Origin of the sequence: Lentzea roselyniae, assembly GCF_039537795.1 — a bacterium.
In the GTDB taxonomy this organism is placed as follows: domain Bacteria; phylum Actinomycetota; class Actinomycetes; order Mycobacteriales; family Pseudonocardiaceae; genus Lentzea; species Lentzea atacamensis.
Map to the genome: position 1 here is coordinate 279706 of NZ_BAABBE010000004.1, position 112599 is coordinate 392304.

General features: G+C 68.9%; 120 protein-coding genes, 3 tRNA genes, 1 pseudogene and 1 riboswitch (2 of these 125 cut by a window edge). Of the genes and pseudogenes, 51 read left to right on the forward strand and 73 right to left on the reverse strand.

What is annotated here, in order from left to right:
- From pqqE to ABFX45_RS08980, 11 genes are all read left to right on the forward strand, one after another.
- On the forward strand, window positions 1–685 hold the 3' portion of the coding sequence (gene pqqE, locus ABFX45_RS08930) for a pyrroloquinoline quinone biosynthesis protein PqqE (RefSeq protein ID WP_346128912.1). It extends 395 nt beyond the left edge of the window; 685 of the gene's 1080 nt are visible here — the last part of the coding sequence; its start codon lies off the left edge, out of view; the stop codon is at window positions 683–685.
- A complete protein-coding gene (gene pqqB / locus ABFX45_RS08935) occupies window positions 682–1563 on the forward strand; it encodes a pyrroloquinoline quinone biosynthesis protein PqqB (protein ID WP_346128914.1) in 882 nt (293 codons plus the stop codon). The genes pqqE and pqqB overlap by 4 nt, the downstream gene beginning before the upstream one ends.
- 143 nt (window positions 1564–1706) lie before the next feature.
- Window positions 1707–2531 (forward strand): hypothetical protein, encoded by an 825-nt coding sequence (locus ABFX45_RS08940; RefSeq protein WP_346128916.1) that lies wholly within the window; start codon window positions 1707–1709, stop codon window positions 2529–2531.
- Window positions 2528–3469 carry a polysaccharide deacetylase family protein gene (locus ABFX45_RS08945; protein ID WP_346128918.1) on the forward strand — a complete coding sequence of 314 codons (942 nt, stop codon included), beginning with the start codon at window positions 2528–2530 and terminating at the stop codon, window positions 3467–3469. Before ABFX45_RS08940 ends, ABFX45_RS08945 begins: the two co-directional genes overlap by 4 nt.
- On the forward strand, window positions 3466–4629 hold the full coding sequence (locus tag ABFX45_RS08950) for an O-antigen ligase family protein (protein WP_346128921.1): 1164 nt from the start codon (window positions 3466–3468) through the stop codon (window positions 4627–4629). Before ABFX45_RS08945 ends, ABFX45_RS08950 begins: the two co-directional genes overlap by 4 nt.
- On the forward strand, window positions 4604–5665 hold the full coding sequence (locus ABFX45_RS08955; protein WP_346128923.1) for a glycosyltransferase: 1062 nt from the start codon (window positions 4604–4606) through the stop codon (window positions 5663–5665). Before ABFX45_RS08950 ends, ABFX45_RS08955 begins: the two co-directional genes overlap by 26 nt.
- Complete coding sequence (locus tag ABFX45_RS08960; protein WP_346128925.1) at window positions 5662–6531, forward strand: hypothetical protein; 870 nt, start codon at window positions 5662–5664, stop codon at window positions 6529–6531. The genes ABFX45_RS08955 and ABFX45_RS08960 overlap by 4 nt, the downstream gene beginning before the upstream one ends.
- The gene (locus tag ABFX45_RS08965) at window positions 6528–7766 is read left to right on the forward strand and encodes a glycosyltransferase family 87 protein (RefSeq protein WP_346128927.1); all 1239 of its coding nucleotides are present in this window, start codon (window positions 6528–6530) and stop codon (window positions 7764–7766) included. Before ABFX45_RS08960 ends, ABFX45_RS08965 begins: the two co-directional genes overlap by 4 nt.
- The gene (locus tag ABFX45_RS08970; RefSeq protein WP_346128929.1) at window positions 7763–9175 is read left to right on the forward strand and encodes an oligosaccharide flippase family protein; all 1413 of its coding nucleotides are present in this window, start codon (window positions 7763–7765) and stop codon (window positions 9173–9175) included. Before ABFX45_RS08965 ends, ABFX45_RS08970 begins: the two co-directional genes overlap by 4 nt.
- A gap of 11 nt (window positions 9176–9186) precedes the next feature.
- Entirely contained in the window at window positions 9187–10242 is a 1056-nt protein-coding gene (locus ABFX45_RS08975; RefSeq protein ID WP_346128931.1) for a glycosyltransferase family 4 protein, read from the forward strand.
- On the forward strand, window positions 10239–11303 hold the full coding sequence (locus ABFX45_RS08980; RefSeq protein WP_346128933.1) for a glycosyltransferase family 4 protein: 1065 nt from the start codon (window positions 10239–10241) through the stop codon (window positions 11301–11303). The genes ABFX45_RS08975 and ABFX45_RS08980 overlap by 4 nt, the downstream gene beginning before the upstream one ends.
- On the opposite strand, the gene ABFX45_RS08985 is transcribed toward ABFX45_RS08980, so the two are convergent.
- Complete coding sequence (locus ABFX45_RS08985; RefSeq protein ID WP_346128935.1) at window positions 11296–12666, reverse strand: putative glycoside hydrolase family 15 protein; 1371 nt, start codon at window positions 12664–12666, stop codon at window positions 11296–11298. The genes ABFX45_RS08980 and ABFX45_RS08985 overlap by 8 nt on opposite strands.
- A complete protein-coding gene (locus ABFX45_RS08990) occupies window positions 12648–14060 on the reverse strand; it encodes an exopolysaccharide biosynthesis polyprenyl glycosylphosphotransferase (RefSeq protein ID WP_346128937.1) in 1413 nt (470 codons plus the stop codon). The genes ABFX45_RS08985 and ABFX45_RS08990 overlap by 19 nt, the downstream gene beginning before the upstream one ends.
- 267 nt (window positions 14061–14327) lie before the next feature.
- On the opposite strand from ABFX45_RS08990, the gene ABFX45_RS08995 reads away from it, so the two are divergent.
- Window positions 14328–15152, forward strand: a complete 825-nt coding sequence (locus ABFX45_RS08995) for a glycosyltransferase (protein ID WP_109632182.1) — start codon at window positions 14328–14330, stop codon at window positions 15150–15152.
- Window positions 15152–16432 carry an NAD(P)/FAD-dependent oxidoreductase gene (locus tag ABFX45_RS09000; RefSeq protein ID WP_109632180.1) on the forward strand — a complete coding sequence of 427 codons (1281 nt, stop codon included), beginning with the start codon at window positions 15152–15154 and terminating at the stop codon, window positions 16430–16432. The genes ABFX45_RS08995 and ABFX45_RS09000 overlap by 1 nt, the downstream gene beginning before the upstream one ends.
- On the opposite strand, the gene wecB is transcribed toward ABFX45_RS09000, so the two are convergent.
- Window positions 16321–17460 carry a non-hydrolyzing UDP-N-acetylglucosamine 2-epimerase gene (gene wecB / locus ABFX45_RS09005; RefSeq protein ID WP_346128940.1) on the reverse strand — a complete coding sequence of 380 codons (1140 nt, stop codon included), beginning with the start codon at window positions 17458–17460 and terminating at the stop codon, window positions 16321–16323. The two genes, ABFX45_RS09000 and wecB, sit on opposite strands and share 112 nt — an antisense overlap.
- A gap of 112 nt (window positions 17461–17572) precedes the next feature.
- Between wecB and ABFX45_RS09010 the strand changes: the two genes are divergently transcribed.
- The 3 genes from ABFX45_RS09010 to ABFX45_RS09020 all read left to right on the forward strand — a co-directional run bounded on the left by ABFX45_RS09010 (window position 17573) and on the right by ABFX45_RS09020 (window position 20051).
- The gene (locus ABFX45_RS09010) at window positions 17573–18526 is read left to right on the forward strand and encodes a lysyl oxidase family protein (protein WP_346128942.1); all 954 of its coding nucleotides are present in this window, start codon (window positions 17573–17575) and stop codon (window positions 18524–18526) included.
- A 110-nt stretch (window positions 18527–18636) separates the two neighbouring features.
- On the forward strand, window positions 18637–19377 hold the full coding sequence (locus ABFX45_RS09015) for an inositol monophosphatase family protein (protein WP_346128944.1): 741 nt from the start codon (window positions 18637–18639) through the stop codon (window positions 19375–19377).
- The gene (locus ABFX45_RS09020) at window positions 19374–20051 is read left to right on the forward strand and encodes an SDR family NAD(P)-dependent oxidoreductase (protein ID WP_346128946.1); all 678 of its coding nucleotides are present in this window, start codon (window positions 19374–19376) and stop codon (window positions 20049–20051) included. The genes ABFX45_RS09015 and ABFX45_RS09020 overlap by 4 nt, the downstream gene beginning before the upstream one ends.
- A 191-nt stretch (window positions 20052–20242) precedes the next feature.
- On the opposite strand, the gene ABFX45_RS09025 is transcribed toward ABFX45_RS09020, so the two are convergent.
- The 11 genes from ABFX45_RS09025 to ABFX45_RS09075 form a co-directional block, all read right to left on the reverse strand.
- Window positions 20243–20632, reverse strand: coding sequence for an NUDIX domain-containing protein (locus tag ABFX45_RS09025; protein ID WP_346128948.1), 390 nt, complete (start codon window positions 20630–20632; stop codon window positions 20243–20245).
- 384 nt (window positions 20633–21016) lie between these two features.
- Window positions 21017–21093: transfer RNA gene (locus ABFX45_RS09030), tRNA-Leu, on the reverse strand.
- 119 nt (window positions 21094–21212) lie between these two features.
- Entirely contained in the window at window positions 21213–22316 is a 1104-nt protein-coding gene (locus ABFX45_RS09035; RefSeq protein ID WP_346128950.1) for an ATP-grasp domain-containing protein, read from the reverse strand.
- Window positions 22313–22435 (reverse strand): hypothetical protein, encoded by a 123-nt coding sequence (locus tag ABFX45_RS09040; RefSeq protein ID WP_255353474.1) that lies wholly within the window; start codon window positions 22433–22435, stop codon window positions 22313–22315. The genes ABFX45_RS09035 and ABFX45_RS09040 overlap by 4 nt, the downstream gene beginning before the upstream one ends.
- Before the next feature lie 201 nt (window positions 22436–22636).
- A complete protein-coding gene (locus ABFX45_RS09045; protein WP_109632172.1) occupies window positions 22637–23962 on the reverse strand; it encodes an NAD(P)/FAD-dependent oxidoreductase in 1326 nt (441 codons plus the stop codon).
- A gap of 142 nt (window positions 23963–24104) precedes the next feature.
- Window positions 24105–24560 carry a hypothetical protein gene (locus tag ABFX45_RS09050; RefSeq protein WP_346128953.1) on the reverse strand — a complete coding sequence of 152 codons (456 nt, stop codon included), beginning with the start codon at window positions 24558–24560 and terminating at the stop codon, window positions 24105–24107.
- A complete protein-coding gene (locus ABFX45_RS09055; RefSeq protein WP_346128955.1) occupies window positions 24560–25789 on the reverse strand; it encodes a DUF58 domain-containing protein in 1230 nt (409 codons plus the stop codon). The genes ABFX45_RS09050 and ABFX45_RS09055 overlap by 1 nt, the downstream gene beginning before the upstream one ends.
- Window positions 25786–26727: an AAA family ATPase gene (locus ABFX45_RS09060; RefSeq protein ID WP_346128957.1), complete on the reverse strand. Its 942-nt coding sequence runs from the start codon at window positions 26725–26727 to the stop codon at window positions 25786–25788. The genes ABFX45_RS09055 and ABFX45_RS09060 overlap by 4 nt, the downstream gene beginning before the upstream one ends.
- Window positions 26724–27074 (reverse strand): hypothetical protein, encoded by a 351-nt coding sequence (locus tag ABFX45_RS09065; protein ID WP_346128959.1) that lies wholly within the window; start codon window positions 27072–27074, stop codon window positions 26724–26726. Before ABFX45_RS09065 ends, ABFX45_RS09060 begins: the two co-directional genes overlap by 4 nt.
- Complete coding sequence (locus ABFX45_RS09070; protein WP_109632162.1) at window positions 27071–27673, reverse strand: DUF4129 domain-containing protein; 603 nt, start codon at window positions 27671–27673, stop codon at window positions 27071–27073. Before ABFX45_RS09070 ends, ABFX45_RS09065 begins: the two co-directional genes overlap by 4 nt.
- A gap of 46 nt (window positions 27674–27719) precedes the next feature.
- The gene (locus ABFX45_RS09075; RefSeq protein WP_346129113.1) at window positions 27720–28355 is read right to left on the reverse strand and encodes a uracil-DNA glycosylase; all 636 of its coding nucleotides are present in this window, start codon (window positions 28353–28355) and stop codon (window positions 27720–27722) included.
- 30 nt (window positions 28356–28385) lie between these two features.
- Here ABFX45_RS09075 and ABFX45_RS09080 point away from each other — a divergent pair, with 30 nt between their 5' ends.
- The 4 genes from ABFX45_RS09080 to ABFX45_RS09095 all read left to right on the forward strand — a co-directional run bounded on the left by ABFX45_RS09080 (window position 28386) and on the right by ABFX45_RS09095 (window position 31992).
- Window positions 28386–29843, forward strand: coding sequence for a S10 family peptidase (locus ABFX45_RS09080; RefSeq protein ID WP_346128961.1), 1458 nt, complete (start codon window positions 28386–28388; stop codon window positions 29841–29843).
- Between the two features lie 115 nt (window positions 29844–29958).
- Window positions 29959–30924, forward strand: coding sequence for a hypothetical protein (locus tag ABFX45_RS09085; protein WP_109632158.1), 966 nt, complete (start codon window positions 29959–29961; stop codon window positions 30922–30924).
- Between the two features lie 88 nt (window positions 30925–31012).
- Window positions 31013–31456: a GNAT family N-acetyltransferase gene (locus ABFX45_RS09090; RefSeq protein ID WP_346128964.1), complete on the forward strand. Its 444-nt coding sequence runs from the start codon at window positions 31013–31015 to the stop codon at window positions 31454–31456.
- Between the two features lie 8 nt (window positions 31457–31464).
- Window positions 31465–31992, forward strand: coding sequence for a chloramphenicol phosphotransferase CPT family protein (locus tag ABFX45_RS09095; protein ID WP_346129115.1), 528 nt, complete (start codon window positions 31465–31467; stop codon window positions 31990–31992).
- Here the strand turns inward: ABFX45_RS09095 and ABFX45_RS09100 are convergent.
- The 17 genes from ABFX45_RS09100 to ABFX45_RS09180 all read right to left on the reverse strand — a co-directional run bounded on the left by ABFX45_RS09100 (window position 31931) and on the right by ABFX45_RS09180 (window position 46868).
- Window positions 31931–32716 carry a DUF6338 family protein gene (locus ABFX45_RS09100; RefSeq protein WP_346128966.1) on the reverse strand — a complete coding sequence of 262 codons (786 nt, stop codon included), beginning with the start codon at window positions 32714–32716 and terminating at the stop codon, window positions 31931–31933. The genes ABFX45_RS09095 and ABFX45_RS09100 overlap by 62 nt on opposite strands.
- Window positions 32716–32913, reverse strand: coding sequence for a hypothetical protein (locus ABFX45_RS09105; RefSeq protein ID WP_346128968.1), 198 nt, complete (start codon window positions 32911–32913; stop codon window positions 32716–32718). The genes ABFX45_RS09100 and ABFX45_RS09105 overlap by 1 nt, the downstream gene beginning before the upstream one ends.
- A 119-nt stretch (window positions 32914–33032) precedes the next feature.
- The gene (locus ABFX45_RS09110) at window positions 33033–34028 is read right to left on the reverse strand and encodes an ABC transporter ATP-binding protein (protein WP_109632148.1); all 996 of its coding nucleotides are present in this window, start codon (window positions 34026–34028) and stop codon (window positions 33033–33035) included.
- Window positions 34021–35007, reverse strand: a complete 987-nt coding sequence (locus tag ABFX45_RS09115; protein WP_112228872.1) for an ABC transporter ATP-binding protein — start codon at window positions 35005–35007, stop codon at window positions 34021–34023. Before ABFX45_RS09115 ends, ABFX45_RS09110 begins: the two co-directional genes overlap by 8 nt.
- 9 nt (window positions 35008–35016) lie before the next feature.
- Window positions 35017–35991 carry an ABC transporter permease gene (locus ABFX45_RS09120; protein WP_109632143.1) on the reverse strand — a complete coding sequence of 325 codons (975 nt, stop codon included), beginning with the start codon at window positions 35989–35991 and terminating at the stop codon, window positions 35017–35019.
- A complete protein-coding gene (locus tag ABFX45_RS09125; RefSeq protein WP_346128972.1) occupies window positions 35984–36913 on the reverse strand; it encodes an ABC transporter permease in 930 nt (309 codons plus the stop codon). The genes ABFX45_RS09120 and ABFX45_RS09125 overlap by 8 nt, the downstream gene beginning before the upstream one ends.
- 121 nt (window positions 36914–37034) lie before the next feature.
- Window positions 37035–38654 carry a peptide ABC transporter substrate-binding protein gene (locus ABFX45_RS09130; RefSeq protein ID WP_109632138.1) on the reverse strand — a complete coding sequence of 540 codons (1620 nt, stop codon included), beginning with the start codon at window positions 38652–38654 and terminating at the stop codon, window positions 37035–37037.
- 176 nt (window positions 38655–38830) lie between these two features.
- Window positions 38831–39772: a Ppx/GppA phosphatase family protein gene (locus ABFX45_RS09135; RefSeq protein ID WP_346128974.1), complete on the reverse strand. Its 942-nt coding sequence runs from the start codon at window positions 39770–39772 to the stop codon at window positions 38831–38833.
- 8 nt (window positions 39773–39780) lie between these two features.
- Entirely contained in the window at window positions 39781–40338 is a 558-nt protein-coding gene (locus tag ABFX45_RS09140) for a GNAT family N-acetyltransferase (protein ID WP_346128976.1), read from the reverse strand.
- The gene (locus ABFX45_RS09145; RefSeq protein ID WP_346128978.1) at window positions 40317–40490 is read right to left on the reverse strand and encodes a DUF397 domain-containing protein; all 174 of its coding nucleotides are present in this window, start codon (window positions 40488–40490) and stop codon (window positions 40317–40319) included. The genes ABFX45_RS09140 and ABFX45_RS09145 overlap by 22 nt, the downstream gene beginning before the upstream one ends.
- 13 nt (window positions 40491–40503) lie before the next feature.
- Window positions 40504–41334 (reverse strand): helix-turn-helix domain-containing protein, encoded by an 831-nt coding sequence (locus ABFX45_RS09150; RefSeq protein WP_346128980.1) that lies wholly within the window; start codon window positions 41332–41334, stop codon window positions 40504–40506.
- Between the two features lie 102 nt (window positions 41335–41436).
- Window positions 41437–42759 carry a lytic transglycosylase domain-containing protein gene (locus ABFX45_RS09155; RefSeq protein WP_428834109.1) on the reverse strand — a complete coding sequence of 441 codons (1323 nt, stop codon included), beginning with the start codon at window positions 42757–42759 and terminating at the stop codon, window positions 41437–41439.
- 146 nt (window positions 42760–42905) lie between these two features.
- Entirely contained in the window at window positions 42906–43406 is a 501-nt protein-coding gene (locus tag ABFX45_RS09160) for a DUF501 domain-containing protein (protein WP_112228874.1), read from the reverse strand.
- Complete coding sequence (locus tag ABFX45_RS09165; RefSeq protein WP_233439195.1) at window positions 43382–43876, reverse strand: FtsB family cell division protein; 495 nt, start codon at window positions 43874–43876, stop codon at window positions 43382–43384. Before ABFX45_RS09165 ends, ABFX45_RS09160 begins: the two co-directional genes overlap by 25 nt.
- An 11-nt stretch (window positions 43877–43887) precedes the next feature.
- Window positions 43888–45174 carry a phosphopyruvate hydratase gene (gene eno / locus ABFX45_RS09170; RefSeq protein ID WP_109632123.1) on the reverse strand — a complete coding sequence of 429 codons (1287 nt, stop codon included), beginning with the start codon at window positions 45172–45174 and terminating at the stop codon, window positions 43888–43890.
- A 108-nt stretch (window positions 45175–45282) separates the two neighbouring features.
- Entirely contained in the window at window positions 45283–45651 is a 369-nt protein-coding gene (locus ABFX45_RS09175; protein WP_109632120.1) for a hypothetical protein, read from the reverse strand.
- On the reverse strand, window positions 45648–46868 hold the full coding sequence (locus ABFX45_RS09180; protein ID WP_346128984.1) for a cytochrome P450: 1221 nt from the start codon (window positions 46866–46868) through the stop codon (window positions 45648–45650). Before ABFX45_RS09180 ends, ABFX45_RS09175 begins: the two co-directional genes overlap by 4 nt.
- 55 nt (window positions 46869–46923) lie before the next feature.
- Between ABFX45_RS09180 and ABFX45_RS09185 the strand changes: the two genes are divergently transcribed.
- Window positions 46924–47571, forward strand: a complete 648-nt coding sequence (locus ABFX45_RS09185; RefSeq protein ID WP_346128986.1) for an alpha/beta fold hydrolase — start codon at window positions 46924–46926, stop codon at window positions 47569–47571.
- 1 nt (window position 47572) lies between these two features.
- Here ABFX45_RS09185 and ABFX45_RS09190 read toward each other — a convergent pair whose 3' ends face one another.
- The 3 genes from ABFX45_RS09190 to ABFX45_RS09200 are packed head-to-tail and all read right to left on the reverse strand — an operon-like array spanning window position 47573 to window position 50622.
- Window positions 47573–48301, reverse strand: coding sequence for an SDR family NAD(P)-dependent oxidoreductase (locus tag ABFX45_RS09190; RefSeq protein ID WP_346128988.1), 729 nt, complete (start codon window positions 48299–48301; stop codon window positions 47573–47575).
- A gap of 58 nt (window positions 48302–48359) precedes the next feature.
- Window positions 48360–49055 carry an SDR family NAD(P)-dependent oxidoreductase gene (locus tag ABFX45_RS09195; protein WP_346128990.1) on the reverse strand — a complete coding sequence of 232 codons (696 nt, stop codon included), beginning with the start codon at window positions 49053–49055 and terminating at the stop codon, window positions 48360–48362.
- A gap of 49 nt (window positions 49056–49104) precedes the next feature.
- Window positions 49105–50622 (reverse strand): AfsR/SARP family transcriptional regulator, encoded by a 1518-nt coding sequence (locus ABFX45_RS09200; RefSeq protein WP_346128992.1) that lies wholly within the window; start codon window positions 50620–50622, stop codon window positions 49105–49107.
- Between the two features lie 104 nt (window positions 50623–50726).
- On the opposite strand from ABFX45_RS09200, the gene ABFX45_RS09205 reads away from it, so the two are divergent.
- From ABFX45_RS09205 to ABFX45_RS46385, 3 genes and pseudogenes are all read left to right on the forward strand, one after another.
- Entirely contained in the window at window positions 50727–51365 is a 639-nt protein-coding gene (locus ABFX45_RS09205) for a type IV toxin-antitoxin system AbiEi family antitoxin (protein ID WP_346128994.1), read from the forward strand.
- Window positions 51358–51576 (forward strand): nucleotidyl transferase AbiEii/AbiGii toxin family protein, encoded by a 219-nt coding sequence (locus tag ABFX45_RS09210; protein WP_346128996.1) that lies wholly within the window; start codon window positions 51358–51360, stop codon window positions 51574–51576. The genes ABFX45_RS09205 and ABFX45_RS09210 overlap by 8 nt, the downstream gene beginning before the upstream one ends.
- A 95-nt stretch (window positions 51577–51671) precedes the next feature.
- Window positions 51672–51833 (forward strand): annotated as a pseudogene (locus ABFX45_RS46385) (nucleotidyl transferase AbiEii/AbiGii toxin family protein); the annotation flags it as partial.
- A gap of 167 nt (window positions 51834–52000) precedes the next feature.
- Here ABFX45_RS46385 and ABFX45_RS09215 read toward each other — a convergent pair.
- Window positions 52001–52450 (reverse strand): Lrp/AsnC family transcriptional regulator, encoded by a 450-nt coding sequence (locus ABFX45_RS09215; protein ID WP_109632106.1) that lies wholly within the window; start codon window positions 52448–52450, stop codon window positions 52001–52003.
- Between the two features lie 80 nt (window positions 52451–52530).
- Between ABFX45_RS09215 and ABFX45_RS09220 the strand changes: the two genes are divergently transcribed.
- The 5 genes from ABFX45_RS09220 to ABFX45_RS09240 all read left to right on the forward strand — a co-directional run bounded on the left by ABFX45_RS09220 (window position 52531) and on the right by ABFX45_RS09240 (window position 57378).
- On the forward strand, window positions 52531–53649 hold the full coding sequence (locus ABFX45_RS09220) for a MalY/PatB family protein (protein ID WP_346128998.1): 1119 nt from the start codon (window positions 52531–52533) through the stop codon (window positions 53647–53649).
- Window positions 53650–53950: 301 nt separating this feature from the next.
- Complete coding sequence (locus ABFX45_RS09225) at window positions 53951–54532, forward strand: EamA family transporter (RefSeq protein ID WP_346129000.1); 582 nt, start codon at window positions 53951–53953, stop codon at window positions 54530–54532.
- Window positions 54529–54900: a tetratricopeptide repeat protein gene (locus tag ABFX45_RS09230; protein ID WP_109632098.1), complete on the forward strand. Its 372-nt coding sequence runs from the start codon at window positions 54529–54531 to the stop codon at window positions 54898–54900. The genes ABFX45_RS09225 and ABFX45_RS09230 overlap by 4 nt, the downstream gene beginning before the upstream one ends.
- 456 nt (window positions 54901–55356) lie before the next feature.
- Entirely contained in the window at window positions 55357–55902 is a 546-nt protein-coding gene (locus ABFX45_RS09235) for a lysozyme family protein (RefSeq protein ID WP_346129003.1), read from the forward strand.
- 1272 nt (window positions 55903–57174) lie between these two features.
- Window positions 57175–57378 carry a hypothetical protein gene (locus tag ABFX45_RS09240; protein ID WP_170154744.1) on the forward strand — a complete coding sequence of 68 codons (204 nt, stop codon included), beginning with the start codon at window positions 57175–57177 and terminating at the stop codon, window positions 57376–57378.
- Between the two features lie 98 nt (window positions 57379–57476).
- Here ABFX45_RS09240 and ABFX45_RS09245 read toward each other — a convergent pair whose 3' ends face one another.
- The 4 genes from ABFX45_RS09245 to mfd are packed head-to-tail and all read right to left on the reverse strand — an operon-like array spanning window position 57477 to window position 66107.
- On the reverse strand, window positions 57477–60647 hold the full coding sequence (locus ABFX45_RS09245; RefSeq protein ID WP_109632094.1) for a S41 family peptidase: 3171 nt from the start codon (window positions 60645–60647) through the stop codon (window positions 57477–57479).
- A 29-nt stretch (window positions 60648–60676) separates the two neighbouring features.
- Window positions 60677–61597 (reverse strand): nucleoside triphosphate pyrophosphohydrolase, encoded by a 921-nt coding sequence (locus ABFX45_RS09250; protein ID WP_346129006.1) that lies wholly within the window; start codon window positions 61595–61597, stop codon window positions 60677–60679.
- Window positions 61594–62541, reverse strand: coding sequence for a hypothetical protein (locus tag ABFX45_RS09255; RefSeq protein ID WP_109632090.1), 948 nt, complete (start codon window positions 62539–62541; stop codon window positions 61594–61596). The genes ABFX45_RS09250 and ABFX45_RS09255 overlap by 4 nt, the downstream gene beginning before the upstream one ends.
- 14 nt (window positions 62542–62555) lie before the next feature.
- Entirely contained in the window at window positions 62556–66107 is a 3552-nt protein-coding gene (gene mfd, locus ABFX45_RS09260; RefSeq protein WP_346129009.1) for a transcription-repair coupling factor, read from the reverse strand.
- A gap of 140 nt (window positions 66108–66247) precedes the next feature.
- On the opposite strand from mfd, the gene ABFX45_RS09265 reads away from it, so the two are divergent.
- Window positions 66248–66775 carry a DUF4291 domain-containing protein gene (locus ABFX45_RS09265; RefSeq protein ID WP_211337192.1) on the forward strand — a complete coding sequence of 176 codons (528 nt, stop codon included), beginning with the start codon at window positions 66248–66250 and terminating at the stop codon, window positions 66773–66775.
- A 7-nt stretch (window positions 66776–66782) separates the two neighbouring features.
- Window positions 66783–67892, forward strand: a complete 1110-nt coding sequence (locus tag ABFX45_RS09270) for a PQQ-dependent sugar dehydrogenase (RefSeq protein WP_346129011.1) — start codon at window positions 66783–66785, stop codon at window positions 67890–67892.
- Here the strand turns inward: ABFX45_RS09270 and ABFX45_RS09275 are convergent.
- The 4 genes from ABFX45_RS09275 to ABFX45_RS09290 are packed head-to-tail and all read right to left on the reverse strand — an operon-like array spanning window position 67876 to window position 70326.
- Window positions 67876–68304 carry a MarR family winged helix-turn-helix transcriptional regulator gene (locus tag ABFX45_RS09275; RefSeq protein ID WP_346129013.1) on the reverse strand — a complete coding sequence of 143 codons (429 nt, stop codon included), beginning with the start codon at window positions 68302–68304 and terminating at the stop codon, window positions 67876–67878. The genes ABFX45_RS09270 and ABFX45_RS09275 overlap by 17 nt on opposite strands.
- The gene (locus ABFX45_RS09280; RefSeq protein ID WP_346129015.1) at window positions 68301–68708 is read right to left on the reverse strand and encodes an SRPBCC family protein; all 408 of its coding nucleotides are present in this window, start codon (window positions 68706–68708) and stop codon (window positions 68301–68303) included. The genes ABFX45_RS09275 and ABFX45_RS09280 overlap by 4 nt, the downstream gene beginning before the upstream one ends.
- 43 nt (window positions 68709–68751) lie before the next feature.
- A complete protein-coding gene (locus ABFX45_RS09285) occupies window positions 68752–69351 on the reverse strand; it encodes a TetR/AcrR family transcriptional regulator (RefSeq protein ID WP_109632080.1) in 600 nt (199 codons plus the stop codon).
- A gap of 33 nt (window positions 69352–69384) precedes the next feature.
- A complete protein-coding gene (locus ABFX45_RS09290; RefSeq protein WP_109632077.1) occupies window positions 69385–70326 on the reverse strand; it encodes an acyl-CoA desaturase in 942 nt (313 codons plus the stop codon).
- A 167-nt stretch (window positions 70327–70493) separates the two neighbouring features.
- Here ABFX45_RS09290 and ABFX45_RS09295 point away from each other — a divergent pair, with 167 nt between their 5' ends.
- The 10 genes from ABFX45_RS09295 (at window position 70494) to ABFX45_RS09340 (ending at window position 78868) form a co-directional block, all read left to right on the forward strand.
- Entirely contained in the window at window positions 70494–71633 is a 1140-nt protein-coding gene (locus ABFX45_RS09295; RefSeq protein ID WP_346129018.1) for an alpha/beta hydrolase family protein, read from the forward strand.
- An 88-nt stretch (window positions 71634–71721) separates the two neighbouring features.
- Window positions 71722–71792, forward strand: a tRNA-Gln gene (locus ABFX45_RS09300).
- A 23-nt stretch (window positions 71793–71815) separates the two neighbouring features.
- Window positions 71816–73504, forward strand: coding sequence for a GGDEF domain-containing protein (locus ABFX45_RS09305; RefSeq protein WP_233439192.1), 1689 nt, complete (start codon window positions 71816–71818; stop codon window positions 73502–73504).
- Window positions 73505–73551: 47 nt separating this feature from the next.
- Window positions 73552–75021: a bifunctional UDP-N-acetylglucosamine diphosphorylase/glucosamine-1-phosphate N-acetyltransferase GlmU gene (glmU, locus tag ABFX45_RS09310; protein WP_109632074.1), complete on the forward strand. Its 1470-nt coding sequence runs from the start codon at window positions 73552–73554 to the stop codon at window positions 75019–75021.
- A 14-nt stretch (window positions 75022–75035) separates the two neighbouring features.
- Window positions 75036–76007 (forward strand): ribose-phosphate diphosphokinase, encoded by a 972-nt coding sequence (locus ABFX45_RS09315; RefSeq protein ID WP_211337191.1) that lies wholly within the window; start codon window positions 75036–75038, stop codon window positions 76005–76007.
- A gap of 391 nt (window positions 76008–76398) precedes the next feature.
- The gene (locus ABFX45_RS09320; protein WP_112228886.1) at window positions 76399–77001 is read left to right on the forward strand and encodes a 50S ribosomal protein L25/general stress protein Ctc; all 603 of its coding nucleotides are present in this window, start codon (window positions 76399–76401) and stop codon (window positions 76999–77001) included.
- A gap of 62 nt (window positions 77002–77063) precedes the next feature.
- Window positions 77064–77570, forward strand: coding sequence for a DivIVA domain-containing protein (locus tag ABFX45_RS09325; RefSeq protein WP_233439191.1), 507 nt, complete (start codon window positions 77064–77066; stop codon window positions 77568–77570).
- A complete protein-coding gene (gene pth / locus ABFX45_RS09330) occupies window positions 77560–78138 on the forward strand; it encodes an aminoacyl-tRNA hydrolase (RefSeq protein ID WP_109632068.1) in 579 nt (192 codons plus the stop codon). The genes ABFX45_RS09325 and pth overlap by 11 nt, the downstream gene beginning before the upstream one ends.
- A gap of 35 nt (window positions 78139–78173) precedes the next feature.
- Window positions 78174–78539 (forward strand): hypothetical protein, encoded by a 366-nt coding sequence (locus ABFX45_RS09335; protein WP_346129022.1) that lies wholly within the window; start codon window positions 78174–78176, stop codon window positions 78537–78539.
- A gap of 29 nt (window positions 78540–78568) precedes the next feature.
- Complete coding sequence (locus ABFX45_RS09340) at window positions 78569–78868, forward strand: hypothetical protein (protein WP_346129024.1); 300 nt, start codon at window positions 78569–78571, stop codon at window positions 78866–78868.
- Window positions 78869–78876: 8 nt separating this feature from the next.
- On the opposite strand, the gene ABFX45_RS09345 is transcribed toward ABFX45_RS09340, so the two are convergent.
- Window positions 78877–80490, reverse strand: coding sequence for a fatty acyl-AMP ligase (locus ABFX45_RS09345; RefSeq protein ID WP_109632062.1), 1614 nt, complete (start codon window positions 80488–80490; stop codon window positions 78877–78879).
- 100 nt (window positions 80491–80590) lie between these two features.
- Between ABFX45_RS09345 and ABFX45_RS46390 the strand changes: the two genes are divergently transcribed.
- A complete protein-coding gene (locus ABFX45_RS46390; RefSeq protein ID WP_407656847.1) occupies window positions 80591–81880 on the forward strand; it encodes a DivIVA domain-containing protein in 1290 nt (429 codons plus the stop codon).
- A 2-nt stretch (window positions 81881–81882) separates the two neighbouring features.
- Here ABFX45_RS46390 and ABFX45_RS09365 read toward each other — a convergent pair whose 3' ends face one another.
- The 9 genes from ABFX45_RS09365 to metG all read right to left on the reverse strand — a co-directional run bounded on the left by ABFX45_RS09365 (window position 81883) and on the right by metG (window position 93031).
- Window positions 81883–83652, reverse strand: a complete 1770-nt coding sequence (locus ABFX45_RS09365; protein ID WP_346129026.1) for an ABC-F family ATP-binding cassette domain-containing protein — start codon at window positions 83650–83652, stop codon at window positions 81883–81885.
- Between the two features lie 170 nt (window positions 83653–83822).
- Complete coding sequence (locus ABFX45_RS09370) at window positions 83823–84785, reverse strand: 4-(cytidine 5'-diphospho)-2-C-methyl-D-erythritol kinase (protein ID WP_109632057.1); 963 nt, start codon at window positions 84783–84785, stop codon at window positions 83823–83825.
- A gap of 57 nt (window positions 84786–84842) precedes the next feature.
- Complete coding sequence (locus ABFX45_RS09375) at window positions 84843–85631, reverse strand: MetQ/NlpA family ABC transporter substrate-binding protein (protein WP_346129029.1); 789 nt, start codon at window positions 85629–85631, stop codon at window positions 84843–84845.
- A 29-nt stretch (window positions 85632–85660) separates the two neighbouring features.
- Window positions 85661–86344, reverse strand: a complete 684-nt coding sequence (locus ABFX45_RS09380) for a methionine ABC transporter permease (protein ID WP_346129030.1) — start codon at window positions 86342–86344, stop codon at window positions 85661–85663.
- Window positions 86341–87339 (reverse strand): methionine ABC transporter ATP-binding protein, encoded by a 999-nt coding sequence (locus tag ABFX45_RS09385; RefSeq protein ID WP_109632051.1) that lies wholly within the window; start codon window positions 87337–87339, stop codon window positions 86341–86343. Before ABFX45_RS09385 ends, ABFX45_RS09380 begins: the two co-directional genes overlap by 4 nt.
- A 215-nt stretch (window positions 87340–87554) precedes the next feature.
- Window positions 87555–87648: riboswitch (SAM riboswitch) on the reverse strand.
- Between the two features lie 88 nt (window positions 87649–87736).
- On the reverse strand, window positions 87737–88570 hold the full coding sequence (gene rsmA / locus ABFX45_RS09390) for a 16S rRNA (adenine(1518)-N(6)/adenine(1519)-N(6))-dimethyltransferase RsmA (protein ID WP_109633168.1): 834 nt from the start codon (window positions 88568–88570) through the stop codon (window positions 87737–87739).
- A gap of 138 nt (window positions 88571–88708) precedes the next feature.
- Window positions 88709–90118 carry a resuscitation-promoting factor gene (locus ABFX45_RS09395; RefSeq protein WP_109632049.1) on the reverse strand — a complete coding sequence of 470 codons (1410 nt, stop codon included), beginning with the start codon at window positions 90116–90118 and terminating at the stop codon, window positions 88709–88711.
- A 301-nt stretch (window positions 90119–90419) separates the two neighbouring features.
- Window positions 90420–91241 carry a TatD family hydrolase gene (locus ABFX45_RS09400; RefSeq protein ID WP_109632046.1) on the reverse strand — a complete coding sequence of 274 codons (822 nt, stop codon included), beginning with the start codon at window positions 91239–91241 and terminating at the stop codon, window positions 90420–90422.
- Window positions 91238–93031, reverse strand: a complete 1794-nt coding sequence (metG, locus tag ABFX45_RS09405) for a methionine--tRNA ligase (protein ID WP_109633166.1) — start codon at window positions 93029–93031, stop codon at window positions 91238–91240. Before metG ends, ABFX45_RS09400 begins: the two co-directional genes overlap by 4 nt.
- 54 nt (window positions 93032–93085) lie before the next feature.
- On the opposite strand from metG, the gene ABFX45_RS09410 reads away from it, so the two are divergent.
- The 3 genes from ABFX45_RS09410 to ABFX45_RS09420 are packed head-to-tail and all read left to right on the forward strand — an operon-like array spanning window position 93086 to window position 95349.
- A complete protein-coding gene (locus ABFX45_RS09410) occupies window positions 93086–93640 on the forward strand; it encodes a PadR family transcriptional regulator (RefSeq protein WP_346129033.1) in 555 nt (184 codons plus the stop codon).
- A gap of 58 nt (window positions 93641–93698) precedes the next feature.
- Window positions 93699–94631, forward strand: a complete 933-nt coding sequence (locus ABFX45_RS09415; RefSeq protein WP_346129035.1) for an ATP-binding cassette domain-containing protein — start codon at window positions 93699–93701, stop codon at window positions 94629–94631.
- Entirely contained in the window at window positions 94621–95349 is a 729-nt protein-coding gene (locus tag ABFX45_RS09420; protein WP_346129037.1) for an ABC transporter permease, read from the forward strand. Before ABFX45_RS09415 ends, ABFX45_RS09420 begins: the two co-directional genes overlap by 11 nt.
- On the opposite strand, the gene rsmI is transcribed toward ABFX45_RS09420, so the two are convergent.
- Complete coding sequence (gene rsmI, locus ABFX45_RS09425; protein WP_346129040.1) at window positions 95341–96186, reverse strand: 16S rRNA (cytidine(1402)-2'-O)-methyltransferase; 846 nt, start codon at window positions 96184–96186, stop codon at window positions 95341–95343. The two genes, ABFX45_RS09420 and rsmI, sit on opposite strands and share 9 nt — an antisense overlap.
- Window positions 96187–96210: 24 nt before the next feature.
- Here rsmI and ABFX45_RS09430 point away from each other — a divergent pair, with 24 nt between their 5' ends.
- The gene (locus ABFX45_RS09430) at window positions 96211–97749 is read left to right on the forward strand and encodes a dolichyl-phosphate-mannose--protein mannosyltransferase (RefSeq protein ID WP_233439190.1); all 1539 of its coding nucleotides are present in this window, start codon (window positions 96211–96213) and stop codon (window positions 97747–97749) included.
- On the opposite strand, the gene ABFX45_RS09435 is transcribed toward ABFX45_RS09430, so the two are convergent.
- Both ABFX45_RS09435 and ABFX45_RS09440 read right to left on the reverse strand, forming a co-directional pair.
- Window positions 97736–98395 carry a hypothetical protein gene (locus ABFX45_RS09435; RefSeq protein WP_109632038.1) on the reverse strand — a complete coding sequence of 220 codons (660 nt, stop codon included), beginning with the start codon at window positions 98393–98395 and terminating at the stop codon, window positions 97736–97738. The genes ABFX45_RS09430 and ABFX45_RS09435 overlap by 14 nt on opposite strands.
- Window positions 98385–98906, reverse strand: coding sequence for an RNA polymerase sigma factor (locus tag ABFX45_RS09440; RefSeq protein ID WP_211337145.1), 522 nt, complete (start codon window positions 98904–98906; stop codon window positions 98385–98387). Before ABFX45_RS09440 ends, ABFX45_RS09435 begins: the two co-directional genes overlap by 11 nt.
- Window positions 98907–98970: 64 nt before the next feature.
- On the opposite strand from ABFX45_RS09440, the gene ABFX45_RS09445 reads away from it, so the two are divergent.
- Window positions 98971–99585 (forward strand): hypothetical protein, encoded by a 615-nt coding sequence (locus ABFX45_RS09445; protein WP_146231407.1) that lies wholly within the window; start codon window positions 98971–98973, stop codon window positions 99583–99585.
- Between the two features lie 143 nt (window positions 99586–99728).
- On the opposite strand, the gene ABFX45_RS09450 is transcribed toward ABFX45_RS09445, so the two are convergent.
- From ABFX45_RS09450 to ABFX45_RS09515, 14 genes are all read right to left on the reverse strand, one after another.
- On the reverse strand, window positions 99729–101669 hold the full coding sequence (locus tag ABFX45_RS09450) for a serine/threonine-protein kinase (RefSeq protein ID WP_109632032.1): 1941 nt from the start codon (window positions 101667–101669) through the stop codon (window positions 99729–99731).
- A gap of 207 nt (window positions 101670–101876) precedes the next feature.
- Window positions 101877–102437: a hypothetical protein gene (locus ABFX45_RS09455; protein WP_109632030.1), complete on the reverse strand. Its 561-nt coding sequence runs from the start codon at window positions 102435–102437 to the stop codon at window positions 101877–101879.
- The gene (locus ABFX45_RS09460) at window positions 102434–102697 is read right to left on the reverse strand and encodes a hypothetical protein (protein ID WP_109632028.1); all 264 of its coding nucleotides are present in this window, start codon (window positions 102695–102697) and stop codon (window positions 102434–102436) included. Before ABFX45_RS09460 ends, ABFX45_RS09455 begins: the two co-directional genes overlap by 4 nt.
- A 45-nt stretch (window positions 102698–102742) precedes the next feature.
- Window positions 102743–103579, reverse strand: coding sequence for an SEFIR domain-containing protein (locus tag ABFX45_RS09465; protein WP_170154742.1), 837 nt, complete (start codon window positions 103577–103579; stop codon window positions 102743–102745).
- A gap of 25 nt (window positions 103580–103604) precedes the next feature.
- On the reverse strand, window positions 103605–104033 hold the full coding sequence (locus tag ABFX45_RS09470) for a hypothetical protein (protein ID WP_346129045.1): 429 nt from the start codon (window positions 104031–104033) through the stop codon (window positions 103605–103607).
- A 221-nt stretch (window positions 104034–104254) separates the two neighbouring features.
- Window positions 104255–104632: a cupin domain-containing protein gene (locus ABFX45_RS09475; RefSeq protein WP_109632022.1), complete on the reverse strand. Its 378-nt coding sequence runs from the start codon at window positions 104630–104632 to the stop codon at window positions 104255–104257.
- Window positions 104633–104714: 82 nt separating this feature from the next.
- Entirely contained in the window at window positions 104715–105044 is a 330-nt protein-coding gene (locus ABFX45_RS09480; protein WP_346129048.1) for a hypothetical protein, read from the reverse strand.
- Window positions 105045–105067: 23 nt separating this feature from the next.
- A complete protein-coding gene (locus tag ABFX45_RS09485; RefSeq protein ID WP_346129050.1) occupies window positions 105068–105385 on the reverse strand; it encodes a hypothetical protein in 318 nt (105 codons plus the stop codon).
- A gap of 52 nt (window positions 105386–105437) precedes the next feature.
- Complete coding sequence (locus ABFX45_RS09490; RefSeq protein ID WP_346129052.1) at window positions 105438–105773, reverse strand: hypothetical protein; 336 nt, start codon at window positions 105771–105773, stop codon at window positions 105438–105440.
- 277 nt (window positions 105774–106050) lie between these two features.
- A tRNA-Ala gene (locus tag ABFX45_RS09495) sits at window positions 106051–106123 on the reverse strand.
- 58 nt (window positions 106124–106181) lie between these two features.
- The gene (locus ABFX45_RS09500) at window positions 106182–106898 is read right to left on the reverse strand and encodes a gephyrin-like molybdotransferase receptor GlpR (protein ID WP_109632015.1); all 717 of its coding nucleotides are present in this window, start codon (window positions 106896–106898) and stop codon (window positions 106182–106184) included.
- Between the two features lie 155 nt (window positions 106899–107053).
- Window positions 107054–107707: a GNAT family N-acetyltransferase gene (locus ABFX45_RS09505; RefSeq protein WP_109632013.1), complete on the reverse strand. Its 654-nt coding sequence runs from the start codon at window positions 107705–107707 to the stop codon at window positions 107054–107056.
- Window positions 107707–108930 carry a molybdotransferase-like divisome protein Glp gene (glp, locus tag ABFX45_RS09510; RefSeq protein ID WP_109632010.1) on the reverse strand — a complete coding sequence of 408 codons (1224 nt, stop codon included), beginning with the start codon at window positions 108928–108930 and terminating at the stop codon, window positions 107707–107709. The genes ABFX45_RS09505 and glp overlap by 1 nt, the downstream gene beginning before the upstream one ends.
- 16 nt (window positions 108931–108946) lie before the next feature.
- On the reverse strand, window positions 108947–109831 hold the full coding sequence (locus ABFX45_RS09515) for a UTP--glucose-1-phosphate uridylyltransferase (RefSeq protein ID WP_346129055.1): 885 nt from the start codon (window positions 109829–109831) through the stop codon (window positions 108947–108949).
- 38 nt (window positions 109832–109869) lie between these two features.
- Here ABFX45_RS09515 and ABFX45_RS09520 point away from each other — a divergent pair, with 38 nt between their 5' ends.
- From ABFX45_RS09520 to mscL, 4 genes are all read left to right on the forward strand, one after another.
- Window positions 109870–110436 carry a 5-formyltetrahydrofolate cyclo-ligase gene (locus tag ABFX45_RS09520; protein WP_346129057.1) on the forward strand — a complete coding sequence of 189 codons (567 nt, stop codon included), beginning with the start codon at window positions 109870–109872 and terminating at the stop codon, window positions 110434–110436.
- A 94-nt stretch (window positions 110437–110530) separates the two neighbouring features.
- Window positions 110531–110821: an FmdB family zinc ribbon protein gene (locus ABFX45_RS09525; protein ID WP_346129059.1), complete on the forward strand. Its 291-nt coding sequence runs from the start codon at window positions 110531–110533 to the stop codon at window positions 110819–110821.
- Window positions 110822–110893: 72 nt separating this feature from the next.
- Window positions 110894–111448, forward strand: coding sequence for an SAF domain-containing protein (locus ABFX45_RS09530; protein ID WP_346129061.1), 555 nt, complete (start codon window positions 110894–110896; stop codon window positions 111446–111448).
- On the forward strand, window positions 111448–111885 hold the full coding sequence (gene mscL, locus ABFX45_RS09535; protein WP_109631999.1) for a large-conductance mechanosensitive channel protein MscL: 438 nt from the start codon (window positions 111448–111450) through the stop codon (window positions 111883–111885). The genes ABFX45_RS09530 and mscL overlap by 1 nt, the downstream gene beginning before the upstream one ends.
- 56 nt (window positions 111886–111941) lie before the next feature.
- Here mscL and ABFX45_RS09540 read toward each other — a convergent pair whose 3' ends face one another.
- From ABFX45_RS09540 to ABFX45_RS09550, 3 genes are all read right to left on the reverse strand, one after another.
- The gene (locus ABFX45_RS09540; RefSeq protein WP_346129064.1) at window positions 111942–112121 is read right to left on the reverse strand and encodes a hypothetical protein; all 180 of its coding nucleotides are present in this window, start codon (window positions 112119–112121) and stop codon (window positions 111942–111944) included.
- Between the two features lie 145 nt (window positions 112122–112266).
- Window positions 112267–112449: a hypothetical protein gene (locus tag ABFX45_RS09545; protein WP_109631995.1), complete on the reverse strand. Its 183-nt coding sequence runs from the start codon at window positions 112447–112449 to the stop codon at window positions 112267–112269.
- On the reverse strand, window positions 112436–112599 hold the final stretch of the coding sequence (locus ABFX45_RS09550) for a MogA/MoaB family molybdenum cofactor biosynthesis protein (RefSeq protein ID WP_045311897.1). It continues 337 nt past the right edge of the window; only the last 164 of its 501 coding nucleotides appear in the window; its start codon lies beyond the right edge, outside the window; its stop codon occupies window positions 112436–112438. Before ABFX45_RS09550 ends, ABFX45_RS09545 begins: the two co-directional genes overlap by 14 nt.

The window sequence follows — 112599 nt, forward strand, 5'->3', positions numbered from 1 at the left end:
GGTGGAGGCGGCGGCGTACATCCGTGAGGAAGGTCTGCCACTCACCGTCAACACGGTGCTGCACCGGCAGAACCTCGACAACATCGCCGGAATCATCGCGATGGCCGAGGAAATGGGCGCCGAACGCCTCGAGCTCGCCAACACGCAGTACTACGGCTGGGCTCTGCGCAACCGGGCGGTTCTGCTGCCCACCCGCGAACAGCTCGCGGTGGCCGATCCGATCGTCGCCGCGGCGCAGGAACGTCTGCGCGGGCGGATGGAGATCGTCTACGTCATCGCCGACTACCACGAGGCTCATCCGAAGCCCTGCATGTACGGGTGGGGCGCGCGGCAGCTGACGGTGGCACCGAACGGCGACGTGCTCCCCTGTCCCGCCGCCACGGTGATCTCGTCGTTGCAGATCGAGAACGTGCGGGACTCGTCGTTGCACGACATCTGGCACAACTCACCTTCCTTCAACGCTTTCCGCGGCTACGAGTGGATGAAGGACCCGTGCCGCTCGTGCCCGCGCAAGGAGATCGACTTCGGCGGGTGCCGGTGCCAGGCGTTCCAGTTGACCGGTGATGCCGCCAACACCGACCCGGTGTGCTCGCTGTCCCCCGACCGGTCCACTGTGGACCTGATCCTGGCGACGGAGATGGCGCCTTCCGAGGTTCCGGCCATGGCGATGAGGAAGATGTCTTGAAAGCGGTTCTGCTCGGTACCACGGCCGGCGGCGGCTTCCCGCAATGGAACTGCGCGTGCGCTCTGTGCGTGCGCGCTCGTTCCGGTGAGTTGCCGTCGCGTTCGCAGGACTGCCTGGCGATCAGCGGCAACGGCACCGACTGGTGGCTGGTCAACGCTTCCCCGGACATCCGCACGCAGGTCGCGGCCTGTTCGCCGCTGAACCCCGGCCCCGGCCCGCGTGACACCCCGATCCGCGGTGCCCTGTTCACCGACGCCGAGCTGGACCACACGCTGGGACTGCTGACGTTGCGCGGCGGGGCCGGCCTGACGGTGTGGGCACCAGGACCGGTCCTGCACGCGCTGCGGGACCAGTTCGACCTGCGCACGGTGATCGACGGCTACGCGCCGGTGGCGTGGCGGCAGGTCGAGGCGTACCAGCCGCTCGACCTCGGTGGGCTGCTGGTCTCGGCGATTCCGATCAGCGGCAAGCGTCCCAAATACGCCCGTTCCTCCACCGTGGACGGGCATTGGGTGGTCGCATACCGCTTCGAGGATCCGATTTCGGGTGGCGTGCTGGTTTACGCGCCTTGCCTGGCGTCGTGGCCCGCCGGTTTCGACGACGTCGTGGCCGAGGCCGACTGCCTGCTGCTCGACGGCACCTTCTACGCGGCGTCCGAGATGGGCTCGGCCACTGGCAGCTCGTCCGGTCAGGCCGCCATGGGCCATCTGCCCATCACACACAGCCTTCCTGAACTGCGACGATTCCCCTCCGTCCGGCGCATCTACACCCACCTCAACAACACGAACCCGGTGCTCGACCCGGAGTCTCCCGAGGCCGCGAAGCTGCGTGAGGCTGGCGTCGAGGTGCCACCGGACGGCACCGTCATCGAACTCTGATTCGTCACCCTTTCGAGCAAATATCTTCCACTTTCGAGCGATTATCGTCTGCCAATTCTCGCAATTAGTTGTGGCATATCCCTCTAATGGGGAGCGCCCTCGCGGCTCCGTATTCTTCGGAGCCTTGACGAGGGAGGTCCTGCATGTCCGGATACCTTGAGCTCGTTTTCTCCACCGCGCTGTACGGCTTGGGCATCGTGGCCCAGACCGTTGCCGCACAACGGGCGGACGTCAGGCCGGGCACCGGGCTGGGACTCCTCGCCCGGCTGGCCAAGGACCGTCTCTACCTGTTCGGTTTCGCGGGCCAGGTGGGCGGTTTCGGGTTCGCGTTCCTCGCCCGCGCCGAGCTGCCGCTGTACCTGGTGCAGGCGGGATCTTCGTGCGCCGTCGGGCTCGCGACCGCGTTCGGCCTGCTGGTGCTGAAGTGGCGCGTGCGGCCGCTGGAGATCGCGGTGCTGGTCATGATGGCGATCGGGCTCGTCCTGCTGGTCACGGCGTCGGAATCGTCGGTGGCGAAGGACATCCCCGCGGTGCCGGGACTGGTTCTGCTCGGGCTGCCGCTGCTCGTGATCGTGTTCTGCTCACGAGCCGCACAGGGCTCGAACTCCGTCATCGTCTCGGTGCTCGCCGGCACCGCCTTCGCGGTCGTGGCGATCATCGGCCGGTCGGTCGCGGACGAGTCGCCGGCCGACATGCTGCTGAACCCGCTGACCTGGTTGATGATCGTGGCGGCGCTGGTGGGCCAGTCCTGCCTCGCGGTCGCGTTGCAACGCGGCACGGCCACGTCGTCGGTGGCGGCGACGGACGCGACGACCGTGGTGCTCACCTCGGTCATCGGCATCGGCATGCTGGGCGACCGGATCACACCGGGCTGGGAGTGGGCCGTCGGGTTCGGCATGACGCTCGTCGTGGCCGGCGTGCTGGTGCTGGGCTCCCCGAACCGCACCACCGCCGAGGTGGCCGGGTGAGACCCGCGAGCGTCTCGCTGGACCTGGACAACCTGTGGGCCTACCTCAAGACCCACGGGAACCCGGACTGGGAGAGCAGGCCGAGCTTCCTCGCCACGGCCGTGCCCCGGCTGCTGGACGTCTTCGGTGAACACCGGCTCACCACCACGGTTTTCGTGGTCGGGGCGGACGCCGAACGCGACGACGGGGCGCAGGCTGTCCGCGACATCGTGGCGGCGGGGCACGAGGTGGCCAACCACTCGTGGGGCCACGAACCCTGGCTGCACCGGTACTCTCGGCCCGAGCTGGAGGCGGAGCTCGTCAAGGCGGAGGACGCGATCACGGCCGCAGGCGCTCCCCGGCCGGCCGGGTTCCGCGGTCCCGGCTACAGCGTCACCCCGGCACTGCTGGAGATCCTGGCCGCGCGCGGCTACCGCTACGACGCGAGCACCCTGCCGACGTGGATCGGCCCGCTGGCCAGGGCGTACCACAACCGCACCACCCGCGACCGGGCGGAAGGTGCCGGCGATCTCTTCGGCGGCTTCGGCAAGGTGCTGGCACCGAACACCCCGTTCCGCTGGCACGGCACCGGTCTGGTCGAGCTGCCGGTGACCACCATGCCGTTGCTGCGCGTGCCCATCCACGGCGCGTACCTGTTGCAGCTGCACCAGATCTCGCCACGGCTGGCACGCGGGTACTTCCGCGCCGCACTGCGGTTGTGCCTGCTGACCGGCACAGCGCCGTCGTTGCTGCTGCACCCGACCGACGTGCTGAGCGGCGCCGAGGCGCCCGGGATGGAGTTCTTCCCCGGCATGGCGGTGCCGGGTACCGAGAAGGCCGCGCTGCTCGGCTGGGTGCTTTCGTCGCTGCGCGAGAACTTCGACGTCGTCGGCACCGGAGCGCACGTCGACCGGCTGTCGGAGCTGCTCCGGGAGCGCCGGACGGAGCTGTGCGGATGACGTGGCTGCTGCGCGTGCTCGCGTGCGCGACGCTCCTGCTGGCCCCGCTGGAGGGCTACCTGCAGGAGGTGCACCCGCACCTCGCGAAGGTGACGCCGGCGCTGCTGATCGTGTCCTGGGTCGCGCAACGGGTGCGGGAGCGGCGTCTGCCCGCGCCGCATCCGCTGCACGCGTTGCTGGCGCTGTTCGCCGTGGTGTTGCTGGCCTCGTCGGCCGTGCACGCCGCTGATCCGTTCACGGCGGCCTACACCCAGCGCTTCCTGCCGTTCCTGGTGATCACCGCGGTGCTGGCCGACGTCGTGGCACGCGAAGTGCCGGTGCGGGCGGTGCTCGCGGCGGCGGTGGGCGGTGCCGTGAGCGCGGCGGTCGGCGCGCTGTACAGCCTGGTCGTCGACGGTGAGGCACGGGCGACCGGCCCGCTGGAGGACCCCAACGACCTCGCCTACTTCCTGGTGGTGGCACTTCCGCTGCTGATCGCCCTGCCCGCCAGGAGGTTCCTGCTGCCGGTAGGCGCGATCCTCGCGGCGGGCGCGGCGGCGACGTTCTCCCGCGGTGGTGGCCTCGCACTGGCGTTCGCCGCCGTGTGGCTCGTGGCGCGGCGCGGCGTGTCGATGCGCGCGGTCACGGCGACGGTGAGCGGGCTCGCGGTCATCGGGCTCGGCGCCGTGGTCTTCGCGGGACCGGTGCTGGAGCGGGCGCTCGCCGAGAAGACGTACATCGCCGCGACCAATGTGGACACTCGTGAGCTGCGCTGGCAGGCCGCCGCCCGCATGCTGGCGGACAACCCGGTGCTCGGCGTCGGGCCGGGCGGGTTCCGCAGCGAGTACCCGGCGGCCTCGCGCAACGCCGAGATCGACGAGCAGTCACCGGTGGCGCACAACATCTACCTGGAGATCGGCGCGGAGCTCGGCCTGCCCGGTCTCGCCTGCTTCCTCGGCGCGGTCGCGCTGGCGTTCGTGGCGACGGAACGCGTCCTGCGTGCACGTGCCGACCGGTCGATGCTCGCGGTCCAGGCGTCGCTGATCGCCGCGCTGGTCGCGGCGACCTTCCTGTCCGAGCAGTACTACCTGCCGATCTGGTCGCTGGTCGCGGTGGCGATCGCGGCCGACCTGCGCCGTGAGGAGAGTGAGCGCGATGCGTGTGCTGCACGTCATCAGTGAGATGGGCGCCGGAGGAGCCGAGGCCGTCGTCGCGGGCATGGTGCGGGCCGGCGGCGACTTCGGCTGGGAGTCGGGTGTCGCGAGCGGCGGCGGGCATCGTGCCGAGGCCTTGCGGGCGCAGGGTTTCTCGACGTTCGACGTGCCGGTGCCGCGGCGCAGGGTCTCCGGAGTGCTGCGCACTGTTTCCGCTGTGCGTTCGGCGGTGCGCTCCTTCGGTCCTGATGTGGTGCTGGCGCACAACGTGTCCGCGAGCCTCGTGGCGCGGATGGCGGCGGGTGGCCGGCCGGTGGCGACCGTGTTCCACGGTGTCTCCGAGTCGGATCTCGGTGGTGCGGCACGGATTCTCCGGCGTACCTCACGTGCGGTGGTCGCCGTTGCCGAGGCGAGCGCTGACCGGTTGCGTGCGCTGGGTGTGGACGTCGAGGTGATCCCGAACGCGGTGTTCGCCGAGCCGCCCCGAGTCGACCGGGCCTCGATCCGCGGGGTGCTCGGCATCGGTCCCGACGTGCCGGTGGCGTTGTGCCCGGCGCGCCTCGAACCCCAGAAGCGGCACGACGTGCTGCTGGAGGCGTGGGCGATGGTCGCGGGCGCGATCCTGCTGCTGGCGGGCGACGGCAGCCTGCGCGCGGACCTGGAGCGGCGCGCCGAGGAGCTCGGTGTGGGTGACCGCGTGCGGTTCCTCGGCACCCGTTGTGACGTCCCGGATCTGCTGGAGGCCACGGACGTCGTGGTGCTCACCAGCGACTGGGAGGGCATGCCGATCGCGGTGCTGGAGTCGCTGGCCGCCGGCCGCCCGGTGGTGGCGTCCGATGTGGACGGTGTGCGCGAGGCGTTGTCCGGTGGTGGCGGCGTGCTGGTGCCCCGCCGCTCCCCCTCGGCGACCGCGACCGCGCTGGCCTCGTTCCTGTTCGACGCACGGGCGTGCGCCGCGGCCGGCGCCGCGGGCCGGGCCGCCGTCGAGCGCGACCACGACCCGCACACCTTCATGAAGTCCTACGACGAACTGCTCCGAACCATTGGGGGAGAACAACGGTGAACAAGCGCACGCTGCTGGAGGCGACCGCGGTGGCGCTGGTCGTCGCGGTGCTCGTGCTGGCGGTGACGTCTCTGCGGGGCGAGCAGTACGAGAGCCGGATCGCCGTGCTCGCCGTGCCGGTCACGCAGACCGACTCCGCTGCCCAGTACGGCGAGGTGGCCTCGCTCGCGATGCCCGCGATCGTCCAGATGGTGCACAGCCCGACCGTGCTGGAGGCCGCCGCGCGGGCAGCGTCCACCACGCCGCGCGAGATCGCCGACGGCGTCGGTGTGGAGCTGGTTCCGGCGTCCGGACTCGCCCGCCTGTCGGTGCGGGCGGGATCGGACGAGCAGGCCGGTGCCGCCGTGACCGCGGTGGCGAAGGCCGTGGCGGACGCGAACCTGCTCGCTCCGGCCGGTCGGTTGCGCGTGCTCGACGAACGCCCGGAGACCACGCGGGTGGCGCCGGACTGGAAGCTCGCGGCAGGGCTCGCCCTTGCCGCGGCGCTGGCTGCGGGCATCGCGACGGCCGCCCTGCGAGCGCTGCGCAGGCCCCGCACCGGGGAGGCCGCGGTGCGGGCCGCCGTTGCCACGGCCGGGGTGCGGCATCCCGTGGCGCTGGTCCGCGAGGACGACCCCGAGATGCTCGACCGGCTGACGGCGTTGTGCGTCGCGGCGGCCCGGCCGGTGCGGGTGATTCCCGCGGATCACGGACTGACCGCGCAGGCCGAGTCGCTGGCGGAGTCGTTGCCGGACAAGGCGGCCGAGCCCGGTGAGGGCACGGCGGTGATCGCGGTCGCGGACGGCGGGGGCGAACCGGTTGACCTGGCCGCGGCTCTCGCGGTGCTGCCGGCGTCCGCGGTCCTGGTGGCGGTGGTGCTGACGTGATCACCACGACCAAGCCCGACACCCGCACGCTCATCACCATCGCGGTCGCCGTCATCGGCGCACTCAGCGCGGCACGAGCCCTGCGTCCGTCGTGGGAGGTCCCGGCACCGACCGGGGAGAACCTGGCCGAGGAACGGCTGCAGGACTTCCGCGACGCGCTGTACTTCCCGATCCGGGAGTTCCTGGCGGGCGGCAACCCGTACGACCCGGCGGCGATGTTCGAGCACTGGCCGGTGCGGCAGAACTTCAACCTCTACCAGCCGTACCACCTGGTGCTGCACCTGCCGTTCGCGTTGCCCGAGTACCGGATCGGCGCGATCGCGTTCACCCTGGCGTCTCTGGTGCTCCTGGGAGTTCTCGGGCTGCTGGCCGCGCGGCGGGCCAAGCTTCCGCTCGTGCTGGGCACCGTCGTGATCGGGGCGCTGCTGGTGACGAGCCAGGTGGGCAAGGCGCAGCTGTACGTGGGGCAGGTCAACCCGTTGATCGCGGTGGGTGCGGCGGCGGCGTTGCTGGCCAGGTCCAGTCATCCGCGGGTGGCGGCGCTCGGGCTGGCGGTGGCGTGGCTGAAGCCGCAGTTCGGCTTGCCGCTGGCGATTCTGCTGTTCGCACGCGGATCGCGGCGGGTCGCGCTCGGCGGCACGGTCATCGCGGCGCTCGCGAGCCTGCCCGTGGTGGGGCTGCTGGTGTACCGGGGCGGAGGCGTCGGGCCGTTCCTCGACGTGATCTCGGCGAATCTCGCGCACGCCAGCGGTACCAGCTATGGCGCGGTGGATTCCGTGACGGCGCAGCGGGTGGATCTTCCGGCGGTGTTCTTCCGGGTGACGGACTGGCTGCCGCCGGCGGCCGAGCTCACGGCACTGGTCGGTGTGCTGGCGGCGACCGCGTACCTCGCGAGGAAGCTCGACCGCGGCGACTCCGACAGCCGGTCGGTCGCGGACCTGATCACCGCTGTCGGCGCGGTCGTGGCGGTGGTGCACCAGCCGGGTGACGTGTTGATCGCGGTGCCCGCCATGGCCGCCGTCGCGGTGGTGTGCTGGCGGCGCAGGAAGGAACGGGACTGGCGGATCACCGGCTTCGCGGTGGTGGCGCTGCTGGTTCCGTTCGCACACCTGTACTTCGTGAACAGCGCGATCATCGGGCTGTTCGGCCGCCGGGTGGACGTGACGGTGGACGGCGTGGCGATCGTCGTGGCCTGGGTGCTGCTGGTCGTCGTCGCGGCCAGGAAACGCGCGTGACGAACCGGGTCGGTGAGCGGGCGGTACGGGGATCGCTGTGGCTCTTCGCGGTCAACGTGGTCAGCAAGGGCTGTCAGGTCGCGGTCACGCTGGTGCTCGCGGCCCTGCTCACCGAGGACGGCCTGGGTGCGGTGTCGCTCGTGGTGTCGCTGGTCAACATCGGCCAGGTCGTGCAGTCCGCGGGCGTCTACGACGTGATCAGCCGGACGAACCTGGATCCGGGACGACTCGCGGGCACCGTGCTGACGCTGAGCGCGAGCGGTGGCCTGGTGCTCACCGTTGTGCTGCTCCTCGCGGCGGAACCACTCGCCGCCGCGCTCGGGGCACCCGCCACGCTCATCCGGATCGCCGCGCTCAGCCTGCCGTTCACGGCGATCGGTGGCGTGCAGATGGCGCTGATGCACCGCGATCTGGACTTCCGGCGCCGGATGCTGCCGGACGCGGGTGGGATGGTGCTGGGTGCCGCGGTCACGATCGTGCTGGCAGCACTCGGCTTCGGGCCGCTCGCGATGGCCGTCGGACTGCTGTGCACGGCAGTTGCCCAGCCCGTGCTGGCGGTGGTCGCGGGAGCTCGGGTGCGTCCGCGCTGGGACCGTGCCGCCGCCGGGGAAGCGTTGCGCTGGACGGCTGTCGTCGGCCCTGGCGCCGTCGTCGCCACGTTGCTGATCAACGTGGACTACCTGACGATCGGGCACGTGCTCGGGCCGTCGGCCGTCGGCGTGTACTCGCTCGCCTTCCGGATCGCCTGGATGCCGTACATCCTCGTGGCCGTCGTGCTGGGCGGCGTGATGTTCCCGGTGTGCGCCGAGCTGGTCCGAAGTGGACGGACCGGCGACGTGCCCGGCGCCGTGCTGCGGTTCACCAAGGCCACACTGATGATCACCGGCGGCTTCTTCGTGGTCATCGCTCTGCTCGCCGACCAGGTCGTGCTGTTCGGTGAACGCTGGGCTCCCGCGGCACCGGTGCTGATCGCGTTGTGCGCCTACGGACTCGGCCTCGGCCTGCTGCACACCTGGTACCAGGTGATCCGGGCAGCGGGACAGGCGCGGTGGTACCTCGCGCTCGAAGTGACGCATCTGGTGGCCCTGCTGAGTGCCTTGGCGGTCACCACACGGCACGGCGTGCTGGCCGTGGCGATCGCCCAGGCCGTCATCGTCTGGCTGCTCGTGCCCCTCACCTGGTGGGTGCTGGTGCGGCACGGCCTCGCGTTCCCGCCGGCCGAACTGGGCCGCACCGTCGCCGGGCTGCTCACGGCCTGCGCGAGCTGCGCGCTCGTCGCCCGGCTGCTGCCGGACACGAACGGGATCGCCGGCGCGCTGCTCGCCGGACTGGTGCTGTTCGGCGTCTACGCGGCGATCTCGTTGCCGCTCAACCGCGAAGCCGTCCGCGAACTGCGAGGAACCCTGTGAAGGTCGTGCACGTGACGCAACCGGTCGAAGCGGGCGTCGCGAAGGTCGTGCTCGATCTCGCGGAGGCGCAACGGGCGGCAGGCTGGGACGTGCACGTGGTGTGCCCTCCGCACGGCTGGCTCCCCACCCGGATCCCCACGCATCCGTGGCACGCGACCCGCTCCCCAGGACCGGCCTCACTGCTCGAAACGCTGCGGCTGCGCAAAGTGCTCCGCGACCTGCGTCCTGACGTGATCCACCTGCACAGCTCGAAGGCGGGGCTGACCGGGCGCCTGGCGGTGCGCGGCCGGACCACGACGATCTTCCAGCCGCACCTGTGGTCGTTCCGGCTCGCGGACGGACTGCTGCGGAGGATGTGCGTGCGCTGGGAGGCGTTCGCTTCCCGGTGGACGCACCAGCTGGTGTGCGTGAGCGACGACGAGCTCGCGACCGGCCGCGCGGCCGGCGTGACGACACCGGCCGAGGTCGTGTGCAACGGCATCGACACCACGCGGCTGCGGCCGGCAGACCGGAGCGCGGCACGACGGCGGCTCGGGTTGCCGGAGCGCCCGACCGCGGTGTGCGTCGGCCGGCTGGCGCCGCAGAAGGGCCAGGACCTCCTGCTCGCCGCCTGGCCGGACGTGCTCGCCGACGTCCCGCACGCCCAACTCGTGCTGGTCGGCGACGGTCCAATGAGGACTGCCTGGCAGAACGGCCAGGAGTCCGTCCTGTGGTGGGGTCACAGCGACAACGTCGAGGACTTCTACGCGGCTGCGGATGTCGTCGTGCTGCCGTCACGTGCCGAGGGCATGGCGCTGGTGCCGCTGGAAGCGATGGCCTGCGGGCGGTCCGTCGTCGCGTTCGACGTGGACGGGGTGCGGCAGAGCCTCGGATCGGCCGGGGCGGTCGTGCCAGGAGAAGACACCGCCGCACTCGGGCAGGCGCTCGCCACCCGGCTCGCTGACCCGTCACTCGCACACCGGGAAGGCCACGCCGGACGACGACGCGCCGAGATGTTGTTCGACCGCGCCCGGATGACCGACCAGATCATCACGCTCGTGGAAAAACTCGAAGGAGACGCCCGATGAGGGTCGCGTACCTGCTGACGCAGGACCGGGGTGGCCCGGTCGACGTCACCGTCCGCCTCGCTGCCGCACTGCAGGCGTCCGGCGAGGCCGAGGTCAAGGTGTTCGGCCCGGTTCCCGCGCGCGACGCGCACCTGGTCGAGCACGAGGAGATCTCGGTGCCGAGCAAGGGAGATCTGCGCGCCAGCCGTCAGGCACGCGCGGCACTGCGGGCGTGGCGGCCGGACGTCGTGCACGCGCAGGACCGCCGCAGCGGGCTCGTGTGTGCCGGGCTCGGCGACATCCCGGTCGTGCACACCTACCACGGTGTGCCGGACGACGTGGGCGAGCCGTGGTTCCGCGGTGCCGCACGGGCACCGAGGCCGTCGACGTACGCGATGGCAGTGCTCGCCGCCGACGCCCTTGTCGCGCGCCGCGTGGACCGCACGGTGGTGCCGGCACCCGCGATGGGCAAGTTCCTCCGCGAACGCCTGCGCGTGCCCGCTCACCGCATCGCGCACGTCGACAACTGTGTCCCGATCGGCGCCGCCGAACCGCCCACCGCCCCGGTGCGCCGCCTGCTGTTCGCAGGTCTTCTGGTGGAACGCAAGGGCTTGCCGACACTGCTGGAAGCACTGCCGGGGGCACTGCCTCCGGGCGCGACGCTCACGGTCGCCGGCGACGGCCCGCTGCGTGCCAGGTGTGAACAGCTCGCGGAAGGACTGCCCGTCGAGTTCCTCGGCTTCCGCGCGGACGTGCCGGAGCTGCTGCGCAAGCACGACGCGCTGGTCCTGCCGTCCACGATGGAACAGCAACCGCTGGTCGTCGCCGAGGCGATGGCCGCCGGAAAGCCCGTGGTGGCAACGGACACCGGTGGCGTGCCGGACATGCTCGACGTGTCCGGCACCGCCCTCCGCCTCGCCAGGCCGGGCGATGTCACCTCGCTGACCAAGCAGCTGCGCGCGCTCTTCGCCGACCCGGATCCCGCTCACACGGGCCGGTTGCTGGCCGCGCGGGCCAACGAACGCTTCAGCCCCGACGTGTGCGCCCGGCGGCACCTGGAGCTGTACCGCGGACTCAGCTGACCGGCGTCTCCGCCGGTTTCGGTGCCGGCTTCGTCGTGGTCGTCGGCACCGTCGGCGGTTTGACCGGCGGAGTCGTCGTGACACCTGGCACCTTCGGCTTGACGAGCACCTTCGCGTCCGCTCCCGGCAGCTCGAACGGACTGGCCACCTGCGTCCCGTCGATGTCGACCAGACCCGGCGGCGGGGTCACCTGGACCGGCTTGGCGGTCGGGTTCACCACCACCCAGCCGTTGCTGAACTGACGTGTCCACAAGCCGGTGGGCAACCGGCTCGCGGTCTCGACCGCCTCACCGAGCCCTGCCTCCTGGTACTGCGACCACGCCGGGTTCTTGTAGTCGGGAGTCGCACCGTTCCAACAGGTGTACGGCCCGGCGAGCAGCGCCGCAGTGGCGTACCCGACGCGTTCCTCGCGCGAGCTGGCGGTGTGGGTGACCAGCAACAGCCAGGACTCCCCGAGTGCGGCCTGAGCGCGCAGCTCCTTCCACTCGTTGCCGCGGAACGTGAGCAGCTCGCCGGTGGCGCCGTCGTCGCGCAGCCCGAAGTTCTCCTCCATCGCCCCGTCGTACCGGGAGTGCGCGGTCCACCGGCCGGGCCGCAGGTGCGACTCGGACACGTTGGGGATCAGCATCTTCCCCGCCTTGTGCAGTTCGTCGCCCGCGATGCCGAGGAACGAGTCGAAGCCGTCGCGCAGCAGCCGGTCGGTGGCCTCGACGTCCGCGGTGCCCTTGAGCACTGCCGGCGAGTAGTGCCTCAGCGAGCTGAAGTCGTTGTCCGCCAGCACTCCGTCCCAGCCCTCGCGAACGACCTCCTCGACGACCGCGGTCGTCCACGCGCGTTGGTAGGCCTCGGTCCAAACGGTCATCTGCCAGTGCTTCTCGTAGCCCCTCCACTCGATCCGCTGGCCCGAGGTGTCGACTGCGAACCACTCCGGGTGGACCTTCTCCGTGGCGGCGTATCCGAGCCCGGTCGGCAGGTGCTTCGCGTCGACGCCGTTGTCGACGGTGCCCGGATAGTTGCGGGTGCTGGAGAAGTCCTTGTACATCAAGATCTTCAGCTTGGGGTTCAGCTGGCGCAGCCGCTTGAGCGCCGCCGTCTCCCACGCGTTGAGCACCACGAGGCTGTAGTGCTGCGCGGCGAACTTGAGCTGCAACGACGTCGGCTTCGCACCGATGCCGTACCACCACGCGCACGGCGCGAGCGGTTTCGGCGGCGGAGCGCTGACGAGCGACGGTTCCGGCGGGGCGAGGCTCTCCTGCGCCGCCCGCTCCTCGACCGGGAGGAACGTGCACGCGGTCGTGGTGAACACCAGCAGCGCCACCAGAGACCGCGCGAGCACGCGACCTGTCAGCGATTCCTTCGGCAACACAGCTCACCCACTGTCAACAGCACGATTTTGACGTCCAGCCACAGCGACCAATTTGCGATGTAGTAGTTGTCGTACCGAGATCTGTCCACGATCGAGGTGTCACCTCTCAATCCGTGGACCTGGGCGAGCCCGGTCAATCCGGTGGGGACCCGATGGCGGGCCCAGTATAGTTCGTGGATCGCGGAGAACTGGCGAACGAAACCCGGCCTTTCCGGCCGCGGCCCGACGATGCACATGTCGCCGCGCAGGATGTTCCACAACTGCGGCAGTTCGTCGAGCGAGGTGCGGCGCAGGAACCCGCCGACCGGCCCGACGCGCGAGTCTCCGACCACCGACCACCGGACGTCCGAGTCGTCCACCCCGGTCTGCCGGACGCTGCGCAGCTTGTAGATCACGAACTTCTGGTCGTCCATGCCGACGCGGACCTGCTTGAAGATGATCGGCCGGCCGCTCTCGAGCAGCACCGCCAGCGCGCACAGCCCGATCACCGGCGAGAGCAGGACCAGTGCGAGCAGCGCGAGCGACCGCTCCACCAGGCGCTTGATCCACCACGTCGGCCTGGCGGTCGGCGCCGTGCTCAGCCGCAGCAACGGGTAGCTGCGCAGCCGTTCGACGTCCGGCCCGTCCTGGTGCAGCTCGAACATCCGCGGCACCACGAGCGTCGAGCAGCCGAGCCGGTGTGCGGTCACGGCCGCGTCGACCAGAGGTGAGTCGACGGCGTGCGAGAACGCGATCACCACGGTGCCGACGCCGAGCCTGTCGATCGCCGTCGCCAGGTCGTCGTGCAGGAGATCGGCCGGCAGCTTCCGGTCGCCCGGCGGTTCGGGGTCGATGAACCCGACCGGGCGCAGGCCGTACTCGGGATGGCGCAGCATGACCTCGGCGAGGTCCGCACCGACCTGACCCGCGCCGATCACGATGGTCCGGTCGCAGCGGTCGAACCGGCGACGGCACCACCGCCCGAACGCGAACACCGCCGCTCTCGCCGGCTCCCCCACCGCGGTGAAGGCGACCACACCCACCTTGAGCTGCAGCAGCACCTCCGGCGGCCAGCCGGCGGCCAGCAGCGCGACGCTCACCGCGGCGAACGCGATCGCGGTCGTGGCGAGTGAGCGCGGCAGGTCCTGCAGCCACGACAGCATCAGCCGTCTGCGGTAGATCCGCCCGGACGCGCGGACGCCCAGCAGGGCGCTCGCGAGCAGGAACGCCACCGGCGCGGCCATGCCGCCGCCGGTCGTCATCACGAGCAGTGCGATCAGATCCACCAGGACGAGCAGCACTGCCACCCCGTTGACCCGGCCGAGCAGACTTCGTGGCCGCACGTCGTCACGCACTGGCGCCATCGGGGCGGTCAGCTCGCCGGGGAACCACTCTTCCAGGGGAAGACCCACGCTCGACTCCGCCTCAGCGCTTTGTCTCATTCGAGATCACCCGATCGAGGTCATCTGGGCAAAGAATGTTCCGAGAATGTCGGCAGCGAGCCATCTCGTCACCCGTTCGAGGAACACTCGTACCCCTTTCGAATTACATCCGGAATCAGCTAGGCCTTCCAATCCCCTGCCATGAGCAAAACACAGCCGGGGGGCTGACCGAAATTTACGGCCAGGCGTGCGAATAATTCTCGCCGCCGCTCTGAGACTCGATGAAATGGGGGTTCGATGACAGTCGACGGACGCGAGGTCCGCACCTCGCCGACGGCCGGCCCGAGACCCGCGACGGCAGTCGCGACACGGGTCCGGGGTCGCGCACACGTCGTGCTGCCCGCCTACAACGAGGCGGCATCGCTGCCGTCGCTGCTGCACCGCATCGCCGAGGTCGCCCGCACCGAGCAGGTCACGGTGTGGGTCGTCGACGACGGGTCGTCGGACGGGACCGGTGACGTGGCCGAGGCGGCGGGGCTGGACGTCCGGCTGGTCCGCCACCCGGTGAACCTCGGCCTCGGCCAGGCCGTCCAAACAGGACTGCGGGCCGCGCTGGGCGACGCCGGTGAGGACGACTTCATCGTCGTGATGGACGCCGACGACACGCACGACCCCTCGCTCATCACCAAGCTGGGCAACGAGATCATCGCCGGGTCCGACGTGGTGATCTGCTCGCGGTTCGTCGACGGCGGTGACGACAAGACCGCCCCGCTGTTCCGCCGGATGCTGTCGCGCGGCGCGGCCGTGCTGTTCCGCCGCGTGCTCGGGCTCGTCGACGTGCACGACTTCACCAGCGGCTTCCGCGCCTACCGGGTCAGCCTGCTCACCCGCGCCAGCACGCACTGGGGCGAACGGCTCGTCGAGGAACGCGGTTTCGCCTGCATGGTCGAGCTGCTGCTCAAGCTCAGGCACTGCCACCCGGTGATCACCGAGGTGCCGCTGGAGCTGCGCTACGACCGCAAACAGGGGCCCAGCAAGCTGAAGCTGCGCCGCACGATCGTGCAGTACGTCCGGCTGCTGGCGCGTGACCGGCTCACCCCGGCTCCGTACCGGGAGCTGTGATGCAAACCGTGGTGATCGGCGGCGGCATCTGCGGCCTCGCCGTGGCGCACCGGCTCGCCCGCGCCGGCACGCCCGTGACGTTGCTGGAGAGCACCGGCCAGCTCGGCGGTCTCGGCACGTTCTTCCCGTGGCACGACCGGTGGGTGGAGCGCTTCTACCACTGCGTCATGCCCAGCGACGACGATCTGCTTGCCCTGCTGGAAGAAGTCGGGCTGCGTGACCACGTCCGCTGGGAACGCACCAGCATGGGCATGATCGTCGAGGGCCGCCACTACCCGTTCAACTCGGCGCTGGACCTGTTGAAGTTCACCGCATTGGGTGTTGTCGACCGGGTCCGGTTCGGCGCGGTGTCGCTGTTGCTCCGCCGGCTCGGCAAGGGCAAGGACCTCGACAACCTGCGCACCGAGGACTGGTTGCGCGGCCTGTACGGCGACCGGGTCTGGCGCGACCTCTTCGGTCCCCTGTTCGGGTCGAAGTTCGGTGCGGCGTTCGGTGACGTACCCGCGCTGTACCTGTGGCAGCGGCTGGGCAGGGAGCGCAACGTCGCCGTGCGCGGCTATCCTCACGGCGGTTACAAGACGATCATCGACGCGCTGAGGGCCTCGATCGAGTCGCACGGCGGGATCGTGCGGACGTCCGCACCGGTCCGGGTGTTGCGGAACGGGTCGGTCGAGCTCGACGGCGAGACGATCGAGGCCGACCGGATCGTGTCCACCCTGCCGCTGCCCGCGTTGCGGCAGGTGGCGGACGCCAAGCTGGCACCGTTGCTGCCACAGGTGAACCTGCGGTACCAGGGCGTCGTGAACGCGTTGTTCGTGCTGCGGCAACCGTTGTCCGGCCACTACTGGGCACCGGTGCTGCGCTCGGGCACGGAGTTCGACGGCGTCGTCGAGATGTCGCCGCTGACCGGGCCGGTCGACGGACGGCACTTCGCGTACGTCATGCGCTACACCGACCGGGATTCGCCGCTGTTCCAGGAGGACGAGCGCACGATCGCGGCACGGTGGACCGAGCAGCTGCGGTCACTGCACCCCGGGCTGGACGTCGAGGAGGTGCACGTCTTCCGCGCCCCGTTCGTGGAACCGGTGTACCCGGTGGGTTATCTCGCGCAGCGGCCGGCGATCGAGGTGGCGGGCACGCCGCTGCTGCTCGCCACCACCGCTCACGTCTACCCCTCGGTGACGAGCTGGAACTCCAGCGTGGGACTGGCGAACCGGGTGTCGGAGATCATCCTGCGCACCGCGGCCTCGATGAGCCCGGACGGCGAACCGGTGCCGTAGGGCGAGGCGATGCCGGCCAGCCGGGTGCGGTGCCCGCTCACGTCGTCGAGCCACTTGAGCACCTCGGCCCGCACTCGGGGGCCCGGCGGCACGAGCGTGCCGAACGTGCCCTCGATCTCGGGCCGTTCGGTGCTGCGGCGAACCACGACGACCGGCCGTTTGAGGACGCTGACCTCCTCCTGCACGCCACCGGAGTCGGACACGAGCACGGCCGCCCAGCGAGCCAGTGACAGGAAGTCCTTGTACGACTGGGGCTCGAGCACGTGCAGCCCGGCGAGCAACCGGCCGAGACCGAAGGCGGCGACCTGCTTCGCGGTGCGCGGGTGCAGGGGCAGCACGACCGGCAACGGCAGCTGGACGAGCTCGCCGAGGATCGTCCCGAGGTTCTCCCGGCAGTCCACGTTCTCCGGCCGGTGGATCGTGGCGAGCACGTAGGAGTCGGCGCGGAGCCCGAGCCCGGAGATCAGCCGCAGCGAGTCGTCGTGGCTGGGCAGCGCTTCCTCCAACGCTTCCACCACGGTGTTGCCGGTGACTGTGATCCGGTCCGTGGTGACGCCCTCCGCGACCAGGTTGGTGAAGTTGATCGGCGTCGGCGCGCAGCAGAGGTCGGCGAGGTGGTCGATGGTGACCCGGTTGTGCTCCTCCGGCATGGCGCGGTCGTAGCTGCGCAGGCCAGCCTCGACGTGCACCAGCGGCACGTCGTTCGCGTTGGCGGCCAACGCGCCCGCGAGCGCGGAGGTGGTGTCGCCCTGCACGATCACCACATCGGGTGGTTCTGCGGCGAAGTGCGCGTCCAGTGCCGCCACGGCGTTGCCGAGCTGGGCACCCCGGCGTCCACCGCCAAGGCCCAGCTCGACGAAGCTGCCCGGTTCCGCGATGTCCTGGCGGATGCGCGAGTACATCGACGTGTCGTAGTGCTGTCCTGTGTAGACGACCGCGGCGTTCTCGCCGAACCGGCGGATGAGCGGAGCGAGCTTGATCAGTTCCGGCCGCGTGCCGCACACCAGGGTGACGGAGCCTCTTTTCACCGGCCGCACCCTAGTTCTCGACGGCCCGATTTCTGTTTGCGTGTCAGTCGATCGGGTGACGCTCCGGTGTCACTGGCAGCAGAAGCCGTTGCCGCGCAACTAATGTGTGACGGTGTTCAAGAGATCTGTCGCGGTGGTCATCGCCGCGATCACCGCTTCCGCACTCACCGCGTCATCACACGCCGCCGCCACTCCGATGTTGCCGGACCTCAGGCAGGCTCCCGTGGGCTGCCCAGGCGGGTACGACGGCGACGCAGGCAAATGCAAGGCCTGGGACGTCTGCATGGTGACCGACCCGTCCTCACCGGGTGGCCCCTGCGTCGCGGCGGGCGACATCAAGGCGGTACGCCTGAGGTTCACCACATCGGTGGACAACATCGGCGACGGCCCGTTCCTCGTGCACGCCCACCGGGACAGCACCGCCCAGCCGCACATGGCCGTTCGCCAGGCGATCCAGTCCGAAGTGGACGGGCCGATCCCTATGACGTTCGCCGAGACGCAGCACCACACGCCCGCCTGGGCGTACTACGAGCCGGCGGCGGCCCACCAGCACTGGCACCTGATGGGCTTCGAGTACTTCCAGCTGCGGACACCGTCGGGCGAGACCGTCGTGACCGACCGCAAGAACGGCTTCTGCCTCGGCGACCGCTACACCAGCGTCGACGCCGGATCGCTGGCCCACCTCCCGGGCGGCCGCGAGAGCCACACCGGCGCACTCGCGCACGCGCTCGGTGGCCACAAGTGCGAGCACCACAACCCGGCCGCGCTGGACGTGTTCTTCGGGATCTCCGTCGGCAAGGGCGACGACTACAAGTACGGGGTCGAGTTCCAGTGGCTCGACATCACCCGTATCGCCTCCGGGATCTACGACGTGGTCACGGTCGCGAACCCCGACCGTGTGCTGCTGGAGAAGAACTACGACAACAACGCGTCGTCCATGGCCATCTCGGTGAAGTGGCCGCGCGGCGCCACCCACGCACCGGCGCAGATCACCCGGCCGCCCGTCGTGAAGCTGCTGCGCAGCTGTCCCGGCAAGATTCGGTGCGCGAAGGAGCCGTGGGGCTGACCCGCCGGAGTCGGCCGATGTCCTACGTGATCGGCGGCCGACCGCCTGGAGGCCGAGCTGCTCGGCCCGGAGTCGTCCAGCCGTGTTCGCGACAGATGACAATGGACCCCGTGACTCCTGGGGATCTGCTCGCACTGGCCACGCAGTCGTGCGTGAACGCCGCCAAGCTGCTGCACGAGGTTCGGGTCGACGTGGCGGCGAAGGGCACGTTCGACCAGGTCAGTTCGGCTGATCTCGAAGTCGAGGCATTCCTGCGGCAGGCTCTCGTCGACGGCGCTCCCGGTTCGGCCGTCGTCGGCGAGGAGCTCGGCTCGGCTTCCGCGCGGATCACCTGGTACGTCGACCCGATCGACGGCACGCGGAACTTCGTGCGCGGCCTCCCGCTGTCATGCATCTCGGTGGCGGCGGCTGTCGACGGCTCGTTGGTCGCGGGCTGCGTGCTCGACCCGTTCCGCGACGAGCTGTTCACGGCGGCGGTGGGCGTGCCTTTCGAAGTCCGCTCGTCCGGCCTGACCATCACTCCGGGTGTGAGCCCACGACCACTCGTGCTGACCGACATCCCGTTGCCCGGCAGCCCCTACCGCGGCGAGATGGAGCTGCTGGCCGAACTGATGGCCGTCGCAGATGTGCGCCGCGTCTACGTGACCGCGCTGTCGCTCGCCTGGGTCGCCGCGGGCAGGGCGGACGCGGCGGCGAACCTCGGCATCCACCCGTGGGACGTGGCGGCGGGCTCAGTCCTCGTCCGCGCGGCGGGCGGGGAGTTCGTCGAGGTCGGGCGCGACGGCTTCGTGGCGGGCCGTGGTGAGGTCGTCTCGTGGCTCGCCGAGCGACTGGAGGGCATCGTCACGTGATCGATCTCAGCGGCAGGGTCGTCCTGGTCACCGGCGCCGGCGGCACGATCGGCGCGGGCATCGCGGCACGCTTCGAGGCCGCCGGCGCTCTGGTCGTTCGCCACCGCGGCCTTGTGGACGGCGACCTGCGCACATCGGCTGACCGCGTGGTCTCCAACGCCTTCGGTGTGCACGGCCGACTGGACGCAGTCGTCAACAACGCGGGCGTGCAGCCCGTGGAACCGTTGCCGGACATGACAACCGAGCAGTGGCAGTCCGTTGTGGACACCAACCTGACGGCCCCGTTCGCCGTCACCCAGGCCGCGGCGCGGCATCAGGTCAGCTCGATCACGCACATCGCGTCGATCGAGGGCACGCATCCGGCTGTTGGCCACGCCCACTACAGCGCCTCGAAGGCCGCGCTGATCATGCACGCGCGGGCGGCGGCGCTGGAGTACGGGCCGCGCGGCATCCGCGTGAACACGGTGTCGCCCGGACTGATCGCCCGACCCGGCATCTCCGAGCAGTGGCCGGAAGGCGTTGCCCGGTGGGAGGCCGCGGCGCCGTTGGGTCGGCTGGGCACGCCGGAGGACATCGGCAACGCGTGCGTCTTCCTGGCTTCCGACCTCGCGTCGTGGATCACGGGCCACGACCTCGTGGTGGACGGTGGCGTGACAGCCCGCCCGACCTGGTAGCCACTCGTCAGACGCTCGATGGTGTTGTCCTGGACCGAAACGGCAAGAACCACCACCCAGCCACAGCCGCGGCCGCCGGCCGGAGGAGTCCAGTTCGGCCAGTACTGCTCACCGGTGGGAGCGACCACCAGGACCTTGGACGGCCGCCCGGCCAAGTGCTACATGGGCAAGGACGGCAAGACCCGCTGGGGCTACCACCACGGAGGCTGACCGCGCCCGGTCGCCTCGGAGTCATGCCAACCGTGCAGCCCGAACGTGTGCCCAGCGGCATAGGCCGCAAGTCCGGCCGCTGGGTACGCGATCAGTCCGGCGGGCAGGCCATCGAGCCGGAACCACTGCACGCCCGAGCACTTCTCGGGCTCGCGGTTGACGGGTTCGCCGCTCCAGCGGCAAGCCTCGAAGAACAGGCCGAGACGCGGTTCCGGCCCGGACCCGTTGACGTGCAGCGTGTGGACGTGCCGGAGGTCACCGGGCTCGACGAGGACGCCAACCTCTTCCTCCGCTTCACGAACCGCGGCGTCGAGGACCGACTCGCCCGCGTCGAGCTTGCCTGACGGCAGGTGCCAGAGACCGTCGGGCATCGGGTTCGTGTCTCGGAGCCGGACAAGCCCACCGCCGGGTCAGCGTCAGTTCGGCATCCGGTTGAACCTGTGGACGATGCGGTCGAAGAAAACTCGTGATGAAGACCACACCTGCCGACACGCCGGAGTCCAACGAAACCCACCACACCGCCCAGAGGTGACGTGACACCTGGGCGCACACCTCAACAACGCAACTGACCTGCTGCTACGACGCCTGTTCAAGATCACTCAGCTCAGCGTCCACCTGAACGATGACCATGATCAACTTCTGATTACTCTCCGGCTTCCCTCAGCGCACCATCGGAGGTAGCGGGTACCGCCGAAAGGATCGCCGAAGCCTTGCCTGAGATCCACAAAACGCCTGTTCAGGCACCGCATGACAGATGGTGCCCCCGACGGGATTCGAACCCGTACTGTGATCCTTTTAAGGGACCTGCCTCTACCGATTGGGCTACGGGGGCGACGGGGAGCCTAGGCCTTGATCGTCGGCTTGTGTGAGCGGATGGTCTTTTCTCGCCCGCACGGCCCAGCGAATTGGACTAGAGCGACCAGCCCGGTAAGCATCGAACGGCCCCGAACATCAGCGTGCCCTCCCCGCTCCGAGCAGCTCCTTGAAGCGCAGGGCGACCCAGTCTTGCACGGCCGCGGAGACCGAGTTGTCGCCCGCGCGGTGCTCGAACCAGCGCCAGTCGCAGTTGACGTTGATCTCCAGGAACACGTGGTCGTTGCCTGTCACGAGCAGGTCGAACGCGGCCACCTGCACGCGCCAGTGCCGTGCGAGGGCCAGCAGGCGGTCGGACAGGGAGGACGAGATCGAGGTCGGCGTCACGCGGACGGCGTCGGGGTCGACCCACAGCTGGGCCGGGTCGAGCTTGTCCACCTGATAAGCCAGGCACCGCTCCCCCACCACGAACACGCGCAGCTCGGTGTCGGACGGGACGTACTCCTGGACGATCACCGGGGCGGGCTCGGGCGCGTCTGAGGCGCGCGACGTTTCGAGCGGGCGCGGGAACAGGCCGTGCTGCACGCCGGGGCGCGGTTCGAGGAGGTGGCGGCCTGCTGTCTTCACGATGCAACGGCCGCCGCCGGGGCGCGTACGGCCCGGACGCGTCGTCACGGCCGTGCGTGGCACGCGCAAGCCGAAAGAAGAGGCGTCGGAAAGCTGCGTCAGACGGTCCAGATGGGTCGAGAAGCGCGAAGGGTTCACGTGAGCCCAGTCGGAGCGTGAAGACAGCCAGTTGGCCACTGAGGCCCATTGATCGACGGCATAGGCGCCGGCCAGGGTTCCGGGCTCGACTGGCACGGCGGAGAGCTCGAAGTGGCGGCGCCACACCAGCAGTGGGCGCAGCAGCCAGCGGTCGAGCTCGATCAGGGGCTGGTCGGTGTACACCGACAGAGGCAGGTCGACGCAGCGGTCGGCGTCGATGCGGGCCATGCGGATGCCGCGTTCTGCCAGGGCGATGGAGAGCTCGTTCATCTCCATGTCGGCGGCGCGGGCGAGTACCAGCACGCAGGGCTGGGGGTTGCCGTCGCCCTCGTCGACCATGCCGAGGCGGTGCACCTGTTCCTGGAAGTCCAGGCATTTGGGCGGCGAGCGGAAGAGGTAGTCCTGGCCCTGCAGCAGCAACGGCCTGGCAGCCTCGGACGGGGCTCCCGGCACCCGCCCGTCAGCCGACCTGCTCAATCGTCCTTCTTGCTGCGGAAACTCTTCCCCGCCTGCGCGTACTCTGCGGCGTACTGCGCCAACGCGGGGTCCTCGATCTCGCCACGACGAAGCTGTGCGGCCAGCTCCTCGAGAGACATCGCGGATCACCTCTCTCCCCACACAGGCGAATCACGCATTCAGGTGATGCACCAGCGGTAGTCTCTGGTTCACGTAACGCAATGTCAAGGTGACCCCCGAAGCTTTACTCCGATTGGGCGCTTAAGTTCCGCCTCCGGACCAGCGAAGTGCCCCGAACGAGATAACGCTCGGGGCACCCCACCACTCACAGGGAGTAACGGTCAGCTTTGGACAGCGCGGTCGAAGTCCGACTTCGGGTCGTTGATCTGGCCGAGGGCGACGACCTCGCGACCGTAGAACAGCGCCTGCGTCCAGTCCATCAGCACGCGCAACTTGCGGTTCACCGTCGGCATGAACATCACGTGGTAGCTGCGGTGCATGAACCATGCGACGACGCCCTTGAAGCGCAGGCCGAACACGTCCGCGACGCCCTTGTAGAGGCCGAGGCCGGCGACCGAGCCGAGGTACTTGTGGAAGTAGTCCTTCGGCTTCTGGCCGCGCAGCGACGCGACGATGTTCTTGGCGAGCAGCTTCGACTGACGAATGGCGTGCTGCGCGTTGGGCACGCACGTCGCCGTCGGGTCCTCTTCGATGCGCGAGAGGTCCGGCACCGCGGAGCAGTCACCGGCGGCCCACACGCCGTCGAGGCCCTGGACCTGCATGGCGGCGGTGCAACGGACGCGGCCGCGCTCGTCGAGCGGCAGGTCGGTGTTGCGCAGCACCGGGTTCGCCTTCATGCCGGCGGTCCAGATGATGGTGTCGGAGTCGAACTCCGTGCCGTCGTCGAGGACGACGTGGCCACCCTCGAGCGACTTCACGCGGGTGTCGAGGTAGATCTTGATGCCGCGCTTCTCCAGCGCCTCGACGGTCCAGGCGCCGAGCTTCGCGGACACCTCGGGCATGATCCTGCCCGCGGCCTCGACGAGGACCCAGTTCATCTCCTCGGGCTTGACGCCCTCGTAGTACCGAAGCGCATACCGCGTCATGTCCTCGAGCTCGGCGAGCGTCTCGATGCCCGCGAAGCCGCCACCGATCACGACGAAGCTGAGCAGCTTCTTGCGCAGGTCCGCGTTGTTCGTGCTCGCTGCCTGGTCGAGGCGCGACAGCACGTGGTTGCGGACGTAGATCGCCTCGCCGATCGTCTTCATGCCGATGCCGACCTCGGCCAGGCCGGGGATCGGGAGCGTGCGGGAGATCGCACCCAGCGCGGAGACGAGAACGTCGTACTCGATCTCCTCGACGTGGCCGTCAGACAGCTCGGCGGTCACGATCTTGCGCGCGTGCTCGATCTTGGTGACGCGGCCCGTGACGACGTGGCAGCGCTTGAGCACCTTGCGCAGGGGGGCGACGACGTGGCGCGGCTCGATGGAGCCGGCCGCCGCCTCTGGCAGGAAGGGCTGGTAGGTCATGTGCGGCTGCGGGTCGATGACGGTGACAGATGCCTCACCGGAGCGCAGTTTCTTCTGCAGTCCGAGAGCCGTGTACATCCCGACGTACCCACCACCGACAATCACGATCCGCGTGGGTTGCGACTTCACAGCAGCCATACACATATGGTCGCACCGAGACCCCTTTTTTCGCGCGTCCAAGTGGCCCGTTGTGACTACCGTCGCCAGGTGATGCGCAACACCCAGCCGGGTGACCTGCGCTTCAGGCTGAACACGAGCCAAACTCGCTGAGAGGAGCGATTCAGATCCTCAGCGCCACGACCGCGATGACGACCGTCAGAGAGCCTAGTCCGAGCAGCTCGACGAGCCCGATGTGAGGCCCTGACGGGACGAACGCGGCGAACGCCGCGACAAGGAATGAGATCGCTTGGACAATGGCGAACCGGCGTGCCGGAGCTTTCAGCGCGGCGACCTCGATTCTCGTTTTCGCCAGAACGACCGCCGCGAGTGCGGACGTCACGTGAATCAGGTGCAGCGCGGGGATCATCAGCAACACACCGAGCCGCAACGGATGCCCGTCGCCGAACGCCATCGCGACCGCCGCGTAGCCGATCAGCAACGCCGGCCCGGCGCTTCCCGGCATCAGCGCCGAGACCGCGGTCAGCGCCGCGACGATGACCAGCGGCGCGATCGTCTCGGACTCCAGGTGCAGGATCAGCGCCACGGGCAACGCCGCGAGCACGATCGCCAGTCGCATCAACATTCCCGCGTCACCGCCACCCCGTGCTGGGTCATGCGCCGCAGCCGCAGCCGGTGCTCGGCGGCGATCATCTCGGCGGCCACCTCACCCCACGGCGTCTCCCGGTCGGGCTTCAGCGGCAGCGGCAGCGTGTTGATCGCCAGCACGAGGTGACCGTGTTTCCGGGTCTGCACGGCCAGTTCGGCGATCTCGTCGTCGAGGAACGGCGACAGCAGCACGACCACGCTTCCGTGCGGAAGCTTCCGCAACGCCACCCGTGACGCCCAACCGGCCGCCTGCACGCACACGACGAGCTGAGTGCGGATTCGCATGAGATGCCGCCGCCCCACCCCGGACCGGACGTTGAGCTGCGGCCGGCTCAGGTCCATCAGCGCCACCCTGTCGCCCTGCCTGAGGTAGCCCGCGGCCATCGACGCCGCCTGGCGCACCGCGCGGTCCAGGCTGCCGTCAGGACGTGCCGTGGCGCCGTAGTGCGGAGACGACCAGTCCGCCACGTCCGCGCCGACGTCCGTGCGCGTGTCGATGGCCAGCACGATCTCCGCGTCGGCCTCCGCGTGCCGCTCGCGGACGTGGACCGTGCCGGTGCGGGTGGTGACGCGCCAGTCGATGCGCTTGAGCCGGTCGCCCGGCTGGAACGCCCTGATGTCGCGCAGTTCCGTCGAGTCGCCCGCGCGCGGCGAGCGGTGGATGCCGACCAGACCGGCCGGCCTCGGCGGCAGCGGCCCGGACGGGTGGTGCTCGACCGGCGGCAGGATCGTGCGGACGTGCTCGGTGCCGACGATCGGGCCGTAGACGTGCATGCCGTCCGGTCCGGCGAACAGGTGGTCCAGCCGGAGATCGACCCCTGGGCCCCACGCGTCGCGCCGGATCTTCACCGGCAGGTCGGGTGAGTGCGCCGGAACGGCCCGGGGTCCACCCGGCACCTTGATCACCGCGATCTCCGCGTCCGCGCCGTCGACGTGCGCGACGGTGTGCACGACACCGGCGCCCGCTCCTCGCGGCACCGGGCGGACGCTGACCGTCGGCGTGCCCTCCGGTTTGTGCGTGAGCAGCACGGAGAGGACGAGCGGGACTCCGAACAGCACCAGCTCGACCTGGTGCAGGAACATCCCGGCCACGACGAGCCCTGCACCGAGCCAGACGGCACGCGAGTACGCGTCCGTGGGGTGCCAGTGCGCGCCGTGCGACTCGGCGAACGCCTCCCTGATCTTGTCGGCTCTGCTCATGAGCTGGGCGGGCCCGGCACCTTGCCGAGCAGCTCGGTGACGACCTGCACCCCGTTCACGCCGGACGTCCACGTCTCCGGCTTCATCACGAGCCGGTGCGCGAGAACGGCCACCGCGCACTCCTTGACGTCCTCCGGCGTCACGTAAACACGTCCGTCCAAAGTGGCCACGGCACGGGCGACGAGCACGAGAGCCTGGGCGCCTCGTGGCGATGCGCCGACCTCGACGGACGGGTGCTGCCGCGTCGCGACGGCCAGATCGACGCAGTACCGCAGGAGATCGTCGTCCACAGTGGTCTGTTCGAGCTCGGCCTGCAGCTCGGCGAGGCGTCCCTGCGCGAGGACCGGCGGCACCTCGGTCTCCTCCTGCTGCCGCGCGATCCGCCGGCGCAGGATTTCGACTTCCTCCTCGGCCGGCGGATAGCCGATGTCGAGCCGCACCAGGAACCTGTCGAGCTGCGCCTCCGGCAACGGGTAGGTGCCCTCGTACTCGACGGGGTTCGAGGTCGCCAGCACGTGGAACGGCTTCGGCAGCGGGAACGTGCGCCCCTCGACCGTGACCTGCCGCTCCTGCATGGCCTCCAGCAACGCGGACTGCGTCTTGGGCGGCGTCCGGTTGATCTCGTCGGCCAGCAGCAGCCCGGTGAACACGGGCCCGTGGTGGAACTCGAACTCGCGGCTGCCGGGGTCGTAGAGGAACGACCCTGTGACGTCCGCCGGCAGCAGGTCGGGCGTGCACTGCAGGCGGCGGAACTCCAGGCTGAGCGCCTGCGCGAGCGACCGCGCGATCAGCGTCTTGCCGAGCCCCGGCACGTCCTCCAGCAGCACGTGCCCGCCGGCCAGCACGGCCGCGAGCGCGAGCCGCACGGTGCGGGTGCGGCCGACGACGACCTTGCCGACCTCGTCGAGGACGGCCTTGGCCTCCACAGCGATTGTCACTCGACCCTCCTGAGCCTTTCAGCGAGTTCCACGGGGTCCGGCATCTCGGCCGCGTCGATCCCCAGTCGTTGCAGCCGGGCGCGGAACCGTTCCTGGTAGCGCCTCGGGTTCTCCGCCGCCTCCGCCAGCCTGCTCGCGAGCGTGCTGGCGTGCGCGGTGCTGATCGAGCCGGGCGGCGGCGGGTCAGAGCTCCACACGATGTCCGTGGCGCGCGGCAGCCTGCTGACCAGCACGGCGAACGCGGTCGGCGGCACGGCCAGCGCCGTCGCCCAGAACGGTTCGACGCCGAGCAGCCAGATGACGACGCCGATGACCACCCCGATGCCGAGCGCCAGCGCGGTTTTCATGCGAGTTCCCGGATGATGCGGCCCAGTTCCTGTTGCGCCGCTTCCGCTTGTTCGGCCGTCACTTCCTCACGTCCGAAGCGTGCTCGCTGGTAGAGGTTCCTGAGCACGGTGGCGTCGACGCCGAGCTTCTCGGTGAACTCGGTCGGAGTCTGGTGCGGCTTGCGCGGTTCGGCCTCTTCGAGCGCGAGCCAGGCGGCGATCACGGCGTCGCGCGGTGGCCGTTGCGGATGGCTCGTGAACTCCTGCAACGCCTTCTCGACGCGCTGGATCACCGGCGCCGACGTGCCGGCCTCGAAGTCCTCGACCTCCACGCCGCGCACGCCACGACGGCGGCGCCAGCGGGGCACCTCGATCGCGAGGATGATGCCGACCAGTCCGAACAGGACCAGCCCGGTGAGGACCAGGAGGTACACCGTGAACGGCACGACCACCACGTCCGGCAGCTCCTGCGGCAGCGGCACTTCCAGCGCCGGTGCGCGGTACTCCCCCGGTGGCCGGTCATCGAGTCGGTTGACGAGCGTGACCGGCGACGAACCGCCGGCCGCGACGACGACGATCAGCAACGCCGCCACCGCCACCCCGGCCCGCAACCACTTCATGCGGATCAGCCTTACACGGTTCGGCCCGGTTGAAATGATCCTTTGGTCAACTTGAGGGTCTGGCGCTGTCCGCTGCCCGCCTCAGCACGTCCTGCAGCATCTCCTGGGTCAACCTCCCGGTAAACGTGTTGTGCGGCGACACGTGGTAGCACCCGAACACCCGCAGCCCCGCGATCTCCACCTCCACCCCGTGCCCGAACTTCGGCCGCTCCGGCCCCAGCAGCGGCAGGAACGCCTGCCAGCCGAACGCGCCCAGCACGACCACCGACCGCAGCGACTTCATCAGCCCGAGCTCCTCGCGCAGGAACACCGAGCACCGGTCCCGTTCCTCGGCCGTCGGCTTGTTCGCGGGTGGTGCGCAGCGCACGGGTGAGGCCATCCGCACCCCGTAGAGCTCCATCCCGTCGTCGCGCGCCCAGGCGTCCGGCTGGGAGGCGAGCCCGGCCTCGTACAGCGCGCGGTAGAGGAAGTCGCCGGACGGGTCGCCCGTGAACAGGCGTCCTGTCCGGTTCGCCCCATGTGCGGCCGGCGCGAGGCCCACGATCAGCAGTGAGGCGTCGATCGGCCCGAAGCCCGGGACCGGCTTGCCCCAGTAGGTCTGGTCGCGGAACGCGGCACGTTTCACGGCGGCGACGGACTCGCGCCACGCGACCAGGCGCGGACACGCTCGGCAGGCGATTATTCGATCGTCGAGTTCCGTAGTGTTGCTCCTATGTCCGAGGAGAAGACCGAAGAGAAGCCCGTGTCTCCTGCTGATGACCTGGTCACCACCCAGCACAGCATCACCGTCAAGGGCCGCGAGCTGAACTACACCGCCACCGCCGGGCGTGTCGTGCTCAGGGAAGAAGTGCTCAAGGACGGTGTGTTCGAGGGCCACAAGCCCAAGGCAGAGGTGTTCCTCACCGCGTACACGCTCGACGGCGCCGACCCGCTGAAGAGGCCGGTGACGTTCGCGTTCAACGGCGGGCCCGGATCCGCGAGCCTCTGGCTGCACATGGGGCTCCTCGGCCCCCGCCGCGTGCTGAGCGGCGACGTCGGCAACCTGACCGCGCCGCCGTACGGGATCACGGACAACGAGGAGTCGCTGCTCGGCGAGAGCGACCTCGTGTTCATCGACCCGGTGTCGACCGGGTACTCCCGCGCCGCGGAGGGCGAGAAGCCCGCCAGCTACCACGGCTACCAGCCCGACATCGACTCCATCGCCGAGATCATCCGGCTGTGGACGTCGCGCAACGGCCGGTGGATGTCGCCGAAGTTCATCTGCGGCGAGTCGTACGGCACGCTGCGGGCGGCGGGCCTCGCCGAGCACCTGCAGAAGAAGCACGGCATGTACCTCAACGGGCTCATGCTGATCTCCTCGGTGCTGGACTTCGCGACGCTGGAGTTCAACGAGGGCCACGACCTCGGCTACACGCTCTTCCTGCCCACGTACGCGGCCATCGCGCACTACCACGGCCTGCACGGCGAGCGGCCGTTGAAGGAGGTGCTCGCGGAGGCCGAGGAGTTCGCCGTCCGCGACTACCCCTACGCCCTCGCCCGCGGCAACCGGCTCTCGGACGTGGAACGCACCGCGACGATCGAGAAGCTGGCGCGCCTGACCGGCCTGTCCGAGGACTACGTGGACGCGGTCGACCTGCGCATCGAACACATCCGGTTCTTCACCGAGCTGCTGCGCCGCGACCGCAAGACCGTCGGCCGCCTCGACGGCCGCTTCACCGGCTGGGACAAGGACTACGGCCGCGAGGAGATCTCCGCGGACCCGTCCATCGACGCGATCCTCGGCCCGTACTCGGCGACGCTGAACCACTACCTGCACGCCGAGCTGGGCTACTCCAACGACCTGCCGTACGAGATCCTCTCGCGCGCCATCGAACAGTGGTCGTACAAGGAGTTCGAGGGCCGCCACGTCACGACCGCGGGCAAGCTCTCGGCCGCGATGCGCGCCAACCCGCACCTGAAGGTCCACGTCGCGTTCGGCTGGTACGACGGCGCCACGCCGTACTTCGCGGCCGAGCACCTCCTCGCGCACCTGCAGATCCCGAAGGAGCTCACCGCGAACATCGAGTCGGCCTACTACCCGGCCGGCCACATGATGTACGTGCACGAGCCCTCGCGGATCCAGCAGTCCGAGGACCTCGCTGCCTTCGTGCGGAACTCGTCCAACATGTGATCCTCACTCCACCGAGTGCTGGATGGGGGGAGCTTTCATAAACCTCAGGTTCATGAAAGCTCCCCCCATCCAGCGCGCATCCGGAATTGTCAGGGGTGATGGGCACCATGTCCTCATGGATCGGGGAGCGTGGGATCGCGTCGAGAGCGAGCTGTGGAAGCACAGCCGCTTCGGCGTGATCAGAGCATCCGTCCTCGAGACCCTCGGAATCAGCCAGACAACGACGTATCGACAGTGCCAGCCGGGCGGGCGGTGGCGTCATCTCCTACCTGGCGTGGTGATGTTGGCCAGGTCACTGCCGACAACACGCCAACGCATCGAAGCGGCGCTCACGTTTGCGAAGCATCAAGCTGTCGTCACCGGATTCCAGGCTGCACGTCTGTACGGCCTTCGAACTGGCCCGGATCCCCAGTTCGTACACCTGCTCATCCCACACGAGAGCCGCGTGCTCAGCTCCGGCTTCACGGTCCTGGAACGCACCCGGTTCTTTCCTGTGGCGATGTATCGGGACGGCGTGCCGCTAGCTCCGCCGCCACGAGCGGTCTTGGACGGCGTTCGTCGAATCCGGGATCTCGATGCCGTTCGAGCTCTCCTGATCGAAGCGGTACAAAGCGGACAGACCGATGTAGACCAGCTTCGGGGCGAACTGGACACCGGAACGAAGCGAGGCACCGCATTGCCGCGACGTGTACTGGGTGAAATCGACCTGGGCGTGCGATCAGTCGCGGAGGCCGACGCGTTGGAGCTCTGGCACCGAGCAGGTTTGCCCACTCCACATCGGAATGTGGTCATCGTGGATGAGAACGGCAACTACGTAGGTATGCCGGACACATGGTGCGACGAAGTCGGACTCGCTTGGGAGATCGACAGCAGCGAGTTCCACTACAGCAAGGACGCTTACGCGAGGACCCTGGAGCGTAACTCCAGGTATGCCGCGGTCGGCATCAGTGTTGTGCAGACGCTGCCATCGCGCCTTCGCAAGAAGCCTGATGCCGTGGTCGCGGAACTGCGTGCGGCCTACGCCGCCGCGCAGGCACGGACGCGACCACCCGTCTGCATTCGGAAGGCGGGGTCGACGTGACAGGCCTCGTGCCCGTTGATGAGGGGAGCGTTCATAAACGTCAGGTTTATGAACGCTCCCCTCATCAACCTCATCTTGGGAGCAACACGTGATCAAGCGGATTGATCTGAGCGACGACGCGGTGCTGGACGAGGTCTTCACCGTGCAACGGCTCGGGTACGCGGTTGAGGCCGAGATCATCGGTTTCGACCGCATTCCCGGCCTGCTGGAGTCGCGCGACGACCTCAGGGCGACACAGCACGAGTTCCTCGGCTACTACGACGAGGAAGGCCTCGCGGGCGCCATCGCGTTCGTGCGCAGGGAGTCCGAACTGGACATCTGCCGGATGTTCGTGCACCCGCGGGCGCATCGGCGCGGCATCGCGTCGCAGCTGATCGACGCGGCGGGGCCGGCGGAACGCACGATCGTCAGCACCGGCACGAAGAACGAGCCCGCGCTGCGGCTCTACCGCAAGCACGGATTCGTCGAGATCGGCACGCGCGAGGTCGCCCCCGGTGTGTCGATCACCGAGCTGGTCAGGGAAAACCACTGATCATCTTCCTGAACGGGACGTCCAGTTCGGGGAAGTCGAGCATCGCCGAACAGCTGCTGCAGGTGCTGGACACCCCGTACTTCCACCTGAGCGTCGACGCCTTCGGTGCGCTGCGGGCGGTGGAGCGGACGCTGGAACTCGACGGGCTGGAGCTGGCCGAGGTCCTGCGCCGCACGCGGGCGGGGTTCCACCGCGCGGTGGCCGGGATGGCCCGGGCGGGCAACGACGTGGTGGTCGACCACGTGCTGAGCGAGCCGTGGCGCCTGCAGGACTGTCTGGAGGTGATGGAGGGCCTCGACGTCGTCTTCGTGGGCGTTCATTGCCCTCCAGACGAGCTGGAGAGGCGCGAGCGGGCCAGGGGTGACCGGACGCCGGGGCAGGCCGCCGCTCAGCTCCCTCACGTCCACCAGCACGGCCTCTACGACTTCGAGTGCGACACCAGCACCAGCAGCCCGCGCGAGTGCGCGCTCGCGATCAAGGAGTTCCTGGGGCGGGCGCCGGCTCGGCGGGCGTTCGACGTGTTGCGTCGTCGCTGACCTCGCTGGCCGGGCGCCGGGCGGAGTCGACGCGTTCGCCCGACTCGGCGTCCAGGTACTGCACGCGCATGAACTTGATGCGGGAACCGGGGATGACCACGCGTTCCCAGTCGCGGCCGATGACCGTGACCTTCTTCTCGTCGCCGCCGGTGACGGGTTCGCCGACGTAGGTCAGCTTCGTCCCCTCCAGGACGATCTCGCGGGTGTCCGGGTCGCCTGCCGCGTCGTACGAGCGCAGGAAGCCGAAGAACGAGGCGCCGTCCTCGAGCATCACGTGCACCCAGCACACCGTGCCCGGCGGGCGGTCCTCCCGGAACACCTTGACCCACGCCGACTGCTTGCCCAGCGACCGCGGCTGCTGCCGCCTGCGGGCCAGCACGGTGTCGAACGCCGCCGCCAGCGCACACGCCAGCACCAGCTCCGCGACCGCGCTGTACGCGACGAGCGCCACGTTCTGCTTCACGTAGTCGGGCTTGGCGACCAGCGCCGTCAGGTCGGCGAACAGCCTCCAGCCGAACCACTTCGCGGTGGCGGCGTGCACCCCGAGCAGGATCGCGGTCGAGGCCACGGTGAAGGCGAGACTGCTGAGCGCGACGCGCGAGGCCTCGCGGAAGACCGTCTCCTTGGGGCCCGCTCGCCGCTGTTCCCGCAGGAGCTCGAAGACGATGCCGGGTGCGACGAGGGCGAGGAACGAGGCGAGTGCCCCGATCGTCTGCGGCACCACTAGTCGATGCTGCCGGACACGGGAGGCGGCTGCAGACGCTCCGAGTCGTGGTACGCGGGCGGGTGGCCGAACGGCTGTCCGGGAGCCAGACGGGGGTCCACGTCCGCCTCGTCGTAGTCGTGATCGGCCTCCCACGGGATTTCGCGCGGGAAGCTCGGAGGAGGTGGAGGGATGAGACCGTCATCAGGCTCGGACATGCCTGCTCCCCAGGTAGATCGTCAGCGCCGGAACCAAGCTAGCACCGACTCGCTCACCGCGGCCGCGAACGGAAGAGGGGCCGTACCCGCGGGCACGACCCCTCCAGACCACGAACTTCTCAGACGACCGCGCGCTCCTCGGCGAAGTGGCACGCGGCGGGGTGGCCCCCGTTGCGCGGCACCAGCTCCGGCACCTCGGTCGCGCAGATGTCCTGCGCCTTCCAGCACCGCGTGCGGAACCGGCAGCCCGACGGCGGGTCGATCGGCGAAGGCACGTCACCCGTCAGGCGGATGACGTCGCGCCGGCCGCGCTGGGTCGGGTCCGGCACCGGCACGGCGGACAGCAGGGCCTGCGTGTACGGATGCATCGGACGCTCGTAGATGTCGTCCTCGGTGCCGATCTCCACGATCTTGCCGAGGTACATCACCGCGACGCGGTCGGACAGGTGGCGCACCACCGACAGGTCGTGGGCGATGAAGACGTACGACAGGCCCATCTCGCTCTGCAGGTCACCCAGCAGGTTCATCACCTGGGCCTGGATCGACACGTCCAGAGCGGACACCGGCTCGTCGCACACGATCACCTTGGGCTTCAGCGCGAGCGCACGGGCGATGCCGATGCGCTGGCGCTGACCGCCGGAGAACTGGTGCGGGTACCGGTTGATGTGCTCCGGGTTGAGGCCGACGATCTCCAGCAGCTCCTGGACCTTGCGCCGCCGGTCGCCCTTCGGCGCGACCTCCGTGTGGATCTCGTACGGCTCACCGACGATGTCGCCGACCGTCATGCGCGGGTTCAGCGACGTGTACGGGTCCTGCAGCACGATCTGGATGTCGCGGCGCAGCTTGCGCAGCTCCGCGCCCTTCATCGCGAACATGTCGCGACCCTCGAAGCGGGCCATGCCGGACGTCGGCGGCTCCAGGCGCATCAGCACCTGGGCCAGGGTGGACTTGCCGCAGCCGGACTCACCCACGACGCCGAGGGTCTCGCCCTTGTTCAGCGCGAACGAGACGCCGTCGACGGCCTTGACGTGGCCCACGGTGCGCTTGAACAGCACGCCGACCCGGACCGGGAAGTGCTTGACGAGGTTCTCGACCTCGAGGATTGGCTCAGCCACGAGCGACAACCTCCTCCGCGATGTGGCACCGGCTGGTGCGTCCCATACCGAGGTTGTGCACGGCCGGCACCTCGGTGACGCACCTGTCGAACGCGCGCGGGCAGCGCGGGTTGAACGGGCAGCCGGGTGGGATGTTGGTCAGCGACGGCGGCAGACCCTTGATCGTCTTGAGCTCCTGGCCCTTCAGGTCCAGGCGCGGCAGCGATTCCAGCAGCGACTCGGTGTACGGGTGGCCCGGCGCGCGGAACAGCTCGTACACGTCGGCGTGCTCGACGATGCGGCCCGCGTACATGACCGAGATCCGGTCCGCGACGTCGGCGACGACGCCGAGGTCGTGGGTGATCAGGATCATGCCCATGTCGCGTTCTTTCTGGATCTCCGCCAGCAGGTCCATGATCTGGGCCTGCACGGTGACGTCCAGCGCGGTCGTGGGCTCGTCCGCGATCAGCAGCTCCGGGTCGAGCGCCAGCGACATCGCGATCATCGCGCGCTGCCGCATACCGCCGGAGAACTGGTGCGGGTAGTCGGCGACGCGGCCCTTGGCGTTCGGGATCTTCACCTGGTCCAGGAGCTCGATCGCGCGCTTGCGAGCGTCCGCTTTGGACATCCCGCGGCGGACCTTCAGCTGCTCCTCGATCTGGAACCCGACGGTGAACACGGGGTTCAGGGCGGACAGGGCGTCCTGGAAGATCATGGCGATGCCCTCGCCACGGACCTCACGCCGCTCGTCCGCCGACTTGGTCAGCAGGTCCTCACCGCGGAACTTGATCGTGCCCTTGGTGATGAACGCCGGCGGCATGTCCAGGATGCCCATGATCGTCTGTGCGGTCACGGACTTGCCGGAGCCGGATTCACCCAGCACCGCAAGGGTTTCGCCCGCCGAGACGTGGTACGAAACGCCGTTGAGCACCTTGGCGACACCGTCGCGGGTGCGGAATTCCACGTGGAGATCCTCGACCTCCAGCAATGGCTGAGTCACGAGATCTCCCTATCGGGACTTGGGGTCGAGTGCGTCACGCACGGCGTCGCCGAGCATGACGAAGGCCAGCACGGTGATCGTGACGAAGCCCGCGGGGAACAGCAGCATGTGCGGTGCCGACTGGAAGTAGTCGCGGGACTCCGAGATCATCACGCCCCACGACACGACCGGCGGTCGCAGGCCGATGCCGAGGAACGCCAGCGTCGCCTCCGCACCGATGAACGCGCCGAGAGCGATTGTCGCGTACACCATCACCGGCGCGATCGTGTTGGGCAGCAGGTGCCGGAACACGATCCGCAGCGGCGACGCGCCGAGGCCACGCGCGGCCTTGACGTAGTCCTGCTGCTTCGCGACCAGCGTCGCGGAACGCATGATGCGCATCGCCACCGGCCACGACAGCACCGCGATCGAGAGCACCACCTGCGTGACGATCCGCACCACGCCGGGGTTCTCCGAAGGTGCGTTCAGCGTGGTCAGGATGACGATCGCGCCGAGCACGAACGGGATGCCGGCGAAGATGTCGGCGAACCGGGACAACAGGCTGTCGAGCCACGTCTTCGCGTAACCCGCGATGATGCCGACGACCGAGCCGATCAGCACGGTCAGCACCGTGGCGAAGATGCCCACCAGCAGCGATGCGCGGGCACCGTGCATCGCACGGGCGTAGACGTCGTAGCCCTGCAGGTCGTAACCGAACCACGCGTCGCCAGAAGGCGCCTGAAGGGACTTGTCGAGGTCGGCGTGGCGCGGGTCGACCGACGTGAAGAGCGTCGGCCAGATCGCCATCAGCACGATGACCGCGATGATCACCAGCGACACGATGAACGTGGGCTTGCGACGCAGCTCGCCCCACGCGTCGCTCCAGAGCGAACGCGGCTTGCGCTGTTTCTGCGACGAGTCGTCGACATGGCTGAGCTGGTCGACACCGGCCGCCGCGGACGCCTCGAGTCCGGTGCCGCCGGACACGGATCCTGGGTCACTCATAGCGAATCCTCGGGTCGAGAACGGCGTACAGGAGGTCGACGAGCAGGCTCGCCAGCAGGTAGACCAGCACCAGCAGGGTCACGATGCCCGTGACCATGACGCCTTCCTTCTCCTGGATACCGCGGAAGATCAGGCCACCGATGCCGTTGATGTTGAAGACGCCCTCGGTGACGATCGCGCCACCCATGAGGCTACCCAGGTCGGTGCCGAGGAACGTGATCACCGGGATCAGCGAGTTGCGCAGCAGGTGGACGCCGACGACGCGGGTCTGCGGCTGGCCCTTCGCGATCGCCGTGCGCACGTAGTCGGAGCGCCGGTTCTCGACGATGCTCGAGCGGGTCAACCTGGCCACGTAGGCCATCGAAAGGCTGCCGAGCACGAAGCCGGGCAGGATCAGCTCACCGACCGTCGGATCGGAGCTGACCGAGGTGTCCATGATGTCGAAACCCTGCGGGCCGAGGTAGAGCCGCAGCACGAAACCCGTGACGAACACCGGCAGCGAGATCAGGAACAGGGTCGAGACCAGGACCAGGTTGTCCAGGAAGCCCTGCTTGCGCAGACCGGTGAGGATGCCGGCGGTGATGCCGATGATCGCCTCGATGATCAACGCGATGATGCCCATCTTGAGCGTGATCGGCCACGAGGTGGCGATCTGCTCACCGACGGACACGCCGTTGAAGGTGGTGCCGAAGTCACCGACGATCAGGTTGCCGAGGTACTTGAAGTACTGGATCAGCAACGGGTCGTTGAGATTGAGCTTCTGGCTCATCTCGGCGATGTAGGCCGGGTCGCACGGCCGCTGGCCGCACTTGCCCGAGAACGGGTCCTGGGGGATCGCCCAGACCAGGGCGTAGATCAGGAAGGTGGTCCCGAGGAAGACCGGTATCAGCTGCAGCAGACGGCGCAGCACATAGCGACCCATTAGGTCGGCTCCTTGCGTGGTGGGGGGCGCCCGATCCTGAACACCGCACCGGCCCCACGCCCGTAAACGCTCGACGGACGCGGGGCCGGACGGATCAATCAGAAATCAGGTTGTTCGGCTATCAGGCCTTGACGCGGAACGACTCGAGCACGCCCTGGCGCTTGAACGACATCTTGGCCGCGAGCAGGTTCTTCGAACGAGCGCCGATGCCCTTCTCGTTCCAGGTCGGCATGGACGGCAGGTCCTTGGCGATGAGGTCCTCGGCCTGCTGGTAGATCTTGATCGCCTCGTCCTCGTTCGCGGTCTCGTCCGCCTTCTTCAGCAGCGCGTCGACCTCGGGGTTCGAGTAGTTCGAGTCGTTGGACGACCCACCCGTGCGGTACAGCGGGTTGAGGAAGTTCTCGATCGACGGGTAGTCGGCGGACCAGTCCGAACGGCTCATGCCGGTCAGCTGCTTGCCGTCGACGATCTGGCGGAACGCACCGAAGTTGGTGGCGCCGACGAACTCGCACTCGATGCCCAGCGCCTGCTTGATGCTGTTGCACGCCGCCTCGAGCGGCTCCTTGCGGCCACCGTCCTGGTTGGACTGGATGGTCACCTTGCCGGTGAAGCCCGACTCCTGGAGCAGCTGCTTCGCCTTCTCCGGGTTGTACTTGCAGTACTCACCGCAGGTGTCCGGGCGGTAGCCCTTGATGCCGGGCGAGACGTAGCTGGTGGACGGCACGTACGAGCCGGCCAGCACGGTCTTCGTGATCTGCTCCCGGTTGATGGCCATCGAGATGGCCTGGCGCAGCTTCAGGTTCTTGAACGCCGGGATGTACTGGGGGAACGCGATCGCGCTCTGACCCAGCAGGTTCGCGTTCACGACCTGGTCGCCCAGGTCGGCCTTGTACTTCTCGCCGACCTTGGCCGACGGAGGCAGGGCCTCCATGAAGTCCAGCTTGCCCGCGACCAGGTCCTGGTACGCGGTCTCCTGGGAGGAGTAGATCTTGTAGTCCAAGGTCTTGAAGTGGACCTTGTCCTCGCCCTTGTAGTCGTCGAAGCGCTCCATCTTGATCAGCGCGTTCGGCGTGCGGGAGACGAACTTGAGCGGGCCGTTGCCGATCGGCTTGGCCTCGGCGGCCTTCGGGTCCGCGAAGAACGAGTCGGCCATCGGCGCGAACGGCGTGTAGCCGATCATCGTGGTGAAGACCGAGGTCGGGCCGTTCAGGGTGACCTTGAACTCGTAGTCGCCCACGAGCTCGAGGCCGGACATCTTGTCCTTGGCCGGCTTGGCGTTCTCGTCGGCCGGGTGAACGTCCTCGAAGCCCGCGATCGGGGCGAAGAACGACGCAGCCTGCTGAGCGTTCGGCGCGTACGCGGCCCAGTTCCAGGCGTCGACGAAGTTCTTCGCCTTCACCTCGGTGCCGTCGTGGAACTTCCAGCCCTGCTTGATCTTGATGTTGTAGACCTTGGCGTCGGTCGTCGTGATCGACTCGGCCATCAAGTTGTAGGGCGCGCCGTCTTCCGCCTTGTAGCCGACCAGACGCGAGAACAGGGCGTCGGTGACCTTGCCACCGCCGGCCTCGGTCGTGTTGGCCGGGAACAGCGTGCTCTTGGGCTCGGTGCCGTAGATGGACACCGTGCCGTCCGGGTTCTCCTTGCCATCAGCAGCGGTGTTACCGCCACCGCCGCCGCATGCGCTGAGCGTCATGGCCAGCGCGGCTGGCAATGCCACCCACGCAACCCGTGATCGCGACATCAGTCTCTCCCGCCTTTCCCCGGCGTCGCCGCAGTTATTGCGTGCGCACGCCTCCCCGGGAGGTCTCGTCCACCTCCCAAAACGTGAGAGGACGTTAACCGGGGTGTCCAGGAGTACGCGCACTGAAAGCGGTCACAAACTCGTCACGATCACCTCAAGTCGACCTTAATTCTCCGCTAGACCAGCGAAAACGCGATGCCGTCGAGGATGTCGTGCTCACTGCACACGAGCGTGCGAATACCCGCGCGATTCGAGAGCTCCTCGGCAATCGCACGCAGAACCAGCGCTCCACCGCAGATCACGTCCACTCGACCGGGGTGCATGGGCCCGAGCGAGGCACGCTCATCATGCGTCATGGAGAGGATACGGTCGGTGATTTCTCGTACATTGTCAAGTGTGATCCTGCTGAGGTGAATAACGTCGCTGTTGTACACCTCCAGCCCTTGGACCAGGGCTGACAACGTCGTAACGGTCCCGGCGACACCAATCCACGTCTTGGTCTTCTCGACCGGGACGATCTCGAACGCCTCTTTGATCGCGGCGCGCGCAAACGCTTCCGCTTCCTCGATTTCGGCCAATGCGGGCGGGTCCGAACGAATGAACCGCTCGGTCAGCCGCACACAGCCGATGTCCATCGACCGCGCGGCCTCGACCTCCGTGCCGCTGCCGAGGACGAACTCGGTCGAACCTCCACCCAGATCGGTGACGAGGAAGGGTCCCTCGTCCGGGTCAAGATCGGCCACCGCGCCGAGGTAGGACAGGCGTGCCTCCTCGTCCCCGGTGATCACCTCCGCGGGGGCGCCGAGGATCTCCTCGGTCATGCCGAAGAACTCGTCCCGGTTGCTCGCGTCGCGCGTGGCGCTGGTCGCGACCATGCGTGCGACCTCGACGCCCTTCCGCTGCATCGTGCGCGCGTAGTCGAGGAGGGCCTCGCGCGTCCTCTGGATCGCGTCGGGGTGCAGCCGCCCGGTCGCGTCCACCCCCTGCCCGAGCCGAACGATCTTCATCTCGCGGTGCACGTCCCGCAGCCACGCGGTGCCGTCGTCGCGCTTCGTCACGTCCGCGACGAGCAGTCGGATCGAGTTGGTCCCGCAGTCGATCGCCGCAACCCGCGACATGATCACCCCTATTTCAGCGTCCGATACTCCTCGGCAAGCATGGCGTAGACGTAGAGGTCGCCCCAATCGCCCTTGAAGATCTCGAACTCCCGGAAGTGGGCCTCACGGCGCATGCCCAGGCGTTCCATCAGGCGCCACGACGGCTCGTTGCGCGGATCGCACTGCGCGATGATCCGGTGCAGCCCGAGCTGCTCGAAGCCGACCTTGAGCATGACCGCGGCGGCCTCGGTCGCCAGACCCTTGCCCTGGAAGTCGGGGTTGAAGCCGTAGCCGATCTCGCCCTGGCGGTCCGCCTCGCTGAGCCACTTCAGGACGACGTCCCCGACGACCCTGCCCGCCTCCGGCCAGTAGACGGCCAGCGCCAGCCGCTGGCCCTCCCCGGTCAGCTCGTCCTCGGTGATCCGCTTGGCGAGCAGTTCCTCGCACTCGGGCCGGTCGGGGGCCTCGTTGTAGAGGTAGCGGTGGACGTCCGGGAGGGAGCGGTAGGCGTGGAAGTCGTCCAGGTCGCGCTCTTCGAAGGGGCGGAGGAGAAGACGGTCGGTCTTCAGCGGGTACTCGGGGCGCACGCCTTCACAATGCCAAGGAACGCCGTCCATGCCTCGCGATTTACGGGGAGGTGGGAGGCTGGCGCCTTGCTGTCCCGGATGCCGATGCCGCGGCGGACCTCGACGCAGTCACTTCCGTCAGCGCTGTAGCTGCTCTTGCGCCACGTCGACATGCGGTACGCCTCCTCAGAACAGGATGCTGGTGATCAGCTCCCTTGATTGTTCCGCGTCCAAGGCATCTCGATCCAGCCCCTTCAAGGCTTCGGCGTACATGTCGAGCGATGCCTTGTCTTCAAGGAAGAGTCCTGTGTTGTGGTTCTCGATGTAGACCACCGGCTCGAACTTCTCGTACCTCAGCTGGACGAAGGAACTCGCCAAGCCGGCGTGCGCCCCGATAGAGGTCGGCACCACCCGGAAGGTGATGTACCGCCGCACGAGCATCGTGTGCAGGTGATTCAGCTGCGACCGCATCACGTCTGGACCGCCCACAGGTAGTCGCAGCGCTTGTTCGTGCACGTAAAAGACGAACTCGCGGCCGGGGCGCAGGATCGCCTGCCGTTCGAGCTTTGCCCGGATGAAGGCATCGATGTCTGCGGGCTTGAGTCGAGCCGACTTCTCCGCCACGGCGCGGATGTAGCCGGCGATCTGCAGCAGGCCTGGGATCAGGTTCATCGACCATACGATGATCTTGCTGGCGAGCTGCTCCTGCTCGATCAGACTGCGCAGTCGCTCCGGCACGCCGTCCTCGGGGAAGAGCAGCCAGCCCTTCTCACGTGACTCTCTGAACAACGCGAGCAGGTGCTCGACGTCTGCGACTGGGGCTCGGCAGTACGACAGCAGCCGCACGAGGTCGACCTCGTCGACACCGCCCTTGCCCTGCACCAGATCGGAGATCTTGGCTTCCTGCCAGCCCAACAGCTCGGCCAGCTTCCGCTGGGTCAGACCGCTCTGCTCGATGGCGTACCGCACGCCATTGCCGAACTCCCGGCCCACCACGCTTGAGTTGCGCTTCGGCATGGAGAGGAAGCTAGGAGACGGAAGCCCTTCCGCTCCAACGTTTCTACCCGAATCGCCCCGAACGAAGTACGACTTGGAAACGTTCTAACGCGACACGCCGTACTAGCTCGGCGTACTCGTGATCACGCTGTTCGTCGTCGGCTCCACCGGGCTGGCGCTGCCGGCCGTCGTCGTGGACTTCTCCGTGGAAGAGGTCGGCGACAGCGAGGTGCCGGAGGACGACTGCTGCGGCGGGGTCGGCGGATCGGTCTGCGGAGGGTTCGAGGACGTGGACGACGGCGGGGTCGACGAAGGTGGCGTCGACGAGGGCGGCGTCGAAGAAGGCGGCGTCGAAGATGGCGGGCACGACGTCGACGGGCTCGACGAAGGCGGGTTGGACGGCGACGAGGAAGGCGTCGTGGTCGGCGTCGGGCAGTTCGGCGTCGACGGCGTCGTCGAGGAGACCGGCGGCTTCGTCGTGCCCTGGTCGCCGCCGGGGGGCGGCGTGCCGGGGTTGGTCCCGGGGTTCGGGACCGGCTGGTTCGGCCTCGGGTTCTGCACGTTGTTGCCGGTGTTCGGCAGGGTGGGCAGGGCGTCGACGTTCTCGCCGTACTCCTTGGCCCACTTGAGGACCGTCTGGACGTACGACGTGGAGTTGTTGTAGCGGAAAATGGCCTTGGCGCGGTCGTCCTGCTTGGTCATGTCGCCGCCGCCTGCGCAGAGGTAGCGGCCGGCGCCCAGGGCGGCGTCGTAGACGTTGTTCGGGTTGACGTTGCCGTCTTCGTTGCCGTCGGCGCCGTAGCCCGCCCACGTGCCGGGGATGAACTGCATCGGGCCCACCGCGCGGTCCCAGGTGGTGTCGCCGTCGAGGCGGCCGTCGTCGGTGTCCTTGATGGCGGCCATGCCGGGGGCGCCGTTCAGGACCGGGCCGAGGATCTTGGGGGTGGCGTCGCCGACGGCGTTCACACGGCCGTTGCTGGCGTGGTTGGACTCGACCTTGCCGATGCCGGCGAGCAGCGCCCAGTCGAGCTTGCAGCCGGGGACGAGCTCGGCCATCTTGTCCTCGGCGCGGAGGTAGGCCTCCAGCACGACGCCGGGGATGCCGTAGTCGCCGGGGAAGTCGTCGATCACGCCGGGGTCGTTGTCGAGGAGGTCTTCGTCGAGCTTGCCGTCCTCGAGGTCGGCGAGCAGGGCCGCGCTCAGCTCGTCGGAAAGCGGCAGGCGGCCGGACGCTCCGAGGTCGGCCGGGTCGAAGGCCAGGGCTCCGTAGACGTCGGCGGGGCCGAGCGAGACAGCGATGTCATCGTGCTTCGACAGGTTGACCCAGTCGACGAGCTTCGTGCCGACGACCAGGGCGGGCGCGAGCATCGCAGCCAGCGCGGCGACGGCGAAGCCCCGTTGCCTGGGGGACATCGCCACGGGACCGCGCAGTTTGGCCATTGCCACGAATACTCACCTCTCGTGCGTCATCGCGGCGCGCCGTCCGGTAGTTACGGCGAGCGCCCCCTCGCTGACCCGTCCCACCCTGCCCCAACTCAAGGCCCTAGGTGTACCCAAGACGGGGTGAAGCGTACGTTCGGTTCCTTTGACTGTTAACCGCCGCAGTCTCCAGCTGGCCAGAGCGACTGCTCCTTCAAGATCGCCAGGGCCTCGTCTCCCATGGGATTGACCCCAGGGCCCTTCGCGAGGGCATGAGCGACGTGCACGTGAAGGCACTTGACTCTGCCCGGCATGCCGCCCGCGGTGACCCGGGTGCCCAGCGACTCGATGGCGTCTCTCTCCGCGAGGTACGACTCGTGCGCGCGCAGGTAGGCGGCGGCGAGCTCCTCGTCGGTCTCCAGCCGCTCGGTCTGCTCTTTCATCAGCCCGCCGCTCTCCAGAGTGCTGACCAGCGAGTTCAGCTTCGGGCAGGTCAGGTAGTAGAGCGTCGGGAACGGCGTCCCGTCGGGCAGCCGCGGGGCTGTCTGCACGACGTTCGGGTGCCCGCTGGGGCACCGCGAGGCGATCGCACGTGTCCCGCGCGGCGTGCGGCCGAGCTGCTGAGCGACCACTTCCAGGTCAGCAGCGCTTACTTGTGCGTCACCGATTGCCACAGTTCCTCGTACCAAGACCTTTGTGCCGCGGGCTTGCCCGACGGTCTCTCCGATTCAGTGTTGCGATTCTCGTCACCCGGCAGTTGCACAATGTAGGGCGTCTCGCCCGGCCGCACCCAGTGAAGCCGCTTGCGCGCCTCGATCTCGACGTAGGCCGGGTCCTGCAACTGCGCCTTGCGCTGCTCGAGGGCAGCGACCGTCTCGCGCAGTTTCTGCTGCTCAGCGCCCACGTCACGCAGTTCGTCGCGCTGCGAGAGGTAGGTCCGCAGCGGGACCGCGATGCTCAACGCGAGTGCGCACAGCACCATCGCGAACATCGCGGCCCGCCGCGTTCCGGTCATGCCGAACGCGCCACCCGTGCCGTCACCGCGACGCGACGGCGCCTTGGGACGCGGTGGCTTGCGAGCGCGCGCGGGCCGCGCCTCCCGTTCTGCACGGGGGCGGCGGGGACGACGCGCGCGCTCGGCCATACCTCAGCTTCTCAGCTCTCCGGCGTGTAGCGCGGGAACGCCAGCTCACCGGCGTAGCGCGCCGCGTCGCCGAGCGACTCCTCGATGCGCAGCAGCTGGTTGTACTTCGCGGTGCGCTCGCCACGGGCAGGGGCACCGGTCTTGATCTGGCCGGCACCGGTCGCGACGGCGAGGTCGGCGATGGTCGTGTCCTCGGTCTCGCCGGAGCGGTGCGACATCATCGACTTGTAGCCGTAGGACGTCGCCAGCGAGACCGCGTCGAGGGTCTCGCTGAGGGTGCCGATCTGGTTGACCTTCACCAGCAGCGCGTTGGCGGCGCGGCGGGAGATGCCCTCCTCCAGGCGCTCCGGGTTGGTGACGAACAGGTCGTCGCCGACGATCTGGACCTTCTCGCCCAGCTCGGCGGTCATCTGCACCCAGCCGTCCCAGTCGTCCTCGGACAGCGGGTCCTCGATCGACACCAGCGGGTAGTCGCGCACGAGTTCGGAGTAGTAACCGATCATCTGCTCGGCGCTGCGCTTCGACTTCTCGAAGGTGTAGGCGCCATCGCCGAAGAACTCGGTGGCGGCCACGTCGAGCGCGAGCGCGACGTCGCGGCCCGCGCGGTAGCCCGCCTTCTCGATGGCCTCGAGGATCAGGTCGAGCGCGTCGCGGTTGCTGCTCAGCGACGGCGCGAAGCCACCCTCGTCGCCCAGGCCGGTCGCGAGGCCCTTGCTCTTCAGCACGGACTTGAGCGCGTGGTAGACCTCCGCGCCCCAGCGCAGACCCTCGCGGAACGTCTCCGCGCCGATCGGCGCGATCATGAACTCCTGGATGTCCACGTCGGTGTCGGCGTGCGCGCCACCGTTGAGGATGTTCAGCATCGGCACCGGCAGCACGTGCGCGTTCGGGCCACCGACGTAGCGGAACAGCTCAAGACCGCTGCTCGTCGCCGCCGCCTTGGCCACCGCGAGGCTGACACCGAGGATCGCGTTCGCACCCAGGCGCGACTTGTCCGGGGTGCCGTCCAGGTCGACGAGCTTCTGGTCCACGACGCGCTGCTCGACGGCCTCGATGCCCACCAGCTCGGGGCCGATCTCGTCGAGCACCGCGGTGACCGCGCGCTCGACGCCCTTGCCCAGGTACCGCTTGGCGTCGCCGTCCCGCAGCTCCACCGCCTCGTGCTCACCGGTCGACGCGCCCGACGGAACGGCCGCACGCTCCAGCGTGCCGTCGTCCAGCGCCACCTCGACCTCGACGGTGGGGTTGCCGCGCGAGTCCAGGATCTCGCGTGCTCCGACCTGCTCGATGACCGCCACTTGCGCTCCCTGTTTCTCCTGCGTCTCGTCTCGCGACGAGCCTACTTGGGCCAGGTGACCGGCTGGGGCTCGACACCTGAGGATCACAGCGGGGCCGCCGGCGCCGGTCTACTGAATCGTGCCAGACGCCCTGCGGACTGCACACGCTCCGGGCTGAATGGATTCTCCAGCCACCCCGCTGAAGCCCACCAGGCCGTTCTTCTTCGCCATGGCGAGCAGTTCGGGGAGGTGATCGAGCTGGCGCACCGACAGGGTGAGCAACACGTACTTCGCGGCGTCCTCCGGGCTGTCCGTCAAATCGTGTTCGGACGGTTCCAGCACGTCCCGGATGTCCGGCCAGCGGGCCAGCAACTCCGTGCGGAACCGCAGGACGTCAGGGCTGGCGGAAAGGCAGCCCGTGTCACCCTCGGCAAGGTTGTCGAAGATCTCCTCCGGCTCCCCGGCGCCTGCCTTCCAAAAGCCGAAATCGCTGCTCACCGCACTCCGATCGGAAGATGCTTCACGCCGTTCTGGAAGTTCGACCTCAACCGGCTGATCTCGCCGTCCGGCCGCAGTCTGCCCGGCAGGTCCAGGACCGCGTCGAAGATCGCCCTCATCTGGGTCCTGGCCAGCTGCGCACCGAGACAGAAGTGCGGCCCGTGCCCGAAGCTCAGATGATCGGCTTCCCTCCGCCCGACGTCGAACTTGTCCGGTTCGGTGAAGGCTCGCTCATCCCGGTTGGCGGACGAGAACCAGACGACGACCTTGTCTCCGGCCTTGATCGTCTGCCCGGAGAGCTCCGTGTCCTGGACAGCCGTCCGCCGGAAGTGCATGACCGGCGTCCACCACCGCAGCATCTCCTCGACCGCGGACCCGAGCAGCGAACGGTCGGCGCGCAGTCGGTCGTACTGGTCGGGGTGTTCGAACAGCGCGATCATGCCGCCCGGGATGCCGTTGCGGAGGGTTTCGTTGCCCGCCACGGAGAACAGCCAGAAGAGGTTCTCGAACTCCTCCAGCGAGATGTCCTCCCGCATGAGGTTGCTCAGCACGTCGTCTGACGGGTGCGCGCGCTTGTACTCCCCCAACGCGTGCGCGTACGCGTAGAGATCCGGCATGCCATCCCGTGCGCGCGGATCGCGGCCATCGTCAGGACGAAGTTGGAGCGCCTCCAACGCCATGTCGGTCATGCCGTCGGTCGAACTGGACGACAGCGCGTACTCCGAGTCCTGGAAGCCGATCACGCGGTTGCTCCAGTCGTAGAGCAACGCACGGTCCTGCCGCGGCACCCCGAAGACGTCGGCCAGCGTCAGCAACGGCAGGTCCGCGACGTCCGCGGCGAAGTCGCCGGACGGGTTCGCGATGATCTCGCGGGCGTTCGCACGGATTCCGTCCTCCAGGCGCGCCACGGCCCGAGGCGTGAACGCCCTGGTCATCATGCGTCGCAACCGGGAGTGCTCTGGCGGATCCTGGTTGAGCATCATCCGCTGGACGTACTTCAGGTCCTCTGGCTGCGGGTCGCGGATCTGCGTGGCGCCGCGATGCGAGGAGAAGACGGCGGGCGTCTTCAACACCGTCCTGACGTCGTCGTGGCGGAAGACCGCCCAGAAGTCGTCGATGCGTACGACGTTCTTTTCGCGCAGCCGGGTGAGTGCGTCGTGCGGGACGCCCGATGTATACGTGTCCGGGTCGACGATCAGCTCGGCATCGGTCCGCATAGAACGGGATTCTGACGTGCTTCATGTCGAACGTGGTGGAAACGGACCGCTACTGGTGCTGCTGCACGGCCTGGGCGCGACCGGCGAGGTGTGGGAAAGCGTCGTGAAGGACTGGCACGGCAGCTGGCTCGTGCCGGATCTGCCTGGTCACGGCCGCAGCGCCCCCATCGAGCGCTACTCGTTCGGCTCGATCGCGGCGGCGGTCGCCGAGGTGATTCCTCGCGAACCGGTGACCGTCGTCGGGCACTCGCTGGGCGGCGTGGTCGGGCTGGCGCTGGCGAGCGGCTGGTTCGGCGTCGACGTGACCACGTGCATCGGCGTCGGGATCAAGGTCCGGTGGAGCGGCGAGGAGCTGGAGAAGGCCGCGGCGCTCGCCGCGAAACCGAACAAGGTCTTCGCGACGGAGGAAGAGGCCGTCGAACGGGCATCGAGGATGGCGGGTGTGCCGATCCGGCACGGTGTGTCCGAAGTGGACGGCGGCTGGACTCCGTCGCTGGACATGAGGGCCTTCGGCGTCGGCAGGCCGGACATGCCCGGCCTGATCATGGCGTCGAAGGCGCAGGTCGTGCTGGCAGCGGGCGAGAACGACCCGATGAGCCCTCAGGAGCACCTGAAGGAGCTGGTGCCCGAGCCGGTGGTGTTCCCCGGCGCGGGCCACAACGTGCACGTCGAGTCGCCCTCGTCGCTGCTCCCCCTGCTCTGACTCAGGTCGCCACGAACCCGCCGTCGGCAGCCAGCACCGCGCCGGTGATGTAGCTGGCGCGGTCGGAGGCCAGGAACAGCACGGCCTCCGCGATCTCCGCGGGCTGGCCGGCGCGGGTGAGCGGCGTCGCCGAGCTGAGCTCGTGGAACATGTCGATCACGGTGACGGCCTCGGTGGCGATCGGGCCGGGCGCGACGGAGTTGACCCGCACGCCCGCCGCGCCGAACTCGACGGCCCACGACCGGGTCAGCGCGTCCATCGCGGCCTTGGAGGCGTTGTAGACCGAGCCGATCGGGGTGCCGATCTGGCCGGCGACGGACGAGACGTTGACGATCGCGCCCTTCTTCTTGGCCACCATGGCCGGCGCGAGGGCAGCCGTCAGGAAGTAGGCCGCGCGGACGTTGACGCCGAACACCTGCTCGTAGCCGTCGAGCGACTGCTCGGGCGTCGGCGAGAACGGGAAGATGCCCGCGTTGTTCACGAGCACGTCCACCTCGCCGACCTCCTCGGCGAGCCTGCGGACGTCGTCGATGTTCGCGACGTCCGCGACGATGAAGTGACCGGTCCCGCCGGCCTTCTCGATGAGGTCGACGGTCTCCTTGCCGAGTTCGGCGCGACGGCCGGTGACGTAGACCGTGGCGCCCTCCTCGGCGAGCTTCACCGCGATGGCGCGGCCGATTCCCGACGTGGCTCCGGTGACGAGTGCCTTCTGGTTCTCCAAAGTTCGCATGGTTACGAACTTGGCCGCGCCGGATCATTTCGGCATAAATTCCGGATGAACGGCCTGGTCAGGTCGCGAGGGCGCCGCCGTCTGCGGTCACGATGGACCCGGTGAGGAAGCTCGATCGTGGCGAGGCCAGGAACAACACGGCCTCCGCGATCTCCTCCGGCGAGCCCGCGCGGCCGAGCGGGGTCGGCGCCACGATGTCGTCGATGGCGTCGCCGAGGTTCTCCTCGACCTTCTCGGTGCGGGTGAGGCCCGGCGCGACGGAGTTGACCCGGATGCCGTGGCCACCGAACTCCACCGCCCAGCTCAGCGTCAAGGAGTCCAGCGCGGCCTTCGACGCGCCGTAGACCGACATGATCGGCGTGCCCGTCCGAGCCGTGACCGACGAGATGTTGATGATGCTGCCGCCGCCCTTCGCGATCATCTTCGGCAGCAGCGCGGCGGTGAGGAAGTACGGCCCGCGCACGTTGACGTCGAAGACCTGCTCGTAGGTCTCGACGTCCTGGTCGAGCGTCGGCCCGAACGGGAAGATGCCCGCGTTGTTGACCAGCACGTCGATCTCGCCCACCTCGTCGGCGAGCCTGCGCACGTCGTCGAGGTTCCCGAGGTCGGCGACGACGTGGTGGGTGTCGCCGAAGCCGGCACGACGCCCCGTGGTGAGGACGGTCGCGCCGGTATCGGCCAGCTTCACCGCGACCGCCCTGCCGATGCCGGACGTCGCTCCGGTGACGAGTGCTCGTTGTCCCTGCAGTTCCATGCGCCGACGGTTTCGCCGGTCTGTCGTCAGGCCATAAACGCGGAGTGAATCAGCTCGTCAGCACGGGCGTGCGCAGGCCGAAGTAGACGCGCACGAACTGCGGCAGCCGGTAGCGACCGAGCACCAGCGGCTCGATCAGGTGCACGTCCGCCAGCGACTCCAGCACCAGCTCGATCGCACCGGGATCACCCCCGGACATCTCCGCCGCCTCGTGGATGTCGATCACGTCGGCGTCCCGCCGGGCGAAGCACATGAGCAGGTGGCGTTCGTCCTCGGACAGCTCCTGCTCGGCCTTGATCAACGGGGCGAGCGTCGCGGCGCAGTCGGACGGGACCGCGCGGCCGAGCTTGCTCTCCCGCTCCATCTGCTCCAGCACCATCTCGATCGTCCAGTGCGGCCGCGAGCTGAGCTTGCCGCCGATCACGCGGATGGGGTTCGGCAGCCGGGAGACGCGTTGCAGCAGCACCTCGGCGTGCTCGGGCTCCGCGTCGACCCGGCCGGGATCGAGGATCTTGCGGAAGAACTCGTGCGACTCCCACTCGGTCAGCCCGCCGATCTTCACCCAGGTCACGCCCGGAAGCTCGTTCAACCGGCGCACGCTCGTGAGCACCAGCCCGGAGCCGGGCGTGACGAGATCCCGCACGGACGCCGCGTCCTGGACGTCGTCGATGACGATCAGGAACCGCTTGCCGCGCGCCTTCTCCCGCCAGAGCGCCGCCTTGTCACCGCTGGGGTTCTCCACGCCGACCGCGCGCAGCAGCTCGTTGGCGACGTCGTGGGAGCGCACGAAGATCCGGCCGTCCGGAAAGCGGTGCCTGACCAGGTGACCGATCCGGGTGGCCAGCGCGGTCTTGCCGCTGCCGCGCATCCCGGTGATGCCCACCGTGCCGGGGAGCGCGTCGAGAATCCGGGCGATCTCGGTGGTGCGACCGGTGAAGTCGGCCAGGTCCGGCGGCAGCTGCTCGGGCCGGCGGGGCAGGTGGAGATCGCCCTTGAGGATCTGCGCGTGCATCTTGCGCAGGTCCTGGCCCGGTTCGATGCCGAGTTCCTCGTTCAGCAGAGCGCGCGCCTGATGGAAGTGGTCCAACGCCTCCGCTTGCCTGCCCTCCCGGAAGAGGGCGTACATCAGCAGTGCGCGAGGCCGTTCGCGGAGCGGGTGGGCAGCGACGTGTTTCTGCAGTTCCAAGACATCCAGCTCACGTTCGAGCCAGTCCTCCCGCGCCTTGAGCCGGCGCTCGCCGAGCCGGACGCGTTGCGCTTCGAAGTAGGAACCTTGGAGGCCCTCCAAGGGCTCGCCGCGGCAGTCGTCGACGATCTCGGCCCGGATCGTGTACCCGCCGTCCTTGGACCTGAGGTGCAGCTCGGGCAGCGCCTTGCGGATCTTGTACATGTACGTCCGCAACGCCATGACCGCGCTCGGCGTCGGGTCGTCCCAGACCATGCCGATCAGCTGCTCGTTGCTCAGCCGGATGCCGTTGTTCAGCAGCAGCGCCGCCAGCACCGCCCGCTGCTGGCGCGGCCCCAGTTCGATCTCCTCGTCGTCTCGCCAGGCTCGTACCGGACCCATCAGTGAGAAGCACAGGCTCATGGAACATCACAACGCTTGCGCGCATTCCCTGCTTCCCCGAAACGAGTATTATGAACGTAGGCTCGCAGCCTACGGAGGTCGTATTGAAGGGGCATGTCACCATTCCGACCGCACTCGCCAGGAGGGCGAACAAGGTGCTGCGCCCAAGGGATGCCGCAGGCTTCTACGCCCATCCTCGCGGGGAGTTCGAGCGCCTGGTCGAGCAGGCCGTGCTCCGCCACATCTGCACCGGCTACTACGCGATGGCGCCCATGGAACGCCTCGGCGACCCCCGGTGGCGTCCAGAACTCGCGGCGGCAGCACTCGGTGTGGCCCAAGCCGACTACGGCAGAGACGCGGTGGCACTGATGGGCGTCACAGCCGCACGCCGCCACGGTGCTCTGCCGCGGGCGATCGGCACCGCGGTCGTGGCAGTGCCCAAGCAGCGGCCTCGGCTGCACACCGACCTGGGTGAGATCGTCTTCGTCAAGCGCGACGTGCAACGCCTGGACCTCGAACGAGTGGAAACCGAACTCACGGAGGGCTGGATGACCACGCCGGAGCAGACGGTCCTCGACATCGCCGCCCGGCCGCGGCTCGGCGGCCTCGAGGAAGCCGACGCCTGGCAGATCCTGCGCGCACTCGGCCGCAAGATCGACTGGGCACTCACGGAGGACCTCGCCCACGACCAGCACAGGCCGGGAGCTCTGGCCCGAGTGCGGAAAGAAGCAGCGGGTGCTTGAGCACGACGAGCTCGTCGCGGTGGCCGACAGGTTCGGAGTCGCCGAGGACCAGGTTCTGCGGGATCACCTGATCAGCCACGTGCTGGCGGCCCTGGCCGAGGTCGCGCCCGAGGTCCTGTTCGTCAGTGGAACCGCACTGGCCAGGACGCATCTCGCAGATCCGGCGGCGGGCGGCAGGTTGTCCGAGGACATCGACCTCTGGGGTGCCTGAACGCGACGCCGTCGCCACCACGCTCGACGAACGGCTGCCACGGCAGCTGCGCAAAGAGTTTCCCGGAACGAGGTGGGATCCTCCCCTGGAGCGACATCAAGCCGGAGGTCTCGCTCAGAGTTCCGACACCGCCGGCTTTCGCGGCGATGAAGACCCTCGCTCGGACCGACCGACACGCAGCACGAGACCTGTACGACCTCGCACGCCTCGCCGAGCTGGGCGCGTTGACACGGGAGGCGGCCGAGCTGGTCCGCGACGCGACTGGCGCCTCGGTGCAGAAGTACGAGTTCGCGAGGCTGCCCACCGGGCTCGAGTGGCAGGCACAGCTCGCGCACCGGACCCGTGACCTTCCCGGCCCAGAACGGTGCCTCGATCTCGTGCGCAACGCCTACGGACAGGCCCTCGGCTGGTGGCTCCCGCGGCTTCACAGCCGGGTCGGCAACGGGCGCGGCTCGATCACCTGCTTCATCACGATCGTCGAGGTCAGCCCGCGCACACCGGGCAGCTTGGCCAGCGTCTCCTCGTACAGCCGCTGGTACGACGCGAGGTCCGCGGTGACCACACGCAGCAGGTAGTCGGGACTGCCGAACAGCCGCTGCGCCTCCACCACGTTCGGCACCCCGGCCAGCGCGCGGTCGAAGTCGTCCATGGCCTCGAGCCGCAGCTTGACGAAGACCAGTGCCTCGAAGCCGAACCCGATGGCGGCGGCGTCCACGACAGCCCGGTAGCCGCGGATCACGCCGGTCCGCTCCAGCTCGCGGAGCCGGCGCTGGCAGCGGGAGATGCTCAGCTGCACGCGATCCGCCAGCTCGGTGACGGTCAGCCGGCCGTCCGCCTGCACCTCGGCAAGAATTTTGCGGTCCAGAGCATCCATACGCACATTTTCGCGCGCCTGCCGCCTCTGAGCAGCAAGAAGGCAAACACTTTCGCCGCTGGTGCTCCTAGCTTCACGGTATGAACCCGTTACGTCAGCTCACCCTGGACCAGCTGAGGCGACGCACGAGCATGAAATGGCGGTACTACCCCGAGGACGTGCTGCCGGTGTGGGTCGCCGAGATGGACGTCCCGCTCGCCGAACCGGTCGCGCGGGCGATCACCGACGCGGTGGCGATCGGCGACACCGGATACCCCAACGGCACCGCCTACGCCGAGGCGCTCGCCGAGTTCGCCAAGAAGCGTTGGGACTGGGCACAGGCCGTGGAACGCACCGCGATCGTGCCGGACGTGATGCTCGGCGTCGTCGAGATGTTCCGGCTCGTCTCCCACCGCGACGCCCCCGTCGTGGTCAACTGCCCGGTGTATCCGCCCTTCTACCACTTCGTCGAGTCGCTGGGACGGTCCGTCGTCGAGGCGCCGCTCAACGCCTCCTGGCGGATCGACTTCGCCGCGCTGCAGGACGCGTTCCGCAGGGCGGGCGAGGGCTCGGTCTACCTGCTGTGCAACCCGCACAACCCGACTGGCACCGTCCACACCGCGGCTGAGCTCGCGGAAGTCGCCGCGTTGGCGCGCAGCCACCGTGTGCGCGTGGTGGCCGACGAGATCCACGCGCCGATCACGACCGCGGAGTTCGTGCCGTACCTGAGCGTTGCGGACGACGGGCTGTCGTTGATGTCGTCCTCGAAGGCCTGGAACCTCGCCGGGCTCAAGGCCGCGCTGGCGATCGCGGGCCCCGACGCCGCCGACGACCTCGCGCGCCTGCCGGAGGAGGTCAGCCACGGACCGAGCCACGTCGGGATCCTCGCCCACACCGCGGCGTTGCGGGACGGCGGCGACTGGCTGGACGCGCTGCTGGCCGGGCTCGACGAGAACCGGCAACTGCTCGCCGACCTGCTGGCGGCCGAACTCCCCGCCGTCCGGTACACGCCGGGTCAGGGGACCTACCTCGCCTGGCTGGACTGCCGCGAGCTGGGCCTCGGCGACGACCCCGCCAAGGTCTTCCTGCAGCGCGGGAGGGTCGCGCTCAACTCCGGGATCCCGTTCGGCACCGGCGGCAAGGGGTTCGTGCGGATGAACCTCGCGACCTCGCCGGAGATCATCACCGAAGCGGTCCGGCGGATGGCGTCGGTGTTTTAGAGCGGAACGAAGCCTCGTGCCGCGCGGCACCGGCTGGTAGTGCTGGTGCCGTGCGGATCAAACCAGGCTTCGCGGCAGACACCGTGCTGGTCTGGGCCTCCGGCCATCCGGCCGGCGCGCTCGCCGTGGCCGTGGCCCCGCCGTTCCTGATGACCACCATCCGCTTCACACTCGCGGCCGCGCTCATGGCCCTCGTGGCCCTGGTGACGAGCGCTCGTCCATACGTCCGTGGCCGGTTTGCTGGTGCAGGCGTGTCAGTTCTCCGGTGTGTACCTGGGGCTGAGACTGGGGGCCCGCGTCGGTGACGGCGCTGGTCATCTCGTGCACGGCAGTGGTGGCCGCCTGGGTGTTCCGTGTCCGAATAGGACCGAGGCAGGTAGCGGGCCTGGCGCTCGGCGTCGCCGCGGTGCTGGCCGCGTTGTGGGACCGGCTGGGGTCGTTCGGGTCCGGCGCGGTGTTCACGGTGCTGGGCATGCTCGGCTTCGTCGCGGGCGGCGTCTACCAGCAGAAGTTCTGCCGCGACACGGACTTCCGCAGCGGCAACGCCGTGTCGGTACCGGTGGTCGGCTTGCTGGCGCTGACCGAGAGCGCCGAGGTGACGGACTGGCGGCAGTTCTGGTCGACCATGGTGTTCCTGGTGCTGGTGAACTCGATGGACGGGTCGTCCCTGTTCCTGGTGGGCGTGCGCAACGGCGGCGCGGCGGCGATGACCACGCTGTCCTCTGTGGTGCCGTCGGTGACCGCGTTGATCGCGTGGCCGTTGCTGGGCCGGACTGCTGCTCGGATTCGGAGCGTGCCGGCTCGGCACCGCCACCTCTTCGAGTTCTGTCGCCCGGACGGCAGTCGAAGAACCGACGATCGGTGGGTAACGTTGATCGAATGACGGACAGCACCTTCGAAGCGTTCCGGAAGGCGGAGGCGTTGCTCGCGCAGCGCCGGCCTCTCGACGCGCTGCGCGAACTACAGCGGGTGCTGGACGAGGCCGGGGAGGCGCCCTCCGTACAGCTGCTGGCCGGCCGGGCCTATCTCGGATCCGCGCAGCTCAACCGCGCCGAAGAGGCCTTCAGAAAGGTCCTCGACCTGGACCCGAGCGATCACTACGCGCGGTTCGCACTGGGCAAGACCCTGCAACGGCTCGGCCGCCTCACCGAGTCACTGGCCCAGCTCCGGATGGCTGTGGCGATGAACCCGTCACCCGAGTACCAGGAAGCACTCGGCGAGGTCAAAGCCAGGATGGCACTGGGAAACTGACCTCCGAACGCAGGCCCAGCCCGCCAAGACCATCCTCAATGGACCGTCCACATTGGACAAATGTGGCGAACTCGCTCCCCACTCGCCCTCCTCCGAGGCCGCTGGGCCAACCGTCACCAGTACCGTTTTCATCGGTTTTCACCCGTTCACCCCGCCCGCGGAGCACGTAGCCTGGACGACGTGGTCCCGCCGCCGCAGAAAGACCCAGCCCGCCGCACCAGCTACGGCAGCATCTTCGGCCGTATCGTCCTGGTGCTGCTGCTGATCGTCGTGGTGGCCGCCGCAGCCTGGGGCCTGGGCGCCCTGAACCGCCGCGACGCGGCCCCACTGGGCCCACCCCCGTTCCTGGTCCCGATCCAAGAGGTAGAACCAGGCGCCGCCGCCCCAGGCAGCGCGGCCGCCCCGGGCAACACCGCCACAGCGGACACCAACCCACTAGGCGAGTGGGCAACCCGAGTGGCCTCAAAAACCGACATCCCCCTACGAGCCGTCCACGCCTACGCCGCCGCCGACCTGGCCATGCAACGCGAAGCTCCCGCCTGCCGCATCTCCTGGGCCACCCTTGCGGGCATCGGCCGAGTGGAGTCCCGCCACGGCAACATCAACGGCTCCCGCCTGCAGGACAACGGCCTCCCAACCCGCCCGATCATCGGCATCCCCCTGGACGGCTCCCCAGGCCTACGAGCAATCCGCGACACCGACGGCGGCCGCCTGGACGGCGACACGACCTGGGACCGCGCGGTAGGCCCGATGCAGTTCATCCCAGGCACCTGGAACCGCTGGGCAAAGCGAGCAGCAGGAGACGGCCAGCCCGCAGACCCGCAGAACATCGACGACGCCGCCCTGACCGCCGCCCGCTACCTGTGCGGAGGCGGCGCACGAGACCTGGGCACAGGCCAAGGCTGGTGGGCAGCGGTAATGGCCTACAACAACTCCGTGCAGTACGGCCAAAGCGTGTTCAGCGGCGCCGACGCCTACGCACGGGCAAGCGTCGCGCCGTAGCACCCCACACCCCACATACACACGCACCACCTCGCGCCTGCAAAACCGCAGGCGAATGACGAGACCGAATGACGGGGCCGAGGCGAGCGGCGAGACCGCAGGTGAGCTGCCAGGCACGGGCGAGCGCCGAGGCCGAAGGCGAGCCAAAAGCGATGCCGCAGGTGAACTCAAGCGATGGCGAAGCCGAGCAAAGGCGACGCCGAGCTGCTTTGAGCAACGCGGGCCGCCGTGGGGTGGATCTCGTCACGAGTCGTGCCGGGCCCCCCACGCAAACGCAACCACCTACGCAACCGCAAGCCGCCCAAACCAACCGGCGTGCCGTCTACCCGCGCGTGGCGCTGGTGGGTCTTTGATCAGATTGGCGGGGTCTGGGGCGGAGCCCCAGACCCCGCCAACCGCAGCGTCCGGTGCCAACGCGACCACCTACGGACAACAAACCGGAACCCCGCCAAACCCAACCGGAGGACGACCACGGACCCCATGCGCACAAGCAGAAACGGGGCAGCAGCCAAAGCCGCTGCCCCGCAGGCCAGGTGACCCGGAGGACGTGGTGCCGGCCAAGTCGGGGCAGACCGGCACGGGCAACACCCAGCCCCGCACTGCACAAACAATCTGTGCGTTCTAAAGCAATCGTGCGTTCCAAAAGCCCTGAAGAGGGTTGGGGCTTGGCGGAAGAAACCCCCAACCCCCTCCTATCAGGCCCCTGCCGAAGGCGCGGAGGACGTGGACAAAACCTCGGCAGGGGAAGGCAACGGCAACTCAACACTCACCCCAACGGAACCCTCTCCAGAAGGCTCACCCGAACGTTCAACCGGCTCCGAACGTTCAACCGCCTCCGAACGCTCCCCCGGCTCAGACCGCTCCCCAGGCCCAGAAGCCTCCCCACCCCCAGGCTCCCCCCGCTCACAAGGAGGCTCAACGGGCACAGAAGGCGAGGCAGGCGTCGTGGGCGTAGTGGGCGGAACCGGATCCTCAGACCGAGGCGCAGAAGTAGGCGGAACCTCAGTAACAGGATCAGCAGGCGCAGAAGTCCCGGTCGGTTCCACCGTCGGCGGCCCAGCCACAGAACTGGAAGTGACAACCGGCGAAGACGTCTCCGAAGGCTCCGGCTCCGGCTCCGGCTCTCCACCAGGCGGCTCGTTCCGCCCAGTGACGGGCGGCTTCCCAGTGGCCCGAACAGTCTCGGTGACAGTCGACACCGCAACCCGAGTCTGCGTGGCCATCCGAGCCGTCCGAACCTCTCGCACCGCCCCCTCCATCACAACGGTCTCCGTGACGGTGGAGAGCGACGTACCGGTCTCGAACGGCTCAGTCCACCACTGCGAGGTGGGCCGGGCCGGCGGCGGCGCAGCGAGCGGCGACTCGTCCGGCGACCCCGTCAGCGCGATCAGCGCGAACATGCCGCCGAGTGCCAGGAACGGCACGACGACCACAGCTCCGAAGCACCCGCGACCGCTGCGCGGCTCTTCACGGTGACTCATCTGGCACACCCCCGAACGGTGACAACTGTTCCATGTGGTTGATCGTCCACATGGAACAGTCCGTCACAGTTCTTTAGTCACACGATGGGGTTGTCAGGTCAGCGGCGGCAACTCCGGAGCGTGAGCAGCTGGCGAAGATGAAAGGCTTTCCAGAGCCAATGAAACTGCCTTCTCCAACTGCGGATCGCGCCCGGAAGCGCGGTCGGATGGGGTCATGACCACCTCGATGTCCGGGTCGACACCGTAGTTCTCCACTGCCCAGCCGTGGCCCTTGAACCAGGATGCGTACCTCGGTTGGGTGACCATGGTGCCGTCGACGAGCGTGTAGAGCATGTCGATGCCGATGACTCCGCCCCAGGTTCGGACGCCGACGACGGGTCCGATGCCCAGTTCCTTGATGGCCACGTTCACGATGTCGCCGTCGGAACCGGCGAACTCGTCGGCCACCGCGACGACCGGACCGCGCGGTGCGTCCTGCGGGTACGGCTCGGACGCCGTGTAGCCGCGGGCCACCGACCAGCCGATGACCTTGCGGCCGAGCTTCTCGATCACCAGCTGGGACGTGTGGCCGCCGCCGTTCTCGCGGACGTCCAGCACCAGAGCCTCCCGCGCCAGCTCCACGCGCAGGTCGCGGTGCAGCTGCGCCCAGCCGGCGCCCATCATGTCCGGCACGTGCAGGTAGCCCACGCGGCCACCGGACAGCGAGTGCGTGAAGGCACGGCGGTTCGCCACCCAGTCGTGGTAGCGGAGCGGCTCCTCGTCGGCCAGCGGCACGACCACGACCCTGCGCAGCTCGCCACCACCGGCAGGCCGCACCGTCAGCTCCACGGGCTTCCCGGCGGTACCCACCAGCAACGCGCCAGGGCCGGACAGACCCACCGGACGGCCGTCCACGGCCACGATGGCATCGCCCGCGCGCACGGCCACACCCGGCGCGGCCAGCGGCGAACGGGCGTGCGGGTCGGAGGTCTCACCCGGAATCACGCGGCCAACGATCCACGAGTCGCCCTGCCGGACCAGGTCGGCGCCCAGCAGGCCCTGGCGGCGGGACGCGGGCACGCTCGTCGACTCGCCCCAGACGTAGGCGTGCGAGGTGCCGAGCTCGCCCTGCACCTCCCACAGCAGGTCGACCAGGTCGTCGTGGCTGCCCACCTGGGCCACCAGCGGCCGGTAGCGGTCCAGCTCGCCCTGCCAGTCGACGCCGCCCATGTCGGTGCGCCAGAAGTGGTCGCGCATGAGCCGGCCGTTCTCGGCGTACATCTGCGCCCACTCGGCGGCCGGATCGACCACGACCCGCACGCGCGACAGGTCGATCTCCACGCAGTCGGACGAGTCGTCGTCGACCTTGCTGTCGGACGGCACGACCCGCAGGTCACCGCGGTCCTCGATGACCATGCGCTTGCCGTCACCGGACACCGCAAACGCTTCCGCGCTGTCCGCCAGGCACTCCGTCTTCTGCTTCGCGAAGTCGAAGCGCTCCAGGACGGTTCGCGGCGGGCGGGCGTCCGGCGAGGCCAGGTTGTCGCCGAGCACCCCGAGCAACGGCCGGCGCAACCACAGCAACCCGCCGCGCGCAGCCTTCAGCGAGACGTACTTGGCGGCCGCGACGGGCACCGGTACGACGCGGTCGGCGAGGCCCTCGAGGTCGACCTTCGTCGTCGACGGCTTCTCGTCCTCGTCGTCGGAGTCCTTGTCCTCGTCGTCGACCGGACGCCCGCCGTGCATCGGGTGGAACGGCGACGGCGTGGTGGCGGCCAGCGGCACGAGGTGCGGACGGCATCCGGTGGGGAACGACAGGTCGAACACGTGCGCGTCGTACACGGGGTCGAACGTGCGGACCGACAGGAACGCCAGGTACTTGCCGTCCTCGGTGAACGTCGGTGCGAAGTCCGAGAACCGCAGCGGCGTCACGTCCACAACGGACAGATCAGCGGTGTTCACCATCTTGATGTGCCGCAACGGCATCGGGCCCGGATGCGACCACGCGAGCCACGACGAGTCCGGCGAGAACGCGAGGTGCGTGATGTGCGCGTTGGCGCCCGCGACGACCTCGCGCACCTCGCCGGAAGCGATGTCCACCAACAACAACCGGCCGTCGTGCGTCGCAACGGCAACGCGCGCTCCATCGGGCGCGGCAGCCAGCGACATGACCCGGCCCAGCTGCCCGGAAGCGATCCTGCGAGCGGTGTTGCCCGGCTCGACGCCGCCGACCGGCGCGATCTCCAGGGCCTCCTCGCCCTCGACGTCGGTCACCCACACGACGTGGTCGGTCTCGCCGAGCACCTTCGGCAGCCGCGCGCGGACGTCCGAGCGGTCCGCCAGAGCGCGCACCGGGCCATCGCGATGCGTCACCCAGTGCACGGAACCACGCACCTCGACGGCCGACGCGCGGCCGCGGTGGTCGACGCTGAACGACTCGATGTTGCCGGAAGCGTTGACGTGGTGCCGTTGCAGGCCCGTACGCGGGCCACCGAGCTTGATGTCGAGCTTGCGCAGGTCGGACAGGCCGTCCAGCAGCCACAGCTCGCCGGCCTGGTGGAAGATCACCCGCGAGCCGTCGGTGGAAGCGTTGCGTGCGTAGAACTCCCCTGCCGTGTGCCGGCGCAGGTCGGTGCCGTCCGGCAGCACCGAGTACACGCTGCCGACGCCCTCGTGGTCGGACAGGAACGCGATGCGCCCATCGACCCACATCGGGTTGGTCAGCGACGATTTCAGATCAGCGAGAATCCGGGTGAACTCGCCATCACCGGCGAGATCCACCCACAGCTTGCCCGCCGTGCCGCCGCGATACCGCTTCCACCACGCGGGTTCCTGCATGTAGCTGGACGACGTGACGACCTGGCCGTCCGGGCCGAACGAGACGTCGTTGACCCACCCGTACGGCAGCACCTCGGCGGGTCCGCCGTCCAGCGGGACCGCGTGCGCCTGCTTGCGGTGCCGCGACATCTGACCGGTGCACGACACGGCGAGCACCCGGCCGTCCGGCAGCCAGCCGGACACCGCCGTACGGCCGACGCCCCAGTGCGTCAACCGACGTGCCGGTCCACCGTCCACAGGCGCCACCCTGACCTCGGGGGCGCCGTCGATCCAGCTGGCCCAGGCCAACTGCGTGCCGTCAGGGGAAAAACGAGGTGTGCGAGCCGGTACCTGATCGGCGGACGCGCGCCAGGCCCTTCCTCCGGCGACGGGCGCGAGCCACACGTCGTCCTCGGCCACGAAGGTCACCAAGTCACCGCGCAGGTGCGGATACCGCAGGTAAGTCACGAGATCGACGTTAGCCCACGTTCACCGTTTCAGGAGGGCCAAAAACGTCGCCAATCCTCTGCCGTAAGCGAATCCAGACCTTCGGCCCGTGCTTTGGCCTCGGCTTCCCGGACGTTCGAGGCAAAACGGCGGCACACCTGGCGGAGCTCCGTCTCCGGGTCCTCACCGGCGAGCTTGGCCAGCGCGGTCACGGCGAACAACGTCGTGCCCGTGTCGTCGCCCTCCGGCAGCAGGTCGACGGGGAAGCCCGCGCGTTTGGTGCGCTGCACCAGCTTCGCGGCCAGCGCCACCGCCGGCTGACCGAGCGCGACACCGTCCACACTGGACTCACGCCGCTTCTCGACCTGCTTCAGCTCCTCCCACCGGTGCTGCTGCGAGGTCGCGTCGTGCACGGCCGGGTCGTGGCCCTCGAAGACGTGCGGATGACGCCCGACGAGCTTGGCCACCAGTTCAGACGCAACAGCATCGACGTCGAATGGATCTTCGGCGTCCTCCGCCGCGACCCGAGCGTGGAACAGCACCTGGAGCAGGACGTCGCCCAGCTCCTCGCGCATCGCCGCGCGGTCGCCGTCCTCGATCGCCTCCAGCAGCTCGAAGGTCTCTTCGACCAGGTACTGCCGCAGCGAGAGGTGGTCCTGTTCGGCGTCCCACGGACAGCCACCAGGGGAACGCAGCCGGTGCATCACGGCGGCAGCGTCGAGCAGCGCCGCTCCCATCGGTTCCGGCGTCGTGATCACCTGAGCCCCCGGATACGCGTCCGGCGACGTCGTGATCACCACCGCGCCGTCCTCCACGGCCGCGGGCGCGGGCCCGTCGACACCGAGGGGAGACCAGAACTCCAGAGGCACGCCCTCGCCCGCGTAGACGGCCGTGGCCGAACGCAACGCGGGCAGAGCGGCAGCGGGCAGCACGGCGTCGAGCCGCTCGCTCAGGACGATGACGGTGATCAAGACTTGTTCTTGGTCGCGGTCACGCCGACGAAACCGGCCCGCTCACCGGTGTTGCCCACGACGGTCGCGTCGGTCGGGTCCCACACGCCGTAGCGGGGGTTGACCTCGATCTCCAGGTCGGCGGCGTGGAACTGCGCGATCCGCAGGCCGAACGCGGCGAGCAGACGCGGGTCGATGCGCTCGGCGAGGTCGTCCTCACCGGGCACCGGCGAGACCCGGTTGCGCTCCTTGACCAGCGCGACCATCCAGCTCGACTGCTGCTCGTCGGCCGGGAAGGCGACCACGGTGCCGGGCTTCACGCCCCACAGCGTGGTGTGCACCAGCGACGGGTTCTCGGTGACGCGGACCCTCTGGTTCGTCGCCGACGCCTGCTGCCCGCCCGTGGTGCGCGGGGCCTCCTGGATGAACCGCGACATCTTCGAGGGGTCGGCCGCGACCTCGGCGGCCTTCTCCTTCGCTTCCTTCGGGTCCTTGCTCTGGAAGAAGTCGATCACGACCTCGAGCGTGGAGAGGTTGCGCTTCGCCAGCTCACCCATCACCAGCACGTCGCGCTGACGGCGGTAGATCGTGGTGGCGTCCTGCTCGCTCTGCTTCGCGGCGGCCTCGGGGCCACCCTTCTCCTGCACCGCGTCGTACACCTTGGTCTCGTCGACCGTGATGTTCTCGCGCTGCGCAGCGTGCTCGGCGATCTTGTGCGTGATCTCGTCGGCCAGCACCAGGCGGGAGACCTGGTCGAGCTTGCCCTGGTCCTGCATCTGCTGGGCGGCGGGCTCCTTCTTGAGCACCGTGATGGTGCGTTCCTGGACGGTCTCCAGGTTGATCGTCTGACCCCCGACGATCGCGGCCGAGCCGGCCTTCGCGGGCCCGGTGCCGCATCCGACAGCCGACACCGTGAAGAGCGCGGCAACACCGACCAGCGAGAAACGCTTCAGAACAGTGCTCACGAGGATCTACCTTCTCACGCCGTGGTGACCGGGGTCACGGGAGTCCCCGCCAGTGAGTCGAGGAACGCACCACACCAGTCCAGCAGCTCCTGGTCACGCAGCTGCGGTGCACCCATCCGGCCGCCTGCCGCTCCCTCCGTCGGCCTAGGCACCGTCACGGTGCCCATGGCCTGCTTGTAGACGGCCTTCGGGAACAACCGGCGCATCCTGACCAGCTGCGAGTCGCGCAGTTCGAGCTTCGCGAACCGCACGTTCTGGCCCATCGCGATCACCTCGGTGACGCCGTGGCGGCGGCAGGTGTGCCGCAACCGGGCGACGCTGAGCAGCCGCTCCACCGGCTCTGGCGGCGTGCCGTAGCGGTCCTTGAGCTCCTCCCAGACGGCCTGCAGCGCCGGCTCGTCGGAGGCGGCCGCGATCTTGCGGTAGGCCTCCAGCCGGAGCCGCTCGCCCGGCACGTACTCGTGCGGGATGTGCGCGTCGACCGGCAGGTCGACCCGGACCTCGGCGAGCTCCTCCTCTTCGGTGCTCTCCGCTCCCGCGTGCTTGCGGAACGCCTCGACGGCCTCACCGACCAGCCGCACGTACAGGTCGAAGCCGACGCCCGCGATGTGACCGGACTGCTCGGCGCCGAGGATGTTGCCGGCGCCGCGGATCTCCAGGTCCTTCATGGCGACGGCCATGCCGGCGCCCAGCTCCGTGTTCTGCGCGATCGTCGCGAGCCGGTCGTGCGCGGTCTCGGTCAGCGGCGTCTCCGGCGGGTACAGGAAGTACGCGTAGCCCCGCTCGCGGCCACGGCCGACCCGGCCGCGCAGCTGGTGCAGCTGGGCGAGGCCGAGCAGGTCACCGCGCTCGACGATCAACGTGTTGGCGTTGGAGATGTCGAGGCCGGTCTCGACGATCGTCGTGCAGACGAGGACGTCGTACTCACGTTCCCAGAACCCCTGGATGAGGTGCTCGAGCTTGTCCTCGTTCATCTGGCCGTGCCCGGTCACGACACGGGCCTCCGGTACCAGCTCGCGGATGCGCTTCGCGGCCTTCTCGATCGTGGAGACCCGGTTGTGCACGTAGAAGACCTGGCCGTCGCGCATCAGCTCACGCCGGATCGCGGCGCCGACCTGCTTGTCGTCGTACGCGCCGACGTAGGTGAGGATCGGGTGCCGTTCCTCCGGCGGGGTCAGGATCGTCGACATCTCGCGGATGCCGGCGAGCGACATCTCCAGCGTGCGCGGGATCGGCGTCGCTGACATCGTCAGCACGTCGACGTGCGTGCGGAGGGCCTTGATGTGTTCCTTGTGCTCCACACCGAAGCGCTGTTCCTCGTCGACGATCACGAGGCCGAGGTCCTTGTAGCGCACGTTCTTCTGCAGCAGCCGGTGCGTGCCGATCACGATGTCGACCTCGCCGTCGGCGAGCCCGGCGATCACCTGCTCGGACTCCGCGGGGTCGGTGAACCGGCTGAGCCCCTTGACGTTCACCGGGAACTGCCGCATGCGCTCGGAGAACGTGTTGAGGTGCTGCTGGGCGAGCAGCGTCGTCGGCACCAGCACCGCGACCTGCTTGCCGTCCTGCACCGCCTTGAACGCCGCGCGGACCGCGATCTCCGTCTTGCCGTAGCCGACGTCGCCGCAGATGACGCGGTCCATCGGGACGCTGCGCTCCATGTCGGCCTTGACCTCGTCGATCGCGGCCATCTGGTCCTGCGTCTCGGTGAACGCGAACGCGTCCTCCAGCTCGCGCTGCCACGGGGTGTCGCTCGCGAACGCGTGGCCGGGTGCGCTCTGCCGTGCCGCGTAGAGCTGCACGAGCTCGGCCGCGATCTGCTTGACCGCCTTGCGCGCCTTGGACTTCGTGTTCTTCCAGTCGCTGCCGCCGAGCTTGTTGAGCGTCGGCAGCTCACCGCCGACGTACCGGCTGACCTCGTCGAGCTGGTCGGTCGGCACGAACAACCGGTCGCCGGGCTGGCCGCGTTTGGACGACGCGTACTCCAGCACCAGGTACTCGCGGGTGGCTCCGGCGACCGTGCGCTGGACCATCTCCACGTACTTGCCGATGCCGTGCTGCTCGTGCACCACGAAGTCGCCCGCCTTGAGCGCCAACGGGTCCACCGCGTTGCGCCGCCGCGAAGGCATCTTGCGCATGTCCTTCGTGGACGTTCCACCGCGGCCGCCGGTCAGGTCGGTCTCGGTGAGCACGACCAGCGCGAGGTCCGGCAGCACGAAGCCGTCCTCGAGCGCACCGCGGACGACCGTGACGGTGCTCGCTTTCGGTGCCTCGTCAAGGGATTCGACGCAGATCGCGGAGACGTCGGCTTCCTTGAGCCGCTCGACGGCGCGCTGCGCGGTACCGGCACCCGGAACCACGAGCACGGCCGCGCCGCCCGTCGCGGTGTGCGCCTTGAGGTCGGCGAACGCGCGCTCGACGTCGCCCTGGTACGCCTCGACCGGCTTCACGTCGAGGTGCACGACGTCCGGCGCGTCGGTGGTGAGCTGGGTGAGCGTCCACCACGGACGGCCGTTGGCGCGGGCCTTCTCCGCGATCTCGCTGATGCTCTGGTAGGCGCTGCGGCCGAGGTCGATCGGCGCCTTGCCACCGCCCGCCGCGGCCATCCAGGAGGCTTCGAGGAACTCCTGACCGGTGCGCACGAGGTCGGCGGCACGCGCCCGGATCTTCTCCGGGTCGTTGAGCAGGACGTGGGTTCCCGCGGGAACGACTTCGGTGAGCAGCTGAAGCTCGCCGGGGCAGAGCGCGGGGATGAGCGCTTCCATGCCCTCGACCGCGATGCCGTTGGAGATCTTCTCCAGCATCTCGGCGAGGTGGGCGTCCGACCGGTGCTCCTCCGCGAGATCGGCCGCGCGCTGTTTCACGTCGTCGGTCAGCAGCAGCTCGCGGCACGGCGGCGCGACGAACTCCGTGACCTCGTCCGGCAGCGACCGCTGGTCCTGCACGGAGAACGGCCGGATCTCGCTGACCTCGTCGCCCCAGAACTCGACGCGGAACGGGTGCTCCGCGGTGGGCGGGAAGATGTCGAGGATGCCGCCGCGGGTCGCGTACTCGCCGCGCTTCTCGACCATGTCGACGCGCGTGTAGGCGTTCTCCGCGAGCCGCGTGATCAGCTCGGCGAAGTCCTGTTCCTCGCCCACCACGAGGTGAACGGGCTTCAGCTCACCCAGGTCCGGCGCCATCGGCTGGATGAGGCTGCGCACGGTCGTGACGAGGATCCTGATCGGGTTGCCCTCGGGGTGCTTGAGCCGCCGCAGGACCTGCAGCCGCGCGCCCACGGTGTCCGCGCGGGGCGAGAGCCGTTCGTGGGGCAGCGTCTCCCAGCTGGGGAAGAACGCGACCTTGTCGTGGCCGACCAGGTCGCGCAGGACGTCGGCCAGCTCCTCGGCCTCGCGCCCGGTGGCGGTGACGGCGAGGACGGGCTTGGCGGTGGACAGCGCCGCGGCGACGAGCGGGCGGGCGGCCAGCGGACCGTCCAGCTCCAGCTCGGGCACACCGGCGGAGTCGATCAACGTGCGGAGGGCTTTGTCGGGCAGGACACCATCGAGCAGGCCGAGCAGCGGCATGTGAGAAACCCCGTCGAGTGCGGAACGCCAGACAGACCCCTGCCTGGGACGAGGGGTCTCACCACCCACCTTAGCTCGTTCCGCGACCACTTAACGGGTGGCTCCGGCGGGGCTCGACCCGTCACCCTGTGTGCGTGGAAATGAGAGAGATCAGGGCTGACTACGACGATCAGTCCATAGTGGTTTACCAGGCGTATTCGCCTGCGATCGCCTCACCGGCCGTGGCGGCGCAGCGGTTCGTGGCGCCGTTCAAGATGGAGCGGATGACGTGGATCAAGCCGTCGTTCCTCTGGATGATGTACCGCTGCGGGTACGCGCAAAAGGAGGGCCAGGAGCGCGTGCTGGCCGTGCGGATCACCCGTGAGGGGTTCGACTGGGCGGTGACGAACGCGGTCGAGAGCAACATCTCGGGCAAGCCGTCGGTGCGGGTGCAGTGGGATCCGGAGCGCGGTCTTCGGCATGAGGCGTTGCCGCACCGGTCGATCCAGATCGGGCTGACGCGTGAGGCCGTGCAGAAGTACGTGCACGAGTGGACGGTCAGCATCACCGATGTGACCTCGCTGGCTCGTGAGGTGCACGCGGCGGTGCGTGCAGGGGATGACGACAAAGCGCGCGCGTTGCTGCCTGTTGAGCGGCCTTACGGAACCTCCACGGCACCAAACGCATAGTTAGGACATGCGCGCACTGGTTGCAGCTGGGTTTGTGCTGGTGGTCGCGGCCTGTGCCGCGCCGGAGCCGGGCGGCACCGCGCCGTCCAGGGCGCCCGCGCCACAGGGCCTGAAGATCGAAGAGGTGGCCGGGGGCTTCGAGCACGGCTGGGACGTCGGCTTCCTGCCCGACGGGTCCATGCTGGTCACCGAACGCCCCGGCCGCATCAAGCTCGTCAGGAACGGCCAGGTCACGCCGGTCGACGTGAGTCTGTCCGACGTGCAGGTGCGTGGCGAAGGCGGCCTGATGGGCCTCGTCGTGCACCCCGACGGCCAACGCTTCACGGCTTGCTACAACACCTCCCGGGACGTGCGGCTGGTGACGTTCCGCCTCGAAGGCACCAAGGCCACCAAGGTGAAGGACCTGCTCACCGGCATGCCCTCGAATCCGAGCGGCAGGCACTCCGGGTGCCGGCCGACCCTCGCGCCGGACGGGACGATGTTCGTCGCGACGGGTGACATCGCGCAGCCCCGCAACCCGCAGGACAAGACCAGCCTCGGCGGCAAGGTGCTGCGGATCGACCCCGAGACCGGTGAGGGCGCGAGGGACAACCCGTTCGCGAGCTCGAACAACGCCAACGAACGCCGGATCTACACCTACGGCCACCGCAACGTGCAGGGCGTGGCGTTCCGGCCGAACAGCGACCAGGTGTTCTCCAGCGAGCACGGGCCCGGCGTCGACGACGAGGTCAACCTGCTCAAGGCCGGCGCGAACTACGGGTGGGACCCGTCGAAGGGCGGCACGCAGAACAGGTACGACGAGGACGTGCCCATGACCGACCTGGAGCGGTTCCCGAACGCGATCCCGGCCGTGTGGTCGTCCGGGTCGCCGACGGAGGCGATCTGCCAGGCGGAGTTCTGGAACGGCAAGCTCGCGATCACGGCGCTGAAGGGCTCGAAGCTGATGCTCTTCACGCTCGACGACGCCGGGAAGGTGCAGAACGTCAGCATTCCCGAGGAGCTGAACGACAAGTACGGACGGCTGCGCGCCGCCCGCACCGCGCCGGACGGGTCGCTCTACATCACGACGTCGAACGGCTCCAACGACAAGCTGCTCAGGCTCACAGGAGCCGCGTGAGGCCGCGGACGAACGCCTGCTGCTCGTCGCCCAACCCCGCGAAGTAGGCGACGTCGGCGTCCTCGACGTCCTTCATGGCCTTCGCCACCAGCGCTTTGCCTTCAGGTGTCAGCGAAAGCAGCCGCGCACGGGAGTCCGCCGGATCGACCTCACGTGAGACCAGCGCACGATCCGCGAGCTTGCGCAGGACCTGCGAGGTCATCATCGGGTCGGTGCCGGCGTGCTCGGCCAGGCGCTGCTGCGAGGGCGCGCCGCCGTGGTTGACCAGCCACCACAACGACGCGAGCAGCACGAACTGCACGTGCGTGAGGTCGTGCGGGGCCAGCGCCGCCCGCATGGCCCGCTGCCACGCGAGCGTCACCCGCCACAACAGGAAGCCCGGTGAGTCGTCCGGGCCCGAGAACCGCGTCACGACGCCAATTTCACCAGCAGCTCCAGCGCCTGCGGCAGGTCGGCCGTGACGACGGGGCCGAGTGCCTGCGCGGCCGGGCCCTCGATCACCACGTCGTAGGAGACCCGCAACCGTCCCTCCGGCAGCTCCTCGACCCGGTGCCCGAAGCGGATGAGCGCGCCCGGCACGGACGTCTCGTCGACGAAACCGGCCTTCTCCTCGATCCCGGTGAGCACGAAGTCGATCGGGCCCTGCCCCTTGATCACCAGCGTGCCGGTCGCGCCCTCGGCGAACGGGCCGTCGAACGTCACGGACTCCAGGCTCGGGTCCCACTCCGGCCACCGCGAGACGTCGCTCCACAGCTCCCACACGGCGTCCACGGATCCGGGTCCTTCGACGTTGTGTTCATACTCGAACTTTGACATGCGCGCATACTATATGCGCGCTTACTAAGGTGCAACGAGCTGCTCACGAACGGATGCGCAGCTTGGGCTTGTGGTCCATCGCGGAGAGGCCCTTCCAGGCGAGGTTGACCAGGTGCGCCGCGACCTCGTCCTTCTTGGGCTTGCGCACCTCCAGCCACCACTGGCCGGTCAGCGCGACCATCCCGACCAGCGCCTGCGCGTACAGCGCGGCGAGCTTGCGGTCGTAGCCCTGCTTGGCGAAGTGCACGCCGAGGATGTGCTCGACCTGTGAGGCGATGTCGTTGAGCAGCGACGAGAACGTGCCGGAAGACGAAGCGACGGGCGAGTCCCGCACCAGGATGCGGAACCCGTCCGTCGAGCCCTCGATGTAGTCCAGCAGCGCGCAGGCCGCCTTCTCCAGCAGCTCGCGCGGGTGACTGCCGCCGTCCAGCGCCTCGACGATCTGGTCCATCAGGCGCTGCATCTCGCGGTCGACGACGACGGCGTAGATGCCTTCCTTGCCGCCGAAGTGCTCGTAGACGACGGGCTTCGACACGCTCGCGCGGTGCGCGATCTCCTCGATCGAGGTGGCTTCGAAGCCCTTCTCGGCGAACAGGGCGCGGGAGACGTCCAGGAGCTGCTCGCGGCGTTCCTTGCCCGTCATCCTGACCCTTGTCACCCGAGTCAGCCTACGTTGTCACTCCTTGACGCTGATCCTGGCCAGCCGCTGCTCGCTCGGCCAGCGCACGTTCCACGCCCAGCCGAACTTCTCGAACATCCAGATCAGGCGGGCAGAGGTGTCGATCTGACCGCGCTTCACGCCGTGGCGCGCGGAGGTCGGGTCGGCGTGGTGCAGGTTGTGCCACGACTCGCCGAAGCTCAGGATCGCCAGCGCCCAGACGTTGGCGGAACGGTCGCGCGCGGCGAACGGGCGGTCGCCGACCATGTGGCAGATCGAGTTCACCGACCACGTGACGTGGTGCAGGAACGCGACGCGGACGAAGCCTGCCCAGAAGAACGCCGTCACGCCGCCCCAGAAGGACCACGTGATCAGGCCGCCCAGGATTCCGGGCGCGGCCAGCGAGATCGTCGTCCACAGCACGAAGAGCTTGTCGACCCACACGATGTCCTTGTCGGCCATCAGGTCCGGGGCGAAGCGCTTGTGGTTCGTCTTGTCGCGCTCGAACAGCCAGCCCATGTGGGCGTGCCAGAAGCCCTTGGCCAGCGCGGCCGGGCCGGTGCCGAAGAGCCACGGCGAGTGCGGGTCGCCCTCGCGGTCCGAGAACGCGTGGTGCCGGCGGTGGTCGGCCACCCAGTCGATGACCGGGCCCTGCAGCGCCATCGAGCCCGCGATCGCGAGGCCGATCTTCAGCGCGCGGTTGGCCTTGAAGGAGCCGTGGGTGAAGTACCGGTGGTAGCCGATCGTCACGCCGAGGCCGGAGAGGTAGTAGAAGGCGACGAAGAGGGCCACGTCGACCCAGCCCAACCCCCATCCCCAGGCGAAGGGGACAGCGGCGAGCAAAGCGAGGAAGGGAACGATGACGAACACGTACACGCCGAGCTGCTCGGCGTGACTGCGCCGTCCGTCGGTCAACGGCTTCGGGCCCTGGTCAGTGGACCGGTCCAACGTCGTGGTCATACGGATACCTCTGGGGAATGAAGGGCTTACCTACGCAACCGTAACTTACGGAAGCGTAGGTTAGGCCGGTCTGCTTCGCCAGACTCACGTGGAAACTCACGGCCAGTTCTCAGCTTCGTCACGCGGTGTCGCATGGAATCGAGACCCTGGCGCGGCATCATCGGGAGATGCCCAGACGCAAGATCATCCGGATCACCGTGACCTCGCTGCTCGTGCTGCTCGTGCTGGTCACTGCCGCTCTGGGCGGCGTCGGCTGGTACTACAGCGGCGAACTGCTCGAACCGGAGGAAGTGCCGCAGCGTTATCCGGAGACCTCGCTCGGCGTTGACGACAAGAACGTCGTGCTCGCCGAATCCAAGCTCACGCTGCAACGGGGCACCTTCGGCATCGTCTGGCCAGGCGGCGCCGCGAAGGTCGGTGACATCGCGGCGTCGAAGGACGGTCGTGTCGAACGTCCGCTGCTGGAGGGCACCGCACCGCCCGAGGGCACCAAGGTGCGCATCGAGACCGACGTCTACGAAGGCAACCCCAAGACCACGCTGGGTCTGGTGTACAGCGAGGTCAGGGTGCCTTCCGAACTCGGTGAGATGCCCGCGTGGTTCGTTCCGGCGTCGAACAACGACACGTGGGTCATCACCGTGCACGGGCGGGGCGCGTCGCGCGAAGAGGCCCTGCGCGTGGTTCCTCAGCTGCACAGTGCTGGATTGCCCGTTTTGTTGATCACCTATCGCAACGACGTCGGCGCGCCCGCGTCGCCGGACGGCCTCTACCACCTCGGCGACACCGAGTGGCGCGACGTCGAGGCCGCGATCAAGTACGCGCAGACGCAGGGCGCGCGCAAGGTCGTGCTCTACGGCTGGTCGATGGGCGGCGCGATCGTCGGCCAGACGCTGGCCCGTTCGAGCGTCGCGGCGGCGGTCAACGGCGTCGTGCTCGACTCCCCCGTCACCAACTGGACGCAGACGCTGAACCTCCAGGCGGAGAACCGGGGCGTGCCGACATGGCTCACCCCGGTCGCCGAGCTGGTGTCCGGATGGCGTGCCGGCATCGACTTCGACCGGTTCGACCTCGTCCGCAACCCGCCCGCGCTGAAGCCTCCGACACTGCTCTTCCACGGCTCCGCGGACGGCACCGTGCCGGCCCAGTCGTCACGCGATCTGGCGACCGCGGCGAACGGACTGGGGTGGCCGCTGCAGTACGTGGAGATCCCCGGCGCCGACCACACTTCGGGATGGAATGTGGCGACCGACACGTATCGCGGCGCGCTCGGAGACTTCCTGACCAGGTCAATCGGCGCCAAGCCGTGATCTTGAACTGAGCCGGATGAGTGGTGGTTGGACACGAGGAGGACGTCTCGTGACAACATGTGCGCAGGGCGGGCGCGAGTTCGCCCATTCCGCCATGGTGTAAAGGCAGCACCTCGGATTTTGGTTCCGATGGTCCAGGTTCGAATCCTGGTGGCGGAGCAGGGCATGAGATCTTGTGGTCTTTGGGAGGTGCGAAGCTGCCCGAGGAAACGGTCGACGAGCAGGGCAACGTGGGCCACCGCCACCACGAGATGTCCGACGCGTGGCTGGTGGGCCGCGCGAGCGAGCTTGTCGCCGTGGCCCAGAGCAGTCACCTCGCCGCGCAGCTCGACGCGGCGTCCGAGATCGACCACATCCTCGCCGAGGCGCAGGGCCGTGGTGAGCCCCGCATCGTCGCGCAGCTGCTCAGAGCCGCGGCCGTGGTCCGGCTGGTGACGCCGGGGCTCGTCGACATGTCCGACCCCCAGCTCGACGAGATGCTCAGCCACTGCCGCCGCCACGGTCTGATCGTGCTGGAGGCGGACGCGCGGGCGTTGCGCGGACGCCGGTTCCTGCTGGGCAACGCCGAGGACAAGGCGCTGACCGAGATCGCGGCGGCGCTCGCGATGATGCTCGACGAGGAACCGGAGACCGACCCGGTGTTCGACAAGCGGACGTGGGACCAGCTGCTGGCCACGACGCTGCAGGACATCGCACTGGTGCTGACCCAGCTCGGTGTCTACGAGATGGCCGACGACGTGCTCGCCCGCGGCCACAACCCCCTGTGGGAGAGCGGTCAGCCGCACCAGATCTACGTGCACCTGGTGAACAGGACCCGGCTGCGGATCGGCTGGGGACTGCGGCTCGAACGAGTGAACTTCCACGACCAGGCGCACGAGCAGTTCGCGTTCGCCGCCGGTCTCGCGGAGGCCGCCGAGGTGCCGTTCCGGCAGTCGCTGCACCCCGGCAGGCGTGACCTCCCCGCCGCCGAACAGGTGCCGATCCTGGGTGCCGCGCAGGCGCTGACGAACCCGAGCGAGGACCACCTCGACCGGCTGTGGTCGTTGCGCGGCCTCTCGATGTACGCGCGGGAGCTGATCATCGTCGCGATCGCGCTGGCCAGGTGCCTGGTCGAGGCGAACCGGCTGGACGACGCGCTGAAGGTCATCGGCGACACCCGCACGCAGATGGAGCACGACACGTCGGAGCCGTCGCTGGTGCTGTCGCTGGAACGCGAGTACGCGCACCTCTGCGGCCCGCACACGACGTCGGCGCTGGAGGCCTACAACGCGGCGCTGGAAGCCGAGCTGTGGGCGATGCGCGAGTCCCGAGTGGCCACGTTGACGACGCGACGTGAACACGAGCGGCTGACGCGCGCACACGGTGCGATCGCGCAGCAGGCGTTGCAGGACCCGCTGACGGGACTGCCGAACCGGCGTGCGCTCGACGACAAGATGAGCGAGCTCATCGCCGGTCAGGTCGACCCGTTCTCCATCGCGCTGGTCGACCTCGACGGCTTCAAGGGTGTCAACGACCGGCATTCACATGCCGAGGGTGATGATGTTCTTCGGGTGATTGCCAGCACACTCCGGCAGGCGTTGCGCGGCGACGACATGGTTGCCCGCTACGGCGGCGACGAGTTCGTGGTGCTGCTGCCAGGGGCCCCTCTGCACGCCGCGGAGGCAGCCCTCGGCCGGGCCGTGGATGCCGTGGCAGGCTTGCCAATCGACCTCTCGCGGGGTGTCACGCTGTCGGTCGGCGTCATCTCGCTGCGCCCCCGGGAAACCGCCAACCAGGCCCTGTCCCGGGCCGACTCGGCGATGTACGTGGCGAAGCGCCAGGGTGGCTGCCAGGTTGCGGCAGTGGCGGGGGAGCCGTCCGCGGAGGCTTAGGCTGGTCCGCGGACTTGGAACCACCCAGCCTGTTAGGGAGAGCATTGATGCTCGAGGGCCCTGTCAGCACGGTCGTGCTCGCCGCCGGGGAAGGCACCCGCATGCGGTCATCCACGCCGAAGGTGCTGCACCGGATCGCCGGACGTTCACTCGTCGAACACGCGGTGCGCGCGGCGGCCGGCACAGACCCCGATCACCTGGCCGTCGTCGTCGGTCACGGCCGTGAAGCCGTCAGCGAGCATCTCGAGAACCTCGCCGGTGCTCTGGGACGCAAGGTCACCGTCGCGGTGCAGGCGGAGCAGAAGGGCACCGGGCACGCGGTCTCCTGCGGCCTGGCCGAGCTGCCGCACGACCTGGCCGGCACGGTGATCGTGAGCTACGGCGACGTGCCGCTGCTCGACACCCAGACCTTCAAGGCGCTGCTGGCGGAGCACGCCGCCGCGGGCAACGCGGTGACGGTGCTGACGGCCGTGGTGGAGAACCCCACCGGGTACGGCCGGATCGTGCGCGACTCCGACGGTTCCGTGCAGCGGATCGTCGAGCAGAAGGACGCGGACGAGACCGAGCAGCTGATCAACGAGATCAACTCCGGCGTGTACGCGTTCGACGCGGCGGTGCTGCGCGACGGCCTGTCGCGGCTGTCCACCGACAACGCGCAGGGCGAGCTCTACCTGACCGACGTCCTGGGCATCGCCCGCGGCGACGGCCGCCGCGTGGGCGCGCTGATCGCGTCCGACCCGTGGCTGGTCGAGGGCATCAACGACCGCGTCCAGCTCGCCGCCGTCGGCGCCGAGATGAACCGCCGGATCGTCGAGCGCCACCTGCGTTCCGGCGTGACCTTCGTCGACCCGTCCTCCGCCTGGGTCGACGCCGACGTGCAGATCGGCCAGGACGCGCTGATCGAGCCGAACGTGCAGCTCCGCGCGGGCACCGTCATCGGAGCGAAGGCCGTCGTCGGCCCGGACACCACCCTGTCCGGCGTGACCGTGGGCGACGGCGCCTCCGTCGTGCGTACCCACGGCAGCGACTCGGTGATCGGCGCCAACGCTTCTGTCGGCCCGTTCGCCTACCTCCGCCCCGGCACGTCCCTGGGCGTGAAGGGCAAGATCGGCACGTTCGTCGAGACCAAGAACGCGCAGATCGGCGAGGGCTCCAAGGTCCCCCACCTGTCCTACATCGGCGACGCCACGATCGGCGATCACAGCAACATCGGTGCAGCATCGGTAACCGTCAACTACGACGGTGTGAACAAGCACCGCACGATCGTCGGATCCCACTGCCGGACCGGCTCGGACAACATGTTCGTGGCACCGGTGACCGTGGGCGACGGCGCCTACACGGGCGCGGGCACCGTCCTTCGCCGCAACGTCCCACCAGGCGCGCTCGCCGTGTCCGGTGGCCCACAGCGCAACCTCGACGGCTGGGTCCTCAGCCGACGTGAAGGAACCGCCGCGGCTCAGGCAGCGGCAGCCGCCCTCGCGAAGCAGAATGCGGATGAGACAGAGGAGGGTCGCTGACCGTGAACCCGCAGATGCCCGGCACACCGAAGAAGAACCTGATGCTCTTCGGCGGGCGTGCCTACCCGGAGCTGACGGAAGAGGTCGCGAAGCACCTCAACGTCACGGTGACCCCGCAGCAGGCCTACGACTTCGCGAACGGCGAGATCTTCGTCCGCTTCGAGGAGTCCGTGCGCGGCTGCGACGCGTTCGTCATCCAGTCCCACACCAGCCCCATCAACCAGTGGCTGATGGAACAGCTGATCATGGTCGACGCCCTGAAGCGCGCCTCGGCCAAGCGCATCACCGTGATCATGCCGTTCTACCCGTACAGCCGCCAGGACAAGAAGCACCGCGGCCGCGAGCCGATCTCGGCCCGCCTGGTAGCCGACCTCTTCAAAACCGCGGGCGCCGACCGCCTGGTCTCCGTCGACCTGCACACCGCCCAGATCCAGGGCTTCTTCGACGGCCCGGTGGACCACCTGTGGGCCATGCCCCTGCTGGCCGACCACATCCGCGGCAAGTACGCGGGCCACGAGATCACCGTCGTCTCCCCCGACTCCGGCCGCACCAAGCTGGCCGAGAAGTGGGCGGACACCCTGGGCGGCGCCCCGATCGCCTTCATCCACAAGACCCGCGACCCGCTTCGTCCCAACGAGGTCGTCTCGAACCGCGTGGTCGGCAAGGTTGAGGGCCGCCTCTGCATCGTGATCGACGACATGGTCGACACCGGCGGCACGATCGCCGGCGCCGTGAAGCAACTGCTGGGCGAGGGCGCAGCCGACGTGGTGATCGCTGCCACGCACGGCATCCTGTCCGGCCCGGCCACCGAACGCCTCGCCAACTGCGGCGCGCGCGAGGTCGTCTTCACGGACACGCTGCCGATCCCGGTGGAGAAGCGTTTCCCGCAGATGACCGTGCTGTCCATCGCTCCGCTGCTGGCCCGCGTGATCCAGGAAGTGTTCGAGGACGGCTCCGTGACTTCGCTGTTCGACGGCAACGCCTGATCTCGGCTCGACTCCTGACGGGGGCCTTCCGCAGGGAGGCCCCCTTCGCTTTCTCTCGCGAGGCCGCAGGCGAGCGGCGCGTGCCCGATCGTCGGCCACGCTGGGGCGGAGCCCCAAGAAACCCTCGGAACCGGCACATGACAGTGCAACCCGACCACCTGCGGACCCCACAACCACCCCCGATTGGCCTCCCCCATCCCCACTCACCTACACTGGTCGGGTTGCCTCGGCGAGGGCGAGCCTCACAACCGGCTCGGCGTGATCGACGCGGTGGCTTGATGCCGCGCGTGTTGACGTCCCGCGCTGCTCGCCGCCGCTGGCCACCACCCCAACGCTGATACTTGTGCACCGCCCCGACGTACAAGGCCAGACTTGTAAGGAGAGCCCCACCGTGTCCGAGGTCCGTCTCGCCGCTGAGCAGCGCACTGAATTCGGCAAGGGCGCAGCCCGCCGTACCCGTCGCGCCGGCAAGATCCCCGCGGTGCTCTACGGCCACGGTTCCGACCCGAAGCACCTGGCCCTGCCAGCGCTCGAGTTCGCCCGTGTTGTCCGCGAGCACGGTCAGAACGCCGTCCTCACCCTCGCCCTCGACGGCGAGAACGAGCTGGCGCTCACCAAGACCGTCACCACGCACCCCATCAAGAACTACATCGAGCACGTCGACCTGCTTCTCGTCCAGCGTGGCGAGAAGGTCACGGTCGAGGTGCCGCTGGTCATCTCCGGTGAGCCCGCCTCGGGCACGCTGGTGACCCAGGACCTCACCACCATCCAGATCGAGGCCGAGGCGCTGCACATCCCGGACCAGATCGAGCTGTCGATCGCCGGTGTCGCCGCAGGCACGCAGATCCACGCGAGCGACCTGAACCTGCCGTCCGGTGCCGTCCTGGTCACCGACGCCGAGGCCCTGGTCGTCGCCGTCAACGAAGCACCGTCCGCCTCGCAGCTCGAGGGCGAAGAGACCGCTTCGTCGGTCGAGGCGACCGAGGAAAGCTGAGCCCCATCACGTCGGGCCGGACCAACGGCGCGCCACCTCCTCACGAGGGGGGCGGCGCGCCGTTGCCTTACCTGCGGCCCACCGAGATCCGGGCCAAGACCTTCCGCCGCAAGCGGCAGGGCTACGACCCGGACCAGGTGAACGAGTTCCTGCTGATCGTCGCCGACGCCCTGGCAGGCCGTATCCGCCTCAACCCGGACCACGTGCGCACCGTCAGGTTCGCCACGGTCCCCAACGGCTACGACCCCCTGAGCGTCGACGGCGTCCTGCACCTCCTCGAGTTCCAGGTCCGCAACGGCATCGTGCCGCCGACCGGCCTGAACACCAGCGAGGACCTCTACGCACGCAAGCTGCCGAAGACCGGCACCGGCTACGATCGCGCCGAAGTCGACGCCTTCATCGCCCGCGCCGCGGCCAACCTGGACGGCCGGGGTGGCATGACCTCCACCGAGGTCCGCAACACCCGGTTCAGCACCACGTCCGGCCTGCTGGGCAAGGGGTACCAGGTGCAGGCCGTGGACGCGTTGCTGGACGACCTCGAGCAGGAGTTGCGGTTCCGTGGCCGATGACCTCGCCCAAAATGATCTGACGCTCATCGTCGGCCTGGGCAACCCAGGGCCCAAGTACGAGGGCAACCGCCACAACATCGGCTTCCTGATCCTCGACGAACTCGCCGGCCGGGTGGGCGGCAAGTTCAAGGCCCACAAGTCGGGTGCCGAGATCGTCGAGGGCCGCCTCAGCGGCCACCGCGTGGTGCTGGCCAAGCCCCGCAGCTTCATGAACCTCTCCGGCGGCCCCGTCGCGAGCGCCGTGAAGTTCTTCAAGCCCACCGCCATCGTCGTGATCCACGACGAGCTGGACCTCCCGTTCGCCGCCATCCGCATGAAGCTGGGCGGCGGCGACAACGGCCACAACGGACTCCGCTCGATCACGAAGTCGTTGGGCACCAAGGACTACTTCCGCGTCCGCTTCGGCGTGGACCGGCCGTCGGGTCGCCAGGACCCCGCCGACTACGTCCTGAAGGACTTCTCCACTGTGGAGCGCAAGCAGCTCGCACTGGAGATCGACCGGGCGGCGGACGCGACAGAGGCCCTGGTCACCAAGGGCCTGGAAGCCGCACAAAACGCTTTCCACTAGCGGCACAATGGTCGGCATGACCAACCAAAGGGGCCGTGCCGCGTAGGCACCCCGCTGCTCGGCGTCCGCGCAAGCGCGGCCCGATCTTCCGGTACCCGGTGATGCGCGGGTTCTCGCCACGCCTGCTGGCCGACGTCGACCAGCTCGAGCTCACCCGCAACTACCTCTACCCGTCCTACGTCGGAGTCCTGCTCCAACGCTGGACCCGGTTCATGCACAAGTCCCCGTACCTCAGGTTCCGGGACACCGACATCGGCCCGGAGTTCCCGCCACCGGTCTGCGACTGTTGCTTCGACCCGTACGAGGCCCGCGAGCTGCTCGAGTTCGTCACACTCGCACTCCCCCGCAAGAGCTCGAAGGAACTGCGCAAACGACTCGATGAGCTCGACGACATCTACTAGCGTGACCGTCATGACCAACCGAAAGGGCCATGCCGCGTAGGCGCCCGGTGCCTCCCAGAGGCAGACTCCGCCCGATCCACGGCGCATCGACCCGTCTGCTGGCCGATCTGCATCGCCACGGTGGTGCGGACGCGCTCGAACAGTGGTCGGACTTCGTGCGAAATCCGTTCCACCGGCGGTGGCTGAAGGAACACGAAGCTCACTACGACTACGAGGCCGGCGAGGCGCTCTGGTCGCGGGAACTTCTCGACCACGTCATCGCGAGGCTCCCCCGCCGCAGTGCGAGGGAGCTGCGCGAACTCGTCGAGGAGCTCGACGACCTCTGCTGAACCAACTGCTAGACCAGCGCAGCCGCCGCAGACCGCCGAAGCTTCCCCGACGGCGTCTTCGGCAACGTCCCCGGCGGCTGCACCACCACGGCGAACGGCCGGAGCCCGACCGCGTCCACCACCCGCGCAGTCACCTGCTTGGCCAGGTCCTTCTCGGCGTCGGAGTCCCCGGCCAGCTTCGACTCGACCACGACGGCGAACCGCTCCCGCTGCGTCCCGGCGTCCAGCCGCACCGCGACCGCGTTGCCGGCCCGTACCCCGTCGACCGAGCAGGCGGCACGCTCCACATCGGTCGGATAGATGTTCCGCCCGCCCATGATGATGACGTCCTTGCGCCGTCCACAAACGACAACCTGGCCGTCCTCCACCAGGTAGCCGAGGTCACCGGTCGACAGCCATCCCTCGGCGTCCTGCGTGGCCAGCGGGCCGTTCACCGTCAGATAGCCGGGCGTCACGGCCTCACCGCGGATCTGCAGCTCACCGACGTCGCGAACCCCGAGCACCTCACCGGAGTCGGACACGACCCGGAGCTCCAGCCCCGGCAGCGGCGGCCCGAGCAACGGGAACGCGCGGCCTTCCGCGGAGGGCACCGCCTTCTTGTCCGCCTCGACGGCGTCCGCGTCCACGACGTCCACCGAGAGCCCGGTGAACAACGGCGCGAAAGCCACACCCAGAGTTGTCTCGGCCATGCCGTAGGCCGCCAGGATCGACTCGGGCCGCAACCCGAACCGGGCTCCCGCCGAGACGAACGCCTCGACGGCGGCCGGATCGATCGGCTCGGCCCCGTTCAGCGCGAGCCGCATCGACGAGAGATCGAACGAGTCGGACGAGGACGCCAGGCGGCGCGCCACGATCGCGTAGGCGAAGTTCGGCGCGGCGGTGATCGTGCCGCGATAACGCGTGATCAGGTCTGCCCACAGCGTCGGCCGTGACAGAAAGTCGACAGGAGTGACCTTCACCAGTTCCAGGCCGAACAGCATCGGGACGGTGAGGAATCCCACCATCCCCATGTCGTGGAACAGCGGCAGCCACGAAATCATCACGTCGGACGAGGGGTCCAGCGCGGCCGCGATGCGCATGCCCTCGGCGTTCGACATCAGATTGCGGTGCGTGATGCGCACCGCCTTCGGATCGGCGGTCGATCCACTCGTCAACTGCAGCAGTGCCGTGGCATCCTCGGGAGTGGGAACAGGGTGAGCGATCGGCTCACCGTCGAGCTCGGAGAGTTTGCGGTACGGGATGCCGTGCTGGTCCAGCACAGAGGCCAGGGCGTCGAACGGGCTGCCGAGCAGCACCAGACGAGAGTCGATCATGGCGAGCACCCGCAGCGTGTCCTCGGCCCACTCGGCCAGGTCGGTGCGTGGTGTGGGTTGATGCAACATCGTGACGCTGCCACCGCACAGCCAGGCTGCCTGGACGGCTGGGGCGATCACGGCTGGTTCGGCGGCGAGCACTGCGATCGCGGTGCCCGGCGCCACGTCGAGCGCACCGGCCATCCGCCGGGCGCGTTCGTGCACCTCGGCCCAGGTCCGGCGAACGGGCGCGGCGGGTTCACCCGTCGTCATGCCTCTGTCTTGACCGTTGGCGGCCGTCGCCAGCATCACATCCACGAACTGACTCATGTTCGCGATCGTAGTGGCGGCCTTTGGTCCATCAGGACGAAACGTTATGCCACGCGAAACGCGATACTCCCCAGTACAGGTACGCAGGAGGAGGTCATTGGTGGATCGGGGCGGCCCCGGAGCGCAGCATCGTCTACCCGCGCATCCGGCACCTCTGCTCTCCGCGCAGGACGTGGCCCTCGTCGCGTTCCACCGTCCCCCTCGGGGCGCGCGCGGGTACGACGCGGCCGAGGTGGACGCATTTCTCGACCGTGTCGAGGACACCATGCGCAGCAGGGACATCCTCACGCGTGAAGACGTGCTCAACGTGAAGTTCAGCACGGCGACGCGGGATCCGGGCTACGACGTGAACGAGGTCAACGTGTTCATGGAGCTCGTGGCCGACACGCTGCGGTCCACTCCGCAACGCCAGCAGGCCGCGGCGCCCGCTCAGGGTGCGCACGCGACCTCACAGGCGCTGAGACCGGCGGTGCGACTGTCCCCGGACGACGTCGCCGCCGTGCGTTTCCACAAGCCCAGACCGGGCACGCGCGGCTACCACGAAGGCCAGATCGACGCGTTCCTCGACCGCATCGAGGCCACGCTGCGCGGCCAGGACAACCTGACCGCCCAACAGATTCAGGACGCGGTGTTCGGCGAGACCGCGCCCGGCACGTTCGGGTACGACGAGGAGGACGTCGACACGTTCCTCGACCTCGTGGTGCTCATGTTCGAGACCGCGCCGCCACCGGTCAAGACGCCGCCGACCACACAGCTGCCGCAGCAACAGCAGCGGCCCCAGCAGCGCCGTCCCCAACCGCCGCAGCGCCCCCAGCAGCAGCTTCCGGCTCAGCAACCGGCGACGCCGCGCGCCGTCGAGGCACCGAAGCTCACCGCCGCGGACATACGCAACGTCGCGTTCCACCGTCCTCCCCGCGGCCGCCGCGGGTACCAGGAGTCCCAGGTGGACGCGTTCCTCGACCGGATCGAGGCGACGCTGCTCGGTCAGGACAACCTGACCGCGAAGGACATCCGCGACGTCAGGTTCTCCCGCCCGTTGATCGGCCGGCGCGGCTACGACGAGAACGAGGTGGACTCGTTCCTCAGCCGGGTCGAGCTGCAGCTCTCCGGACCGGTGCGCAGCATCCCCCCGATCAGGTCGTGGAAGGACCTGCGCCAGCTGCGGATCCCCCAGGCGGCGTCCGGCCAGCGCGGCTACCGCACCGCGCAGGTCGACCGGATGCTCGAGGAGATCGGCGTCGCGCTCGACGGCATGCTGGGCGCGACCTCGGAGGAGGTCATGAAGGCGCGCTTCAGCCACGCGCTGCTCTCCGGGCAGGGCTACGACACGTCGTTCATCGACGAACTGCTGCCCATGCTCGCCAACGAACTGCGCCGCCGGGGCAAGTAGGGCTACCCCTCGACGACCTCGGCCGCGGCCATCCACGCAGCCTCGACGTCGGTCTCCTCCGCCAGCACGGCGCGGAGCTCGGCGTCGAGCTTCAGCAGCTTGTCGGGGTCGGTCGCGGCCTCTGCGAGCGCGGCGTGCAGCTCGGCTTCCTTCTTGTGCAGCACCTCGAGGCGCCGCTCCAGCCTGGCCAGCTCCTTGCGGGCGGCACGCTGGTCGGCGGCGTTCGACGGCGTCTTCTCGACGGCCGGACCAGTGGAAGTCTCCCTGTCGCGCAACGAGTCCCGGCGCTTGAGGTACTCGTCGATCCCGCCGGGCAGGTCGGTCAGCTTGCCGTCACCGAACAACGCCACGACCTTGTCGCACACGCGCTCGACGAGGTAGCGGTCGTGCGAGATCACGACGAGCGTGCCGGGCCACGAGTCGAGCAGGTCTTCCAGCTGCTGCAACGTGTCGATGTCCAGGTCGTTCGTGGGCTCGTCGAGCAGCAGCACGTTCGGCTCGGCCATCAGCAACCGGCACAGCTGCAGCCGCCGCCGTTCGCCACCGGACAGGTCCGACACCGGCGTCCACTGCTTCTGCGACGAGAACCCGAACCGCTCACCCAGCTGCGACGCCGACATCTCGTACTTGCCGAGGACGACGCGGCGCGCGATCTCCTCGATCGCCTCCAGCACGCGCATCGACCCGTCGAGGTCGTGCAGCTCCTGCGAGAGGTGCGCGATCTTCACCGTCTGGCCCTGGATCCGCTTGCCCGTCTCGGGTTCGCGCTCGCCCGCCAGCAGCTTCAGCAACGTCGTCTTGCCGGACCCGTTGACGCCGACCAGACCGATCCGGTCGCCGGGCCCGATGCGCCACGTGAGGTCACGGACCAGCACCCGGTCCGGAATGGACAATGTCGCGCCCTCGAGCTCGATCACCGTGCGGCCCAAGCGCTTCTTCGCGAACGCGAGCAGCTCGACGTTGTCGCGCGGCGCCGGCACGTCCGCGATCAACGCCTCGGCCGCCTCGATCCGGTAGCGCGGCTTGGACGTACGAGCAGGCGCACCACGGCGCAGCCACGCGAGCTCCTTGCGCGCCAGGTTCTGCCGCTTCTCCTCCGCCGCGTCCGCGAGCCGCTGCCGCTCGGCGCGTGCGAAGATCCAGTCGGCGTACCCGCCCTCGTACTGCTCGACCTTGCCCAGCACGACTTCCCACGTGCGGTTGCAGACCGTGTCGAGGAACCACCGGTCGTGCGTCACGACCACGAGCGCGCACTTGCGGGCCAGCAGGTGCTCCGCGAGCCACCGCACACCCTCGACGTCCAGGTGGTTCGTCGGCTCGTCCAGCACGATCAGCTCGAGGTCCTGGATCAGCGCGGCCGCCAGCGCGACCCGCCGCCGCTCGCCACCGGACATCGTGGAGACCACGGAGTCCAGTCCCAGCGCCGTGATCCCGAGGCCGTCCAAAATAGACCGCACCCGCGCGTCCGCGGCCCACTCGTGCTCGGCGTCGAAGCCGAGCGGGTCGATCACCGCGTTGCGCACGGTCGAGCCCTCCGGCAGCTCGGTCCGCTGCGTCACGACGGCCATCCGCAGGTCGCGCGACCGCGAGACCCGGCCGTCGTCGGCGGGCTCCACTCCGGCCAGCACCTCGAGCAGCGTCGTCTTGCCGCCGCCGTTCAGCCCGACGACACCGATCCGATCGCCCTCGTTGACGCCGAGCGACACGCCGTCCAGCAGCGGCTGGACGCCGAACGACTTCGACACGGACTCCAGGTTGACCAGGTTGGCCATCAAAACCTCACGACTTCGGAAGAAACTGCCCGATGAAGGCTACCTAGTGCCGTGACCGGCAACCTCCGCCGCGTCTTCCGGCGCTCAGCAGGGCGCCTCGCACCCGTCTGACCGTCGAAATACGGGGCAAAGGCTGCCGGTCACGGCACTAGCCCGCCCAAACGCCCTGGCTACGCGTGCACCTCGGGCGGCGTCGGCTTGGGCTCTTCGGTCGTGATCACGCGCGCACCGGGCACCGGCCCGTGCGCCACGCGGACGGTCCGGCACACCCCGGCACCGGCGAGCTCCGCGGCCACGCGCACCGCCGTGTCGCCGTCCTCGCACAGGAACGCCGTCGTGGGGCCCGAGCCGGACACGATGCCGGCCAGCGCGCCCGCGTCGACACCCGCGCGCAACGTGCGGCGCAGGTTCGGCCGCAGCGAGACGGCGGCGGCCTGCAGGTCGTTGCCCAGCAACAGGGCCAGCTGCCGCGGGTCACCGGAGGACAGGCCCTCCAGCACCGCCTCGACCTGGCCGACACGCGGCGGGTCACCCTCGGCGCGCAGGCGGTCCAGCTCGTCGAACACGTCCGGAGTGGACAGTCCGCGCCGGTCGAACGCGAGGACCCAGTGGAACTGGTGGCGTCCCAGCACCGGGACGATCCGCTCGCCGCGGCCGGTGCCGAGCGCGGTGGCGCCGTAGAGGGCGAAAGGCACGTCCGCGCCGAGCTTTCCTGCCAGCTCGGCCAGCTCGTCGCGGCTGATCTCCAGCCGCCACAACGACGACAGGCCCACGAGCGTCGCGGCCGCGTCGGCGCTGCCGCCCGCCATGCCGCCCGCGACCGGGATGGCCTTGCGGATGACGACGCGGACCTTCGGGTCGTCCGGGTCCTTGCCCACGTGCGTGGCGAGCAGCCGCACGGCACGCCAGGCGAGGTTCGAAGCTCCCGTGGGGACCTGGTCGGCACCCTCGCCGTGGACCTCTACACCTGGTTCGTCCGCCACGGCGACGGTGACCTCGTCGACCAGCGACAGCGCCTGGAAGATCGTCACCAGGTCGTGGTAGCCGTCCGGTCGCACATCACCGACGGCCAGGTGCAGGTTGACCTTGGCCGGGACGCGGACCGTGACCGGGGGTGGAACGACTGCGAGCACGATGTCAGCCTACGGGCGTTCTGGAGTCGCGGACTCCTCCCCCGGCCACCGGCGATCTCAGACCGGGATGACCGAACCGTTGTAGGTCTGCTTGATGTAGTCCTTGACCTGCTGCGATCCGAGCAGCTCCGCCAGGTCGCGGATGCGCTTGTCGTCCTTCAGCTCGGTCCTCGTGACCAGGCCGTTGGCGTTCGGGTTGCCCTCCGCCTTCTCCAGCGCGAGCGAGTCGGTGGCGGGCTTGAGGCCCGCGTCGATCGCGTAGTTGCCGTTGATCACCGACGCGTCGGTGTCCTCCAGCGACCTGGGCAGCTGAGCGGCCTCCAGCGGCACGAACTGCAGGTTCTTGGGGTTCTCCGCGATGTCGCGCACAGTCGGTGCGTCGACGGCCTTGAGCTTGATCAGGCCGTTGGCCTCCAGCAGCTTCAGGCCGCGGGTCTCGTTCGTGGCGTCGTTCGCGAGCGCGACCTTGGCACCCGGGGGCAGCTCGTCGAGCTTCTTGACCTTCTTCGAGTACAGGCCGAGCGGCTCGACGTGGACGGGCTCGACCCACTCGACCTTGGCGCCGCTCTCCTGCGTGAACGTCTGCAGGTACGGGACGGTCTGGAAGTAGTTGGCGTCGAGCGAGCCGTCGACCAGCGCGGTGTTCGGCTGCACGTAGTCGGTGAACTCGACGACCTCGATCTTCAGGCCCTTCTGCGCGGCGAGGTTGTCGGCCACGTACTTGAGGATCTGCGCGTGCGGGACCGGCGAGACGCCGACCTTCAGCGTGTCGGAGGCGCTGCCACCGGACGAGCAAGCGGACAAAACGGTCAAAGCAGCCGCGATCAGGGCAGCACGAATACGCATGACGTTCCTTTTGAGAAATTTCTGAGGGGTCAGACTGAGGCGTGCCGGCGCCGGTCGGACGCACGAGCGGCACGGGTGAAGCCGAGCTGGATCAGCGTCGTGAGCACGGCGAGCCACGCCACGGTGCTCCACAGGATCCGGTCGTTGAAGCGCTGGTAGCCCTCGCGGATCGCCAGGTCGCCGAGGCCACCGCCGCCGATCACGCCCGCCATGGCGGAGTAGCCGATCAGGGCGATCACTGTGACGCCGATGGCGTTGATCAGCGCGGGCAGCGACTCGCGGATCAGCACCGAGCGAACGATCCTGAGCGTCGAGGCGCCCGTGGTCACCGCGGCCTCGACCACGGTCACGTGCACCTCGGACAGGATGTTCTGCACGAGCCGCCCGACGAACGGGATCGCACCCACCGCCAACGGCACGATCACCGCTGTACTGCCGATGGATCCGCCGACGATCAGGCGGGTGACCGACGTGAGCGCGACGAGCAGCACGATGAACGGCATCGAGCGGGCCAGGTCGGTGATGAAGCCGAGAACGCGGTGCACCGCGGGGTTCGGCCGCAGCCCGCCCTTGGCGGTGAGCTGCAGCCAAACCCCGAGGGGAACTCCGAAAGCTGTGGCGATCACGGTGGAGACGCCGACCATGTACAGCGTTTCCCCGGTGGCCTCGACGAGGTAGCTCAGCACGTCGGACCAGGGTGTAGCAGACCTCACGCAGCTACTCCCTGCGGGCCCTTCAGGGACCTCTGCACAGCGCCACCGGCCTCGCTGATCCACTCCAGCGCGGAGTCGGACCGCTCACCGTTCAGGCCGAGGCGGAACCGCGCGACCGGCGTCTCGCCGAGACGCGTGAGACCGCCACCGACGATGTTCAGCTCGACGCCGAACCGGTGCGAGGCCTCTGGCAGCAGCGCGCCGACCGCGGCGAACCCGACGAGCACGACGTCCGCGACGCGGTCGTAGCTGCTCTCGTTGATCGGGTTGAGGTCCACGGCGGGCAGCAGCGCCCCGCTCGTGCGGCTGGCCGCATCGCTGACCAGGTCGAGCACCTTGCCGTGCTCGACGACGCGGCCCTGCTCCAGCACGGCGACGTCATCGCAGATCTTGCGGACCACGCCCATGTCGTGCGTGACGACGAGAACGGTCACACCCAGCTCAGCGCGCGCACGGTCGAGCACCGTCAGCACTGAACCGGTGGTCTCCGGGTCCAGGGCGCTGGTGGGCTCGTCGGCGAGCAGAACGCTCGGGTTCGCGGCGAGTGCGCGCGCCACGGCGATGCGCTGGCGCTGCCCGCCGGACAGCTGGTCGGGGTAGGCGCCGGCCTTGTCGGTCAGGCCGACGAGGTCCAGCAGCTCGCCCACGCGGCTGCGACGCTGCGGTCCGGGGACACCGGCGCTTTCGAGCGGCAGCGCGATGTTGCCGGCCGCGGTGCGCTGCCGGAGGAGCGAGTCCCCTTGCGGCACAACACCGATCTGCCGCCTGGCGGCCCGGAGGGCCGACCCGTCCAGCGCGGTGATGTCCGTGCCGTCGACGCGGATCGCCCCGGAGTCGGGACGCTCGAGCAGCGCCACGCACCGGGCGAGCGTCGACTTGCCGGCCCCGCTCGGGCCGACGACGCCGAGCACGGTGCCCGCCTCGACGTCGAGGGTCACGCCGTTCAGGGCGTTGACACCCTGGAAGGACTTGGTGAGGTTTTCGACAGTGATCACATCTGCTCCACGGCTGCGCGCGACGCACACTCGCCTCGTGGGCGGTGCGCGGTCGAAGTTCTGCTCAGGTGTGCGCCCCTCGTACTACGGGAGGGCCGCGTCAAAGGACTTGAAGAAGGCGCCTTAGACGAGGTGGCGACGACATGCAGAAGCGGTGCGACGGCACTGGTCGACAACTCGACGGCGCGTCAGCATTCGCGTGGTACCCATGTGATCCTCCATCGGTCCTGGCGTTAGCACCTGCCCGCATCCAGCGGGTGGTTGCTGCGACGTCAAAGAGCCAGGTCTCTCGGTCGCTCCGGATGGCATCTAGCAGTCAACCGGACACACGTTCGGTTGCGCAAGCCAGAATCCGGATCGTTCGACAGATCACACTGTTGGCCGATGGATCTCCGGCCTAGACCTCCGCGATCCGGATGAAGTCGATCACGCTGAGTTGCTCGCCCCTGACCTGGGGGTCGATGCCCGCTTTCTCGAGCAGCTCGTCGACGTTGACGCCGGCCGTCTCGGCCCAGCCCTTGAGGGCCGCGCGGAGGGTTTTCCGCCGCTGCGCGAAGGCCGCGTCGACGATCGTGAAGAGCCGCGCCTTGTCCACTGTGGACAGCGGATTTTCGCGGCGGTGGAAGGAAACCAGACCTGAGTCCACATTGGGAGCGGGCCAGAAGACGTTCCTGCCCACGGGGCCGGCCTTCTTCGCCTCCGCGTACCAGGCGAGCTTCACGCTGGGGACGCCGTAGATCTTGCTGCCCGGCTTCGCGGCCATCCTGTCCGCCACCTCGGCCTGGACCATGACCAGGCCCTTCTCGAGGGTGGGGAGCTCGTTCAGGAGGTGGAGGACCACCGGGACGGCGACGTTGTACGGGAGGTTGGCCACGATCGCGGTCGGCTGGGCCGGCAGGTCGTCCCCGGTGACCCTCATGGCGTCCTTCAGGACGACGTGCAGCTTGGCCGCGTTCTCCGGGTCCTGCTCGCGGACGGTCTGCGGGAGGCGTTCGGCCAGCGGGGGGTCGATCTCCACCGCGACGACCTGTTTGGCGTTGGGGAGCAGGGCGAGGGTCAGGGAGCCCAGGCCGGGGCCCACCTCCAAGACGATGTCGTCCTCGGTCAGGTCTGCGGCGGCGACGATCTTGCGGACCGTGTTGGGGTCGTGCACGAAGTTCTGGCCCAGTTTCTTGGTTGGGCGGATGCCGAGTTCTTCGGCCAGTCTTCTGACTTCGGCGGGTCCCAGCAGGCTCACCGGAGCATTCTCGCAGGTTGGCCTGAGGGACGAAGGGCGGGTGCTCGCACCTCAACCCACCCCGGGCACGACGAAGGCCGCCCCTGGCGAACCAGCAGCGGCCTCATCGAGCAAAACGGAAGTGGTGCGGGTCTACGGCAGACCCAGCTTCGCGCGGCAGCCCGGCCAGGCGCCGTACGTGCCACCCGCGCGGTCGCGGAGCTTGGTGGCGACGGCGATCTGCTGCTCGCGCGTGGCCTGGTGCGGGAGCTGGGCGTAGGCGGTGCCGCCGTGGGCGGCCCAGGTGCTGGCCGAGAACTGGAGGCCGCCGTAGTAGCCGTTGCCCGTGTTGATGGACCAGTTGCCGCCTGCCTCGCACTTGGCGAGACGGTCCCAGACCTCGCTGTCGGGGAGGGGCTTGGTGCCCACGGTGATCTTCTTGGGCTTCGGCTCCTTGGTGACCTTGCCGCCGATCTTCTCGCGGCTGATCTCCTTGCCGTTCTTCACCGTCACGCGGTAGGTCGAGATCTGCTCGCCCGGAGTGCCCGGATCGGTGACCTTCTGCTCGCCCGCGTTCATGTTCGGGTCGTTGGTCTTCTCGACCGGTGGGGCGACCGGCTCGTTCACGTTGATGACCGTGACGCCGGTGCGGGAGATGTAGACCTCGGCGCCCGTGGCGAGCTTCACGTCGGTGCCGGACGCGACCGCGTCCTCCGGGCCGAGGGAGAGGTTCTCCTGCTTCAGGAGCTCGTCGACCGTGACGGCGGTGGTCTGGATCTCGCGGACCGGGTTGGCGCCGTCGAAGAGCTTGATGCTCTTGCGGGTCTTGATCTCCAGGTTCATGCCCTCGAGGGGGATGTCCTGCGTGCCCGGCGCGGAGAACCAGGCGCCCTCGGTCGGGACGCCTGCCTGGCGGGCGGCTTCCTCGACGGTGACGGAGCGGACCCAGTCCTCGCGGGCCTGGCCGTCGATGCTCATCTTGACCAGGCGGCCGCGGTCGAGGGTGATCTTGCCGCCGTCGGAGATCGGGGCGTTCAGCGACGGGGACAGGGCGTCGTGCTCACCGACGACGATGCCCTCCTCCGCCAGGACCTCGCCGACCGTGCCCTCGTACGAGTGGACCGTCTGCAGCGAGCCGTCGACGTCGACGGTCAGCGACTTGTCCATGGCCATGGCGGTCACGCCGCCGCCGGAGATCGAGACGAGGACCGCGGCGACCGCGCCCTTGAGGAAGCGGCGCTTCCAGGACGAGACGGCCGTGACGAGGAGCTGCGGGTCCTCCTTCTCCTCTTCCTCCGACGGGAGGACGAGGGGCGGCATGATCGTCGTCTCGGCGTTGATGAGCCGGATCAGCTCGTCGACGTCGACGTTCGCCGTGGCGAGGAGCTCATCGGCGTCCGGGCCGAGCACCTCGAGCACGTCCGCGGGCGAGATGGTCAGCGCACCGGCGGGAAAGCTCGGGTGTGGGTCCGCGACACCGACTGCAGTGCGCCCGACCGGCGTGAACCAGTCGGTGTCGTCGTTGAAGTCGTACGGAGCGGCAGTTCTGTCGCTTCCAGACAAGGGTCGATACCTCCATTGCGGAAGCTCGAGGCCACCGCACAGTTGGCGTTGACAAGATCATTCGAGGGTTGAGCTCGAAGGTTCCCGGCAACTCCTCCTACGTGGTCTCGCTTCTTCGCGCTTCTGGCTTCGGTCCCGCCCCGACTGCGGGCGTGCCCCTAAGCGACAAGGTCGGCTTCGGTGGCACGGTCACGGGACAGTAACGGGGTCGCGGACGTTGCGCAAACACCCCCGCCAATGTTGTGACCTCAGTCACCCATGGGGGTAGGAACCCTTTGCTCCGTTCGTCTTACGTCGCATCTCAGTAGTCGAGTCCGAACACTCGTTGAGCATTACGGGTGACTGCGGCGCAGAGTTCAGAAAGATCTTCGCCACGCAGCGTGGCCAAATCGCGAACTGTGTAATTCACACAATAGGGCTCATTTGGGCGGCCCCGGAACGGATGCGGCGTCAGGAACGGCGCGTCCGTCTCGACCAGGAGCTGATCCTGGGGCACCAGCTGCGCCGCCTCCCGCAGTGCGCGGGCGTTCCTGAACGTCACCGGGCCCGCGAACGACAGCACGTACCCCGCGTCGACGCACCGCCGGGCGAAGTCCGCGTCGCCGGAGAAGCAGTGGAAGACCACAGTGGACGGTGCGCCTTCCGAGGACAGCACCTTCAGGATGTCCTCGTGCGCGTCCCGGTCGTGGATCATCAACGGCTTCCCGACGCGCTTGGAAAGGTCGATGTGCCAACGGAAAGCCTCGTGCTGGGCGGCCGGCGGCGAGTAGTCCCAGTAGTAGTCCAGACCGGTCTCGCCGATCGCGACCACGCGATCGAAAGCCGCGAGCCGCTCCAGCTCCGCCTTCTCCACGTCACCGAACGAGGACGTGCGCGTCGGGTGCACGGCCACCGCCGCGTAGACCCGCGGGTCCCAAGTGGACGCCTCTGCGGCCCACTGCGCCGCCTTCAGGTCGTCCGCCACGGTGACCACGTGCGAGACCCCGGCCGCCTCGGCCCGATCGAGCAGGGCGGCCACACCGGCGGCATCGACGGCTCCACACGCGTCGAGATGCGTGTGAGCGTCGATCACCGGTGCCGGAAGAGCTTCCGGCACCGGCGGTCGTTCCCGCTTGTCCGTCACGACGTGACGATCGGGGCCCACTCCGGGCCGGTCTCGCCGAGCAACGGGTCGAGCTTCGCGAACAACGGCGACGGCTTCTGCAGCGGCCGGCCGACCTCGATCGGCGTCGACTCCCAGCGAGCCTGCTCACCGGCGTAGTCGCCGGTCAGCACCGGGTACGTGCGGTCGGCGACGTCCAGGTCGGTGACGTCGGTCATCTCCGGCTGCGCGGCCCACACGCCCGTGCCGCCCAGCGCCTCGTGCACCTTCTGCGCCGAGTGCGGCAGGAACGGCGTCATCAGCGTGTTCGCGTCCTGCACGACCTGCAACGCGGTGTGCAGCACCGAGTCGCGGCGGTCCGGGTCGTCCTTGAGCTTCCACGGTTCCTGGTCGGACAGGTACTTGTTCGCCGCGGAGATCACGCGCATGGCCTCACCGGACGCCTGCTTGAACCGCGAGCGGCGCAGGTGCGCGCCGACCGTGTCGAACGCCGCCCGCGACTGCCGCAGCAGCTCGTGGTCGGCGTCCGTCAGCGCCGTGGCCTTCGGGATCGCGCCGACGTTCTTGTGCGCCATCGAGACCGAGCGGTTGACCAGGTTGCCCCACTCGTTCGCCAGCTCGAAGTTCGTCCGGCGGACGAACTCCTCCCAGGTGAAGTCGGTGTCCTGGTTCTCGGGACCCGCGACGGAGATGAAGTACCGCAGCGCGTCCGGCCCGAACTCCTTCAGGAAGTCGCCGACGTAGATCACGGTGCCGCGCGACGTCGAGAACTTCGAGCCGCTCATCGTCAGGTACTCCGACGACACGACCTCGGTCGGCAGGTTCAGCGTGCCGAACCGGCCGGGCTCGCCGCCCTTGTCGCCCGCGCCGTTCTGGCCCAGCAGCAGCGACGGCCAGATCAGCGAGTGGAAGACGATGTTGTCCTTGCCCATGAAGTAGTAGCCCTGGGCGTCACCCGTCCAGAACTCCTTCCAGGCGTCGTCGTTCCCGGAACGCCGTGCCCACTCGACCGAGGCGCTCAGGTACCCGATCACGGCGTCGAACCACACGTAGAACCGCTTCATCGGCTGGTCGCTCCAGCCGTCGAGCGGGATCGGCACACCCCAGTCGAGGTCGCGGGTGATCGCGCGCGGCCGCAGGTCCTTGATCAGGTTCTGCGAGAACTTGAGCACGTTCGGGCGCCACTCGGTGCGCGTGCCCATCCAGCTGCCCAGCGACTCGATGAACGAGGGCAGGTCCAGGAACAGGTGCTCGGTCTCGACGAACTTCGGCGTCTCCCCGTTGATCCGCGAGCGCGGGTTCTTCAGGTCGATCGGGTCGAGCTGGTTGCCGCAGTTGTCGCACTGGTCACCGCGCGCGCCGTCGTAACCGCAGATCGGGCAGGTGCCCTCGATGAAGCGGTCGGGCAGCGTCCTGCCGGTGGACGGGCTGATCGCGCCCATCTCGATCTTCGGGATGACGTAGCCGTTCTTCCACAGCGCGGAGAACAGGTCCTGCACGACCTGGTAGTGGTTGCCGGTCGTCGTGCGGGTGAAGAGGTCGTACGAGAGGCCGAGGCCCTGGAGGTCGGAAGCGATCACACGGTTGTACTTGTCGGCGAGCTCGCGGGCGGTGAGCCCTTCCTTCTCGGCCTGCACCTGGATGGGTGTGCCGTGCTCGTCCGTGCCGCTGACCATGAGCACCCGGTGTCCGGACATTCGCATGTAGCGGGAGAAGACGTCGGACGGGACACCGAAACCGGAGACATGACCGATGTGCCGGGGGCCATTGGCGTAAGGCCAGGCCACCGCGGTCAGTACGGAGGCACTCATGCACATAGCCTACGGAGGCGGTGCCAGCCGCTTTTCACTGCCTGGGAGGTCCGTTTGTCCGCGACCAGGATGCTGGTGCTCGGCGTGGTCAAGCTCGTCGGCGAGGCACACGGTTACGTGGTGCGCCGCGAGCTGAAGTCGTGGTCGGCGGACAGCTGGGCGAACGTGCAACCGGGTTCGATCTACCACGCGCTGAAGTCGCTCGCCAAGGACGGCCTGCTGGAGCCGATCGGGACGCGGGAGTCCGAGGAGGGTCCCGCCCGCACCACCTACCGGATCACCGCGGCCGGTGACCACGAGCTGCGGGACCTGCTCTGGCACGCGCTGGCCGACGCCCACGCCGGCAACGACGAGGTCTCCGCGGCCGTGGCGATGCTCAACCTCGTCCCGCGCAAGCAGGCGATCGTGCTGCTGAAGAACCGGCTGGCCGGGCTCGAGGGTCAGCTCGCGCCGACCAGGCACGGCATCGCTTCGATGCCGGAGATGGGCAAAGCCGCGCACGTCAGCGAGCTGTTTCGACTGTGGCTCGTCCATCTCGAAGGCCAGGTGCGCTGGACTCAGGAGCTGATCGAACGCCTAGAGGCCGGTGAGTACGAGCTGACGGACTAGTCAAACTTGATTAGCTCCGGCTAGCCTCTAGTCAAAGTTGACTAGAGGGGATTCAGTCATGATCAAGGCACGCGGCCTCGCGCGCCGGTTCACGACGAAGCTCGGCCCCGTGGACGCGGTCCGCGGAGTCGACATCGACGTTGCCGAAGGGGAGCTCGTCGGGTTTCTCGGCCCGAACGGCGCGGGCAAGTCCACGACGTTGCGCATGCTCACGACACTGCTGCAGCCCACCGCGGGCGAGGCGATCATCGCCGGGCACGACCTGCTGACCGACCCCGCGGGCGTGCGCCGCAACATCGGGTACGTCGGGCAGAAGAACGGTGCCGGCGCCGACCAGCGGGTCGGCGACGAGCTCGAGTTCCAGGCCCGCTACTACGGCATGTCCAAGCACGAGGCCCGCAGGAAGGTCGCGGACCTGCTCGAACGGTTCGAGCTGCTGGGCACGGAGAAGCGCGGGGTGATCACGCTGTCCGGCGGCCAGCAGCGGCGGCTCGACATCGCCATGGGAATGCTGCACGCCCCGCGGCTGCTGTTCCTGGACGAGCCGTCGACCGCGCTCGACCCGCAGAGCCGGCGCAACCTGTGGGACCACATCAAGCAGCTCAAGGCCGACGGCACCACGGTCTTCCTGACCACGCACTACCTCGACGAGGCGGACTTCCTCAGCGACCGGCTGCTGGTGATCGACCACGGTTCGATCGTGGGTGAGGGCTCGCCGGACGAGCTGAAGAACAGCGTCTCCGGCGACCTGGTCGTGCTCGGCACACCGCAGGCCTCGATCGCCGCCACGAAGTTCGAGAACGCGGTCGTGGACGGTGAGAAGGTCAGCTTCCGCGTTCCGAACGGCGACCGCGCGCTGCCAGGCCTGCTCCGCGACCTCGACCACCTCGGCGTCGAGCTGCACTCGGTGCAGGTCCACCGGCCGACGCTGGACGACGTCTTCCTGACCATGACCGGCCGTTCCCTGAGGGAGGAAGCAGATGCTGCGTAGGACTTTCTTGGGTGACACCTGGCTCGTCTTCGTGCGCGTGATGCTCCCGGTGCTGCGCAACCCGGTGGCGGTCGTGTTCGGGCTCGCCCAGCCGTTGCTCTACCTCGGCCTGTTCGGACCGCTGCTCGGCGACACCGGCTGGCAGTGGTTCGTGCCCGGCCTGCTGGTGCAGATGGCGTTGTTCGGCACGGCCTACGCGGGTTTCTCGCTGCTGCCCGAGGTGCGGACGGGCGTGATGGAACGGCTGCGGGTCACCCCGGTCAGCCGGGTCGCGCTGCTCGTCGGCCGGGTCGGCAAGGACGTGGTGCTGCTCGTCGTGCAGAGCCTGCTGATCGTGCTGGCCGCGATGCTGTTCGGGTTCCGGGCCACTCCCGGCGAGATCGTGCTCGGGCTCGGCCTGGTGGCGCTGCTGGGCGTCGCGATCGGGTCGCTGTCGTACGCGATCGCGTTGAAGGTGAAGCTCGAGTACGTCTTCGCGTCCGTGCTGTCGTCCACGATCGTGCCGGTGATGCTGCTGTCCGGCGTGCTGCTGCCGATGTCGAACGGCCCGCAGTGGCTCTACTGGCTGTCACGGGTGAACCCGTTGGCGCACGTCGTCGACGCCGAGCGGTCGATCTTCAGCACCGGTTCCGTCCTGCTCGGCCTGATCTCGGCGTCGGCGCTGGTGCTGGTCGGCGTCCTCTACGGGGTACGCACGTTCCACCGCGAGTCAGCTTGATCTGATCGCGGCGTCGTAGAGGGCCTTCTTGCTGATCCCGGCCGCGTCCGCGACCTCGGCGGCGGCCGACTTCATCCGTTCCCCGTCGGCGACTCGCTGCTTCACCTCGGCGACGAGCGTGTCGAGGTCCGGCTTCTCCTCGGCGGGAGCCGGACCGAGCACGACGGTGATCTCGCCGCGTGCGCCCTCCACGGCCCACTCGGCGAGTTCCGCCAACGACCCGCGCACGACCTCTTCGTACTTCTTGGTCAGCTCGCGGCACACGGCGGCGCTGCGGTCCGGCCCGAGCACCTCGACGGCGTCCGCGAGCGTGTCCGCGAGCCGGTGAGGTGCCTCGAAGAAGACGACGGTGCGTTGTTCCGTGGCCAGAGGTGCGAACCAACGCTTGCGCTCACCGGACTTGCGCGGCGGGAAGCCGTCGAACGCGAACCTGTCGCTCGGCAGGCCCGACACCGCGAGCGCGGTCGTCACGGCGGACGGACCCGGCAGGCAGGTGACCTTCAGGTCCTGCTCGACACACGCGGCGACGAGCCGGTATCCCGGATCGGACACGGACGGCATCCCGGCATCCGTCACGAGCAGCACTGTCTCGCCGTTGTGCAGCGACTCGAGCAGCCCCGGCAGGCGCGCGGTCTCGACCTGGTCGTAGAAGCTCACGACCCGGCCGGACGGCTTGACCTGCAACGCGGCCGCGAGACTGTGCAGCCGCCGGGTGTCCTCCGCGGCGATCACGTTGGCTGTCTCCAGTGCCTCGATCAGGCGGGGAGACGCGTCGCGGATGTCCCCGAGAGGGGTGGCTGCCAGGACAAGACGGCCTGAACCGGATACAGGACTCACACCGTTCACCCTACGATCGGCGACGTGACAGTCCTCGTGCAGCCAGGAGAGGCGCCCGTCGTAGTCGAGGAGCCGCGCACGGATCGTGCAGCCGCGCTCGACCCGCCGCCGTCCGGAGACCGCATGCGCGGCTGGCTCGTCACGATCGTCGTGACGCTGATCGGCGCCGTCGTCCGGTTCTGGAACCTCGGGTATCCGACCGACAAGGGCACACCGATCTTCGACGAGAAGCACTACGTGCCGCAGTCGGCACAGGTGCTGCGCAACGGCGGCTACGAGGACAACCCCGGCTACGAGCTGATCGTCCACCCGCCGCTCGCGAAGCAGCTGATGGCGATCGGCCAGGACCTCTTCGGCTACGACGGCATCGGCTGGCGGTTCGCCTCCGCGCTCGCGGGTGCGATCACGATCCTGCTGATCGTGCGGATCGCCCGCCGCCTGACCCGCTCGGACATGCTGGGCGCGCTGGCCGGCGTGCTGCTCATCGCGGACGGCGTCTCGCACGTCCAGTCGCGCATGGGCATGCTCGACATCTTCATGGCGCTGTTCGTCGTCGGCGCGTTCGGCTGTCTGGTCGTCGACCGCGAACAGGTTCGTGAACGACTCGCTGTCGCCGTGCGCGAGGGATTCGTCAACAACTCGGCGTTCGGGCCGTGGCTCGGCTTCCGCTGGTGGCGCTTCGGTGCGGGCGTGTGCCTCGGTATGGCGTGCGGCGTCAAGTGGTCGGGCATCTGGTACATCGCCGCGTTCGGGCTGCTGACGGTCATCTGGAGCGCGTTGGCGCGCCGGGCGGCCGGTGTCGAGGAGCCGTGGCTCGGCGCGATCGCGAAGGACGTGCTGCCCTCGCTCGGCGGCCTGGTCGCGATCCCCGTGCTGGTGTACATCGCGACGTGGTTCCCGTGGATGGCCAGCGAGACCGGCATCGACCGGCACGTGGTCGGCGGCAAGGTCAAGGACATCTGGTACATCCCCGACGTCCTGCAGGCGCTCTGGTACAACGCCAAGAACGTCTACAAGTTCCACGTCGAGCTGGTCACCTCGGCGACCAACCGGCACCCGTGGGAGTCGAAGCCGTGGACGTGGCCGATGGGCCTGCGTCCGATGCTCTACTACTACGAGAACTCCGTGACGGGCTGCGGTGCGGCGTCGTGCCTCGGCGCGATCATGCTGATCGGCACGCCCGCGATGTGGTGGCTCGCGTTCCCGGTGATCGGCTGGGCGGTCTGGCGCTCGATCGGCCGGATGGACTGGCGCTACGCCGGCGTCCTGGTCGGCTACCTGGCGGGCCTGCTGCCGTGGTTCCTCAACCTCGACCGGCAGATGTACTTCTTCTACGTCACGCCGATGGCGCCGTTCCTGGTGCTGCTGATCGTGCTGGCGCTGGGCGAGATCCTCGGCCGCCGCTCCGCCGGTTCCGAACGCCGCGGCACGGGTCTGCTGGTCGTGTCGCTGTACGTGGGCATCGTGGTGGCGAACTTCGTGTGGCTGTGGCCGATCCTCAACGGCAACCCGATCACACCGGAGATGTGGCAGCAGCAGTTGTGGCTGCCTAGCTGGCGCTGATCTCGAGGGCTCTTTCCTTGGTCAGGTCACCCTCCAGCCTCATGGTGACCTGACCTCGTTGCCAGATGAGGGTCTGCCCGGCGCCGTGGGGTTCCTCGTTGCGCCACTCGCCCTTGCGGTCGATGTAGAAGATGCGGTGCGGGTACGGGACCCACACCTTGTCGTCGATCTGCTCGACGCCCTCGCCGTGGATCAGCTTGCCGATCGCCGGCTGGACGGTGCCGTCGAACTGGTCGAGCCGCAGGTTCCCGTAGTGCAGGGTGACGAACCGTCCTTCGTGGACGGTGAGCTTGTCCGGCGTGCCCAGCAGCGCCGGCAGGTGGATCTCGAACGGCATCTGCTTCCTCGCCTCGTCCAGCGAGACTTCCTGGCTGGGCAACGGAGGCGCGATGCTCTTCGGCGCCTCGGTGTGGAACTCGACGCCCGCGAACTCCAGCAGGTCCTGGACGGCCGCGCGCACGGCCGGTGACACGGCGAAGGCGATCGCGAAGGCCGTGACAGCCGCGACGAGTGCGGTGAGCCATCGGTTTCGCCTCCGCGGAGCGTTGATGCGGGTGAGGACGCTCGCGGTGAGGTCCGGTGGTTCCGGCACCTGGATCTGCCGGCCGAGGTCGCGGAGGGCGGCCTCGACGTCGTCACCGGTCATGGGCCACCTCCTCCATCATCGGGCGCAGCTTGGCGAGCGCGCGGGACAGCCGTGACTTCACGGTTCCCTTGGCGATGTTCAGGGTCTGCGCGGTCTCGGCCTCGCTCAGGTCCAGCAGGTACCGGCAGGTGACGACCTGGCGGTCGTGCTCCGGCAGGCTCCCGACGGCTTCCAGCAGCTTCGTGCGGGAGTCGTCCACGAGCGTGCCGGGATCGTCGTGGTCGACGGTCTCGGTCATCGCTCCGATCTTGAGTTCCATCAGGTTGCGGCGCCGTCTGCCGCGGTGCAGGTTCTTGGTCTCGTTGGCGACGATCTTCAGCAGCCACGGCTTGAAGTCGGCGTCCTCACGGAAGGTGCCGAGCTTGCGATACGCCTTCACGAACGCCTCCTGCACCACGTCACCGGCGTCCGCACCTGCCCCGAGCAGGTAGGCGGTCCGGTGCGCGAGCGCGGTGTACCGGGCGACCAGCTCGCCGTAGGCCGCCTGGTCACCTGCGATCGCCCGTGCCACCGCTTCGTCCGTGATGCCCTTCCTACACCGGGAACCGCGCGTTGGTTCCCGGTGTATTCGCGTCATGAGGATTCTCGCCTTGGTTTGCGCTTTCCTGCTGATCAGCACACCTTCAGCGCATGCGGGCGGATGGGCGGTCACGTACCTGGACCCGGTGCCGTCGATCCAGCCCTCCGTGGCCCACACCGTCGGCTACTGGGTGCTGCAGCACGGCACCCACCCGTTCGTCGGAGGTGATCTCGGCAGGACCGGGCTCCGGTTCAAGTCGGGTGCGGACGAGCGCCTGTTCGTCGGCGTCCCGCTCGGCCAGCCCGCGCACTACGCCGTGACGTTCACCTTGCCCGCGGGGTCGTACGAGGTGTTCGGCACACAGGGGGTGTTCCCGGACCACCAGCTGGGGACGCTGACCGTGCCCGGCACGTTCCTGATCAAGCCACCGGACAAGGACAAGGTCGCCTTCGGTTCCGACGGGACCTGGCCGTGGGAGGAGATCGCGCCGCCGATCAAGAACCTGGTGACCGCACCGTCGTCGTTGGCGCCCGCGCCTGCTGCCGCCGTGGTGCCGGAGGAGCCTGCTTCCGAGCCCGCGCCGGTGTGGCTCGTCGGACTCGTGGTGGCGGGCGCGGCCGGGCTGTTCCTGGCGCTGCGCAAGCGGTTGCGGCCTGCTGCGCGAAGGTGAAGTGGTGAGGCGATCGGCGGAAACCGCCTCACCACCCCTCGCGGGGCATCGCCTCCGATGCCGAAGCTTTCCGGGTGATCACGGCTTAGGTCGTTGAACGGTGAATCACCGTTACGGCCGAAACGGAGGTTCACCCGGATCGCCTACATGGGCATGTGCTTGGTGGGAGGCGGAGCCGGCTTGCTGATGAACCGCGTGACCGGGCCTTCCTTGCTCATCCCCGCCTGGTCGAGGAACTGCGACAGCTGACCGCGCACCTGCGCCAGCGTCGGACGGCGGCTCGGTTCCGGGTCCATCGCCGCGAGCAGGAGCCGCGCGTGGGCGCTGTTCTGCGGGAGCTTGGTGATCGGTTCGCCCTGGGCGGCGGCCATCAGCGAGGAGATCGGGTTCTCGCGGGAGCCGCGCGGCGGGTGGCCGGTCAGCGCGTAGGAGACCGTCGCGGCCAGCTGCCAGGAGTCGGACGCCGGGGAGGCCGTCTCACCGCGCGCGGTCTCCGGGGCGAGGAAGTCCGGGGTGCCGACCATCATGCCGGTCGCCGTGAGCGTGCTGTCGCCCTTGGAGCGGGCGATGCCGAAGTCGATCAGGTGCGCGGTGCCCTGGCCGTCGACGATCACGTTGGACGGCTTCACGTCGCGGTGCAGGACACCGCGGTCGTGGGCGGCGGCCAGCGCGTCCGCCATGTTGAGCCACAGGCGGGCGGCGAGCTTGTCGTCGATCAGGCCGTTCTTCAGCACCGTCTCGGACAGCGACGCACCCTCGATGTACTCCATGACCAGCGCCAGGCCGTCCGGGTCCTGGACGATGTCGAACACCCGCACGCAGTTGGGGTGGCGGACCGCGGCCAGCGCACGGGCCTCGCGGAGCATGCGCGCCTCGGTCTCGTTGTCCGGGGCGTGCGCGAGCTTCACCGCCACGGTGCGGTCGAGCTGCTCGTCGACGGCCAGCCACACCGTGCCGAACCCGCCGGAGCCGAGCTGGCGGACGCGGCGGAACCTGCCGTTGCCGGGGTTCCAGACCTTGCCCGACTTCTGCACCGGCGCTGGCGAGTCGGCGTTCGCGGCGCCCGGCCCGAACGGCAGCGGGCCCGGCGTGTCCGCGAGCACCGCCGGTTGCGACGGCTGTGACGGCTGCGGGGGCTTGGGCTGCGGCAGCACCTCGGCGACGCGCGTCGGCGGGTACTGCTTCTGCGGCGGAGGGGGCAGCGGCTGGTTCACCGGGCGCATCGGCCGGTTCATCGGCGCCGGCTGGTACGGCGGCACCTGTGCCGGCTGGTACGGCGGCGGCTGCTGGCCGGCGGCGTTGATCGGCTTGGTCGGCGTCTTCTTCTGCGCCTGGTTCTGGGGCAGCGCGGGCTGCGGCGTACGTGCCACCGGCTGCGGTGGCGGGTTCTGCGAGTTCCGGTCGGCAGACCGGTCGCGGCCGGGGCGGTTGAGCATGGCGGTAGTCAACCCGAAAATCCGTACGACGATTGAGCCGATTACCGCAATGGGCAGAAAACCGAGGAGCACGTGGCCCACCAGCGTCACGGGCAGTGCCGACGTCGCTGCGAGCAGCACCACGAACGGCGGCCAGAACACCCGGCGCGGCCAGTTCGGGCCCAGCCGGAACGCCGAGCCGGCCTGCAGCATCACGAACAGCAGGCACAGCAGAGCCAGCACCACGGTGATGCCCGCGGCGATCAGGAACACCGGCTGGTCACCGGGCGCCCTGATCACGTCGATGATCGACGGGGTGTTGTCCACCAGGTAGTCGCCCTGCTGCAGCTGACCGAAGCAGGTGGAACCGTCGAGGGAGTCCGATCCGGGGATCGCGCGCCGGGACAGCCCCTGCACGGTCCCGCGCATGATCAGCCACGGCAGCACCAGGCAGCTGGCGACGCCGAGCACGGCGAAGATGGCACCCGTCACCGCGCCGTAGGAGTTGCCCACGATCCGGCGCACCACGATGGACAGCAGCGCCCCGATCGTGGGGAACAGGCCGAGCACCGCGCCGAGCGCCGTGGTGGTCCACACCCAGTCACCGGGGCAGACACTGATGCCCACGATGCCGTGCAGCCACGTGAGCAAGGACTCCGCGAGCCCCACGACTCACACCACCCCTTCCGCGATCACCCCCAGCCTAGGCGCCCTCTCAGCCTACGGTGCGTAATCGGTCTGCGGTTGACGCCACAGCAACCCTTTCCTTGATCAGCGCGTTGTACCTCTTACAACGTGTCCGGGCACGATCCCGTTGACCCCAGTCGCCGCGGCTGCTCCATTCGTTATCGAGTGCGGCCGTCATTCGGCCGACGGTCACCCGATCTGACGCTGCCAGCGCGTGTACCGCGCGGCGATGGCCGCCGTCGTGAGCACGAGCTCGACGTGCGGTGACGCCATGAAGTCCGCGGCGCGGGAGGGCTGGGGCGGGGGGACGGGTGGGTTGGTTCGCTGCGGACCGGGAGAAGGGGGTGGTACCGGCAGCGCTGCCTGTTCGGGCAGTTCCGACCGGACGTGCCACAACTCCTCCGCCGCTCTGTCGACGGCGGCCACCGCGACGTGTTCCTCCTCGGCCAGCTGCCGCTGGAGCCGTTCGACCTGGGCAGGGTCCCCGAACTCCACCAGGCGTGCGACCTCGGCGTGGGTGTGCAGGTACGTTTCGACGGCGTCGAACGCGGCACCGAACGAGTCGGACACGTCGAACCAGCGCATCCGGGCGCGGTGCCGGTACTCGTCGAACGCCGTGCTCGCGGCTCCCGTCCACGAGGGCGGCGTCGCCCTGGCGTAGGCGACACCGACGGAAGCGCTCTCCTCGCGCATCCGCTTCAGCCACTCCTGGACGCTCCGAAGGGAGTGGAACTCACCGGAGAGGCTCACGCCGGGAAGTCGTCCGCCTGTTCGTAGTGCCGTGCGGTGTCCGCGAGCCGGGCCGCGGTCTCGCCCACGTCCCTCATCAGCACACCGGTCGCGTGGTCAGCGGCTGCCCGGAACCGCGTGAGAGCAGCGAAGAGCGCGCCGCGGGTGGGGTCGGTGTGCCCGTCGGGATGACGTGCGAGACCGGCGACGTCCTCTGCGGCGAGCAGCAGCGGCCCGGCCAGTGCCCTCAGCTCCGCGATGTCGACTGCGAACCCGTTCACGGCACCTCCCCGGCCCGAAAGTTTGGTGAAGAACGATACACAGCGTCAGCAGGTGAGATCACGAATTTCGCTCGCCGACACGAACACCATCTCGTCGAGCGGCGCCCCCGCGTCGACCACTACCCCCACGCCGAGCGGCGCCACGAACGGCAGCAGCTCCGCGCACTCGACCTCGAGCCACCGGTCCTCCCACGGCAGGCCCTTGAGCGTGCGGTAGGCCGCCAGCCGGTCGAGGCCGGTGAAGACGAGCACCGACTGCTCGTGCCCCTCGACCGCGGTGGCCATCAGCCCCGGCCGGCCGGGATCCGGCAGGTACACGGTGGTCGTGAGCAGCTCCGCGACGATCCCGGGATCACCCGCCCGCGCCAGTTCCCGCAGCCGCGGCTCCCCCACCACGGGCTTGGGGTACATCGGCTGCCCGAGCAACTGGTGCTCGAGGTCCAGCGCGGACGCGGGCACGGCGGGATCGACGAGGAAGTGCGGCACGCAGTGCAACGACGGCGGGATGTCGCCGGTCGTGGCACCCGGCAGCACGACGACGATCACCTTGCGCTGGAACAGCTCCGGCTCGCGCATCAGCAGCCCGCGCAGGTGCTTGAGCTCGTACTCGGCACCGCGGCTCAGCGGGTTGCGGCCGCTGAAGGCGAGCTTCCAGCCGGACGACACCGCCACCACGATCCGGTCGGCGTCCTCCATGCGCTGCAAGCAGAACGTCGACCAGTCAACGGGTTCGTGCTGGTGGTAGAGGTCGATGTCGGCATCCGCGCCGATGTGGTGCAGCAACTCTGCGAACCGGTGCACCGTGGCCCGCCAGGCCTGCGTGCGCACAGCATCCCAGCCGGGACTGGTGTGCGCCCAGACCACGAAGACCTCGGGACGCATCGGCACATCATGGCAGCCGGGCATCTCAGCCGTCGTAGACCTCGTGATCCGACTGCGCCCGTGAAGCGCCCTCGCCCGCCGACCCGCTCGACGACCTCGCGGCCGGGTCCGGAGCCACCGGGAGGCTGCCGAGGCCCGCGACGTGTTCGACGATCCACAGGTGCCGCGCGGCCGGGTTCTTCTCGACGAAGGAGTCGCCGAAACCGTAGGTGGCGACGCGGGCGTCCTGCAGGCCGAACATCTCCACGGTGATCTGCGAACCGAGCAGACCCTTCTCGCCGGGTGCACAGACCAGTTCCAGCCGGACGCGGATCCACTGCGGGACGTCCGCCGGATCGGCTTCGAGCTCTGAGGAGACCGCGGTGCAGGACGAGCCGTGGGCGCGGGCCACGAAAGCCGCGCGGAAGACGACGAGCTCACCGGCCGTGCAGCCGGTGAGAACGCGCGCTTCCACAGCAGACTCCGTTGAGGCGACTACGGGGCGGGCGGCCGCGCACCTCGCGGCGGGGGCTGCGGACGAGGCCGCTGCTCCACCGGAGGTGACGGCCACGAGTAATAACGCGGCGGCCACAGATCTCATGCGAGAAAGTTATTTGCGGGCGCGGCCTTCCTCACCGAACTTCACCCCACAGATGGGTGAGGCTCCGCTCGCCGTCCGAAGTGGACCAACGCGCGTCAGTGATCGCCGTGGTCGTGGTCGTGCTCTGGCGCGCACGGCTGGTAGATGTAGAACATCGTGACCGGCTCGTCTCCGGCCACCGTCTCGTAGTCGACGCCCGGCGGCACGAACGCGTACGAGCCCGCCCCCGCCTCGATGCCACCGATGCTGACCTTGCCGTCGATGATCCACGTGTGCTGCGTCGCCGACGGGTGGTTGTGGCCGACATCGCGCGCGCCCGGAGCCATCTGGATCAGGCCCACGATGGTGTCGCCGTTGGGAGACTTCCACAGCAGCTTGTTCTGCAGCCGTTCGTCACCGTGCAACGGGAACGACTTCAACTGCTCGAGCGCTTCTGGCGGGACAACGGTGACTCTGCCCGGCGTTGCGGTCATGATGCGGCGCCTTTCGAATTGCCTGCGGGATGGCGAAAGGCTAACCATGACCTGCCCACAGCACACCCGCACACGTGGTCGCTCACTTCTCCCGCGAATGCACCTCTTCCGGTCGCCTCGCCAGGACGATCGTCACGAGCAGCCCCGTCACGGCCAGCACACCGAGCGACTGCGCGAGGCGGGTGGTGCGCCCGAGCGAACACTGGTGCAGGAAGGAGTCCCGGTACTGGCGTTCGACGTCGCTGCGGTTGTAGCCCTGCGGGTCGAAGTAGAGCGTGCTGCCGCAGTTGGTCGACTCGTGGTCGCCCGGCGCGCGAAACGAGATCGGGAACATCAGCAGCAACGCGACGACGACACACCCTGCCAGCGCGATCCGGACCGGTGTGAACCAACCTCTCAGTTTGTCCCCCACCGGTCCGATGCCAGCCACTCAGATCAGCTGCACTTGGCTTCCGCGTTGAACAACAGGAACGTCGTGAGCTTGCCGTCGGTGAAGAGGAAGCTCAGCACGACGCCCTGCTGACCGGGCACCGGCACGTCGAACGTCTTGTCGTCCTTCTGCTGGGCGTTGGGGAAGGCCGCCTTGAACTGGTCGACCGTGGCACCCTTGCCGACGTCCTTGGCCGCCGTGGCGCCGGGCGGCGGCAAGATCATCCGGATCTTGTCACCGGCGAACAGCACGCCACCGTTGGCCTCACGTGCCTCGGCCCGCTCGGCGATGCGCTGCGTGGACTTCACGGACAGCTGGACCACCGCGTTGCTCGCCTCCGCGGAGGCAGCGAGCCGTTCCGCGTGGGCGGCGTAGTCAGCGGCACCCGCGTTCGCACCCGGTGCCGGTCCGATTGCGGCCTTGGCCTCGTCGGCGGCTTTCTACGCGGCCCCGTACTTCTGCTCGATCTCGGCGTCCTCGGCGAGCTGCTTCGGGTCCCGGTGCCGGTGCGCCCTGATACCGGTAGTCCTCGCAGTCGCCGGACTTGCCCGCTCCCGTGGCGGCGAGATCGCCGGTGGCGAGCGCTTCCTGCTTGGACATTCCTGGCTTCAGCTTCCCGAAACCCTTGACGTCGAAGTACTTCTCCTGCGTGGACGACTGCGGCTGCTGGTCCCCCGACGAGCAACCGACGGCGGCAAGTGCTGCCACCACGACGAATACCGCTTTGAATCCCCAGAGTTCTTCACCGGCACAAACCATCCGGTGAGAGGCACCAGCCGAACCGAGTTTCGGAGGACGTCCACACAGGACAGCGTTGAGGAGAAGAGCTGAGGCCGCAGCATGAGAACCCTTGGGAGGGCCGCGATGCCGAAGGCGAGCCGGCCGGGGTCCGGGGCGGAGCCCCGGCTGGAGTCTGGGGGTTTGGCTCCCAGAAACACGCGGAACGCAAAATGGCGAGCGCTCTTGCGAGCACTCGCCACCTATTGCGTGGAGCTGAGGGGAATCGAACCCCTGACCTTCTCGATGCGAACGAGACGCGCTACCAACTGTGCTACAGCCCCTTGCGGTGTTACGAGAGAACTATAGCAGGGGTTGAGGGGGTGTTTTCACCACCCCCTCCTATGCCCCGACAGCACCTCGGTACCGCAGCGACTCCAGTCCCTCTAACTCGACGAACACCGGATCTTCGTCGTCGGAGTCGACCGGGATCGTGCCCGGATGCACGTAGTACTCGTAGCGCGGCAACGGTGGCAGCGCCGGCGTCTCGTCGACGACCTCGACCTGGGTGGTCTCGGCCTCCTCGGCGACCGGGGCGGCAGCGGGCACGGGAACCTCCGCGACCTGCTGAGCCTGCGGACCGGTCGCACGGCGGCGACGCACCTGCTGCAGCCTCGCGAGCCGGCGTGCGCGGATCTCCTCCTCGATCCGCACCTGCCGGCGCAGGTACGTCAGGTAGCCCACGAGCAGGAGGTCGACTCCGGCGTGGCCGTACCAGAGCGGCTGGTAGAACACTCCCGCCACGACACCGGTGACGATGGCGGCGACCAGCAGGAACGCCACGACTCTGCGGCGGAACGCGTACTTGGCCTGGGCCACCAGTGCGGCGGATTCCGGGTCGTAGCCACCACGGCCGCGCCGGAACGGGCGTTCGACGTACTCCTCTTCGTCGAAGTAGTCGTCGTCCAGGTCGTGGATGTCGTCGTACTCGGCGTCGGGCATGGCGTCGTACTCCTCCCCCACGCTGCGCGCACTCTCCTGGCGCTTGCGGGCCAACATGGGGACGAGGACGACCAGCCAGGCCACGACCAGCGCAACGATGATCAGCGAACTCGGCATTCCCCGTTCACCTCCCCCGGCCCACGCGTGGTGCTGTCACCACGCTAGTCACAACAGTCACACCAGTGTCGGAGGCTCGCCGAGCGCGGTGCGTACCAAAGTGTGGTGTATCACCCACTTTTGGGTGAAGCGATTAGGACGAACGGAAGCAACCGTCAGGGAAGACGGCCCTCTCCGCGTGCAACCAAACGGCGCACTAGGCCATCCGGTATCTCTTCGGCCGTGAGCGCGAAGCAGAGGTGGTCGCGCCACTGGCCGGCAACATCCAGATAACGCTTGAAGAGGCCTTCCTCGCGATAGCCGGACTTCTCGAGCACACGGATCGAGGCCGCGTTCTCGGGCCGGACCGTCGCTTCGAGGCGGTGCAGACCAGCCTCGCGGAAAGCGTGGTCGGTGAGCAACGCCACGGCCGCCGTTGCGACGCCTCCGCCCGCCCGATCAGCGGCTACCCAGTAGCCGATCCAGGCCGACAGCAGCGAGCCCCTGACGATGTTGCCGACGGTGATCTGACCGGCGACCTCGCCGTCCACCAAGATCATGAATGGCAGCGTGGTGCCGCGCCTGGCCATGGCGCGCAGCGATGACCACTGGGCTGGCCAGGAGAGCGTCGCGTTGCGCTCGTCCCAGCCCTCCGGCGCGGTGGGTTCCCACTGCTCCAGGTAGTCGCGGTCACGGATCCGCAGCCGCGACCACCTGCCACCGTCGAAGAGCCGCGGCCCGCGCAGGACGACCGTTCCCGCGCGCACGTCGATGGGCCCCAGCCGGACTGGCCAGCCGGGGTGTCGGCCGAGATCCGCGAATACGCTCATCAACCGCGCTGCGCGAGGAAGCTGACCAGCACCTCTTCGCCGACGGAAACCTCGGTGACGTCCTCCTCGACCATGATCAGGCAGTTGGCTTCCGCCAGTGACGCGAGCAGGTGCGCCCCTGACGTGCCGAGCGGCTGCACCAGGTACTCGCCGTTGTCCGCGTCGCGCAGCAGCTGGCCGCGCAGGAAGCCGCGGCGGCCCTTCGTCGACGACAGCGGCGACAGCAGGCGAGCCGACACCGCGCGGCGGTACGGGTTCTTCTTGCCCAGCGCGGCCCTGATCAACGGCCTGACCAGCACCTCGAACACCACGAGCGCGCTCATCGGGTTCGCGGGCAGCAGGAAGGTCGGCACCGCGTCCGGGCCGAGCCGCCCGAAGCCCTGCGCTGAGCCGGGGTGCATGGCGATGCGGGTGACGTCCATGTCGCCGAGCTCGGCCAGCGCGGCCTTGACCTCGTCGCCGATCGAGCCGCCCACGCCACCGGCGATGACGACGATCTCGGAGAGCAGCAGCCGGCCCTCGACGACCTCGCGCAGCCGGCGCGGGTCGGCGGACATGATGCCGACCCGGCTGACCTCGGCCCCCGCGTCACGCGCGGCGGCGGCCAGCGCGTACGAGTTCACGTCGTAGACCTGCCCCTGACCGGGCGTGCGATCGACGTCTACGAGCTCCTCGCCGAGCGAGATCACCGACACGCGCGGGCGCGGGTGGACGAGCACCTTGTTGCGTCCGACCGCAGCCAGCAGACCCACCTGAGCAGCACCGATGGACGAGCCACGACGCACGGCGACGTCGCCGGTCTGCACGTCCTCGCCGGTGCGGCGGACGAACCCGGCGGACGGCACGCTGCGGTTCACCGTGACCTTGGCGTGGTGTCCGTCGGTGTAGCCGAGCGGAACGACCGCGTCGGCCAGCGTGGGCAGCGGCGCACCGGTCGCGACCCGCACCGCCTGGCCGGGCTGGAGCCGGCGCGGCTGCCGGGAGCCGGCCGGGATCTCGCCCACGACCGGCAGCTGCACGGGGTTCGCGTTCGCGCCGGAAACGTCGACGCTGCGCACGGCATAGCCGTCCACCGCGGCCTGGTCGAAGCCGGGCAACGCGCGTTCCGCGACGACCTCCTCCGCGCAGAGCAGGCCCTGCGACTCCGAGATCGCCACCCGCACGGGTGCGGGCCGCACCGCGGCCGCGATCACCCGAGCGAGCTGCTCGTCCACTGACCTCATGTGTTGGTCCTCGCGCTCAGGAGTTGTCGAGGCGTTCCCGCAACCACTCACGCAGGTCGGGTCCGTACTCCGGGGTCTTGAGTGCGAAGTCAACCGCAGCGCGCAGGAATCCGGCGGGATTCCCAAGATCGTGTCGCCCACCGCGGTGGACCACGACGTGCACGGGGTGACCCTCCGCGATCAGCAGCGCGATGGCGTCGGTGAGCTGCAGTTCACCGCCGGCACCAGGCGTGATGCGCTTGAGGGCGTCGAAGATCGCGCGGTCGAGCAGGTAGCGCCCGGCGGCGGCGAACGTCGACGGCGCGTCCTCCGGCTTGGGCTTCTCCACCATGCCGACGACCTGCTTGACGTCGTCGTTCCCGGTGTCGCGGACGTCGAACACGCCGTACGCGGAGATCTGCTCACGCGGGATGTCGAACGCCAGCAGGACGCTGCCGCCCTTCTCCTCGCGAACCTTCGCCATCTTCTTGAGCGCGTCGGTCGGCAGGATGATGTCGTCCGGCAGGAGCACCGCGACGGCCTCGTCCTCACCCGTCAGGTTGCCCTCGGCGCACCCGACGGCGTGACCGAGGCCGAGCGCCTGCTCCTGGATCGCGGTCTCCGCCTTGATCAGCTGCGGGGCGCGCTGGATCTTCTCGACGAGGTCGGACTTGCCGCGGGCGGCCAGCGTCTGCTCGAGCTCGGGGTTGGCGTCGAAGTAGTTCGCGACCGACGCCTTCTCCGGCGAGGTGACGATGACCAGCTTCGACGCCCCCGCCTCGGCCGCTTCCCTGGCCACGTACTCGATGGCCGGGGTGTCGACCAGCGGCAGCAACTCCTTCGGCACGGCCTTGGTCGTGGGGAGGAAACGGGTGCCCAAGCCGGCCGCGGGCACGATAGCGGTGTGGAAGGCGCTGCTCATGGGCTGCGATGCTAACGACATACCGAGGGATACCCCGCATGACGTCCTATGTTCGTGACCGTAAGGCCACGCTCCGTTCACGGTTGCTGGCGGAAAGGCGCGCGGTTTCGCCCGATGACCGCGCCGTGGAGGCCGCGGCGCTCGCGGCCCACGTGGCCGCGCTGGACGTTCGTCCTGATCAGACGGTGTGCGCGTTCCTGCCGGTCGGATCGGAGCCCGGTGACGCGTCGTGGCTCGACGGGCTGCGGTGCCGGGTGCTGCTGCCGATCGTGACGGGCGAATCGCCGCTCGACTGGGCCGTCCACACCGGACCGGCCGGGCTCGTTCCCGCCGCGTTCCGGTTGATGGAGCCGTCCGGTCCCCGGCTGGGGCCCTCGGCGATCGCTGGAGCCTCGCTGGTGCTGGTGCCCGCGCTGGCAGTGTCGCTGGACGGGGTGCGGCTCGGGAAGGGGCAGGGCCACTACGACAGGTCGTTGCCGCTGGTCAAAGCCCCGTTGGTGGCCGTCGTGCGGGATTGCGAGGTGCTTGAGGAGGTGCCCGCGGAGCCTCACGACGTGCGGATGAACGGGGTCCTGACGCCGTCTGCGGGCCTGCGGTGGCTGTGACGTTGACCTGTGGTGTTTGCGCTCCGGGAAGGTCCTGTCGCAAAATCGTGTTGGCACTCACAACGGTCGAGTGCCAGATCTAGGAGCGAACACAGTGCCTACGTACCAGTACGCCTGCACCGCGTGTGAGCACCGGTTCGAGGCTGTGCAGTCGTTCAGCGACGCCTCCCTCACCGAGTGCCCGGAGTGCTCTGGCAAGCTGCGCAAGCTCTTCGGCGCCGTTGGTGTCGTCTTCAAGGGCAGCGGTTTCTACCGCACGGACAGCCGCTCCGGCTCGTCCAAGAGCACGTCGTCCACGACGTCCTCCACGCCCGCGGCGACCACCTCGTCGTCCTCCTCGGACTCGAAGCCCGCGAGCAGCGCTCCGGCGGCCGCGGCGAGCTGAAGATCGCGAGTTGTCCACAACTTGCGGCTGAGCCCCCTTTGACATGCCCCCGACGGCCTTACCGTCGGGGGCATGACTCTTTCCAGCACCGGTTTCGACCGGGTCCGCACACTCCTGCGCCGCCGTCCTTCTGTTGCGTGGCGCCGGTTTCTCGCCATCAGCCTGGCTCTGCTAGCCGTGTTGCTGACCTTCTGGCCAGACGTGGGTCATCCGGCCGTTGTCGCGTCACGTGACCTGCCCGCCGGGGTGTCGCTCTCGTCCGCCGACGTCCGGCTGGTGACGCTGGCCGCGCCGGTTTCCGGTTCGTTCCCCGGTGTCGACGCCGTGGTGGGCCGGACGCTGAACGGCGCGGCGCGGTCGGGCGTCCCGCTCACTGACTTCGATCTCGCCGGCGCGCCGGACGATCTGGTGTCGGTCGCCGTGCGGGTGCCTGACCAGGGGTTGGCCGGCGTGGTGCGGATGGGCGACCGGGTCGACGTGGTGTCGCCGTCGGCGGAAGTGCTCGCGGAGAACGCGTCCGTGCGAGAGACGCGGGGACAAGTCGTTGTGCTCACGTTGCCGAGGCTTAATGCAAATCGGGTGGCCGCGATGTCACTGGATCATGCGTTAGCCGTTACTCTCCGCTGATGCTGAAGGGATTCAAGGACTTCCTGATGCGCGGGAACGTCGTCGACCTGGCTGTGGCCGTGGTCATCGGCACGGCGTTCACCGCGATCGTCACCGCATTCACCACGAGCCTGATCAAGCCGCTCATCGCCTCGCTCGGAAGCACCGAGACGAAGGGCCTGGGCTTCTACCTCCGACCGGGCAAGGAGGACACGTACCTCGACTTCAGCAACGTCATCAACGCCGCGATCAACTTCGCGATCGTCGCGGCCGTTGTGTACTTCGTCCTGGTGCTGCCGATCAAGAAGATCCAGGATCGCCGCAAGAGGGGCGAGGAGGCCGGCCCGGCCGAGCCGACCGAGGTCGAGGTGCTCAAGGAGATCCGCGACCTGCTCACGGCTCAGCAGAACCACCAGACGGTGGCGCAGTCAACCGACGTACGCGGTCCGAAGGTCTGACCGGATCGCTCCGAACCCCGAGCCGACCCACCCCACCGGGACGAGGCGCGCGGCCCTCACCAGTGAGCGCCGCGCGCCTTCTCCTGGCTCGACGGGTACACCCCCGCATGCGCCGCTCGTCCCCGCGGCACCGCACGCCAGTGGGTGCTGAGCAGCTGGGGTTCTGGCACCTGCAGACGAATCTCGGGGTCCCAGAGCAGGGCGGTGTGCTCGACCTCGAGAACGGAGTCGCGCACCGGCGGCCTGCAGGTGGTCCTGGCGGGCCACCGCGCGCTGGCCGACCATCCGCACGCGCGGGTGCTCCGCGACGACGGCCACCTGCAGCGCGACCTCGTCCTCCGGCAACAACAGCACGACCATCATCAGGTCCTGCGCTTCGGCTCAACCCTCGTGGTGGGGCGGCCGGTTCTCCACGTACCAGGCATCGCGCTCCTCCGCCGGAGCCGCGCCGCGCTCGTCCGACGTCGTCTCCGGGAGCACGTCGCCGAACACCTCAGCCAGCCGGCGACGGCGCTTCAGAGCAGCGTCGTCGTCGGCCGGCTTGGGCTTGTCACTCTTCGTCAAGACCGCTCAGCTGTTCGATGACGTAGGGCACCAACGCCGACAGCGTCGCCATGCCGTCGCGGACCGCGGAGCGCGAGCCCGCGAGGTTCACGACGAGCGTGCTGCCGGAGACGCCCACGAGACCGCGCGAGATGCCCGCGTCGACCGCGC

Excerpts from the sequence above, each read along its gene's own strand:
- ABFX45_RS09050 (WP_346128953.1), bottom strand. The coding sequence starts at position 24,560 with ATGCGACTGGCGATCGTGCTCGCGGCGTTGCCCGTGGCGCTGATCCTG.
- mfd (WP_346129009.1), bottom strand. The coding sequence starts at position 66,107 with ATGCCGCTGCTCGGCCTGCTCGATGGTGTCCTGCCCGACAAAGCCCTC.
- ABFX45_RS09080 (WP_346128961.1), top strand. The coding sequence starts at position 28,386 with ATGTCCGAGGAGAAGACCGAAGAGAAGCCCGTGTCTCCTGCTGATGAC.
- ABFX45_RS09435 (WP_109632038.1), bottom strand. The coding sequence starts at position 98,395 with ATGACCGGTGACGACGTCGAGGCCGCCCTCCGCGACCTCGGCCGGCAG.
- ABFX45_RS08940 (WP_346128916.1), top strand. The coding sequence starts at position 1,707 with ATGTCCGGATACCTTGAGCTCGTTTTCTCCACCGCGCTGTACGGCTTG.
- ABFX45_RS09365 (WP_346129026.1), bottom strand. The coding sequence starts at position 83,652 with ATGGCCAACCTGGTCAACCTGGAGTCCGTGTCGAAGTCGTTCGGCGTC.
- ABFX45_RS09270 (WP_346129011.1), top strand. The coding sequence starts at position 66,783 with ATGCGCGCACTGGTTGCAGCTGGGTTTGTGCTGGTGGTCGCGGCCTGT.
- ABFX45_RS08995 (WP_109632182.1), top strand. The coding sequence starts at position 14,328 with ATGACAGTCGACGGACGCGAGGTCCGCACCTCGCCGACGGCCGGCCCG.
- ABFX45_RS09055 (WP_346128955.1), bottom strand. The coding sequence starts at position 25,789 with ATGAGCAGAGCCGACAAGATCAGGGAGGCGTTCGCCGAGTCGCACGGC.
- ABFX45_RS09290 (WP_109632077.1), bottom strand. The coding sequence starts at position 70,326 with ATGACCACGACGTTGGACCGGTCCACTGACCAGGGCCCGAAGCCGTTG.
- ABFX45_RS09180 (WP_346128984.1), bottom strand. The coding sequence starts at position 46,868 with ATGCGGACCGATGCCGAGCTGATCGTCGACCCGGACACGTATACATCG.
- ABFX45_RS09190 (WP_346128988.1), bottom strand. The coding sequence starts at position 48,301 with ATGCGAACTTTGGAGAACCAGAAGGCACTCGTCACCGGAGCCACGTCG.
- ABFX45_RS09215 (WP_109632106.1), bottom strand. The coding sequence starts at position 52,450 with ATGGATGCTCTGGACCGCAAAATTCTTGCCGAGGTGCAGGCGGACGGC.
- mscL (WP_109631999.1), top strand. The coding sequence starts at position 111,448 with ATGCTGAAGGGATTCAAGGACTTCCTGATGCGCGGGAACGTCGTCGAC.
- ABFX45_RS09345 (WP_109632062.1), bottom strand. The coding sequence starts at position 80,490 with ATGAGTCAGTTCGTGGATGTGATGCTGGCGACGGCCGCCAACGGTCAA.
- ABFX45_RS09135 (WP_346128974.1), bottom strand. The coding sequence starts at position 39,772 with ATGTCGCGGGTTGCGGCGATCGACTGCGGGACCAACTCGATCCGACTG.
- ABFX45_RS09445 (WP_146231407.1), top strand. The coding sequence starts at position 98,971 with ATGAGGATTCTCGCCTTGGTTTGCGCTTTCCTGCTGATCAGCACACCT.
- ABFX45_RS09150 (WP_346128980.1), bottom strand. The coding sequence starts at position 41,334 with ATGCCGAAGCGCAACTCAAGCGTGGTGGGCCGGGAGTTCGGCAATGGC.
- ABFX45_RS09465 (WP_170154742.1), bottom strand. The coding sequence starts at position 103,579 with ATGCGTCCCGAGGTCTTCGTGGTCTGGGCGCACACCAGTCCCGGCTGG.
- ABFX45_RS09230 (WP_109632098.1), top strand. The coding sequence starts at position 54,529 with ATGACGGACAGCACCTTCGAAGCGTTCCGGAAGGCGGAGGCGTTGCTC.
- metG (WP_109633166.1), bottom strand. The coding sequence starts at position 93,031 with ATGAGTGCCTCCGTACTGACCGCGGTGGCCTGGCCTTACGCCAATGGC.
- ABFX45_RS09145 (WP_346128978.1), bottom strand. The coding sequence starts at position 40,490 with ATGTCGACGTGGCGCAAGAGCAGCTACAGCGCTGACGGAAGTGACTGC.
- ABFX45_RS09085 (WP_109632158.1), top strand. The coding sequence starts at position 29,959 with ATGGATCGGGGAGCGTGGGATCGCGTCGAGAGCGAGCTGTGGAAGCAC.
- ABFX45_RS09530 (WP_346129061.1), top strand. The coding sequence starts at position 110,894 with ATGACTCTTTCCAGCACCGGTTTCGACCGGGTCCGCACACTCCTGCGC.
- ABFX45_RS09500 (WP_109632015.1), bottom strand. The coding sequence starts at position 106,898 with ATGCCGAGTTCGCTGATCATCGTTGCGCTGGTCGTGGCCTGGCTGGTC.
- ABFX45_RS09340 (WP_346129024.1), top strand. The coding sequence starts at position 78,569 with ATGCCGCGTAGGCGCCCGGTGCCTCCCAGAGGCAGACTCCGCCCGATC.
- ABFX45_RS09200 (WP_346128992.1), bottom strand. The coding sequence starts at position 50,622 with ATGGGTCCGGTACGAGCCTGGCGAGACGACGAGGAGATCGAACTGGGG.
- ABFX45_RS09025 (WP_346128948.1), bottom strand. The coding sequence starts at position 20,632 with ATGCCCGACGGTCTCTGGCACCTGCCGTCAGGCAAGCTCGACGCGGGC.
- glmU (WP_109632074.1), top strand. The coding sequence starts at position 73,552 with ATGCTCGAGGGCCCTGTCAGCACGGTCGTGCTCGCCGCCGGGGAAGGC.
- ABFX45_RS09165 (WP_233439195.1), bottom strand. The coding sequence starts at position 43,876 with ATGGCCGAGCGCGCGCGTCGTCCCCGCCGCCCCCGTGCAGAACGGGAG.
- ABFX45_RS08950 (WP_346128921.1), top strand. The coding sequence starts at position 3,466 with ATGACGTGGCTGCTGCGCGTGCTCGCGTGCGCGACGCTCCTGCTGGCC.
- ABFX45_RS09040 (WP_255353474.1), bottom strand. The coding sequence starts at position 22,435 with ATGTCTCTCGAGGAGCTGGCCGCACAGCTTCGTCGTGGCGAGATCGAG.
- ABFX45_RS09280 (WP_346129015.1), bottom strand. The coding sequence starts at position 68,708 with ATGTCAAAGTTCGAGTATGAACACAACGTCGAAGGACCCGGATCCGTG.
- ABFX45_RS08955 (WP_346128923.1), top strand. The coding sequence starts at position 4,604 with ATGCGTGTGCTGCACGTCATCAGTGAGATGGGCGCCGGAGGAGCCGAG.
- ABFX45_RS09220 (WP_346128998.1), top strand. The coding sequence starts at position 52,531 with ATGAACCCGTTACGTCAGCTCACCCTGGACCAGCTGAGGCGACGCACG.
- ABFX45_RS09265 (WP_211337192.1), top strand. The coding sequence starts at position 66,248 with ATGAGAGAGATCAGGGCTGACTACGACGATCAGTCCATAGTGGTTTAC.
- ABFX45_RS09120 (WP_109632143.1), bottom strand. The coding sequence starts at position 35,991 with ATGAGTGACCCAGGATCCGTGTCCGGCGGCACCGGACTCGAGGCGTCC.
- ABFX45_RS09415 (WP_346129035.1), top strand. The coding sequence starts at position 93,699 with ATGATCAAGGCACGCGGCCTCGCGCGCCGGTTCACGACGAAGCTCGGC.
- ABFX45_RS09195 (WP_346128990.1), bottom strand. The coding sequence starts at position 49,055 with ATGGAACTGCAGGGACAACGAGCACTCGTCACCGGAGCGACGTCCGGC.
- ABFX45_RS09315 (WP_211337191.1), top strand. The coding sequence starts at position 75,036 with ATGCCCGGCACACCGAAGAAGAACCTGATGCTCTTCGGCGGGCGTGCC.
- ABFX45_RS09105 (WP_346128968.1), bottom strand. The coding sequence starts at position 32,913 with ATGTCCGAGCCTGATGACGGTCTCATCCCTCCACCTCCTCCGAGCTTC.
- ABFX45_RS09375 (WP_346129029.1), bottom strand. The coding sequence starts at position 85,631 with ATGCGTATTCGTGCTGCCCTGATCGCGGCTGCTTTGACCGTTTTGTCC.
- ABFX45_RS09475 (WP_109632022.1), bottom strand. The coding sequence starts at position 104,632 with ATGACCGCAACGCCGGGCAGAGTCACCGTTGTCCCGCCAGAAGCGCTC.
- ABFX45_RS09285 (WP_109632080.1), bottom strand. The coding sequence starts at position 69,351 with ATGACGGGCAAGGAACGCCGCGAGCAGCTCCTGGACGTCTCCCGCGCC.
- ABFX45_RS09420 (WP_346129037.1), top strand. The coding sequence starts at position 94,621 with ATGCTGCGTAGGACTTTCTTGGGTGACACCTGGCTCGTCTTCGTGCGC.
- ABFX45_RS09065 (WP_346128959.1), bottom strand. The coding sequence starts at position 27,074 with ATGAAAACCGCGCTGGCGCTCGGCATCGGGGTGGTCATCGGCGTCGTC.
- ABFX45_RS09125 (WP_346128972.1), bottom strand. The coding sequence starts at position 36,913 with ATGGGTCGCTATGTGCTGCGCCGTCTGCTGCAGCTGATACCGGTCTTC.
- glp (WP_109632010.1), bottom strand. The coding sequence starts at position 108,930 with ATGAGGTCAGTGGACGAGCAGCTCGCTCGGGTGATCGCGGCCGCGGTG.
- ABFX45_RS09520 (WP_346129057.1), top strand. The coding sequence starts at position 109,870 with ATGACGTCCTATGTTCGTGACCGTAAGGCCACGCTCCGTTCACGGTTG.
- ABFX45_RS09505 (WP_109632013.1), bottom strand. The coding sequence starts at position 107,707 with ATGAGCGTATTCGCGGATCTCGGCCGACACCCCGGCTGGCCAGTCCGG.
- ABFX45_RS09070 (WP_109632162.1), bottom strand. The coding sequence starts at position 27,673 with ATGAAGTGGTTGCGGGCCGGGGTGGCGGTGGCGGCGTTGCTGATCGTC.
- ABFX45_RS09295 (WP_346129018.1), top strand. The coding sequence starts at position 70,494 with ATGCCCAGACGCAAGATCATCCGGATCACCGTGACCTCGCTGCTCGTG.
- ABFX45_RS08980 (WP_346128933.1), top strand. The coding sequence starts at position 10,239 with ATGAGGGTCGCGTACCTGCTGACGCAGGACCGGGGTGGCCCGGTCGAC.
- ABFX45_RS09045 (WP_109632172.1), bottom strand. The coding sequence starts at position 23,962 with ATGGCTGCTGTGAAGTCGCAACCCACGCGGATCGTGATTGTCGGTGGT.
- ABFX45_RS09515 (WP_346129055.1), bottom strand. The coding sequence starts at position 109,831 with ATGAGCAGCGCCTTCCACACCGCTATCGTGCCCGCGGCCGGCTTGGGC.
- ABFX45_RS09000 (WP_109632180.1), top strand. The coding sequence starts at position 15,152 with ATGCAAACCGTGGTGATCGGCGGCGGCATCTGCGGCCTCGCCGTGGCG.
- ABFX45_RS09130 (WP_109632138.1), bottom strand. The coding sequence starts at position 38,654 with ATGTCGCGATCACGGGTTGCGTGGGTGGCATTGCCAGCCGCGCTGGCC.